Origin of the sequence: Providencia alcalifaciens DSM 30120 (assembly GCF_000173415.1) — a bacterium.
Taxonomy (GTDB): Bacteria; Pseudomonadota; Gammaproteobacteria; order Enterobacterales; family Enterobacteriaceae; genus Providencia; species Providencia alcalifaciens.
The window spans coordinates 173,014-255,398 of the sequence record NZ_ABXW01000047.1; the positions used below are offsets into that span (position 1 = coordinate 173,014).

63 protein-coding genes, 1 pseudogene and 2 riboswitches (1 of these 66 running past the window's edge) are annotated in these 82,385 nt (G+C 43.1%); of the genes and pseudogenes, 38 read left to right on the plus strand and 26 right to left on the minus strand.

Features of this window, described 5'->3' with window-relative positions; all coding sequences use genetic code 11:
- The 6 genes from hypE to PROVALCAL_RS10255 all read left to right on the plus strand — a co-directional run.
- Positions 1 to 1,019, plus strand: partial view of a hydrogenase expression/formation protein HypE gene (gene hypE, locus PROVALCAL_RS10230; protein ID WP_006659170.1) — the 3' portion only. Its footprint begins 7 nt before the window's first position; the window shows 1,019 of its 1,026 coding nt (coding positions 8–1,026); the start codon falls outside the window, past its left edge; it ends in the stop codon at positions 1,017 to 1,019.
- Between the two features lie 79 nt (positions 1,020 to 1,098).
- Positions 1,099 to 2,655, plus strand: coding sequence for an ABC transporter substrate-binding protein (locus PROVALCAL_RS10235; RefSeq protein ID WP_392397806.1), 1,557 nt, complete (start codon positions 1,099 to 1,101; stop codon positions 2,653 to 2,655).
- The gene (locus tag PROVALCAL_RS10240; protein WP_006659172.1) at positions 2,655 to 3,623 is read left to right on the plus strand and encodes an ABC transporter permease; all 969 of its coding nucleotides are present in this window, start codon (positions 2,655 to 2,657) and stop codon (positions 3,621 to 3,623) included. Before PROVALCAL_RS10235 ends, PROVALCAL_RS10240 begins: the two co-directional genes overlap by 1 nt.
- Positions 3,620 to 4,432, plus strand: coding sequence for an ABC transporter permease (locus PROVALCAL_RS10245; RefSeq protein WP_006659173.1), 813 nt, complete (start codon positions 3,620 to 3,622; stop codon positions 4,430 to 4,432). Before PROVALCAL_RS10240 ends, PROVALCAL_RS10245 begins: the two co-directional genes overlap by 4 nt.
- Complete coding sequence (locus PROVALCAL_RS10250; RefSeq protein WP_006659174.1) at positions 4,426 to 5,211, plus strand: ATP-binding cassette domain-containing protein; 786 nt, start codon at positions 4,426 to 4,428, stop codon at positions 5,209 to 5,211. Before PROVALCAL_RS10245 ends, PROVALCAL_RS10250 begins: the two co-directional genes overlap by 7 nt.
- Positions 5,212 to 5,215: 4 nt before the next feature.
- A complete protein-coding gene (locus PROVALCAL_RS10255) occupies positions 5,216 to 5,812 on the plus strand; it encodes an ATP-binding cassette domain-containing protein (RefSeq protein WP_039861848.1) in 597 nt (198 codons plus the stop codon).
- Here the strand turns inward: PROVALCAL_RS10255 and PROVALCAL_RS10260 are convergent, their stop codons facing one another.
- The gene (locus tag PROVALCAL_RS10260; RefSeq protein WP_006659176.1) at positions 5,813 to 6,706 is read right to left on the minus strand and encodes a LysR family transcriptional regulator; all 894 of its coding nucleotides are present in this window, start codon (positions 6,704 to 6,706) and stop codon (positions 5,813 to 5,815) included. It abuts the gene before it with no gap.
- 98 nt (positions 6,707 to 6,804) lie between these two features.
- Between PROVALCAL_RS10260 and PROVALCAL_RS10265 the strand changes: the two genes are divergently transcribed.
- Entirely contained in the window at positions 6,805 to 8,136 is a 1,332-nt protein-coding gene (locus PROVALCAL_RS10265; protein ID WP_006659177.1) for an MFS transporter, read from the plus strand.
- Position 8,137: 1 nt separating this feature from the next.
- Positions 8,138 to 8,539: a hypothetical protein gene (locus PROVALCAL_RS10270; RefSeq protein ID WP_006659178.1), complete on the plus strand. Its 402-nt coding sequence runs from the start codon at positions 8,138 to 8,140 to the stop codon at positions 8,537 to 8,539.
- A gap of 88 nt (positions 8,540 to 8,627) precedes the next feature.
- Here the strand turns inward: PROVALCAL_RS10270 and rpoD are convergent.
- From rpoD to rpsU, 3 genes and pseudogenes are all read right to left on the minus strand, one after another.
- Positions 8,628 to 10,493: pseudogene (gene rpoD, locus PROVALCAL_RS10275) on the minus strand (RNA polymerase sigma factor RpoD); the annotation flags it as partial.
- Between the two features lie 164 nt (positions 10,494 to 10,657).
- Entirely contained in the window at positions 10,658 to 12,403 is a 1,746-nt protein-coding gene (gene dnaG / locus PROVALCAL_RS10280) for a DNA primase (RefSeq protein WP_006659180.1), read from the minus strand.
- A gap of 117 nt (positions 12,404 to 12,520) precedes the next feature.
- Positions 12,521 to 12,736, minus strand: a complete 216-nt coding sequence (rpsU, locus tag PROVALCAL_RS10285) for a 30S ribosomal protein S21 (RefSeq protein ID WP_001144069.1) — start codon at positions 12,734 to 12,736, stop codon at positions 12,521 to 12,523.
- A gap of 352 nt (positions 12,737 to 13,088) precedes the next feature.
- Here rpsU and tsaD point away from each other — a divergent pair, with 352 nt between their 5' ends.
- On the plus strand, positions 13,089 to 14,108 hold the full coding sequence (tsaD, locus tag PROVALCAL_RS10290; protein WP_006659182.1) for a tRNA (adenosine(37)-N6)-threonylcarbamoyltransferase complex transferase subunit TsaD: 1,020 nt from the start codon (positions 13,089 to 13,091) through the stop codon (positions 14,106 to 14,108).
- Positions 14,109 to 14,177: 69 nt separating this feature from the next.
- Here tsaD and PROVALCAL_RS10295 read toward each other — a convergent pair whose 3' ends face one another.
- Both PROVALCAL_RS10295 and plsY read right to left on the minus strand, forming a co-directional pair.
- Complete coding sequence (locus PROVALCAL_RS10295) at positions 14,178 to 15,710, minus strand: methyl-accepting chemotaxis protein (protein ID WP_006659183.1); 1,533 nt, start codon at positions 15,708 to 15,710, stop codon at positions 14,178 to 14,180.
- Between the two features lie 295 nt (positions 15,711 to 16,005).
- Positions 16,006 to 16,659 carry a glycerol-3-phosphate 1-O-acyltransferase PlsY gene (gene plsY / locus PROVALCAL_RS10300; protein WP_006659184.1) on the minus strand — a complete coding sequence of 218 codons (654 nt, stop codon included), beginning with the start codon at positions 16,657 to 16,659 and terminating at the stop codon, positions 16,006 to 16,008.
- A gap of 115 nt (positions 16,660 to 16,774) precedes the next feature.
- Here plsY and folB point away from each other — a divergent pair, with 115 nt between their 5' ends.
- Positions 16,775 to 17,134, plus strand: a complete 360-nt coding sequence (gene folB, locus PROVALCAL_RS10305) for a bifunctional dihydroneopterin aldolase/7,8-dihydroneopterin epimerase (RefSeq protein ID WP_006659185.1) — start codon at positions 16,775 to 16,777, stop codon at positions 17,132 to 17,134.
- Positions 17,135 to 17,185: 51 nt separating this feature from the next.
- Here the strand turns inward: folB and PROVALCAL_RS10310 are convergent, their stop codons facing one another.
- Both PROVALCAL_RS10310 and PROVALCAL_RS10315 read right to left on the minus strand, forming a co-directional pair.
- A complete protein-coding gene (locus PROVALCAL_RS10310) occupies positions 17,186 to 18,427 on the minus strand; it encodes a multifunctional CCA addition/repair protein (RefSeq protein WP_006659186.1) in 1,242 nt (413 codons plus the stop codon).
- A 10-nt stretch (positions 18,428 to 18,437) separates the two neighbouring features.
- Complete coding sequence (locus PROVALCAL_RS10315; RefSeq protein WP_006659187.1) at positions 18,438 to 19,049, minus strand: TIGR04211 family SH3 domain-containing protein; 612 nt, start codon at positions 19,047 to 19,049, stop codon at positions 18,438 to 18,440.
- A gap of 280 nt (positions 19,050 to 19,329) precedes the next feature.
- Between PROVALCAL_RS10315 and PROVALCAL_RS10320 the strand changes: the two genes are divergently transcribed.
- The 3 genes from PROVALCAL_RS10320 to hldE all read left to right on the plus strand — a co-directional run bounded on the left by PROVALCAL_RS10320 (position 19,330) and on the right by hldE (position 24,670).
- The gene (locus PROVALCAL_RS10320; protein ID WP_006659188.1) at positions 19,330 to 20,292 is read left to right on the plus strand and encodes a CYTH domain-containing protein; all 963 of its coding nucleotides are present in this window, start codon (positions 19,330 to 19,332) and stop codon (positions 20,290 to 20,292) included.
- Positions 20,293 to 20,303: 11 nt separating this feature from the next.
- Entirely contained in the window at positions 20,304 to 23,147 is a 2,844-nt protein-coding gene (gene glnE / locus PROVALCAL_RS10325) for a bifunctional [glutamate--ammonia ligase]-adenylyl-L-tyrosine phosphorylase/[glutamate--ammonia-ligase] adenylyltransferase (protein ID WP_006659189.1), read from the plus strand.
- A 95-nt stretch (positions 23,148 to 23,242) separates the two neighbouring features.
- Entirely contained in the window at positions 23,243 to 24,670 is a 1,428-nt protein-coding gene (gene hldE, locus PROVALCAL_RS10330) for a bifunctional D-glycero-beta-D-manno-heptose-7-phosphate kinase/D-glycero-beta-D-manno-heptose 1-phosphate adenylyltransferase HldE (protein ID WP_006659190.1), read from the plus strand.
- 88 nt (positions 24,671 to 24,758) lie between these two features.
- Here the strand turns inward: hldE and ubiK are convergent, their stop codons facing one another.
- The gene (gene ubiK / locus PROVALCAL_RS10335) at positions 24,759 to 25,037 is read right to left on the minus strand and encodes a ubiquinone biosynthesis accessory factor UbiK (RefSeq protein ID WP_006662951.1); all 279 of its coding nucleotides are present in this window, start codon (positions 25,035 to 25,037) and stop codon (positions 24,759 to 24,761) included.
- Positions 25,038 to 25,228: 191 nt separating this feature from the next.
- Positions 25,229 to 25,396: riboswitch (FMN riboswitch) on the plus strand.
- A 154-nt stretch (positions 25,397 to 25,550) separates the two neighbouring features.
- Here ubiK and ribB point away from each other — a divergent pair.
- Entirely contained in the window at positions 25,551 to 26,204 is a 654-nt protein-coding gene (gene ribB / locus PROVALCAL_RS10340) for a 3,4-dihydroxy-2-butanone-4-phosphate synthase (RefSeq protein WP_006659192.1), read from the plus strand.
- 170 nt (positions 26,205 to 26,374) lie between these two features.
- Positions 26,375 to 27,178 carry a 4,5-DOPA-extradiol-dioxygenase gene (gene ygiD / locus PROVALCAL_RS10345; protein ID WP_039861851.1) on the plus strand — a complete coding sequence of 268 codons (804 nt, stop codon included), beginning with the start codon at positions 26,375 to 26,377 and terminating at the stop codon, positions 27,176 to 27,178.
- A gap of 90 nt (positions 27,179 to 27,268) precedes the next feature.
- On the opposite strand, the gene PROVALCAL_RS10350 is transcribed toward ygiD, so the two are convergent.
- From PROVALCAL_RS10350 to tolC, 3 genes are all read right to left on the minus strand, one after another.
- Positions 27,269 to 28,429 (minus strand): glutathionylspermidine synthase family protein, encoded by a 1,161-nt coding sequence (locus PROVALCAL_RS10350; protein WP_006659194.1) that lies wholly within the window; start codon positions 28,427 to 28,429, stop codon positions 27,269 to 27,271.
- Positions 28,430 to 28,435: 6 nt separating this feature from the next.
- A complete protein-coding gene (locus tag PROVALCAL_RS10355) occupies positions 28,436 to 29,143 on the minus strand; it encodes a DUF1190 family protein (RefSeq protein ID WP_006659195.1) in 708 nt (235 codons plus the stop codon).
- Positions 29,144 to 29,549: 406 nt separating this feature from the next.
- Positions 29,550 to 30,932: an outer membrane channel protein TolC gene (gene tolC, locus PROVALCAL_RS10360; RefSeq protein ID WP_006659196.1), complete on the minus strand. Its 1,383-nt coding sequence runs from the start codon at positions 30,930 to 30,932 to the stop codon at positions 29,550 to 29,552.
- Positions 30,933 to 31,241: 309 nt separating this feature from the next.
- Between tolC and nudF the strand changes: the two genes are divergently transcribed.
- The 7 genes from nudF to ftsP all read left to right on the plus strand — a co-directional run bounded on the left by nudF (position 31,242) and on the right by ftsP (position 40,246).
- Positions 31,242 to 31,880 carry an ADP-ribose diphosphatase gene (nudF, locus tag PROVALCAL_RS10365; protein WP_006659197.1) on the plus strand — a complete coding sequence of 213 codons (639 nt, stop codon included), beginning with the start codon at positions 31,242 to 31,244 and terminating at the stop codon, positions 31,878 to 31,880.
- Between the two features lie 133 nt (positions 31,881 to 32,013).
- Positions 32,014 to 32,853 carry a 3',5'-cyclic-AMP phosphodiesterase gene (cpdA, locus tag PROVALCAL_RS10370; RefSeq protein WP_006659198.1) on the plus strand — a complete coding sequence of 280 codons (840 nt, stop codon included), beginning with the start codon at positions 32,014 to 32,016 and terminating at the stop codon, positions 32,851 to 32,853.
- Positions 32,853 to 33,443, plus strand: a complete 591-nt coding sequence (gene yqiA, locus PROVALCAL_RS10375) for an esterase YqiA (protein ID WP_006659199.1) — start codon at positions 32,853 to 32,855, stop codon at positions 33,441 to 33,443. Before cpdA ends, yqiA begins: the two co-directional genes overlap by 1 nt.
- A gap of 118 nt (positions 33,444 to 33,561) precedes the next feature.
- Positions 33,562 to 35,457 carry a DNA topoisomerase IV subunit B gene (gene parE, locus PROVALCAL_RS10380; RefSeq protein ID WP_006659200.1) on the plus strand — a complete coding sequence of 632 codons (1,896 nt, stop codon included), beginning with the start codon at positions 33,562 to 33,564 and terminating at the stop codon, positions 35,455 to 35,457.
- Positions 35,458 to 35,493: 36 nt separating this feature from the next.
- Positions 35,494 to 37,749 carry a DNA topoisomerase IV subunit A gene (parC, locus tag PROVALCAL_RS10385; protein ID WP_006659201.1) on the plus strand — a complete coding sequence of 752 codons (2,256 nt, stop codon included), beginning with the start codon at positions 35,494 to 35,496 and terminating at the stop codon, positions 37,747 to 37,749.
- Between the two features lie 57 nt (positions 37,750 to 37,806).
- Entirely contained in the window at positions 37,807 to 38,535 is a 729-nt protein-coding gene (locus PROVALCAL_RS10390; protein WP_006662957.1) for a 1-acylglycerol-3-phosphate O-acyltransferase, read from the plus strand.
- 295 nt (positions 38,536 to 38,830) lie between these two features.
- Positions 38,831 to 40,246: a cell division protein FtsP gene (ftsP, locus tag PROVALCAL_RS10395; protein WP_039861853.1), complete on the plus strand. Its 1,416-nt coding sequence runs from the start codon at positions 38,831 to 38,833 to the stop codon at positions 40,244 to 40,246.
- 44 nt (positions 40,247 to 40,290) lie between these two features.
- On the opposite strand, the gene PROVALCAL_RS10400 is transcribed toward ftsP, so the two are convergent.
- Positions 40,291 to 40,905, minus strand: coding sequence for a LysE family translocator (locus PROVALCAL_RS10400; RefSeq protein WP_006659204.1), 615 nt, complete (start codon positions 40,903 to 40,905; stop codon positions 40,291 to 40,293).
- A 202-nt stretch (positions 40,906 to 41,107) separates the two neighbouring features.
- Here PROVALCAL_RS10400 and folA point away from each other — a divergent pair, with 202 nt between their 5' ends.
- Positions 41,108 to 41,602 (plus strand): type 3 dihydrofolate reductase, encoded by a 495-nt coding sequence (folA, locus tag PROVALCAL_RS10405; RefSeq protein WP_006659205.1) that lies wholly within the window; start codon positions 41,108 to 41,110, stop codon positions 41,600 to 41,602.
- Positions 41,603 to 41,681: 79 nt separating this feature from the next.
- Here folA and apaH read toward each other — a convergent pair whose 3' ends face one another.
- The 6 genes from apaH to lptD form a co-directional block, all read right to left on the minus strand.
- The gene (gene apaH / locus PROVALCAL_RS10410; RefSeq protein ID WP_006659206.1) at positions 41,682 to 42,509 is read right to left on the minus strand and encodes a bis(5'-nucleosyl)-tetraphosphatase (symmetrical) ApaH; all 828 of its coding nucleotides are present in this window, start codon (positions 42,507 to 42,509) and stop codon (positions 41,682 to 41,684) included.
- 2 nt (positions 42,510 to 42,511) lie between these two features.
- On the minus strand, positions 42,512 to 42,889 hold the full coding sequence (gene apaG, locus PROVALCAL_RS10415; RefSeq protein WP_006659207.1) for a Co2+/Mg2+ efflux protein ApaG: 378 nt from the start codon (positions 42,887 to 42,889) through the stop codon (positions 42,512 to 42,514).
- Positions 42,890 to 42,907: 18 nt separating this feature from the next.
- Positions 42,908 to 43,717, minus strand: coding sequence for a 16S rRNA (adenine(1518)-N(6)/adenine(1519)-N(6))-dimethyltransferase RsmA (rsmA, locus tag PROVALCAL_RS10420; protein WP_006659208.1), 810 nt, complete (start codon positions 43,715 to 43,717; stop codon positions 42,908 to 42,910).
- Positions 43,714 to 44,706 carry a 4-hydroxythreonine-4-phosphate dehydrogenase PdxA gene (pdxA, locus tag PROVALCAL_RS10425; RefSeq protein WP_006659209.1) on the minus strand — a complete coding sequence of 331 codons (993 nt, stop codon included), beginning with the start codon at positions 44,704 to 44,706 and terminating at the stop codon, positions 43,714 to 43,716. Before pdxA ends, rsmA begins: the two co-directional genes overlap by 4 nt.
- Positions 44,687 to 46,009, minus strand: a complete 1,323-nt coding sequence (gene surA, locus PROVALCAL_RS10430) for a peptidylprolyl isomerase SurA (protein ID WP_039861855.1) — start codon at positions 46,007 to 46,009, stop codon at positions 44,687 to 44,689. Before surA ends, pdxA begins: the two co-directional genes overlap by 20 nt.
- Before the next feature lie 68 nt (positions 46,010 to 46,077).
- A complete protein-coding gene (lptD, locus tag PROVALCAL_RS10435; protein WP_006662962.1) occupies positions 46,078 to 48,447 on the minus strand; it encodes an LPS assembly protein LptD in 2,370 nt (789 codons plus the stop codon).
- A gap of 204 nt (positions 48,448 to 48,651) precedes the next feature.
- Between lptD and djlA the strand changes: the two genes are divergently transcribed.
- Positions 48,652 to 49,467: a co-chaperone DjlA gene (gene djlA / locus PROVALCAL_RS10440; protein WP_006659212.1), complete on the plus strand. Its 816-nt coding sequence runs from the start codon at positions 48,652 to 48,654 to the stop codon at positions 49,465 to 49,467.
- Positions 49,468 to 49,607: 140 nt separating this feature from the next.
- On the opposite strand, the gene rluA is transcribed toward djlA, so the two are convergent.
- From rluA to thiB, 6 genes are all read right to left on the minus strand, one after another.
- Entirely contained in the window at positions 49,608 to 50,258 is a 651-nt protein-coding gene (rluA, locus tag PROVALCAL_RS10445; RefSeq protein WP_006659213.1) for a bifunctional tRNA pseudouridine(32) synthase/23S rRNA pseudouridine(746) synthase RluA, read from the minus strand.
- Positions 50,259 to 50,504: 246 nt separating this feature from the next.
- Positions 50,505 to 53,411: an RNA polymerase-associated protein RapA gene (rapA, locus tag PROVALCAL_RS10450; protein ID WP_006659214.1), complete on the minus strand. Its 2,907-nt coding sequence runs from the start codon at positions 53,409 to 53,411 to the stop codon at positions 50,505 to 50,507.
- A gap of 333 nt (positions 53,412 to 53,744) precedes the next feature.
- Positions 53,745 to 56,096 carry a DNA polymerase II gene (locus PROVALCAL_RS10455; RefSeq protein ID WP_006659215.1) on the minus strand — a complete coding sequence of 784 codons (2,352 nt, stop codon included), beginning with the start codon at positions 56,094 to 56,096 and terminating at the stop codon, positions 53,745 to 53,747.
- Between the two features lie 62 nt (positions 56,097 to 56,158).
- Positions 56,159 to 56,869 (minus strand): thiamine ABC transporter ATP-binding protein ThiQ, encoded by a 711-nt coding sequence (gene thiQ / locus PROVALCAL_RS10460; protein ID WP_006659216.1) that lies wholly within the window; start codon positions 56,867 to 56,869, stop codon positions 56,159 to 56,161.
- Positions 56,862 to 58,466: a thiamine/thiamine pyrophosphate ABC transporter permease ThiP gene (thiP, locus tag PROVALCAL_RS10465; RefSeq protein ID WP_006659217.1), complete on the minus strand. Its 1,605-nt coding sequence runs from the start codon at positions 58,464 to 58,466 to the stop codon at positions 56,862 to 56,864. The genes thiQ and thiP overlap by 8 nt, the downstream gene beginning before the upstream one ends.
- Positions 58,442 to 59,446, minus strand: coding sequence for a thiamine ABC transporter substrate binding subunit (gene thiB / locus PROVALCAL_RS10470; protein WP_039861856.1), 1,005 nt, complete (start codon positions 59,444 to 59,446; stop codon positions 58,442 to 58,444). Before thiB ends, thiP begins: the two co-directional genes overlap by 25 nt.
- Before the next feature lie 62 nt (positions 59,447 to 59,508).
- Positions 59,509 to 59,601: riboswitch (TPP riboswitch) on the minus strand.
- Positions 59,602 to 59,714: 113 nt separating this feature from the next.
- Here thiB and rppH point away from each other — a divergent pair.
- The 13 genes from rppH (at position 59,715) to PROVALCAL_RS10535 (ending at position 79,134) form a co-directional block, all read left to right on the plus strand.
- On the plus strand, positions 59,715 to 60,248 hold the full coding sequence (gene rppH, locus PROVALCAL_RS10475; protein WP_006659219.1) for an RNA pyrophosphohydrolase: 534 nt from the start codon (positions 59,715 to 59,717) through the stop codon (positions 60,246 to 60,248).
- A 4-nt stretch (positions 60,249 to 60,252) separates the two neighbouring features.
- Positions 60,253 to 62,499 (plus strand): phosphoenolpyruvate--protein phosphotransferase, encoded by a 2,247-nt coding sequence (ptsP, locus tag PROVALCAL_RS10480; RefSeq protein WP_006659220.1) that lies wholly within the window; start codon positions 60,253 to 60,255, stop codon positions 62,497 to 62,499.
- A gap of 100 nt (positions 62,500 to 62,599) precedes the next feature.
- On the plus strand, positions 62,600 to 63,496 hold the full coding sequence (gene lgt, locus PROVALCAL_RS10485) for a prolipoprotein diacylglyceryl transferase (protein ID WP_006659221.1): 897 nt from the start codon (positions 62,600 to 62,602) through the stop codon (positions 63,494 to 63,496).
- 78 nt (positions 63,497 to 63,574) lie between these two features.
- A complete protein-coding gene (locus tag PROVALCAL_RS10490) occupies positions 63,575 to 64,426 on the plus strand; it encodes a thymidylate synthase (RefSeq protein WP_006659222.1) in 852 nt (283 codons plus the stop codon).
- A 342-nt stretch (positions 64,427 to 64,768) separates the two neighbouring features.
- Complete coding sequence (locus PROVALCAL_RS10495; RefSeq protein WP_006659223.1) at positions 64,769 to 65,278, plus strand: prepilin-type N-terminal cleavage/methylation domain-containing protein; 510 nt, start codon at positions 64,769 to 64,771, stop codon at positions 65,276 to 65,278.
- Positions 65,272 to 65,886: a prepilin peptidase-dependent protein gene (locus PROVALCAL_RS10500; protein ID WP_006659224.1), complete on the plus strand. Its 615-nt coding sequence runs from the start codon at positions 65,272 to 65,274 to the stop codon at positions 65,884 to 65,886. Before PROVALCAL_RS10495 ends, PROVALCAL_RS10500 begins: the two co-directional genes overlap by 7 nt.
- Positions 65,883 to 66,326 carry a DUF2509 family protein gene (locus tag PROVALCAL_RS10505; RefSeq protein ID WP_006659225.1) on the plus strand — a complete coding sequence of 148 codons (444 nt, stop codon included), beginning with the start codon at positions 65,883 to 65,885 and terminating at the stop codon, positions 66,324 to 66,326. The genes PROVALCAL_RS10500 and PROVALCAL_RS10505 overlap by 4 nt, the downstream gene beginning before the upstream one ends.
- Positions 66,323 to 66,706, plus strand: a complete 384-nt coding sequence (locus PROVALCAL_RS10510; protein WP_006659226.1) for a prepilin-type N-terminal cleavage/methylation domain-containing protein — start codon at positions 66,323 to 66,325, stop codon at positions 66,704 to 66,706. Before PROVALCAL_RS10505 ends, PROVALCAL_RS10510 begins: the two co-directional genes overlap by 4 nt.
- The gene (gene recC, locus PROVALCAL_RS10515) at positions 66,684 to 70,058 is read left to right on the plus strand and encodes an exodeoxyribonuclease V subunit gamma (protein WP_006659227.1); all 3,375 of its coding nucleotides are present in this window, start codon (positions 66,684 to 66,686) and stop codon (positions 70,056 to 70,058) included. The genes PROVALCAL_RS10510 and recC overlap by 23 nt, the downstream gene beginning before the upstream one ends.
- Positions 70,059 to 70,074: 16 nt before the next feature.
- Positions 70,075 to 72,969 (plus strand): pitrilysin, encoded by a 2,895-nt coding sequence (ptrA, locus tag PROVALCAL_RS10520; RefSeq protein ID WP_006659228.1) that lies wholly within the window; start codon positions 70,075 to 70,077, stop codon positions 72,967 to 72,969.
- The gene (gene recB / locus PROVALCAL_RS10525; RefSeq protein WP_006659229.1) at positions 72,966 to 76,577 is read left to right on the plus strand and encodes an exodeoxyribonuclease V subunit beta; all 3,612 of its coding nucleotides are present in this window, start codon (positions 72,966 to 72,968) and stop codon (positions 76,575 to 76,577) included. Before ptrA ends, recB begins: the two co-directional genes overlap by 4 nt.
- A complete protein-coding gene (gene recD, locus PROVALCAL_RS10530) occupies positions 76,577 to 78,502 on the plus strand; it encodes an exodeoxyribonuclease V subunit alpha (RefSeq protein ID WP_006659230.1) in 1,926 nt (641 codons plus the stop codon). The genes recB and recD overlap by 1 nt, the downstream gene beginning before the upstream one ends.
- A gap of 56 nt (positions 78,503 to 78,558) precedes the next feature.
- Entirely contained in the window at positions 78,559 to 79,134 is a 576-nt protein-coding gene (locus PROVALCAL_RS10535; protein ID WP_006659231.1) for a hypothetical protein, read from the plus strand.
- A gap of 112 nt (positions 79,135 to 79,246) precedes the next feature.
- Here PROVALCAL_RS10535 and argA read toward each other — a convergent pair whose 3' ends face one another.
- Positions 79,247 to 80,587, minus strand: coding sequence for an amino-acid N-acetyltransferase (gene argA, locus PROVALCAL_RS10540; RefSeq protein WP_006662976.1), 1,341 nt, complete (start codon positions 80,585 to 80,587; stop codon positions 79,247 to 79,249).
- 393 nt (positions 80,588 to 80,980) lie between these two features.
- Here argA and amiC point away from each other — a divergent pair, with 393 nt between their 5' ends.
- On the plus strand, positions 80,981 to 82,231 hold the full coding sequence (gene amiC, locus PROVALCAL_RS10545; RefSeq protein WP_006659233.1) for an N-acetylmuramoyl-L-alanine amidase AmiC: 1,251 nt from the start codon (positions 80,981 to 80,983) through the stop codon (positions 82,229 to 82,231).
- The last annotated feature ends 154 nt before the right edge of the window (positions 82,232 to 82,385 follow it).

Genomic DNA, 82,385 nt, shown 5'->3' on the forward strand with positions numbered 1-82,385 from the left:
CAGATACTAAAAATGTGGTCACTATGGCTCATGGTAGCGGTGGTTTAGCGATGCAGCAGCTGATTGAAGAGCTGTTTTTACAGGCGTTCGCTAACCAAGCACTCGATGAACGTGAAGACCAAGCGCGCCTTTCTCTCGCAGACATGACGGCATTAGGCGATCGTTTAGCATTCAGTACCGATAGCTACGTGATTGACCCTATTTTTTTCCCCGGTGGCAATATTGGGAAACTGGCGGTTTGCGGTACGGTGAATGACGTAGCGGTTAGCGGTGCTGTTCCTAAATACCTCTCTTGCGGTTTTATTTTAGAAGAAGGTTTACCTCTCTCAGAATTGCAAATCATCGTTGAGTCGATGGCTGCAACCGCTAAAGCGGCAGGGGTACAGATCGTGACTGGAGATACCAAAGTCGTACAGCGCGGCGCAGCAGATAAAATTTTTATCAATACCGCAGGCATTGGGGTGATACCCACAGAAATAAACTGGGGTGCACAGCAAATTGAAGTGGGCGACAAAGTGATTGTCAGCGGAACGTTGGGAGACCACGGAGCAACCATTCTGAATTTGCGTGAACAGTTAGGTTTGGAAGGTCAACTTAGTAGTGATTGTGCGGTTTTGACACCCATTATTGAACCGCTACGTCATATTGATGGCGTACGTGCATTACGTGATGCAACCCGTGGTGGTGTGAATGCGATTTTGCATGAATTTGCCGAAGCGAGTGGCTGTGGTATTTCCATCAATGAAGATGATTTACCTGTCTCTTCAGCGGTTCGTGGTGTGTGTGAATTATTAGGTTTAGAACCACTTAATTTTGCAAATGAGGGCAAGTTGGTGATTGTGGTGAAACCTGAGGCTGAACAGCAAGTTTTAGCCGCGTTACATCAACACCCATTGGGTATTCATGCAAAAACTATTGGCAGTGTGACTGAAAACAAGCAGGTCAAGCTAGTCGGCATTTTCGGTGCATCTCGCCTGCTAGACTTGCCACATAGTGAGCCATTACCTCGAATTTGTTAGTTGTTGGTATCCTAAAGCCATACCCAAAAATAAGAATCACTGATTAGAGGGATATATGATTAAAAAATTAGCGGTTGCCATGTGCCTAATGGGATTGACTCTCCAAGCACAAGCGGCTGAGCCCGCATCCTCGGCACACACTTTACGACTCGCCATTGGCGCAGAACCCACAGAAGGTTTTGACCCAATGTTGGGTTGGAGCCATGGTAGTTATCTGCTCCTGCATAGCCCGCTCTTGAAACAAAAGGCAGATCTGTCTTGGCACAGTTATATGCTGGAAAATTACCAGCATAATGCGGATGGTAAAGAGTGGACGCTAACGTTGAAAAAAGATCTGAAATTTTCAGATGGCTCACCGTTAACTGCAAAAGACGTCGTATTTAGCTACAACAATGCTGCCGCGAGCGGCGGTAAAGTGGATATGGGGAACTTTGCTAAAGCGGAAGAGATTGATCCGCTAACGGTTAAAATCACGTTGTCCTCCCCGCAAAGTACCTTTATCAATGTGCTCGGTTCGTTGGGGATCGTCTCTGCGGATAAATATGATGCGAAAACGTATGCACATAATCCGATTGGGGCAGGTCCGTACCGTTTAGTGGCGTTTCAACCTGGTCAGCAGCTGATTGTTGAGCAAAACCCGTACTATGCAGGACCTAAAAACGACTACAACAAAATGGTGTTTGTGTTCCTTGACGAAGATGCTGCATTTGCGGCGGCACAAAGCGCACAGTTAGAAGTTGTTCGCATTCCTCCTGCTGTGGCGAGCCATGCGGGTGATGTACCCAACATGAAATTGATTGAACGCTACAGTGTAGAAAACCGGGGTATCTCATTCCCAATTCCACCTGCGGGTGAAAAAGACGCACAAGGCAACCCTATTGGTAACGATATCACTTCCGATGTGGCTATCCGTAAAGCGATTAACTACGCGTTAGACCGCAAATTATTAGCAGAATCTGTTCTTGAAGGATTTGCTGTTCCTGCCTATACCGGTGTCGCAGGGTTACCTTGGAATAACCCTAAATCGTCATTCAAAGATGGGGATTTAGATAAAGCGAAAGCCATTTTGGAAGAAGCGGGCTGGAAGCTGAATAAAGATGGTTTGAGAGAGAAGAATGGCAAAGTGGCTAAATTGACCCTCTGGTACGCTAGCGGTGACACCACTCGCCGTGATTTAGCGCAAGCCATTCGCTCAAGCTTAAAACCGCTCGGTATTGAAATGGATTTAAAATCAGGAAGCTGGGAAACTGTTGAGCGACATATGCATGCCAACCCAACGCTATTTGGTTGGGGGAGTTTAGATCCAATGGAACTGGTGCATAACTACAGCAGCAAAGCGGCAGGTGTCGGCTTCTATAACGCGGGCTACTATAAAAACCCTGCGGTGGATGAAATCATCGAAGCGGCTTTACGCCAGCCAGACCAAGATGCAGCGATCCCATTATGGCAACAAGTGGATTGGAATGGCAAAGTCGGCGTTGGTATCCAAGGGGATGCTGCATGGGCTTGGCTTATGAATGTTCAGCATATTTACTTATCAAATCAATGTGTGGATTTAGGTAAAAGTGCTCCCGAAATTCACGGCTCTTGGTCTGTGTTGAACAATGTTGATGAGTGGAAGTGGACCTGTCAGTAATGCGAACAACCTTTGGGCTTTTATTGCGATTTATCTGCCTGTTAACGGTAACTGCCGTGGGGATCTTTATCCTACTGAGTTACTCGCCGATTGATCCGATCAAAGCCTATATTGGTAACGATCTGATGCATGTGCCTCCAGAGCAATACCCGCTGATCGCGGCGCGCTGGGGGCTAGACCAACCGTTATGGATGCAGTTCTGGCGTTGGTTTTCTCAAATGCTACAAGGGGATTTGGGGTATTCGATGCTTTACAATACTCCGGTTCTCCAAGTCATTTCTGATCGTATTGTTCCGTCACTGGCACTACTGGGAAGCGCATGGGTTTTTTCCGGTGTTGTTGGATTTGGACTTGGGTTGGTGGCGGGACGTTACTTGAATCGCTGGCCCGATAAACTTATTTCTACATTTTGTTATTTACTTGCCTCCATTCCGGTCTTTTGGGTCGGTTTATTACTGCTTTCCTTATTTGCTGTCACCTTAAAATGGGCGCCGATCTGTTGTGCATGGCCAATTGGTCTGGACGAACAAACGGCGACGTTCTCACAAAAAATTCATCACTTAATTTTACCGGTGATTGCCTTAGGGATGCTGGGGGTAGGAACGATAGCTCTACACACCCGTTCGAAGGTGGTAGAAGTGATGAACAGTGAGTTTATCCATTATGCACAAGCTCAAGGGGATAAAGGGTGGTCGATGATGAGGTTTCATGTGCTCAAACATGCGATAACACCCGCAATTTGTTTGCAGTTTGCCTCTGTGGGGGAGCTATTTAGCGGTGCGTTATTAGCGGAAAAAGTGTTTGCATATCCAGGGCTAGGGCAAGCGACAATTGATGCTGGGTTACGCGGAGACGTGCCATTGCTAATGGGAATTGTGATGCTTTGTGCAGTACTGATTTTCATCAGCAATACCTTAGCAGATTTGTTATTGAAACGGGTAAATAAAGGAGTGATAAGAGAATCATGACTTATAACCCGAATCGAGCTTTGATCACACTGATCCTGTCATTAAGTTGCCTAATTTTATTGGGTGGCTACGCGTTTTGGCTGCTCTCCTCTGATATTGAAATGAGCCTACTCGATAGGCGACAAGCCCCTTCATTACTGCATTTATTTGGCACGGATAATTTGGGGCGTGATCTTTTTGAACGCACATTTCAAGGGCTTGCTACCAGTTTACAAATCGGCTTAACCGCCTCGATTACCAGTGGAATTATCGCCTTAGTCATGGCGGGATTATCTTCACTGAATAAAAGTATGGATTATATGGTTCGCGGCGTGATTGATGCGCTGCTTGCTTTGCCTCATCTACTGTTATTGGTGTTGATCTGCTTTACGCTAGGGGGCGGAAAGATGGGGGTGATTTTGGCGGTGGCATTAACCCATTGGCCTAAATTAACACTTATCTTACGTTCAGAGCTCCTGCGTGTTCAGCAAACTGATTACATTATGTTATCCCACCGTATTGGCAACAGTGCGTTATGGCGCCTACGGTATCACTATCTACCCATGCTACTCCCTCAATGGATGGTCGGAACATTATTGATGTTTCCACATTCTGTCTTACACAGTGCGGCACTCAGCTTTCTTGGCTTTGGGCTAGCACCTCATGAGCCTTCTTTAGGGATTTTACTGTCCGAGGCATTACGTTATTTGAGTACGGGCGCTTGGTGGATGGTGGTATTTCCTGGTGCTGCATTGATGGGGCTAGTGTTGTTGTTTGACCAATTTGCTAAATCAGTCCAACGGTTATGGTTAAGGGGCGCAGTATGCTGAAGTTTGAAAATCTTACCATCGACGTAGCGCAATACCGCTGGCTGGGGAGAAAGCAGTGGTCTCCGTTATTGCATGATATTTCTCTGGATATTCAACCCGGTGAAATGGTGGCGTTGATTGGTGGTAGCGGTGAAGGTAAAAGTTTATTACTGCAAAGTGCATTGGGATTATTACCCGAAAATATGCGTTGCCAAGGGACCATTGAGCTCAATGGTCAGCCATTGACGGAAAAAACGAAATCTCAGTATCGAGGGAATTCTCTGTGTTACGTACCTCAAGGGGTCAGCGCCTTAAACCCATTGATTCAAATTGGTCCTCAGCTTGAGCGTGCCGCCGTACTTAGTGGGCAACATATTAAAATGCACGATGTCGCTCGGCATCTACAAGAATATAGTTTGCAATCTAGCCTTGTGAATCACTACCCAGGCCAGCTATCAGGGGGAATGGCGAAAAGGGTATTAGCGAGTAGCGCCACCTTATCGCGCGCGGAATATATTTTGGCGGATGAAATCTCCTCGTGGCTGGATGACGAGCATGCGGTACAGTTACTCGACAATATCAAATCTCTATGTCGAGATGGGCGTGGTGTGTTGTGGGTAACTCATGATCTAGCAATGGCGGTGCGCTTTGCCGACCGTGTAGCATTATTGCGTAATGGGGCACTAGAAGAGGTGCTAAGCAGCCAAAAACTCAAACAAGGCGGTGGTGGTCAGTGGATTCAATCTTTGTGGAATGCGCTGCCAGAACATCAATTTATGATGCTGGATGAGTGGAGGTAGCCGGATGCTGGAAATACAAAACTTGCGTATTGAACAGGCAGGCAGAGTGCTGTGGGATAACCTGAATTTGTCATTGGTAGATAATGAACGGCTTGGCATTTCCGCTCCCAGTGGATTTGGGAAAACGACGCTAGGACGAGTGCTTGGGCAGTGGCAAAAACCCACTGATGGGCAAGTTTTATTGAATGGTGAACCTGTTCCCCATCTCGGTTATTGCCCTATTCAGCTAGTCCCGCAGCACCCAGAAAAAAGTTTTAATCCTTATCGTACCGTAGGTTCCAGTGTACGCGATGCATGGGAGCCGGATGCCCAATGGCTAGATTGGTTATCGATAAAACCTCAATGGCTAGAACGGCGCCCAAGTGAATTATCGGGTGGAGAGTTAGCACGTATTGCGCTGCTTCGCGCACTCGATCCCCGCACTCAAGTATTAATCGCAGATGAGATGACTGCCCAATTAGATGCGCATTTACAAAAGGAAGTGTGGCAGCATTTGATCCGTATTTCACAGCAACGTCCTCTGGCAATGATTGTTTTTAGCCACAATAAAGCGCTGTTAGAGAAAGTGTGTACCAAGGTATGGACGGTGGCTGAAGCCTAATCACAGAACGATTTTTTTAACCAAAAAATCAATAAATGCCCGTGTTTTAGCGGGGAGATTTTGGGTGTTCGGGTAGAGCAGCTGAATATTTTGTTTGGGGAGTTCAAGATCTGGAAGTAAACGGATTAAGCGATGAGCATTTAAATCCTCTTCAACTAGCCATGCCGGACAAATAGCGGCACCGAGTGATGCTAATGCAAGCTGGCGGATAGTTTCTGCGGAATTAGATTCGTACTGGCTGTTTAATAGAGGCAACTCAAACTTTTCACCGTGACGGTTCTGTAGAGCATATTGGCTATCTTGTAAGTTCAGCAAAGTATGGGTGATCCACGGAATATTGGCTAAATCATCCACATTTTCAACCTGATATTGTTCGAGAAATTCCGCGGTTGCGACTAAATAAATGGCATATTCCCCTAATTTTCTCGATTTTAGGGAGGAGTTTTTTAAATTTCCTAAGCGGATGGCAATATCGAGTTTTTCTGCCAATAAATCATCAAAAGATGAATTGAAACTGTATTGCAGACGCAGTTGAGGATATTGCCGGCAAAATTCTGGGACCAGTGGCAAAACATAACGTTGCCCAAATTCGTTTGTGGAAGAAAAGCGCAATGTCCCCGTAATATTGGTCGCTAAGTTTTGATTCCTTTCAAACGCTTCCTCAATCTGTAATTGAATCCGTTTAAAATCATCGTAGAAATGTTTTCCTACCTCAGTGAGTGCAATATTGCGTGTATTTCGCACCAATAAGCTGACATTTAAGCTTTTTTCTAGCTGTTTTATATCAATACTTACCATCGAGCGACTTAGTCCTAAAACCTCGGCAGCCTTTGTAAAAGAGCCGGAATCGACAACTTGAAGAAAGCTGGTAATTTGCTTGAGATTTTTTTGCATAATCAACTCGATTGTTTGATTGAATTAAACAATGATTTTACTTCCTTTGCATCGACAGGAGAAGGGCTGAGCTCTACTCTTTGCAACCGGAGGTCACCATGTCATATCGTTATCAAATTGCGACAGTATTTCTTCTCGGTTTTTTTATTGATTGTATTAACATTTTTATGTCTGCTATTGCGCTGCCTGATATTGCATCAGCTTTTTCGACAAGCCAGTCGATGGTGGCTTGGGTCGCCAATGCTTATATTTTAGGGTTAGTGCTGATTATGCCCATTAGCTTATGGCTGGCTGGACGTTTGGGAGAAAGAAAGCTACTCACGTATTCCATGTTGCTATTTTCGCTTTCCGTTGGGTTATGTGGGCTCAGTGATTCGATTTATAGTTTAATTTTCTGGCGCTTTATTCAAGGCGTTTCTGGCGGATTATTAATTCCGGTTGGGCAAGCATTAGTGTTTGGGCTATTTCCCAATCAAGAACGCCAAAAAATATCGACTTTGATTATGACTGTTGCCTTAATTGCACCTGCATTTTCACCCGCAATTGGCGGTATGATTATTGATTCATTTTCATGGCGTTGGGTCTTCTTTGCCAATCTTCCATTTGTATTATTAGCATCAATACTTGCATGGGTCTGGGTCAAGCATGGTGAAAAACAACTTCGAGAAAAGCCCGATATTATCGGCTTACTGCTAGTGAGTCTCAGTTTGTTGGGTTTATTACTTTCATTTACTCTGTATAACGATGAGCAAAGTTGGGTACTGGCTTTATTGAGTTTTGGCGTCTCTGCGGCTTTACTGAGGATATATTTAAAATATGCCCAAAAATGCCGAGCACCTATTTTAAATTTGCTATTACTGAAGAATTATAATTTACGTAATGGATTTATTGTTTATTACGCGGTGCCTGGAATTTTCACCGGTGTTAATTTACTGAATATTTTTAACTTACAAAATAATATTGGGTTTAATGCGCAGCAAACAGGCATGTTTATGCTGGTATATGCAGCTGGCGCTCTGATCTCCATGGTGACAGGAGGCTATTTTTATCATCGTATTGGTAAGAGAAACCTCTTTGTGGTGGGGATTATTTTGCACAGTGTTGGGATTCTTACGCTGTTCTGGATAGATAGTCAAAGTCAGTTAGCATTATTGATTACTGCTTATTTATTGATGGGAATGGGCGGGGGAATAAGTGCAAATACGGCTCAAATTAGTGCATTAATTGATTTTAAAGATAAAGATTTACTGCAAGGTAGCGTGTTGTGGAATATTAACCGTCAGGTAGCTTTCAGTGTAGGGACGGTCGTACTTATTTCAGTGTTTAACCTTATTTCATTTTCATCAGAGTTAATTCGTTACCAATATACTTTTTTTATTGCAGCACTGTTGGGTCTGCTATCGTTAATTTCAGTATTTAAAGGAAAATAAAATGAATCCACAAATGTCTTTAGCTATACAGAATATTATTGATGTCCATATGCTCATTGAGGATGTATTTACGGGGCGAGATCAAGGTGAAAGTCTTCAGGCTTTATTAGGGAGTTTTGATAAGACATTTAAAATGGTCACTATTCAAGGTGCCTTGATGAATGCACAACAGGCATCTGAGTTGTTTAGTAAAAACAGAGGTGTTAGACCTTCATTAGCTATTGAAATTAGAAATATTCAGCCGCTGTTTGAGTGTGATGGCAATACATATTGGATACAATATTTAGAACATCAGACCTTGGCTGGCAAAGAAAATAGTCGCACGTCGACAGTGTGTATAAAAATTGAAGATGGGAAATATCATTGGCTGTATCTGCACGAAACGCCAATATTAGTGGCTTAATAGGAAAATATGTTTTTTAGCGGTTATTTAATAAAAAACACCTGCCGGAACAGGTGTTTGATTTTTTAGACTTGAAGACGGTTATTGCTTATTCGTCTAAGAAGCTGCGCAGAACTTCTGAGCGGCTTGGGTGACGTAATTTACGCAGCGCTTTTGCTTCAATCTGACGAATACGTTCACGGGTTACATCAAACTGCTTGCCCACTTCCTCAAGGGTGTGGTCAGTGTTCATGTCGATACCGAAACGCATACGCAGAACTTTTGCTTCACGAGCGGTTAAGCCAGCCAGAACCTCATGAGTTGCCGAACGTAAGCTTTCAGATGTTGCAGAATCTAACGGTAACTCTAATGTGGTATCTTCAATGAAATCGCCTAAATGTGAATCTTCATCATCACCGATTGGCGTTTCCATGGAGATTGGTTCTTTCGCAATCTTCAGTACTTTACGGATTTTATCTTCCGGCATTAGCATGCGTTCTGCCAGTTCTTCTGGCGATGGCTCACGGCCCATTTCTTGCAGCATTTGACGAGAGATACGGTTCAATTTGTTGATAGTTTCAATCATGTGAACCGGAATACGAATTGTACGTGCTTGGTCTGCGATAGATCGGGTAATAGCCTGACGGATCCACCATGTTGCATAAGTTGAGAACTTATAACCACGGCGGTATTCAAACTTATCAACCGCTTTCATTAGACCGATATTACCTTCCTGAATCAAATCAAGGAATTGCAGACCACGGTTGGTGTATTTCTTCGCGATAGAGATAACCAGACGTAAGTTTGCTTCAACCATTTCTTTCTTCGCACGACGCGCTTTCGCTTCACCGATAGACATACGACGGTTGATATCTTTAACCTGTTCAATTGTCAGGCCCGTTTCTTCTTCGATTTGACGCAGTCTTTGCAGACAACGCAGAACTTCTTCTTCCACTTCCAGCAGTTTTTCAGACCACGGCTTGTTCATCGCTTTTGCTGCGGTTAACCAAGTTTCGCTGGTTTCATTGCCGCTGAATAGGGTAATGAAGTTCTTCTTAGGCATTTTGCACTGCTCAACACACAGTTTCATGATGGTACGTTCTTGCAGACGAACGCGATCCATCATTTCACGCATGTTATTGACCAGATAGTCAAATTGCTTAGGTACTAAACGGAACTCTTTGAAAACTTCGGACAATTGCTCGATAGCTGCCACAGTTTTCGCATCGCTACGACCATATTGTTTAATATGGGTACGCGTTTTTTCATACTGTTCACGAAGATCAGAAAATTTTTGGCGTGCTAATTCAGGATCGATGCTGTTGTCGTCATCGCTATCGCTGTCATCGCCGTCTTCATCTTCTTCTTCTTCGTCGTCATCTAGCTCTTCTTGTGGAAGTTCAGAACCTACGTGGGTAGCTGTAGGAGCTAAATCTTCTTCCGCATTCGGATCAACAAACCCTGTAATCAGGTCAGATAAGCGGCTTTCGCCAGCTTCAACGCGGTCATACTGTTCAAGTAAGTAGGTGATAGCTTCAGGGTATTCAGCGACAGAGCACTGAACCTGATTGATACCATCTTCAATACGTTTTGCAATGTCGATTTCACCTTCACGGGTGAGCAATTCGACGGTTCCCATTTCGCGCATGTACATGCGAACAGGGTCAGTGGTACGGCCGATTTCACTTTCAACACTGGATAATACTTGAGCTGCAGCTTCTGCCGCATCTTCGTCCGTGTCGGAAGTATTTTCAGCCAAAATTAAATCATCGGCATCAGGTGCTTCTTCCATGACCTGGATGCCCATGTCATTAATCATCTGGATGATATCTTCGATCTGATCTGAATCGACGATATCTTCCGGCAGATGGTCGTTTACCTCGGCATAAGTTAAGTAACCTTGCTCTTTACCCTTGGTGACGAGTAGCTTAAGCTGTGACTGCGGGTTTTGCTCCATAAGACGGTATCCACACTTCTGAGTATTTAAATTGGTGTCGGTCGGCGAAACTAACGGCCAACAAGAACATTTAAAGGGACATTTGACTACGCGCTACGCCCTTTATATTTCGTAGCATTTACAGGCATTTGCCTTGTTATATGCGGCACTTAAGCCGTTTTGTATACTATTTTTTGGATGCTTTATGTTTTCACTCGTGAAAGAGTGATTAGACGGACTTCTTCGCGCTCTTCAGGTGTCAGCCTTTGTGTTCGTTCTTTCGCTATTAGATAGTCGAAACGCTCATCGAGGGCGCTATTAAATAGATGATTTAGAGCATCTATAAAGGTATTTTCCGCTATTTCCTCTATTTCTATATCGTTCCATGTTGCGAGTTTTTCAAGTTGTTTCGCAAAATTATTATCGCGATAACGTTCTAGCAACTGCCCTGTGTTCATTCCGGGGGTGGAACGGCAAACTTCAACCAATTCCTGAAATAGAGAAAGCCCCGGCATCTGGATATGGGCAATTCCCTCTAGTGAGGGAACAAGCTCCGAAAAGTTCGGATTTTGTACCAACAACGCGATAAGTATGCGCATTGTTGTTGGTTTCAGTTTGGGTGCCTGATAGTTAACTGGTTCAGTGCTCTCTCTATCAATCATAGCAAGAACTTGGGAAATATCCGGTACGCCAATGAAATTTCCTAGCTCTTGTGCCATATAAAGGCGCAGAGTTTCACCCGGTATCTGTTTTATCAATGGGATAGCAAGTTTACTAATTTTTGCTCGACCCTCTTGGGTTTTTAAGTCCACTTGAGGGACTAAAGAGTCAAACAAAAATGTGGAAAGACTTTGCGCATTTTCCATGCGCTGCTCAAAGGCGTCTTTTCCTTCTTTGCGTACCAATGAATCTGGGTCTTCGCCATCAGGCAAAAACATAAAACGGAGTTGGCGACCATCGGTCAAATAGGGAAGGGCGTTTTCAAGTGCACGCCAAGCGGCATCTCTTCCTGCTCTATCTCCGTCATAACAGCAAATTACGGTATCTGTTGAACGATAGAGCAATTGAATATGCTCAGAGGTTGTAGAGGTGCCAAGTGATGCAACCGCATAGCGGATGTCATACTGTGCGAGTGCTACAACGTCCATATAGCCTTCAACAACAAGTAATTTTGCAAGCTCACTACTATTTTGCGTGGCTTCATAAAGACCAAAAAGCTGGCGACCTTTATGAAAAATATCGGTTTCGGGGGAGTTTAAATATTTCGGTAAGGCATCGCCTAATACCCGTCCACCAAATGCAATCACACGACCGCGACGATCCCGAATAGGGAACATGATTCGCTCTCTAAAGCGATCATATACGCGACCATTATCATTAGTGACCAGCATACCCGCTTCATCAAGTTGCTGACGGCTTTCTGGATTCACTGCAAATTTCTTTAAAAGGTTGTCCCAGCCAGGGGGAGCAAAACCGATTGAAAAATGCGAGATAATGTCTGCACTTAAACCACGTTGGCTTAAATAATCTTTGGCTTTATTCGCCGAGGGATGATTTAAGGCAGCGCAGTAAAACTGATTTATTTTATCCATCAATTGGTACAAATTTTGACGCTGATGGAGTTCTATTTGACTGGTTCCCGTTCCTTTTTCATAAGGGACATCCAGACCATGTAATGCGGATAACTCTTCTATCGCTTCGACAAAATCGAGTTTGTCGTAATTCATCAGAAAATCGATGGCATTACCATGGGCACCACAGCCAAAACAATAGTAAAACTGTCTCTCACCATTGACAGTAAACGATGGTGTTTTTTCGTTATGAAAAGGACAGCAAGCGTGATGGTTTTTACCCTGTTTTTTTAACGGGACTTTTGCATCGACTAAATCAATGATATCGGTACGAGCGAGTAAGTCATTGATAAATGAACGCGGAATTCGTCCAGCCATAAGCCTCTTTTTCGCCTGTTGATGAACGATAATAAGCCGCGCTTCCGTTAGGAAAGCACGGCCTTTAACTGCTAACTACTACTTGTCTGCGTTGGTTGCGATGAGAATCGCAATCAATTAGTACAGACGAGTACGGCGTGCGTTTTCGCGAGCCAGTTTTTTAGCGTGACGCTTTACCGCTGATGCTTTAGCGCGTTTACGTTCAGTCGTTGGTTTTTCATAGAATTCACGACGACGAACTTCAGCTAAAACTCCTGCTTTTTCACAAGAACGTTTGAAACGACGCAGTGCTACGTCGAATGGCTCGTTTTCACGTACTTTAATTACCGGCATGTGCCTCTCACCTCAATAGAAATCGGTTTGTTGCTGGTTTTTGTTCACCAGCCATCATTTAAAATGGTGCGGAATTTTACTTCAATGAGTACGGGTTTGTAAAGTGCCGTATAAAATTGAATCACACAAGATTGCCTGTTTTCGTCCCAGCTTTAATAAATAAAGTGAGAAAAACCAGATAATAATGAGAATTTGCCACACGAAATTTTTATTACAGGGTCTGATTATAGACTATACAACTAAGAAAGTCAGCCTTTTGCTGGGATTAATTGCGTGTTTTCATGACATTTATTGCGCGATGACGCAAATTTAGTGATAGACTTGCCTCCATGCAACAAACAAGGGTAGTGCAATGCGTGTTTTAGGTATTGAAACATCTTGCGATGAAACCGGAATCGCAATTTATGATGATGAGCTGGGTCTACTCGCGAACCAGTTATACAGCCAAATTAAAGTACATGCTGATTACGGTGGCGTCGTACCCGAATTAGCATCTCGTGACCATATCCGTAAAACAGTGCCGCTGATTCAAGCTGCGCTAAAAGAAGCCAATTTAACTCGTGAAGATATCGATGCTGTTGCGTATACCGCAGGGCCTGGTTTAGTAGGCGCTCTGATGGTCGGTGCGACAGTGGGTCGTGCGTTAGCGTTTGCATGGAACGTACCGGCAGTCGCAGTGCATCACATGGAAGGGCATTTGCTCGCACCTATGCTGGAAGAGAAAAGTCCAGAGTTCCCATTTGTGGCGCTGTTGGTTTCTGGTGGTCATACCCAGCTAATTAGCGTAACAGGTATTGGCGAATATGAGCTTCTCGGTGAGTCTATTGATGATGCCGCGGGCGAGGCATTCGATAAAACGGCGAAATTGCTTGGTTTAGATTATCCCGGTGGACCTGTTTTATCTCGTATGGCACAGCAAGGGGTTGCTGGACGTTTTGTTTTTCCTCGTCCAATGACCGATCGCCCTGGGTTAGATTTTAGCTTTTCAGGCTTAAAGACATTTGCCGCGAATACGATTCGTGAAAATGATGATGATGACCAAACTCGTGCGGATATTGCTCGCGCGTTTGAGGATGCAGTCGTCGATACATTAGCTATCAAATGTAAACGTGCACTTGAACAAACTGGGTTTAAACGTTTGGTCATGGCGGGCGGCGTGAGCGCTAATCGTGCATTACGAGCTAAAATGGAAGACGTTTTGAAGCAGCGCGGTGGCGAAGTCTTCTATGCACGCCCTGAATTTTGTACCGATAACGGTGCCATGATTGCATTAGCAGGATTGATTCGCCTAAAAGGTGGGGCAAATGCAGGTTTAGGCGTGACGGTTCGTCCTCGCTGGCCTCTTGCAGAACTTCCACCGTTAGAAAAATAACGTCATATTTTAATGCGATAGTAGGGGCTGGCGTATTGCGTCAGCCCCTATTTTTTATGCAAAAGCGTTTTAATGTAAAATAGTGACCGCATCTTCCAAACGAATGGAACGATCTTTTACATGGCTTGCTGTTTCAGTACTTTGCTCGACTAATAAGCTACTTTGCTGAGTAATCGATTCCAGCTCACTGACCGCTTGCGTGATATCGGAGATCCCAGACGCTTGCTCTGTTGTCGCATGGCTGATGTGTGTGATCAGTTGGGTGACGTTTTGTACTTGACCCACGATCTCTTTCATCGTGTTGCCCGCCGCATAGACTTGATCCTTACCTGAGCTGACTTTTTTCTCACAGTTGTTAATCAATTCGCGAATATCGTTTACTGCGCTGGCACTACGGCTGGCTAAGCTACGAACTTCATTGGCAACAACGGCAAAACCTTTCCCTTGCTCACCTGCTCTTGCAGCTTCAACCGCAGCATTTAATGCCAAAATATTGGTTTGGAATGCAATGTCTTTAATCACATCCGTGATGGAGTTTATCTTACTGGTACTGTGTACAATTTCATCCATCGTCATGACGACGGCATCCATCATCGCACCGCCATTAACGGCTGTTTCACTGGTTTCATTCGATAAAACATCCGCTTTATGGGTGTTGTCTGCGTTCATTTTGACCGAAACCGCCATTTGATTCATGGTGGCGGCGGTTTGTTGCATATAGCCCACGGTGCGTTGTGTATGGGTATCTAATTCACTGCAACCACTAACCAATGACTCACTTCCTTTGCGAACATTATCGACTTGTTCTGAGACATCATTGATTAGCCAACGACACACTAAGCCTAGCTGACCTATTGAGCGCAGAATTTGCCCGATTTCATCAACGCGGCTCATGTGAGTAATACTATTACGATTGCCCCTTGCTACGCTGAGTGCTTGGGACATGATATTTTCAAGTGGGTTGGCAAAGCTGCGTTCGAGTACCACATTACCCAGCAGTAGGGTGATAAAAGTGAACAAACTGGAAAGAAGCAGCGCATTGCCTGATAAGCCCGATAAACCTGCCATCACCATCCACAATGCGAATAAGCTGGCAGAAATAAGTCGGCAGCGCCAACGGACAGACAGTGTTGATAGCGAGAATCGACGGCGTTTGGGTAGCACGATCCCCTTATAAATACGGCGATTACTACGATTTTCAACGAGTGATTTGTAAAGCGGCTCGACTGCGGCAATTTCATCGCGTGTGGCTCGTAGCCGAATAGACATATAGCCAGTGATCACGCCTTTTCGTTGCATAGGAATAATATTGGCACGAACCCAGTAATGGTCGCCATTTTTACGGCGATTTTTAACTATTCCAGTCCATGGTTCACCCATTTTTAAGGTTCGCCACATGTCGGCAAATGCTTCTTTTGGCATGTCAGGGTGGCGAATAATATTGTGAGGCTGTCCCATTAATTCATCGAGGTCATACCCACTCACCTGCACAAAGAAATCATTAGCATGAATAATATTCCCTTGAAGGTCACTTGTGGTCATCAGGGTTATATCTTCATCTAAGATATGTTCATTTTGAGTTACATAAGGAGTTCTGCTCATTTTATATTCACTTTTATAGTTAAGTTTTCCTTTATATAGTCGACAGTTTTTAATTATTCATTAGTAATAAATTTGCAATCTTTTAACTATTTTTTAAAAGTGTGCGCTAAGTTATACGTAGGTGTAAATACGTACAAAAATAAGTGAGATTTTGTGAGTGAGCGAAGTAAAAAATCGGGGAAATTTTTGATAATAGAGTGGATTTTGGCTGAATGTAAAAGGCGGGTTAGTCACAACAAAAAAGGCTAAAAATTAGCCCTTATTGTTGGTGATTTTTATAGCTCATGTTTAGTGATTATTCATCATGATCGTCACGTTGTTCTTGAGCAATCTCTTTGGCGGTCTTTTGTTTTTTGTTTTTCAGTTTTTGCCAAATCCGGCTCTCTTGCCCACGCCATAAGCGTTGGATATTTGCATGATGACGGACTAACACTAAGCACGAGAGCATGGCTACAGGGAACGTGAATTCTGGCTTAAACCACCAGACATAGAAGGGGGCGAGTAGTGCACTAACAATCGCACCGAGTGACGAGTATCCGCTAAGTAATACGGTGAGCAGCCATGTTCCCGCGACTAACCCAGAGAGATCCCAGCCAATAGCGGCAATAGAACCAAATGCGGTGGCAACGCCTTTTCCGCCTTTAAAGTGGAAGAAAACGGGATAAATATGTCCAAGGCAGGCTGCAATCGCGACCAAGCCAAGATAGAATGGTTGCACATTTAAATAATAAGCAAGCCATACAGGGATCATCCCTTTCAGTACGTCACAGATCAGTACTGAGGCTGCGGCGGCTTTACCACCGACGCGTAAGACGTTAGTTGCACCGGGGTTACCCGAGCCGTGTTGACGGGGATCGGGTAATCTTGCCAGACGGCAGATCAAGATAGCACTCGATATTGATCCGCAGAGATAGGCGAAAATTATCATGCCAAGCGCGATTGCACTCATAACTAACTCCAAAAACGGTTTAAGCTATTTATATGTAATTCACTTCAGTCTTGGATAATACGCACATTTTTCCTGAAGTGGTATCAATTCAGCACATAAACGAGAAAATGACGTGATGGATATCGTATTTATTGAACAATTATCAGTCATCACCACCATTGGTGTATATGACTGGGAACAAGATATAGAACAAAAACTTTTGCTCGATATCGAAATGGGATGGGACAATAAACAGGCCGCGATGAGCGATAATGTTGAATTGTGCTTGAATTACGCAGATGTTAGCGAACGCATTGTTAGCTATTTAGAACAGAATAAGTTTGGATTAGTTGAACGAGTTGCTGAAGAGGTTGCTCAACTTCTGCTGAATGAATTTTTCACGCCTTGGGTACGTATCCGAGTATCTAAGCCAGGGGCTGTTGCTCGTGCTGCTAACATGGGCGTACTGATTGAGCGTGGTACAAAAACCAGCTAATGGGGATTGCCTCGTGGATATTGGCGGTCAGTACCGCCAATATTTTTCATTTTATCTTTGAACCATAACCTGTTGGTTTTTTATCCACTCTTCAACGGCGTGAATCCGCTGTTTTGTGAGTTCCTCTCGAATTTGCGCGCCTTGAAAACCTTGCTCAATAATTGATTTGACAGCAACCGCTTTGGCAACCTCATAGGATTGGCGTAAATATATCCCTTGGGGATAGGCTTGTGTTTCTAATCCACCTCGACCTCTGGCGTCGGCTTCGCTCACCAAGCCGAGCTGTAAAATACGTTCAGGCTTACGCCAGCTATCTAATCCATCGAACATACCAACGAGATCGCACGCATTAAGCTTATTAATTACATGGATCATATCGTGATATTTTGCAGCTAAGCAGGCGAGATCTTTGGTGCTACTCGGAATTTTGTAGCGTTCGCATAAATCGATGATCAAAGGGATCCCTGCTTCACCATGTTGTGGATGGCTTGGCCAAACGGCTTTAGGCGTTAGGCCTTTCCCCAGGTCGTGGCATAGTGCAGCAAAACGAACGTCAATATCTTTCGATAACGTTGCCACAACACGCATCACCATCAAAATATGGATGCCAGTATCCACTTCAGGGTGCCACTTTTCAGGGGCTGGAACGCCAAATAAGTTATCAATTTCAGGGAATAGGATGGCAAGAGCCCCACACTCGCGTAAAACCTCGAAATAGATTTGTGGCGAATTGGACATGAGCGCTTTGTGTGTTTCCGTCCAAACTCGCTCAGGCGTAAGATGAGAGAGCTCACCGGATTCAGACATGGATTGCATCAGAAACATCGTTTCAGGAGCAATTCGAAAGCCTTGTGCATAATAGCGAGCGGCAAAGCGTGCTACGCGTAAAACGCGCAGAGGGTCTTCTAAAAACGCATCAGAAACATGGCGAAGAACACGGTTTTTGAGGTCGCGTACGCCATGATGAGGGTCGATTAGTTCTCCAGTGTCGCTCTGAGCAATGGCATTAATGGTCAAATCACGGCGTAGAAGGTCATCTTCGATGGTGACATCGGGCGCGCTATAACAGCTAAATCCAGTATAGCCAGAACCGATTTTTCGTTCAGTTCTGGCAAGGGCATATTCTTCATGGGTTTTGGGATGTAAAAAGACAGGAAAGTCTTTACCAACTTGTTGAAAACCTTTGGCTAGCATCGCCTCTGGCGTAGTACCTACCACCACATAATCTCTATCTGAGATAGGTAATCCCAGTAGTTTGTCGCGTACCGCACCACCGACGAGATAGACTTTCATTTAAATTCTCTTACATCCAGCCATCATTACGTTTTTTACGACGAGGAATAATGTGCGGCAGCAGCAAACCTAGAATTAAGCCCGCACCAGCAACGCCACCACCATACATAAACCACTGTAAAATCAATTCGCGGCGACGGTCATCCAGACTCACTTCAGCAATATCTAATTTCTTACCTGCCTTGATAAGCTCATTTTTCAGTTTTTCATTTTCAGCTTTTAACTGACGAACTTCGCTATCATTATCCGCCACTTTTTGCTGCATGTCTGCGGTGCGGGTATTCCAAGTATTATCAATATTATCTAATTGTTGGCGTAACTTTTGGTTCTCAGCTTCTAGCTGAGGAATACGGCTTTTCATACTCGGGATGTCACTGAGTTGATCTGTAGGTATCCAAACCGTTCTGCCTTTGCCATCTTTAATTTGGGCAAATTTATTATCAACTGAAATCAGTTCAACAGATTCACCTGCATTCAGCGAGCCAACAATACGGTAGTTGGTGCCTGGACCACTACGGACATAAGTCGATAAATCTTCAGAAACGTAGCGTGTTTCAGCGTTTGCTGTGATTGAAAGGCCTAACCCCATGATTGAGACAAATAAAAGTGGAATTTTTCGCATAGTGTTGTGATCTTTTTAGGGTGAATGAGTGTCTTATTAATTAAATATTAATAAGTAAAGCCTATTGGTGCAAACGTTAAAGCTTAGAGTTGTGTAAATGTTGAATAAGAATGAGAACCTTCCTAAGTCACTGGATAATTCAATTTTTCAGTGCGTTATCGAAATAACTCTCTAAAAGGGAGGGATTGCATGGAATTTTTGGTTTCTGTGCGGTTTCTTTTCTCTGCTATCAGGGATTGGGGTAATATGGATGCAGTGAAATTATTAAATAAGGAAATGTATGAACCACATAGAAGTTGAACTCAAGTTAGCGGCTCAGAGTTCTGCTATTGATGCTGTTCGCCAGTGTATTTCAACACTTTCACCTCAGCATTTTGCCCCTCGCAAACTGACCAATATCTATTTTGACACACAGACAAGACAGCTTCGTCAATGGGATATGGGGCTACGGATCCGTGGTTGTGATGGTCATTATGAAATGACGATTAAAACGGCAGGTCAAGTGATCAGTGGGTTACACCAGCGCCCAGAATACAATGTGGAAATCGATTCTCCTGAAATCAACCTCTCTGCATTTCCCGCTGAGATTTGGCCGGAAGGCACCGATTTGGCGCAGCTTGAATCAGAGCTAGAAGTTTTGTTTAGTACAAACTTTACTCGTGAAAAGTGGTTAGTGAAGTTTGAAGATAGCGAGATTGAAATTGTATTTGATCAAGGAGAAGTTTCAGCAGGGGCTAAAGATATCCCGATTCAAGAGTTTGAATTGGAACTAAAACAAGGTTTTGTGGCGGATGTGCTTAATTTGGCGAAAAAATTCGCTGATATCGATGGTCTTAGTCTTTCGTCACTGAGCAAAGCTGCCCGTGGGTACTCCTTATTGATGAGTGAACCAGCACCGTTAGTTCGCCCTGAATCCGTGTTTGATTATGAAGAGCAACCTATTGAAAAATCATTGCTGCACATGCAGCAACTGTGCCAGCAGCATGAGCAATATTGGTTATCTGGTGGTGAACATGCTTGTCATGGATTAAGTGAATTCTTGCGCTTTGTTCAGGCATTTTTAGTGCATTATCAAAACTCGGCACCGCATTTTGTGCATGACCTTCCTCTAGAACAATTACGTTTGGATGTGACTGACGAGACGATCAGTGCAGAAGATTTTTGTTACAGTAGCCAATGGCTAAAATGTAAATTAGCCTTTATTCAGTGGTTAACCGCCTTAACATATACCGATGTCGAATAGGTACTGAATCTATGCCGCTTTCTGCCGAACTTTTGCAAGACCAACATCAACGTATTATTCGTCAATTTTCGGAGCTCTCTTCAGCATTGCTCCCATTAAGTGAAGATGAGCTGAATTTTTTAGCGTTCAGTGATTTTGCGTTGAAACAGGTTCTTACCTATTCTCGATTTTTACAACAGATTCGCACTCAACCTCCGATGGGCGATGAATGGAAATATTATGGAGACTGGCTGGAAGAAACGCTGGCAGGCGTAACTGATGAAGATCATTTGATGCAGGTTCTGCGTACTTTTCGTCATCATATGTTAGTGCGCATAGCTTGGATGCAAACGTTGGAAATCTGTTCCCAACGCGAGACGATTGTGCAACTTAGTGAACTGGCTGAAGTTTTGATCGTCTCAGCACGGGATTGGTTATATAAAACCTATTGCCAATTGTGGGGAACACCTTGTGACAGAGCTGGAAATCCCCAGCCATTATTAGTGCTGGGAATGGGAAAACTGGGTGGCAGAGAATTAAACTTTTCGTCTGATATCGACCTGATTTTTGCTTATCCAGAAAACGGTGTGACCCAAGGTGGGCGCAAAGAGCTGGATAATGCGCAATTTTTTACGCGTCTTGGACAAAAACTGATTCGAGTTCTCGACCAAGTGACCATTCATGGTTTTGTCTATCGTGTTGACATGCGTTTACGCCCTTTTGGTGACAGCGGTCCATTGGTTTTTAGTTTCTCAGCCCTAGAAGATTATTATCAAGAACAAGGTCGTGACTGGGAACGCTATGCGATGGTCAAAGCGCGTATTATGGGACCTGACAGCGTTCATTATGCCGATACGCTACGTAAATTATTACGTCCGTTTGTCTATCGCCGCTATATTGATTTCAGTGTGATTCAATCCCTGCGCAACATGAAAAACATGATTGAGCGGGAAGTTCGCCGTCGTGGATTAATCAATAACATCAAGTTAGGTGCTGGTGGTATTCGTGAGATTGAGTTTATTTCCCAAGTTTTCCAGTTGATTCGTGGTGGGAGAGAGCCCGTTTTACAGTCTCAGTCTTTGTTCGCCGCATTACAGGGGATTGAAGAACTTGAACTTTTGCCATCTCAACAAGTAATTCAGCTCCAAAACAGCTATATTTTTCTGCGCCGATTGGAGAATTTATTGCAAAGCATTGATGACCAACAAACCCAGACATTACCCGATGACGCCTTAAATCAGGCGCGTTTAACATGGGGAATGGGATTCACTAGTTGGTCTGAATTTTACCAACAGCTCAGTGCTATGATGACCTCAGTGCATCAGATATTTGCAGAGCAAATTGGCAGCGATGATGAAGAAGACCGTGCAGAAGAGTGCGATGAAGCCTACATCACGTTGTGGCAAAGTGAGCTTTCTAAAGAAGAACTTGCTAGTTATCTACCGTCAAAAGATGAATTTGTCGCTGAGAAAATGATCCACGGCATTAACCTGTTCAGACACGACCTCAATAAGCGTACCATCGGTCCCCGAGGTCGAGATGTTCTTGATGAATTAATGCCTAAATTACTGGCAAAAGTTGGGGAGCGTGAAGATGCAGGGCGAGTTATCGAGCGCATTACACCATTATTGTTAAGTATTGTTAGCCGGACAACATACTTAGAACTGATGCTCGAATTTGATGAGGTGTTAACCCACGTTATTCGACTATGTGCAGCATCCCCGATGATTGCAGAACAGCTCGCTCGTCATCCACTATTATTAGATGAATTGCTTGATCCGCAATCGCTGTATCAGCCATTACCACTGACCGCTTATCGAGATGAATTACGTCAATATCTTATGCGGGTGCCGGATGATGATGAAGAGCAACAATTAGAAGCCCTCCGCCAATTTAAACAGGCGCAATTATTGCGTATTGCTGCGGAAGATATTTCAGGGGTGCTCCCTGTCATGAAAGTGAGTGATCACTTAACGTATCTGGCTGAGGCGATTATTGATGCTGTGGTACATCAAGCTTGGCAAAAAATGGCGAAGCGTTACGGAGAACCGGCTCATCTGGCTCAGCTTGATGAAAAACAGTACGGATTCGCCGTTTTAGGCTACGGTAAATTAGGTGGATGGGAGCTGGGCTACAGTTCTGATTTAGACTTGGTTTTTCTGTTTGATTGCCCAATGAATGTGGTCACTACAGGGGATCGCTCCATTGACGCACGACAATTTTATTTGCGTGTCGCACAACGCATTATTCATCTTTTCAGTACCCGAACAGCCTCAGGGGTGCTCTATGAAGTGGACGCACGTCTTCGACCTTCCGGTGAGTCAGGGATGTTAGTCAGTACCATTCAATCTTTTGATGATTACCAAAAAAATGATGCCTGGACGTGGGAACATCAAGCGCTGATCCGCGCCCGTATGGTTTTCGGTGATAGTTCATTGCAACAGAAATTTACGCAAATCCGCCATGAAACCTTATGTTTACCACGAGAGCCCGATGTGCTGCGTGAACAAGTGCGAGATATGCGAGTGAAGATGCATCAGCATTTGGGCAGTCATCAGGAAAATGAGTTTGATTTAAAAGCTGATCCTGGTGGGATCACGGATATTGAATTTATTGCTCAATATTTAGTATTGCGTTTTGCAACAGAGAATCCGGCTTTAACCCGTTGGTCAGACAATGTACGCATCTTTGAATTAATGGCGCAGTACGATTTTATGCCAGAAGAAGAGGCTTATGGCTTAACACAAGCGTATGTGACGATGCGTAATGAATTGCACCATCTTGCATTGCAATCTTTACCAAGCCGCGTAGAGAGCCAGCAATTTGTGACTCAGCGAGCGCTGGTGTTAGCCAGTTGGCGAAAATGGCTGGAGTAATTGATTAGGTAGCAAATTATTTAGGCGATATCGTGCAATATGGTAGTATTGGCGGCAATTAATTGTAGATTTTCTTTTCATAACTGGAGTGCGGGATGAAAGTAACCCTTCCTGATTATAAGCAAGCAGGTGTACTTGTTGTTGGTGATGTAATGTTAGATCGCTACTGGCATGGACCGACTAATCGAATCTCACCTGAAGCACCGGTTCCGGTTGTTAAAGTGACCATGGTTGAAGAGCGTCCTGGTGGTGCAGCTAACGTGGCAATGAACATTGCTTCCCTTGGTGCTAACTCCCGTTTGGTTGGATTAACAGGGATTGATGATGCAGCAAAAGCGCTCACCGAGAATCTCAATGGCGTGAATGTACGCTGTGATTTCGTGGCGATCCCAACTCATCCAACCATTACTAAATTACGCGTTTTATCCCGCAACCAACAGCTTATCCGCCTCGATTTTGAAGAAGGTTTCGAAAATGTGGATGCTCAGCCAATGCTGGAACGCATCGAACAAGCGTTGCCTCACATTGGTGCGTTAGTGTTATCTGACTATGCGAAAGGGGCATTGGCAGAAGTTGAGAAGATGATTGCATTGGCGAATAAGGCTGGCGTTCCTGTTCTTATCGACCCGAAAGGTCATAATTTTGAGCGTTATCGTGGTGCGACGCTGCTAACGCCAAATATGTCTGAATTTGAAGCGATTGTTGGGCGTTGCAAAGATAATAAAGATGTGGAAGAAAAAGGGATGCAACTTCTTGAATCTCTGGAGCTATCTGCATTATTAATCACGCGTTCAGAGCAAGGAATGAGCTTGATTCGTCGTAATGAGGCTCCATTACATTTACCGACCGAAGCGCAAGAAGTGTTTGATGTTACTGGTGCGGGGGATACGGTGATTGGCGTGTTAGCGGCATCGATTGCATCAGGTCGTCCATTGCATGAAGCCTGTGCGCTAGCGAATGCGGCGGCTGGTGTTGTGGTTGGTAAATTAGGGACGTCAACAGTATCCCCGATTGAATTGGAAAATGCGATCCGTGGTCGCGCGGAAAATGGTTTCGGTGTTATGACTGAAAGCCAACTTAAGCAAGCCGTTGCCGATGCGCGTGCGCGTGGTGAGCGCGTGGTGATGACCAATGGCTGTTTCGATATTCTCCATGCGGGTCATGTTTCATATCTGGCGAATGCCCGTAAACTCGGTGATCGACTAATTGTTGCGGTAAACAGCGATGCATCGACTCGCCGCTTAAAAGGGGAGACTCGTCCAGTTAATCCATTAGACCAACGTATGATTGTGTTGGGTGCATTAGGTGCCGTGGATTGGGTTGTGCCATTCGAGGAAGATACACCGCAGCGTTTGATCTCAGAAATTCTGCCTGACATCTTAGTAAAAGGCGGGGATTATCAACCAGATGAAATTGCCGGAAGCAAGGAAGTTTGGGCTGCGGGTGGACAAGTGATGGTGCTGAATTTCGAAGATGGTATTTCAACCACCAATATCATTAAAAATATTATGAAAACCAAATAATTAAGCATTAGTTGGTATCAGTAAAAGCCTAACTTTTTGTCTGCATTTAAATGTGTACAGAAGTTAGGCTTTTTTGTTTGTGACTGAATCAATCTTCTTGTTTTTCTTCAATCACTTTTTCATCTGAGAAACGAGCTTCAAGGGCGCTGACACGCTGCTCCATTTTCATCAGTTTCTCACGAGTGCGCAATAAAACTTGTGTTTGGATATCAAACTCTTCTCGACTGACTAAATCTAATTTACCAAGCTGAGATTGCAACAGTGAACGGAGCTTTTTATCAAAGTCTTCACCTAAGTCACGCACGCCTTTCGGTAATGCACCTTGAATTTGGCGGGCAACTTGTTCAATTTTTTTCGGATCGAGCATTCGCGGGTCCTTCAGTTTCAAAATAAATAATGTGGGGTAGTGTAATACCTGCAGCGTTATGAATAAACCACCTTCTTCTATTATTATAGAAACGTGCTGTTTCATCTTGTTTTTATTGGCGAAAAGTGTGAGTAAGTCTTCAGTTTATCGTTTGTTCGTTGCGCCATTGGATTATTGGAGTTATATTAATTGCGTAATCTCAGGGCGGGGTGAAAGTCCCCACCGGCGGTAACATGCATCGCGCATGAAGCCCGCGAGCGCTTTGTTATCTTTGGCATTATTGTCATGGATAGTAAAGGTCAGCAGATCCAGTGTGAATCTGGAGCCGACGGTTATAGTCCGGATGGGAGAGAATCACTGTATCTGCATGTTTGTATCTTTTAGGTACAACACTGTTCTACATATTGAATAGCTAAACGGCTAGTAGACCGTGGTGTTTATTCATTTCTCGTACTCCTAAGACTGCCCTGGTTCTGGTAACTCAAATATTGTTAATTAAAGAAGGTTTTTACCATGAATCAGACGCTACTTTCCGAATTCGGTAATCCAACCGAGCGTGTTGAAAATGCAATCGAAGCTCTGCGCCAAGGCAAAGGCATTTTAGTTCTCGACGATGAAGATCGTGAGAATGAAGGTGACTTAGTGTTTGCAGCAGAAACCATGACCGCCGAGCAAATGGCAATGACAATTCGCTATAGCAGCGGCATTGTGTGCCTATGCATTACGGAAGAACGCCGTAAGCAGCTTGATATTCCGATGATGGTGGAAAAAAACACCAGCCAAAACCAAACGGGTTTTACGGTCACAATTGAAGCTGCGAAAGGTGTCACAACCGGCGTTTCTGCGGCAGACCGTATCACGACTATCAAAGCGGCGATTGCGGATAATGCAGTGCCTGCGGATATTAACCGCCCTGGTCACGTATTTCCATTACGTGGTCGTGAAGGTGGTGTATTAACACGTCGTGGCCATACAGAAGCCTCGATTGATTTAGCCACATTAGCCGGTTTCAAACCTGCTGGAGTACTGTGTGAGCTGACCAATGATGATGGCACAATGGCGCGTGCGCCAGATGTGGTGAAGTTTGCTCGTGAACACAACATGACAGTTGTCACCATTGAGGACTTAGCTAGCTATCGTCTTCAGTTGGAAAAAAAAGCGAGCTAATTCGCTAAGTTTTTAAAACGCTTTGCCTATAGAGTCATCGGCCACAAAGTTGCACACCTTTGTGGCCTCTTCAAATTTTTTGATGATCATTCTCATAATTCCCCCACTGTGTTTTTTATAAAAAAGGGTATGCTGATACTCATTATCCTTTTTGTGGAATTGAGGTCATCATGTCGACAAATAACCAACACTTAACCCATCGAATGCCCGCGGTATTTATCGGTCATGGTAGCCCGATGAACGCGATTAACCATAATTCGTACACTGAAGCATGGGAAAAACTGGGTAAAACTTTGCCTAGACCGCGTGCGATTTTGGTGATCTCAGCACACTGGTATACCCGTGGAACGGCGATCACGGCGATGGTTAAACCGAAAACGATCCATGATTTTGGTGGTTTCCCTGAAGCTTTATACCAAATAGAGTACCCGGCACCAGGCTCTCCTGAGCTGGCTAAACAGGTGGCTGAATTACTGTCTCCAGAGCCAATTCATCAAGATAAAGAGGAGTGGGGACTTGATCACGGCACATGGGAAATTTTAGTGCGCATGTATCCGCAAGCCGATATTCCCGTCGTGCAACTGAGTATTGATGGCACTAAGCCTGCATCGTGGCACTATGAGCTAGGTAAAAAATTAGCAGTCTTGCGAGAGCAGGGGGTTTTGATTATGGGGAGTGGTAACGTTGTCCATAATTTACGTGCAATGGATTGGCAAAATTCACATGCAGAACCTTACCCTTGGGCAATTTCGTTTGAGCAATTTGTTTATGCAAATCTGAGAAGTCATGAGCAGCCACACCCGCTGACAACAGGGTTAGAGCGTGAAGATGGTCAGTTATCAAATCCATCACCGGAACATTTTTTACCTATATTACCTATCTTAGGTACATGGGATGGTGAAGAAGTGATTAGCACGCCTGTTGAAGGAATTGTTTCGGCATCATTGAGTATGTTATCAGTACAAATCGGTTAATGAGTCGAATGGCGAAAGAAGAAAGCGGCACGAAATATTTCGTCGCCGCTTTTTGTTTATTTGATGCTGTTTTACCAAGCTAATAGTGAATTAGTCGAGGATGATGTGCGGATAGAAACGGGATAAGTCTTGAGTAATCAATTCCTTATCTTCGCGGATACAGATCCCCGCAGGCTGGTCGTTAACTAACCAGCTTCCGACCAATGTATAGCTGCCTTCAAATTTTGGCAGTGAGTAGAATTGCTGGATAATCATCCCTTCTTCACCATAAGGACCATCCGCAGAAGCGATTTCTTTGCCATTTTCGATGACGCGAATATTCGCACCTTCACGAGAAAATAGCGGTTTAATCACATAGCTTTCAAGCTCTGGTTTGTTACCATCCGCAAAGTAGGCTGGTAACAAGTTTGGATGATCAGGAAACATTTCCCATAACATTGGCAGCAACGCTTTATTGGAGATAATACTTTTCCAGGCTGGTTCTAACCAACGTACACCCGCATCTTGCAGCTTGGTTGAGAAGATTTCTCTGAGCATAAATTCCCATGGATACAGCTTGAACAGGTTACTGATGACCTGATCTTGTGTATCGGTGAATTCGCCTTTCTCGCCTAATCCGATTTCATCAATATATAGAAATTCGGTCGCTACGCCAGCTTCGTTTGCACAGTCTTGCAGATATTGCACTGTGCCACGATCTTCTTCGGTATCTTGGCAGCAAGCCATATGTAGCAAGCGGAAACCGTATTGATCTTTAAGCTCACCAAAACGCTCAATCAGCTGCTCTTGAATGCTGTTAAACTGGTCTGCATTTTCTGGCAGTTTCCCAGCTTCGATTTGGTCTTCTAACCAAATCCATTGGAAGAATGCTGATTCATACAGTGACGTTGGTGTATCTGCGTTATTTTCCAGTAATTTCGGTGGATTTACGCCATCGTAAGCTAAGTCGAGACGGGAATATAATGAAGGCTGCTCACTTTTCCACGAACTACGGACAAATTCCCAACAGTGTTTAGGAATTTGGAAGCGAGCGAGTAACTCGTCGCTTTCAACAACGCGTTCAACCACTTTTAAACACATTTGGTGAATTTCAGCGGTAGCTTCTTCAATTTCTTCAACTTGTGCTAGCGTGAATTGGTAATAGGCATCTTCAGACCAGTACGGTTCTCCGTACATAGTGTGGAAGTGAAAACCAAACTCATCCGCTTTTTCGCGCCAGTTAGGACGCTCTACAATAGGAACACGTTTCATTACTTATCAACCACCCATTGAACGGGAAGAGGATGAGCTGGATTTTGCGGACGAAGATGAACGTTGCGCTGTCGCTTGTTTGTTGACTGTATCACCGAAACCGCCACGAGTAATGGTGGAGGTAGTCGCTGGTTTTGGTGCCATAGCCGTTTTTGGTACGCTCATTGAACGACCGCCAGCAACGGCTGGACCATAACTTTTACCCGTCGCATCAACAAATTTACCATTTGCTGGGCTGGCTGGGTTTTTAGAGCTAAACAGTGGTTGAGATGGTGCGCTACCGCCCATCATACGGCCCATCATGTAGCCCATCATTAATGGCATCCACATGCTGCCACTGCTTTGTGGTTGAGCAGCTGGCTCACCGGCTGCTGGTGTGCTTGTACCTGCGATGCCTGCTTGAGCTGGTGCTTGAGTACACATCGCTTCACCGAACTCCGCAACGCAATCTTCTTGAGTGGCATATTTTGGTGCTGTTTTTGCAGCTTCGTTCAGTGCGTTATTATACGCAAGAGTACATTGCTCTGCTTGAGAGGGATTGGCTTGGCTACAGTCTTGTGCGTTGGTGTACAGAGAAACTGTTTCATCGCTCTCTTCACATGCAGACAGCATAAATACAGCACTCACTGCCACAGCAACAGGTGCTAAACGGTATGAGCGCCAAGACTTACGGAAGGCGTTCTGATTAATATTTTTGGTGCGCTTCATGGTCATGGTAATTACCTTGAATAAATAATAAGTAAGAGGTTCGAGATATTGCCTCTAGAATAGGGGATATAAGATAAAAATTAAAGTACAAATGCTGCACAAATAATGGGAAATGATGGATTTAGCGATATTGATTCCATTTTTATAGAATGTTGGTTAAATCTAACGCCAAGCAATTCTTATTTTTCTTTGATATCAATAAATTAATTATGGTGATTTTTTAATTAATGTTGCAATTAACATAAGTCAGAATTGACTGAATTTTAAGGATAGATTGAATAAATAATGCAATAAGTTATTCATTATCTAGAGAACTACAAATTTCGCGTTATTTTCAAATAAGCTCTTGGGTGATAAGGGTAAAAAAATAGCCCGCCACTGGGCGAGCTATCTAACTGACTGAACCAAATGATTATTTGATTTTTGGTGCTGTTGAGTTACGAATAATGCTATCAGGTGAGGTTTGAATCTCTTTACCTAGGCTAGCATTTAAACGAGCGATATCATCTTCGTTTAATGTGCCGCGTGCAAATTCGATATTCAGTTGGTTAATCATATAATCGTAACGAGCGTTAGACAGATTTTGCTTCGCTTGATATAGCGCAGTTGTTGCTGTTAACACATCAACGATAGTACGAGTACCCACTTGGTAGCCAGCTTCCATCGCATCTAATGAGCTCTGTGCAGACACAACAACTTGTTTATATGCGTTGATGCTACTGATTGACGACGTTACGTTGTTATAGGATGAGCGTACTAATTGGATTACGTTACGGTAAACGCTTTCTAACTGCTCACTTGCACTTTGGAAACCATATTGTGCTTGTTCAACTTGTGAGCTTACAGCACCGCCAGAATAGAGTGGGAGGCTTAATGTTAAGCCGATGCTGTTTTGACCGTTATAATTGTTGCTTGCGCCACCGGTACGATCATAACCACTGCCATGATTGTAGGTGTTTGCAACGCTAGTCGATGCATCTAATCCTACAGTTGGCATATGACCTGTTTCTGCTAAACGGATGTTTTCACGCGAAACGTCTTGTGCTAAACGTGCACTAAGAAGGCTTAAGTTACGCAGCTCTGCATCTTTTAAGATGGCTTCAACATTGTCTGGGTTTGCTGTTTTAAAACGGTCGATATTTAAAGACGCTAATTGGCTATAGTAAACACCACTAACTTGGCGAAGTTTTTCGACTGCGTTGACTAAGTCGTTGCGACCCGCAACTTCTTGTGCAATAACGCTATCATAGTTTGCTCGGGCGTTTTGCACGTCAGTGATTGCCACTAAACCAACATTAAAACGTTGAGTTGTTTGGTCTAATTGACGGTAAACAGCTTCTTTATTAGCTTGGATGTAAGATAACGCATCAATCGCTTTTAATACGTTAAAATATGCAGTTGCTGTATCTAAAATGAGCTGTTGTTGGCTTGTTTGGTAGGTAACATCAGAAATTCCAGCTGTTTTCTCTTGAATATCCAACTGACGCCATTTTGACATATCAAATACAACTTGGGTCAATTTCAATGATGCATTAAGACCAGTACTCTCAGTGTTGCTTGCATCACGGTAACCGCTGCCATAAGTTGCTCCAGCGCCTAAACCAAGTTGCGGTAACAGTGGGCTACGTGCTTGATTGATTTTTTCAAAAGCTTGATTACGTTCAGCAAATGATTTTCTGAGCTCAGGGTTACTTTCTTTGGATTTTTGGTAAACCTGAAGTAAATCTTCTGCATAACTATTAGCACTGAGACCCACAAAACTCATCGCAATAAAAAGGGGAAGCAGTTTCTTCATTTGGATTCCTTGATTAAACAGCAAATTATGTTGAGCCTGTTATCTAAAACTTATCATGTTATTGAACAATGATAGGCAGTTGGAACTCTGAAAAGAGAGACCGTTCTCAAAACAGACCCTATTGTTGCTCATAAATTTGAATAATGGCGCACATTGTAACAGAGGTGAGGCACCGATAACGGTAGCCTTTTGTGCCATTTAGTCCTAATTAGTTTAAACATTACCTCATCTAAGGTTAAAAAACCTTAAAAACTGATTTAATCCTGTCATCTTTCTTAGTATAAAAATGAAGGGATTAGGAGAATATCAATGAATAATAAAATCGAAAATCCGATTAAATACAGTAAAAATGATATTGAAATTATATCTAAGCGTAAATTATTTAACGGTTTTTTTCAAATGATTGAGTATCGATTCAAACATCGATTATTTGAAGGCGGATGGAGCAAAGAGATTGTTCGTGAAGTATTTGAAAGAGGGCATGCAGGCGCAATACTTCCTTATGATCCTCAAACGGATAATGTCGTATTAATTGAACAAATACGCTTTCCTGCATTTGAATCAAGTGAAACACCTTGGTTACTAGAGATAGTCGCGGGAATGATAGAAGAAAATGAATCCCCTGAAGACGTTGTGCGCCGCGAATCAACAGAAGAAGCGGGACTGACCATTGGACGCATCGAAAAATCAGTAAGTTATTTATCGAGCCCAGGAGGAACCAGCGAACGTATTCATGTTTTCGTTGGTGAAGTCTATAGTTCTCAAGCAAAAGGGATTCATGGTCTCGCGTCAGAAAATGAAGATATCCGCGTGCATGTGGTGAGCAGAGAGCAAGCTTATCAATGGGTTGAAGAGGGTAAAATTGACAATGCGGCGACAGTGATTGCCATTCAATGGCTACAACTTCATCACCAAAAACTGCATGAAAAATGGGTGAAACCGATTTAAATAACCACTAATCTAATGAAGTGTGTGCTGATTAGCAGATATTAAGTGAATAGTTAGGTTAAAATCAGAGACCTATGCACTTCTCGATTTAGGTGATAATACTTAGCGCTATTTTTAAGGATAAAGGAATACTTTGGACAGCCAGCTTAAAGTGACTGCTAATAACCCTAACGTTATTAGAATCTTACAAGTTACTGATACGCATCTTTTTGCTGATACGGAAAACACCCTTTTAGGGATCAATACTTACCGAAGCTATCAGGCGGTACTTGATGCGATTGCAGAACAAAACTTACCTGTCGATTTAATTGTCGCGACAGGCGACCTCGTTCAAGACCAATCCCCTAAAGCCTATCAACATTTTGCGGCTGGGATTGAGCGTATTCCTGCGCCTTGCGTGTGGCTTCCGGGCAATCACGATTACCCACCTGCAATGGTCGGAACCTTGAAAATAGCGGGAATCTCAAGTGCTAAGCAGGTTTTTATTGGTGATGACTGGCAAATTTTAATGTTAGATAGCCAATTACAAGATGTGGCGCACGGTGAGCTTTCTGAGCAGCAATTAGAGTGGATGCAGCAGTGCTTAGATGAGCAACCAACTCGCACGACACTGATTATGCTACACCATCATCCATTACCGTCAGGGTGCACGTGGCTAGATCAGCACAGTTTGCGAAATTCGCATATTTTGGCGGACTACCTCAAAAACTACCCTAATGTGAAGGCGATGTTGTGCGGGCATATTCATCAGGAAATGGATGAAAACTGGCATGGTATCCGCTTGTTAGCGACACCATCAACTTGTGTACAATTTAAACCGCACTGCACCAATTTTGCTTTAGATACTGTAGCTCCAGGCTGGCGTTATCTTGAGTTGACGGTTAATGAAAATGGGGAAAAAGTGATTGAAACCCAAGTTCATCGTCTAAATACTCAGGCGTTTAGTCCCGATTTTGATTCTGATGGTTACTAATGGCTACTTTACTGTATATTCATGGTTTTAATAGTTCGCCACTGTCTGAGAAAGCAAATAATCTTAAGCAGTGGTTGGCGGAGCATTATCCACAGATCAATATGGTAGTCCCTCAACTGCCTAATTACCCACAGGAAGCTGCCAACTTACTCGATGGTATTCTTGCAGAACACCAGCATGAAAAAGTCGGTTTAGTGGGCTCTTCATTAGGTGGTTACTTTTCGATTTATTTTTCTGAGCGCTACCAAATTCCTGCGGTATTAGTTAACCCAGCAGTGCGCCCGTTTGATTTGCTTAATGATTATCTTGGGGAAAATACCAATCCGTATACCCACGAAACATATTTGCTCGAACCTAAGCACATGGACGAATTGAAGGCTTTGCATCTTGAAAAGATACAGTCACCAAGCTTACTTTGGTTATTGCAGCAAATGGGGGATGAGGTACTTGATTATCGCCAAGCCGTTGCCTATCTTTCAGAGTGTAAGCAAACGGTGGAACCGGATGGGGATCATGCATTTGTAGGATTTGAACGCTATTTCCCGCAGATCATTCGCTTTTTGTCTCTGGTTGATAACGCAGAGAAATAGTGCGAAAACGCCAATACACTGTTATTATCAACAGTAACTCACTGATTGAACATACCCAATCACCTTGAATTATTTAGGATATAGTTCAATTAATCACCTATTACCGCAGAATGACAACATGACTCAATCTAGTTATAACGCAGAGGACATTGAAGTTCTCAGTGGTTTGGAGCCTGTTCGCCGTCGTCCTGGCATGTATACCGACACCAGCCGACCGAACCATTTGGCTCAAGAAGTAATTGATAACAGTGTCGATGAAGCTTTAGCAGGGCACGCAGGACACATCCAAGTGATTTTATACCCAGATCAATCCCTCGAAGTGATTGATGATGGGCGAGGTATGCCTGTTGATATCCACCCGGAAATGAAGGTATCTGCCGTTGAGTTAATTTTAGGGCAGCTTCATGCGGGGGGGAAATTCTCCAACAAAAACTATCAGTTTTCAGGTGGCTTGCACGGTGTAGGTATCTCCGTGGTCAATGCGTTATCAAAACGTATTGAAGTGACTGTGCGCCGTGATGGTCAGGTTTATCAGATTGCGTTTGAAAATGGCGACAAAGTTGAAGATTTACAAGTCATTGGCACTTGTGGCAAACGTAATACCGGAACCAGTGTTCATTTTTGGCCAGATGAAAGCTATTTTGATAGCCCACGTTTTTCTGTTTCTCGTTTAACCCATAATTTAAAAGCAAAAGCTGTTTTATGCCCTGGCGTACAAATTACGTTTAAGGATCTGCTCAATGATACTGAGCAAAGCTGGTGCTATAGCGACGGGTTGACTGACTATTTAATGGAGTCAGTGGATGGTTTTGAAGCTTTGCCTGCAAAACCATTTACAGGTGAATTTTCTGCTGAAGTTGAAGCGGCACAATGGGCACTATTATGGTTACCAGAGGGCGGCGAACTCCTAACAGAAAGCTATGTTAACTTGATTCCAACAGCGCAAGGCGGTACCCACGTTAATGGTTTACGCCAAGGCTTATTAGATGCAATGCGTGAGTTCTGTGAATTCCGCAATATTCTGCCGCGTGGCGTGAAATTATCTGCGGATGATATTTGGGATCGTTGCGCCTATGTTTTATCTGTAAAAATGCAAGATCCACAATTTGCGGGGCAGACCAAAGAACGTCTTTCTTCCCGCCAATGTGCCGCGTTTGTTTCCGGTGTGGTGAAAGATGCTTTTAGTTTATGGCTCAACCAAAATGTCCAAGTTGCAGAACAACTGGCGGAAATGGCCATCTCAAGTGCTCAACGTCGCCTTCGCGCATCAAAAAAAGTGGTGCGTAAGAAACTCACGAGTGGTCCGGCTTTACCGGGTAAATTAGCAGATTGCAGCTCTCAAGATTTGTCGATGACCGAATTGTTCTTGGTGGAAGGGGACTCGGCGGGTGGATCAGCAAAACAAGCCCGTGATCGTGAATATCAAGCGATCATGCCTCTACGTGGTAAGATCCTCAATACTTGGGAAGTTTCTTCGGATGAAGTCTTAGCTTCCCAAGAGGTACACGATATTTCCGTGGCAATTGGTATGGATCCGGATAGCGAAGATATCTCGCAGCTGCGTTACGGAAAAGTGTGTATCCTTGCGGATGCGGACTCCGATGGACTGCACATTGCTACATTGTTGTGCGCCTTGTTTGTGCGCCATTTCCCTAAATTGGTCAAAGAGGGGCATGTTTATATGGCAATGCCACCACTATATCGTATTGATTTAGGTAAAGAGACTTACTACGCACTCGATGAAAGCGAAAAAAATGCGGTCCTAGATAGATTAAGCCGTAAAAAAGGTAAACCAAACGTCCAGCGCTTTAAAGGACTGGGTGAAATGAACCCGCCGCAATTGCGTGAAACGACGTTAGATCCAAATACTCGCCGCCTCGTTCAGTTAACTATCGATGATGATAATTACACAGAAACCATGTCGAAGATGGACATGCTTCTGGCTAAAAAACGCTCGGAAGATCGTCGTAACTGGCTGCAAGAAAAAGGCGATACGGCAGAAATTGAGGTCTGATCATAATCGGATGAATAAGAGTAAGGAACGTATTGAATGAGTGAAATTACTCATGACGGTGTGGAGCGTTTACCGCTTCATGCCTTTACTGAAAACGCCTATCTGAACTACTCGATGTACGTCATCATGGATAGAGCGTTGCCATTTATCGGCGATGGACTTAAACCAGTTCAGCGCCGAATTGTCTATGCCATGTCCGAGTTAGGGCTGAGCAATACGGCAAAATATAAAAAATCTGCAAGAACCGTTGGTGACGTATTAGGTAAATATCATCCACATGGTGATAGCGCCTGTTATGAAGCGATGGTGTTAATGGCGCAGCCATTCTCCTACCGTTATCCTTTGGTTGACGGCCAAGGAAACTGGGGGGCTCCGGATGACCCGAAATCCTTCGCAGCGATGCGTTATACCGAATCTCGTCTATCAAAATATGCAGAAGTTCTGTTAAGCGAATTAGGTCACGGTACTGTTGATTGGGTACCTAACTTTGACGGCACATTAAATGAGCCGAAAATGTTGCCTGCCCGTCTGCCAAATATTTTATTAAATGGTACCACGGGGATCGCCGTCGGTATGGCGACGGATATTCCACCACATAATGCCCGCGAAGTGGCAAGTGCACTGGTGGCACTACTCGAAAAACCGAAATTAAACCTTGATGAGATCATGCAGTTTATTCCGGGTCCTGACTTCCCGACAGAAGCTGAAATTATCTCGTCACCAGAAGATATTCGTAAAGTTTATCAAAATGGTCGTGGCTCAGTACGTATGCGCGCCGTGTGGGAAAAAGAAGAGGGTAATGCGGTGATCACCGCACTGCCTCATCAAGTTTCTGGGGCGAAAATTTTGGAGCAGATCGCCAACCAAATGCGTGCGAAAAAGCTGCCAATGGTGGAAGATCTACGTGATGAATCGGATCACGAAAACCCAACTCGTTTAGTGATCGTGCCACGCAGTAACCGTGTGGATCTTGAGCAAGTGATGACTCACTTGTTTGCAACGACGGATCTCGAAAGAAGTTACCGTGTTAACTTAAACATGATTGGTTTAGATAACCGTCCGGCAGTGAAAGGGCTGGTGGAGATCCTCAACGAGTGGATCATCTATCGCCGCCAAACGGTACGTAATCGCTTAAACCACCGTTTAGAAAAAGTATTAAGACGCTTGCATATTCTGGATGGCTTACTCATCGCGTATTTGAATATCGATGAAGTGATTGAAATTATTCGTAATGAAGATGAGCCAAAAGCGGTTCTCATGTCGCGTTTTAATATTAGCGATACGCAAGCCGAAGCAATTTTAGAATTAAAACTGCGTCACTTAGCGAAACTCGAAGAGATGAAAATTCGCGGTGAACAGGATGAATTAGCCAAGGAGCGCGATGAGTTACAAGCTATTTTAGGCTCTGAAGCACGTTTGAATACCTTGATTAAAAAGGAAATTCAAGCGGATGCTAAAGCGTATGGTGATGATCGCCGTTCGCCATTACAGGAGCGTGAAGAAGCAAAAGCACTGAGTGAGCATGAGATTTTACCTTCGGAACCGATTACTGTTGTCTTGTCTGATATGGGCTGGGTGCGTAGTGCGAAAGGGCATGATATCGAACCAAGCAACCTTAGCTACAAAGCGGGTGATAGCTTCAAGGGGGCTGCACGAGGTAAGTCTAATCAAGCGGCAGTATTCCTTGATAGCACCGGGCGTAGTTACTCAATAGATCCGTTGGAATTGCCTTCTGCGCGTAGCCAAGGTGAGCCACTTACGGGTAAATTGACATTACCGCCGGGTGCGACGATTGAGCATGTGCTGATGGCGCCGGAAGAGCAGAAATACTTAATGGCATCTGATGCGGGTTATGGTTTTATTTGCACCTTTAATGATTTGGTGACGAAGAATAAAACTGGTAAGGCGTTGATGTCACTACCTGAAAATGCAAAAGTAATGGCGCCAATTGAGCTAAATAACGAAAAAGAAGATTTGTTATTAGCCATCACGAAAGCGGGTCGTATGTTATTATTCCCGGTGTCTGACCTCCCACAATTATCCAAAGGGAAAGGGAATAAGATTATTAATATCACTGGCGCACAAGCGGCAAGTGGTGAAGATCTGCTAGTTTGGTTAATGGTAATACCGCCACAAGCCTCTATCACGCTCTATTTTGGTAAGCGTAAACTGAAATTTAAATCAGAAGACTTACAAAAATACCGTGCGGAGCGTGGACGTAAAGGAACCTCTTTACCTCGCGGTTTACATAACATTGAACGTATTGATGTCGATTCTGTGAATGCAGAATAAAAATAAAAGATAATTCAAGGGCTTGTTTAAAGCCCTTTTCATAAGTTAAGGAATATTATGCTAGCGCTAATTAGAGCTATCATTGTGATCATATTTACGATTTGTGTGTGTGTAGGCGGAAGTATTTACTGCTTATTTAGCCCACGGAATCCAAAACATGTGATGACGTTTGGTCGTATGTTTGGGCGTTTATCCCCAGTGTTTGGCATCAAAATGATTGACCGGGTTCCTGCGAAAGCGAAGGATTATGGCCCAAGTATTTATATTGGTAATCACCAAAATAACTATGACATGGTGACCATGTCGAACGGTGTTCAACCAAGAACGGTCACGGTGGGGAAAAAAAGCCTTGTTATGATCCCGTTTTTTGGTTTTTTGTATTGGATCACCGGTAATATATTGATTGACCGTGGGAATCGTTCTAAGGCGCATAATACCATTTCACAGGTTGCTGAACAGATTAAATCTCGTCAGATTTCAGTGTGGATGTTCCCTGAAGGAACACGCAGCCGTGGTCGTGGTTTACTGCCATTTAAAACAGGTGCATTCCATGCAGCGATTGCGGCGGGTGTACCCATTGTTCCTGTCTGCGTTTCTACGACACAAAATAGAATCAGCTTGAATCGTTGGAATAATGGTCATGTGATTATTGAAATGTTAGATCCAATTGATACATCTAAATATTCTAAAGATCAGGTTCGTGAGCTGTCAGAATATTGCCATGACTTGATGGAAGCTAAAATTAAAGAATTAGATAAAGAAGTCGATGAGCTGAATAAACGCTAATCAAGTGTATTGAAGGTGGGGTGTTATTGAGAGCATCCCACCATTTTATCCCCGTTGTTATTTAACCCACCTGCAATTATCACCACTTGAATTTATTATATTTTAATTATTGATACATATATTTTTAGAATTCCATGTCCTTTCGCGATATGATGGCTCACAAATTTATCACAAGATAAATTATTGAATTCCAAATAGTGGTATCACCAGCACATACTTAAAAATACTCAGATAAGTCACTAATTTTTAATGGTTTATTAAAATAATTTGCTGGTTTTTATTTAGCGGAGAATCTATGTTATTCAGTCGTTGCCGATCATTGTTGATTAGCGGGTTGGCTGTGTGCTTATTACAGGTATCAACTCATGCGAGTGCAGAAGGAACAACCGCACTCCCTGTTCCACCCTTGTTAGAATCCCGTTCGGGACAGCCTCTCTTTTTAACATTACAAAAAATCCATTGGTCTTTTGATGGTAAATATTCGGCAGAGGTTTTAGGGATTAATGGCTCTTATCCAGGACCTACGATCCGCGTTAAAAAAGGGGATGATCTCAAACTTATTTATAGCAACAGGCTACCTGATGCGGTTTCGATGACTATTAGCGGATTACAAATACCGGGTACGCAAATTGGTGGTGCAGCAAGGCAAATTTCGCCAAATGCGGATTGGTCGCCAGTGATCCCTATTCGCCAAAATGCTGCAACGCTTTGGTATCATGCGAATACTCAAGGGAAAATGGGGCAGCAAGTCTACAATGGTCTACTGGGAATGTGGATTATTGATGATGATTCTACCAAAGAGCTACGTTTACCTAAGCATTACGGTGTCGATGATTTCCCTATTATTATTCAAGATAAGCGCTTAGATAATTTTGGAGCCCCTGAATATCACGTTGATGAAAATGGATTCCTTGGGGATACACTCGTGGTTAATGGGGTACAAGACCCTTATATTGAGGTTTCTCGTGGTTGGATACGTTTACGCTTATTGAATGCATCTAACTCTAGACGTTATGTCATGAAAATTAGTGATGGGCGTCCTTTTATCATGATTGGCTCTGATCAAGGATTATTAACGGTTCCCGCGAGTGTTCAAGAGTTGCCGCTTGCGCCAGGAGAACGTCGTGAAGTCCTGATTGATATGGCTAAAACTCAAGAGTTAACGATAACGGCAGGGGAGTCCGCATCGTTAATGGATCGCGTAAAAGGGTTATTTGAGCCTTCTAATAACTTAATCTCGACCAATGTGTTAACCATCAAAGCAACAGGATTAATGTCGCTGGTGACGGATGATGTTCCAAAACAATTAGTTTTGGATACAACGCAAATTACGTCGTCAATCACCAATCGTGATATTCAATTGAATGATCCTGTGGGGATCAACGGTGCAAAATTAGATACCGCTCGTGTGGATATCACCTCTCGCCAAGGTAGCTGGGAGCGTTGGAATGTGAGTAGCCAACAGCCACAGGCGTTCCACATTGAAGGTGTTCGATTCAAAGTTATTAATTGTAACGGTCAACCCGCTCAACCCGATAATTTTGGTTGGAAAGACACAGTTTGGATTGATGGGCGTTGTGAGCTACTTGTTCAAATGATGCAACCATCATATAACCACTTCCCATTCTTGTTTTATAGCCAAAATTTAGAGAAAGCGGATTTAGGCTCCGCAGGGCAATTGGTCATTACACCAGAAGATAGTGCTAACTAATAAAAGATAATGCCCCATTATTTGGGGCTTTATCATTTTCAGCATTAACTTAACGCAACACGCACGCCAAAGGCGACAAGTACCACTCCGAGTACTTTATCCACATATTTTTGGACTTTAGCTAACCCTTTTCTGACAGGGGTGCTTTGAATCAATAAAACTAAAATCGGCCAATAAATCACTGCAAGACCCCAAATAATAAAGGCGAACCACAGCTTTTCTGAGAATGTAGAATCGACACTGAGCACTTGCGTAAAAATGGCTAAGAAGAATAAAGTGGCTTTAGGGTTCAATACATTACATAAGAAGCCTTGCATAAAAGCCTTTTTAAACGTCACATGCTCATGTTGATTGGTAGTCAAATCAATGCGTTGGACTTTTTGTGGCATGAGGCTTTTTAGTCCAATCCAGATTAAATAGGCAGCACCAGCATACTTGAGAATATTAAATAGCCATGGCGTGGTGGTAATCAACACGGCAAGACCTGCCACGCAATAGGACATGTGAAGTGCAATGGCGACGATAATACCGAAGGCGGTCATCATAGCGGCAGAACGTTGGTAGCGTGCTGCGTTTTTGATAATTAAAAAGAAATCTGGACCGGGTGAAACCATGCCAAGGGCGGCAATCGTCGCGACCATGATACTGGTCTGATACATAATGTAATCTCTTTATTTTAGGTTGAACTAAACTGAGTAATAAGGGACTAAAAGCGTTGTAAACATCGTTTAGTGCATTGACTTGATTCGTTTGAGTATAAGGGATTGCGTCGTATTTAAGGAAGATTAAATTTAGTCGACGTAGTATGTCTGTTTCCGTATAGTGTGCACAATTTTTATATTTCGTTTCTAAGGTGGTTAGATGAATATTAGCTTAATCGCAGCAATGGCGTTCGATCAGGTTATCGGCATGGAAAATGCGATGCCTTGGAATTTACCTGGTGATTTGGCGTGGTTTAAACGTCAAACATTGAATAAACCTGTGATTATGGGACGCGTGACTTATGAAGCGTTAGGCCGCCCTTTACCACAGCGTGTTAATATTGTTTTAAGTAGTCAAGCAGGGACTGAAACCGGTGTTATCTGGGTTAAATCCATTGAAGAAGCATTAGAAGCTGCGAAAGCAGTTGAAGGTGCCGATGAAATTATGGTGATTGGTGGTGGCAAGGTTTACCAGCAGTTTCTACCACTCGCCAATAAACTGTATTTGACCCATGTAGATGCGGAAGTGATTGGAGATACACATTTCCCTGCCTATGAACCCGATGAATGGGATTCTATTTTCACTGAGTATCACGAAGCAGACGAAGCGAATAGCCACGGTTTCTGCATTGAAGTTCTGACTCGTCGCGTCTAATCGTTGTTGGTCTAGTCAATAAAAATGGCACTGTTAGGTGCCATTTTACTATCTATCATTTTGGTATCTGAGAAAACACTTACTCTTTACGACGTTTTTGGTGAGATTTTTGTCTATGGAATGTTTTAGTTTCCCAGTGAAGCAGCGTTAAATCTCCTCCCCAGCAACAACCCGTATCCATTGCATACACATGCTCTGGTGTAAATTTACCTTCCAGTGATGCCCAATGACCAAAGAAAATTGAGTAATCTTCAGGGAATTGACTTGGTAGAGAAAACCACGGTTTTAAAGGAGCAGGGGCTTTAGCTGGGCTTTCTTTGCAGTCCATATCCAGCTGACCATTAGGAAAACAATAGCGCAGACGGGTAAGGGCATTCGTACTGTAGCGTAAACGTGCGAGCCCCATTAAGCTCTCAGACCAATTGTTTGGCATATCACCATACATCGAGTCAATAAAAAGTGGGTAGGCATCGCTAGATAAAACGGCTTCCACTTCTCGAGCACACATTTTGGCTGTTTCGAGATCCCACTGAGGGGTTATCCCTGCGTGGGTCATGACCATTTTTTGGTCTTCGTCGACTTGCAACAGTGGCTGGCGGCGTAACCAATTGATTAATTCATCAATATCAGGCGCATTCAGTAGCTCATCAAGATGGTCTTTGGGTTTATTACGGCTAATTTTGCAATAAATACCAATTAAGTGTAGGTCATGATTGCCAAGTACTAATCGTGCAGATGACCCTAAGCTTTTCACGTAGCGCAATACTTGCAGTGAATCGGGACCACGGGCGACAAGATCACCTGTTAGCCATAATGTATCTTGCTGTGGATCGAAACTCACGCTATCAAGAAGTTCCCGCAGCTCACGATAACAACCGTGTATATCACCTACAATATATGTGGACATAATCAATTAATCAGTGTTGGGATGGCGAGACGAAATGCAGGAATATCAACATGGAAGTGATTTCCTTGGTCGCTCAGCATGACGTAATAGCCTTCCATCGTACCCATTGGTGTTTCTAATATTGCACCGCTGGTATAGCGATATTCCTTGCCCGGTAAAATCACGGGTTGTTCGCCAACCACGCCTTCACCTTGCACTTCAGTTTTACGACCATCACTATTGGTAATGAGCCAATACCGGCTCATTAACTGTATCGGGACTCGCCCTACATTACGGATACAAATGGTATACGCAAAGACGAAACGGGCGATCTCAGGTTGGGATTGGCTTTCTATGTAGACACTTTGAACTTGGATGCTCACATTGGGATCATTCAGCATTGTGCCTCCTCAGATTCTCTATTCCGAAAAATTACACAGATAGTTTGCCATCTTACAATAGTGCTCAACAGAGATATTTTCAGCACGTGTACCTGGGTCGATACCCAACTCGGTTAACTGCTCAACACTGAATAAATCCCCAAGACTATTGCGGATAGTTTTACGACGTTGGTTAAATGCTTGAGTCGTAATACGGCTTAATACTTTAATATCCTTCACAGGGTATGGATTTTCCTTGTGAGGGATCAATCTTACTACTGCTGAATCTACTTTTGGTGGCGGGGCAAAAGCGGTTGGTGGAACTTCGAGCACAGGAACAACATTGCAGTAATATTGTGCCATAACACTTAAACGACCATAAGCTTTGCTCCCCGGACCTGCGACTAACCGGTTAACCACTTCCTTCTGTAACATGAAGTTCATGTCGGAAATTTGGTTGGTGAATGTAAACAGGTGGAACATCAACGGGGTTGAGATGTTATAAGGCAAATTACCAAAGACTCGTATTGGCTGTCCAGCTTGTTTTGCCAGTTCACCGAAGTCTACAGTCATCGCATCTTGTTGGATGATGGTCAGTTTATCTTTTAATTGAGGATGGACGTGCAGGCGAGCGGCGAGATCGCGGTCAAGCTCAACTACCGTCATTTTATCCATGCGGCTACCAACAGGTTCAGTTAATGCACCAAGACCGGGACCAATTTCTACAATGGCTTGTCCTGGTTGCGGGTGCATAGCATCCACAATACTGTCGATAATAAATTGGTCAGTTAAAAAGTTCTGCCCGAAACGTTTGCGGGCAAGGTGCCCCTGATGGACTCGATTATTCATGAATTCTTTTGTGTCATTTGGATAGCTAATTTCAATGCGGTGATAAAACTGCCCGCATCGGCTTGACCCGTACCTGCTAATTCAAGCGCTGTGCCGTGATCGACGGAAGTACGGATAAATGGCAGACCAAGGGTAATATTTACCGCTCTGCCGAAACCTTGGTATTTTAACACAGGTAGTCCCTGATCGTGATACATCGCCAATACAGCGTCTGCATCCTCTAAATACTTCGGTTGGAATAAGGTGTCTGCGGGTAACGGACCCATTAAGGTCATACCTTGTTTACGCAGTGTTTCTAGGGCTGGAATGAGGGTATCAATCTCTTCCGTTCCCATATGTCCGCCTTCTCCTGCATGTGGGTTAAGTCCACAAACATAAATATGTGGGTTTTCAATGCCAAACTTAGTTTGCAGATCATGATGCAAAATGGTGATGACTTCATGCAAGCTTTGCTGAGTTATCGCATCGGACACATCTTTTAACGGGAGGTGCGTGGTGGCTAAGGCAACACGTAGCTCTTGAGTTGCGAGCATCATCACAACGCGGTCACAGTGGCTTCTATCAGCAAAAAACTCAGTATGACCGCTGAATGGAATGCCTGCATCATTAATAATGCCTTTGTGAACCGGTCCCGTCACAATGGCAGAGAATTCGCCATTCAAACAACCATCACAGGCACGGGCTAAGGTTTCAGTGACGTATTCGCCATTACGAACATTCAGCTTTCCAGGCTCAGCAGGCACGTTCAACGAAACAGGAACAATGGAAAGGTGACTTGCCATGGACGATTGAGGTTGATCTGCATGATATTCGTGCAGAGTTAATGGCAAGTTGAGCATCTTAGCACGTTGAAGAAGTAAATCCGGATCGGCACAAGCGACGAATTCAACTGGCCATGCTTGTTGAGCCAGCTGAATCAGGAGATCCGGACCTACCCCGGCTGGTTCGCCGGGGGTGATGATAATGGGCTTATTTTGCTTGTTCATCATTAGATTGGCTTTGGCGACCATCGACGATATTCACATAAGCTGCTGCGCGCTGTTCTTGCATCCAAGTCTGCGCTTCTTCGTTAAACTTACGGTTGAACAGTAAACGGTACGCTTGATCTTTCTTCGCCGCATCAGTTTTATCGACACTACGAGTATCTTCTAATTGAATTAAGTGCCAGCCGAAACTTGAAGGAACAGGTTGGCTGATTTCGCCTTTTTTCAGTTTCATTAACGCATCACGGAATGCTGGGTCGTAAACATCTGGCATGTTCCAGCCTAACTCACCGCCTTTTAATGCGCTACCTGGGTCTTCAGAGTTCTCTTTAGCGGCTTCTTCAAATGAAATTCTACCGTTACGGATCTCTTGAGCCAGCTGAGTCAGTTTTTGTCTTGCTGTGGCATCATCCATAATTGGTGATGATTTCAGTAAGATATGACGCGCTTTAACTTCAGTGACGGAAATTGGCTGGTGAGTATCACCACTAACTTCATTTACACGTAAAATATGGAAGCCAACACCAGAGCGGATTGGACCGACGATGTCGCCTTTCTTCGCATTTTTTAGTTCATCAGAAAATACGACAGGCAGTTCTTGCAGACGTGACCAACCCATATTTCCGCCTTTCAGCGCTTGAGGATCCGCGGAGTAGGCAATAGCTAATTTACCGAAGTCAGAGCCTTTTTTCAGGTCGCTTAAGATTTTATCGACTAAAGATTCAGCTTTCGCCAGCTGTTCTGGCGTTGGGTTTTCTGGCAGCGGGATCAGGATATGGCTTAAATTCACGCCTTTTTGCGCGTTCATTTGAGAATCCATTTGGTCCGCTAATGCATCGACTTCTTGAGGTAAAATAGTAATACGGCGGCGAACTTCATTGTTACGCACTTCCGCTAATAGCATTTCTTTACGGATTTCGCTACGGTATTTGGCAATGTTAATGCCATCTGCCGTCAGGCGTTTTTCCATCTGAGGTAAGGTTAAATTGTTTTGGCGAGCAATATCCGCGATAGTGGTATTAACTGCTTCTTCAGGGATATTAATCTGCATTTGGTTGGCCATCTGCAACATGATGTTATCCATAACCAAACGGTCAATGATTTGCTGGCGCAAGGTTTGATCATCAGGAACTTGTTGATTTGCGTTACGCGCATTCAGTTTCACTGTGTTGATCATATTCTGGACGTCGCTTTCCAGTACAACTCCGTTGTTGACAACCGCAGCCACTTTATCCATTTGCTGTGGCGCAGCTAAACTAGCAGAGCTTGCGAACATCAGTCCTAGAATAAGCGTTCTCCAATTCTTCATAATGGTCCTATAAAATTGACTTTTATTCCGCATATGCGGGCTAATCGTGATCGTTATGTTGTTTATTATCAGAAAGCACGTTGATAAGGAATAATACCTTGTTTCAACATCTCCTGACTACCTAAACTATGATTGTTATTTAGGCCTCTAAGTTCCACATTAATTGACCATTTGTTGTCATATTCGCTGTTAAACTTCTCTTTCTGCCAACCGACAATCTTACGTTCATACCCTAAATTGACTGCCCAACAGCACGCATTGTATTGTAATCCGACGAGCTGGCTCGCTGATTGTTGCTGCTTGGTATCATAATAGTAAGAGCCCACAAAGCCCCAGTTGTCACTTAACGGCCAGCTAACCACGGTACCAACTTGTGAAATACCTTGCTGGTACTCAGGGAGTGTATAAGTATAGCCACCAGCGGTATCTTCACGACGGAACGTGGCTTGGATATAGTCACGGTCAACAAAGCGGTAATTCAGCTGAATCAGTCTATCGGCATCAAAGCGATATTCAGTAACCGCATTTCCCATGGTGACACTGCCGAGGCGACGGTCATATTGTAAACCACCACGAATACCCCAGTTTTCATCAATATGCCACATGGCATCGGTTGCCCACATTAATGAACCGGTATCACTCTTGTCATCAATTTTCAGATTTGAGTTACCTGCGCGAGGGCGTTCTAAATAGTAAATTTGCCCAACGGAGAAATTAAATCTCTCAGCTAAGTTTTCATCATAAATACGGGTGGTGACACCGGTGGTGAACTGGTTTGCAGAGGCAATACGGTCTAAGCCACTGTAAATACGATCACGGAACAGACCAGTATAGTCAGACTGTAAGAGTGCGGAGTCGTAGTTATTGATATTGTCCTGATCTTTGTACGGAATATATAAGTATTGGACGCGCGGTTCTAAGGTTTGAACAAAATCACTGCCTTGATATAGGTTACGTTCAAAAACGACCTTTGCATCACTCTTGAACATTGGCAGTACGCGGGTGACATTTTTGTCTAAGCCGCTGTCTTGTCTTACATCAGGAATATCTTGGTCGTAATGGGTTGCCATTAATTTAATGCTGTTATTCATCTGAGCCCAGCCATTGGACAGCGGCATGCTGACTTCTGGCTCGATATGCAAACGCGTCGCATCTGGGTTATTTTCACCTACACTGGTAAAGCGGGCAGCTTGTGCATAGGTATGGAAATCCAACATACCGACGTTATTTTGATAATAGTTAAAATCGATTTGTGGCTCAGCTTTATATGCACGGCGGTTGGGGTCATCAACGAAGACTTGGAATTGTTTATGAGATACTTTCATATTCCAATTGGTATCTGAATAGCCGACATTAAATTTTTGCGTGGCATAACCATCGGTGGTACTACCGTACTGAGAGCTAAAATCAGTAAAGTATTGGCGGTCACTAACCTTGGTATAATCTGCACCAAAGTTCCAGTGTTGAGCAAAGGTGCCTGAATGACGCCAGTAGAATAACCAACGGTCATCGCTGTCACGTGCATCTCGTTTACCATTCTCTTTATCTTTTATATAAGCACGGTCATGGTTGATAAAATCGAAAGCCATGGTGCCTGTACCAGGTGTAATTAAATAACGGAATTCGTTATTTAGTTTAACGCCACGGTGAGTCATAAACTGTGGTGTGATAGTAGCATCGTAATTCGGGGCAATGTTCCAATAATACGGGAGTGTGAATTCCAGCCCGTCATTATTTGAATAGCTTCCCATCGGGATCAAGAAACCAGAACGACGTTTACTACCAATTGGTAGCTGCATATATGGACTATAAAATACAGGGACATCCGCAATACGGAAGCGTGCATGCCAAATCTCAGCCACTTCTTCTTCACGGTCAATAATGACTTCAGAGCCTGCAACGCTCCAGGTATTACTTCCCGGTAAACAGCTGGTGAAGGTTCCGTTTTCCATAATGGAATAGCGGTTTTCACCTCGCATTTTCATTTTTTTCGCTTCACCGCGACCCTGACGACCTACCATCATGTAGTTACCGTCATCAACATCAGTATTTTTGTTATCTAAATTCGACCATGCGGAAGGTCCCTTCAGGATAATCTGAGGGTCATCATAATGAACGTTACCCGTTGCCGTCACTTCACGAACAGGTTCTTCACCGTTTTTTTGGGTTTGCGTCAGTTTGACCTTATCTGCGGTGAGAGTTTGGTTACCCTGTTGAATATCAACATTGCCTGTATATTCGACAAAATTAGGGTATTCCCCAGTGACATCGTTAGCTTGAATTTCAATCGGTAAACTATTGGAGTCGCCAGTGACCAGCGGTTTGTCATAAACAGGCACCCCAAGCATACATTGTGCTGCAAGATCAGCATGTGCTTGCTGGCTATAAATAGCCGCCCATACCATGGTGGCGATTATTGTGGGATAACTTTTTTTCATCATTAAATAAGGAGTCCGTCAAATGGGCACAGTCGGCAAACGCTCAAAGACTATCTTAGCCAATCCGTTTTCGCCAGCATAATATCAAAACTGTGGCGTTCGTTGTTAGCAACTTGTTAGGCTCTTTATCGTTATGCACAAAAGCAGAATGGATAGTATGATAATGCAAAATTGCATTCTGAGCATTGAAGAATTGAGGGATATATGCACTATTGGGGTAAAATTATTGGGGTGATACTCGCTATTGTCTCCGGTTTAGGGTTTTGGGGAGCACTAGCAGGCTTACTCATTGGACACGGTTTTGATAAAGCCTCGGCTCAACGTAAGTTCGCCAGCTCCATCAATAAGCGCGATAGACAAATTATTTTCTTCGCGAGTACCTTCCAAATACTAGGGCATTTAACCAAGTCGAAAGGGCGTGTTACTGAGACAGACATTCAGTTAGCGTCGAATTTGATGGATAGAATGCAACTGCATGGGGAAACGCGTAAAGCGGCTCAGCAAGCCTTTAGAGAAGGGAAATCGCCAGAGTTTCCACTACGTGATGTTTTAAAGCAATTGCGTATGGCATGTTATGGTCGGCATGACCTAATTCAGATGTTTCTGGAAATTCAACTGCAAGCTGCTTTTGCCGATGGCTCATTGCATCCGAATGAAAAGAAAGTGCTGTTAATCATTGCAGAAGAGCTCGGCATTTCCCAAGTTCAGTTCGAACAGTTCTTGAGTATGATTCAAAGCGGTCGTCAGTTTGGTCATGGTTACTCTCAACAGCAGTCTGGGGGATATTATCAGCAAAATAATGGACCGACGCTGGAAGATGCTTGCAAGGTGCTTGGTGTCGCTGTGGATGATGAGCCGACAAAAATTAAGCGCGCATATCGTAAGCTGATGAGTGAACACCATCCGGATAAGCTGGTAGCAAAAGGGTTACCGCCGGAAATGATGGAGATAGCTAAGCAAAAAGCGCAGTCAATTCAAGCCGCTTATGATCTAGTCAAAAAAGAACGAGGCTTCAAATAATTTCCCCACTATATTTTGTACTTCGGTGTTATTGGCTTCGCAGGATTCCCTAGTTACGCAGTTATCTACGTGCCTAGGGATTTATTCAATCGGCATGACCTTGCGGTAGTCTGCGTGATTAGGGATATTCGACGCGACAGTTAGAAGTCTGGCTGGCAAGTAAAATGCATTGGCGTACCATACTCTGGATGTGTGATATAGAGCTCCTGAGCATGTAACTGCAAACGTGGCGCCAATGCTAATGCTTCTTCATGAGCATAGAATCTATCCCCAAGGATTGGATGCCCCAGTGCCAACATGTGCACACGTAATTGATGCGATCGCCCAGTAATGGGGGAAAGTTTAACTCGTGTGGCTTGCTCTTCATATTCCAGAACAAGGTATTCGGTTTGTGCCGATTTACCCGTTTCAAAACAGACTTTCTGCTTAGGGCGATTCGGCCAATCACAAATTAGTGGTAAATCCACCAAACCTTCGGGCTTTTCTAAATGACCCCATACGCGCGCAACATAGTGTTTTTTGGGCTCACGCTCTCGAAATTGGCGTTTGAGTTCCCGCTCAGCGGCTTTGTGCAGCGCAACCACCATTACTCCGCTGGTTGCCATATCCAAACGGTGAACAGATTCAGCAGCAGGGTGATCTCGCTGAATACGGCTCATAATGCTGTCATGGTGCTCAGGGGCTTTCCCTGGCACTGAAAGCAGACCGCTAGGCTTGTTTACTACGATGATATGTTCATCTTGGTAAAGGACATATAGCCAAGGGTCTGTTGGCGGATTATAGGGTAACATTTTTTATCCTTCATTCTTCACGCTGTAACGGTGTTGGCAGCTCTTAGCTACCCTAGTCACATACTTGAGTATGCACCTAGGGATATCTTCGTTTGCCGCCTAGCTACAACGCGAATAATTTTGGCTAATAATAGAGAGATAAAGTCAAAAGCCAAACTATAAATACCTACTTTTTATCCTTCACTCTTCACGCTGTAGCGGTGTTGGCTGCTATCAGCCAGCACCGCTAGTGCCGAGCTACATTCTCTACTGATGCGTGACAACCACGAGGCGAATAGCATCGAGGCGCCATGATGCTTGGTCGATATTGGTCATCAATTGGCGACGCTCTTCTTCGATAATGTCGAGTTCTTCATCACGGATATTCGGGTTAACCGCTTTCAGTGCTTCTAAACGTGACAGCTCAAGAGTTAGAGCTTTATCGGCCGCTTCTTTCGCATTCTCAATAATAGATTTAGCTTCTTTCTCAATCATTGGTTCAGAGAGTCGTAGCACTGAATGCACTTCGTTTTGTACCGCATTGACTAACTTGCTCGCCATATGACGGTTAATTGCATTTAATTGGCGGTTAAAGCTCTCGAATTCCACTTGTGAAGAGAGGTTATTACCTTTTAAATCAATTAATAAACGTACTGGCGTTGCGGGTAGGAAACGACTGATTTGCAGTTGTTTAGGGGCTTGAGCTTCAACCACATAAATCAATTCGGTCAATAATGTACCGACTGGCAATGCTTTATTTTTCAAAACAGACACGGCACAGCTACCGGTATCACCCGATAACACTAAGTCCAAACCGTTACGAATAATTGGGTGCTCCCAACTAATAAACTGTGTATCTTCGCGCGAAAGAGCCTGCTCACGATCAAAGGTGATGGTGCAACCATCTTGTGGTAATCCTGGGAAATCAGGGACTAACATATGATCTGATGGCGTGAGGATAATTAAGTTATCGCTCTTATCTTCTTGATTGATGCCTACGATATCAAATAAGTTCAACGCAAAGTTGACTAACTCAGTTTCGTTATCTCCTTCGCCAATTTCTTCGGCTAGTTGATTACCCGCATCACCACCATTTGAGTGCATTTCCAGCAATCGGTCGCGACCTTGCTCTAACTGGGCTTTCAGTGCATCGTGTTCTTCACGGCAGTTTTTGATAAATTCATCAAACCCGTCAGTGATAGTTGGCTCTGCCATAAATTGCAGCAGTTGCTGATAGTATTTGTCGTAAATAGTACGACCCGTTGGGCAAGTATACTCGAATGCATCTAACCCTTCGTGGTACCAGCGGATCAACACAGATTGCGCAGTATTTTCTAAGTACGGCACGTTGATGACGATATCGCGGCTTTGACCAATACGATCCAAACGCCCAATACGCTGCTCAAGTAGGTCAGGGTTGAATGGCAGATCAAACATCACTAATTGGTTAGCAAATTGGAAGTTACGGCCTTCGGAGCCAATTTCTGAACACAGTAAAACCTGTGCCCCCTCTTCTTGTGAAGCAAAGTAGGCAGCAGCACGGTCACGCTCTAACAGCGATAAACCTTCGTGGAATACCGCGGCGCGGATCCCTTCACGTTCACGCAGAACTTGCTCAAGTTGCAATGCGGTGGCAGCTTTAGCACAGATAACCAGTACTTTTTCGTGGCGATTCGCGGTTAAGAAGCCCATCAGCCATTCAACACGTGGGTCAAAGTTCCACCAAGTGGCGTTTTCGCCTTCAAATTCTTGGTAGATTTGTTCAGGATACAGCATCTCTTTTGCGCGAGTTTCCACATCCTTTTTCGTGCCCATAATGCCAGCGACTTTGATTGCCGTTTGGTATTGAGTTGGCAGTGGCATTTTTAAAGAATGCAATTCACGGCGTGGGAAGCCTTTGACACCATTACGAGTGTTTCTAAATAACAGGCGGCTAGTACCGTGTCTGTCCATCAGCATGTGGATCAGTTCTTGGCGAGCGGCTTGGCTATCATCACCTTCAAGATTCGCAGCTTTCAGTAACGGCTCAATATCTTGTTCTTTAATGAGTTCGTTCAGTATATTTTGCTGATCGTTCGTTAATTTATCGCCAGACAGCAGCAGTGAAACCGCATCTGCGACAGGGCGATAGTTTTCTTGCTCAGCTAAAAACTCTTGGTAGTCGTGGAAACGGCTAGGATCGAGGAGGCGCAAACGCGCAAAGTGACTCTCTTGACCAAGCTGCTCAGGGGTTGCGGTTAATAGCAACACAGATGGAACATGTTCCGCTAACGTTTCAATGACTTGATATTCACGGCTTGGGGCGGTTTCGCTCCATTGCAGGTGATGAGCTTCATCAACCACCATCATATCCCAGCCTGCGTCAACGAGTTGGTCAAAGCGCTGTTTATTACGGCGAACAAAATCCAAAGAACACAGTACTAACTGCTCAGTTTCAAATGGATTATCGCTATCATGTTGCGCTTCACTGTAGCGGCTATCATCAAATAGGGAAAAGCGTAAATTAAAGCGGCGCAGCATTTCGACTAGCCATTGGTGCTGCAAGCTATCCGGTACAATCACTAAGACGCGCTCAGCACGACCCGCCATCAATTGTTGATGGATAATCATACCCGCTTCGATTGTTTTTCCTAAGCCCACTTCGTCTGCCAGTAAAACGCGCGGATGATGACGTTTACCTACTTCGTTAGCAATATGCAGCTGATGAGGGATTAAACTTGCGCGGATACCACGTAAGCCAGTGGCTTGGTGTTTAACTTGTTCGCTTTGGAATTTACGTGCGCGAAAACGCAGAGCGAAGCGATCCATACGATCGATTTGACCCGCGAACAGCCTGTCTTGTGGCTTATTAAACGTCAATTTGCTATCGAGGAAAACCTCTCGCAAACTGACATCCGCTTCTTGGGTGTCTAAGCGCGTTCCGGTATAGGTCAGTAACCCTTTATCTTCTTGAATACTTTCAACTTGTAGCTGCCAACCTTCGTGACTGGTGATGGTATCACCTTCGTTGAACATCACTCGGGTGATGGGCGCATCACTTCGTGAATACAGTCTGTTTTCCCCTGTTGCAGGGAAAAGCAACGTCACCATACGGGCATCAATAGCCACGACGGCGCCTAACCCAAGTTCGCTTTCTGTGTCGCTGATCCAGCGTTGACCAAGAGTAAATGGCATAGGTTTAATTTAATTCCATAATTTTGATTGTTTATTTTTAGATGTTTAAGACAACTAATCGGTGTCTTTGCCCAGTGTTGATATAACGGTTATATACCAAGGGTGATGCGAAATTTTTTAATCGTTTTGCCGTTTGGCAATTATAGCTCTTTTCTCTTTCGAGTCGCGTTGCTCGAATTATGATGAGTATAGCCGATTTTCTCGCCAAGCTGTGCGTATAACAGGTCGAGATACCAAAGGGGCGTTATATTAATTCAACATTCGCTTATCGTCACCTGTTAAAAATGCGGCAATTGTAATAAGAATTGTACAATTCTCGCTGCTCGTTAGGCTTTAAAACAAAAGATTAATTTGCCCTGTCAAAATGGTATCGAAATCATCTTGCAGAAAAGGGAGAATCCCATCGGCGATAGGCTTGATTTGTTTGAGAATATAGTGCTCATAATCGGGTTTAGCCGTCACAGTTTCAAGCGGTTCAGGACCCGCTTGGGTAATAATGTAGCTGATCCAACCCCCATTTTGATACTGCAAAGGGCGCTGTAATTTTAAATTGTATTCATCCGCCTGTCGTGCAGCTCTTACGTGAGGGGGAACATTACGCTGATAATCGGACAATTTACGACGCAGGCGTTTACGATAAATCAAGCGATTGTCATATTCTCCAGAACGAATGGCACGAATATAATCGTTAATAAACTCTCGATAAGGCTGACGATAAAAAATACGGGTATACAACTCTTTTTGGAAATTTTGAGCGAGAGGCGTCCAATCAGAGCGGATAGTCTCTAACCCTTTAAAAACCATGGTATCTTGGCTTAAACCTGCATAGCGTTTTTTACTGCCTTGGTCGGTTCCGCGGATCGTTGGCATCAAAAAGCGTCGATAGTGGGTTTCATATTCAAGTTCGAGAACACCATCGAGTTGCCACTCTTCTTTAAGATGTTGTTTCCACCAATTATTAACATGATCTCGCAATTGATAACCGACTTTTTGCGCTTGTTCATCTGTGTGAGGATCCCTTAGCCAAACAAAGGTGGAATCTGTATCCCCATAGATTACCTGATAGCCTTGAGATTCAATTAATTGCTTCGTAATGCGCATGATTTCATGACCACGCATCGTAATTGAAGCGGTTAATCTAGGATCAAAAAAGCGACATCCATCGGCACCTAAAACCCCTGCAAATGCATTCATAATGATTTTGAGTGCTTGGGATAGAGGGGCATTTTTTTGTTGTTTAGCTTTATCTCGACCTTGCCAAATATGGCTGACAATATCAGGTAAACAGTGCGTAGTGCGGGAAAACCATGCCCCACGAAATCCTTCAACAGAATGCTCAGGTTCAGGATGAGCCAGCCCTTCAATCATGCCTGCAGGGTCAATCAAAAAGGTGCGAATAATTGAGGGATATAGGCTTTTATAATCAAGCACCAAAACAGAGTCATACAAACCAGGTTGGGAGTCCATGACAAATCCGCCGGGATTGAGCTGAAATTTTTGCTCAGAGAGCGTAGGGGCAACAAACCCTAAGCGGTGTAGCCGAGGAATATATAAATGGGAAAAGGCGGCGACTGAGCCTCCCATGCGATCGGCGGCGAGCCCTGTGACTGTAGAGCGTTCTTGCAAGAATGCCATTAAATCGGTTTTCTCAAAGATGCGATGCACCAAAATACAGTCTTGAATATTGTAATGGGCGAGGGCGGGTTTATCGTGAGCAAAGCGGCGGTTAATTTCATCCATCCGATCATAGGGAGTATCAATTGCCTTTCCTTCACCAAGCAATTGCTGGGCAACGGATTCCAAACTGAATGAACTGAAACTCCATGTTGCCGATTTTAACGCATCAATACCATCAATAATTAAGCGACCTTCAGCGTAGGCAAAAAACACCCCTTGCTTAAAACCGTGTTCTCGCCATTCAAGCTTTTTCCCTTGCCGACCTAATAAAAGTGGAATGCCATAACGCTCTGCGTGTTTTTGTAACACTTGCAAATCAAATTGAATTAAATTCCAACCGATAATGGCGTCAGGATCATATTGCTGAATCCAGTCGTTTAATTGTTCGAGTAACTGAGGGCGACTGTTTGCGTACACTAGCCGATGTTCATTGTTGAGGGCTGGACCTTGTTCAGGCCCCAGCATAAACACGACATTATCACCACAGCCAGCTAACCCAATTGAGTAAAGCTCCCCATGCTGGCTAGTTTCAATATCAAGGGAGACAGCGCGTAATGTTGGTCGATAACCGTCACAAGGTTTAAGTTGATATTTTCCTTGATGATTTCGAGAAAACCACACGGGAGCGGTAATAAAGCGCTCCATTAAATAACGTTCACAAGGGCGAATATCAGTTTCTAATAACTCGACACCTAGCGCTTGGCAATTTTTGTCCAAATTTTGTAACTGGCGATATTGCTGACAGTAAATGGCATACACTTTTTCGCGTTTAAAATCCCGAAGCTCAACGGGGCGATAGCTAATATCAGCTTGCCCTTCAAATAAATGGCGTACAAGGGGCAGTTTAGATTCGGGTAAAAAACCGACGGCTTGTTGATAAGGAACAATGACTTTTTGCGGTTGATTATCGGTAAGTAGCCAATAGCTGACCTCGATACCGTAGCGGGTATCTCGCCAATGGCGGCTAAGAATAAAGCCTTTTTCAGCGGGGGCATTGGATGGAGGCATAAAGGAAACTCGCGTAAATAATCTGCAATTAATATACGCGAATGGTGGGGATTTATACAGTGTTATTTATCGAGATAATTAGAAATACCTAATAATGCAGAAGCATCGGTTTTGCCTTGTAACAGTGTTTCAGTATCGCCGTCATACACAATTGCGCCATCGGCAATCACTAAGCTACGAGGGGCGATTTGTAGTGAGTCTTCAATACTATGAGAGACCATCAATAACGTGATGGATTTATTAACGCAAATGTCATTGAGTAATTGCAGCATTTCATTGCGTAAAGCGGGATCTAAGGCAGAAAATGGCTCATCTAACAATAAAATAGGTTGGTTGCGAATTAAACAGCGAGCAAGCGCTGCACGTTGACGTTGACCACCCGATAACTGCGCCGGTGTTCTATCCAAGCATTCAGTTAAGCTGACGTGTTGCGCCATTTGTTCAACTTCAGTCATTTGCAGTTGATTAAGGCGCAAACTAGGTTGTAAGCCTAGCCCAATATTTTGCCTAACCGTGAGGTGGGCAAAGAGATTATTTTCTTGGAATAGCATGGAGACAGGGCGCTTCGCAGGGGGTGTCAATGTATGATTTTCGCCATTTAACGTGATAGTGCCGTGGCGAGGATACTGAAATCCACTAATTAGGCTAAGTAGGGTACTCTTGCCTGCGCCGCTCGGTCCCATGATCGCGACTCTTTCCCCTGAAGCGACTATGAAATCAAAGTGCATGTTCAAACTATCGTATTGATAATCTAGGTTTTTTAATTCAATCATGAGTCTTTCCCGATAATCTCTCAAGTAAGCTGAACAGACAAAAACAAAGTAACAGCAATAGCATCGCGGTGACAGCACCGTCATGAGTACGATAAGCGCCTATTTGCTGATAAAGATAGTAAGGTAGAGTGCGAAACGCTTCATTACCAAACAGGGCGACGACGCCAAAATCCCCGATTGAAATAACACAAGCAAACGCTAATGCTTGAGCGATAGGTTTACGTAGCGCTCGTAACTCAATAATTTTAAATCGGTTAAAGCCTGTAATTTCCAAAGATTGACACAATGGATTATAACGTTGAGCCAAATCCCGCATAGGGTTATCAAGCACTTTTAGGGCATAAGGGATCGCAAGTAAGGCATTTGTCATGATCACGAGCGGATAAGGAGTCTCAGGGATACCAATGGTTTCATTGAAAAAAATGAAAAAGCCAGTTGCCAGAACAATCCCAGGCATCGCGAGAATGATGAGACCGCTGAGTTCAATCGCTTGTCCAAGTTTTAGTGCATTTCTCAGTCGTAGTTCTCGGCTACTCCAAAGCAGCATTAGCGTGAGGATGACACATATCACTCCTGCGAAAAGTGCGATAAACAGTGATGTTGATGTTGCTTGCCATAAGGCTGATTGCTGGAGGACGTCCAGTAGTTGACTATTTAGTCCATCGACAATAACCGCTAATAAGGGCGGGATTAATAGGAGGAGGGCGGCAGCAATCACAAGCAAATCGCGCAAGCGACGAAATAGGTTATCGGCAGGGTCAAACCACTGATTTTGATGACTAAAGCCAATTGAGAATGCATGATTAATGTGCTGGCAAATTAACATTAAGCCCACGCAGCAGCCAAGCTGAATCAAGGCGAGCAATGTGGCTCGTCCTAAATCAAAGTCATAGCTAAGCGCTTGATAAATCGCTAACTCGATAGTTGTCGCTGCTGGACCGCCTCCCAAAGCAAGTACTGTCGCAAAACTGGCAAAGCACAACATAAAAATTAAGGCGCCAGTCGGTAACATCTGGCGGCGCAAATAGGGCCATTCCAAAATAGCGAATTGTTGCCACTCATTAAATCCAAGTTGAGCTGCGCTTTGTCGTTGCTCAATAGCAATATTTTCAAGCGATTGTAATAGCATTCGGGTGGCGAGTGGCATATTGAAAAAGATATGAGCCAATAAAATGCCACGTAATCCATAAGGCGAGAATTGGTATTCAAATCCTAGCCATTGGCACAGTTTTGCAAGCCATCCGGTTTGCCCGTATACCGATAAAATACCAAAAACAGCCACCAATACGGGTAAAACGAGAGTCATAGCGCATAGGCGGAGGAAGAGCGTTCGTCCCCAGAACCGCCGGCGGTAAAGGGCTCTTGCAAGAAAAATAGCGGGAATAATGGAAAAAATCGCGGAAAGCAGTGCCTGCCAAAACGTAAAACCGATGACATGCCAGAGGTAATCATCTTCAACGATTTCTTTGAGCGAAATTTCAGGTGCGAAAAACCACAGAGCCCCAAATGCGAGCAAAGCAACGACAAGCAATAAACCGGAGGCAAGCGCCCCCGGTAATAAAGTTAAGTTGATTAACGACTGACGGCGGTTTGCCATAAACGAGTCCATGCTTGACGTTCTTTAGCCACTTCTTGAGCACTAAATTGCAATGATTTTTTCGGTAATGGCAACACGTTATACACTTCAGGTAGCGGTATATCGATCACCGGATACATCCAGTTAGTTGTGGGTAATGTGTTTTGGAATTCTGGCGTTAACATAAACTGTAAAAACTGTTTTGCGAGCTCAGGCTGCGGGCTGTGCTTCAATCTAGCTGCTACCTCGACTTGCATATAATGCCCTTCATCAAACAGAGCCGCAGCGTAGTTATCTTTCTTATCATTCAGAATCTGGTAGCCCGGAGAGGCGGTATAGCTAAGAACAAAATCACCTTCGCCTTTCAAGAATAATCCATAAGATTCACTCCAGCCTTTCGTAACTGTGAGCGTTTTGCCTGCCATTTTTTTCCATGCATCGGCAGATTTTTCACCGTAGATTTTTTCAACCCACAACATTAACCCTAAGCCAGGGGTGCTGGTGCGAGGATCTTGATAAATGATTTTCCAATTATTTTTGCTATCAAGCAGCTCATTCATGCTTTTCGGTGGCTGCTTAATTTTATTGGTATCGTAGATGAACGCGAAGTAGCCATAGTCGTAAGGAATGAATGTTTTGCTATTCCATTCGATAGGTAATTTGAGGGCATCAGTTTTGATATCTGCAGCGGCGAATAATCCTGTTTTTTCTGCGGAATCAAGCAAGTTGTTATCTAAACCTAAGATAACGTCAGCTTTGCTTTTAGCACCTTCCATACGCAGGCGGTTGAGTAGCGCAACACCATCACCTAATGAAACTAATTTCAATTCACAATCACATTGGGCTTCGAAATTCTTTTTAATTTGTGGGCCTGGACCCCACTCAGCGGCAAAAGAATCATAGGTATAGACAGTCAGCGTTGGTTTCTCTGCTGAGGCTAACGTTGCAAAACTTAAGGTGGTTAATGCAATGATAGAGGTAAATAGCTTATTTTTAGTCATTGTAATTCCTGCGTAAATCATAAAAAACACACAGGATTTGAGGGGGGACCGATACAATAATTTGTAGACGGCAGCTCAAATCCCTACGCCGGTATTAGCCGGATCAGGTTCTACGGGTTATTTCTCAGCCCAAATTGGCACCCCGTTGAGACGCAGACTATTGTAGTTACTTCAGACATATCTGCAAACTGTATTGATATAGGTTTACCAGTTTAGGTATGTGTGAAACAATTAGGCATCTTTCAAATTTGGTTATTGAGGTAGTCTAGTGATCGATGATGATGGCTACCGCCCGAATGTAGGAATTGTAATTTGTAATCGGCAAGGTCAAGTCTTATGGGCTCGCCGTTATGGTCAGCATTCTTGGCAATTTCCTCAAGGTGGGATTAACCCTGGGGAATCGCCAGAACAAGCGATGTATCGTGAGTTATACGAGGAAGTCGGACTACAGCGTAAAGATGTCAGGTTACTTGCATCTACCCGTAATTGGTTACGCTACAAATTACCTAAGCGTTTGGTGCGTTGGGATACAAAACCTGTTTGTATTGGACAGAAACAACGTTGGTTTTTACTTCAACTCCAATGTAATGACGCCGATATAAATGTGCAGCGCAGTAAATCGCCAGAATTTGACGGCTGGCGGTGGGTCAGTTATTGGTATCCTGTTAGGCAAGTGGTTTCTTTTAAACGTGAAGTTTATCGGCGTGTTATGAAGGAATTCGCCCCCGTGGTTATGCCTTTGCAGGAACAAAAATTACCACAACGACCTGTTTTTAATAATCGTAGGCGCGGAGTCAAATAAGCCTATGTTGACGCGTTTACGTGACATTGTCGAAAAGGTCGCGATGGCGACCAGCTTGACCCAAGCGCTTGAAGTTTTGGTCAATGAAACCTGCAAAGCGATGCGCACAGATGTGTGCTCGATTTATTTAGCAGATCATCCTCGTCAATGTTATTACCTAATGGCAACCCGCGGGCTGAAAAAGCCTAGCGGGATTGCTATTCGTCTAGGATTTGACGAAGGGGTTGTTGGCGCAGTGGGCCGACAATCTGAAATGCTGAATCTCGCGGACATTCGCGAACACCCTCAATTCAAATATCTCCCTCAAATTAAAGAAGAGCAGCTCAAGGCATTTCTAGGTGTGCCTGTGGTTTATCGACGTCAGCTACTGGGTGTGTTGGTCGTTCAGCAACGAGAAAAGCGGTTATTTAGCGAAACCGAAGAGTCCTTTATGGTGACGCTATCTATGCAGTTAGCGGTGATTTTATCTCAAGCACAGACCAAAGGTATTTTTGGACAATATCGTCAAAATCGCTTTAAAGCCATTCCTGTTTCTCAAGGAATTTCAATGGCATATGGTTGGCAAGATACTTCCCAGCCATCTTTAGATAGCATATGCCAAGCTACCACATTAAATATTGATGAAGAACGCCAGCGTTTGGTTGTTGCACTGGAAAGTGCCGCTGCGGAATTTCGCCGGATCAGCAAACGTTTTATGGCAAGTTCATCCAAAGAGAGCGCTGCCATTTTTGATCTGTATAACCACTTGCTTAGCGATCCCCAACTGAAAAAACGATTGTTTACGGCGATCAATCAAGGCGCAGTGGCAGAGTGGGCCGTCAAAACAGTTATCGAAGATTATGCCTTGCAGTTCTCTCGCCTGAGAGATCTTTATTTAAGAGAGCGCGGCTCGGATCTTCGGACGTTAGGGCAGCGTTTATTGTTTCATCTGGATGACTCTCAGACTCCCACTAGTCAATGGCCAGATCGTTTTATTTTGGTTGCGGATGAGCTGAGTGCCAGTGTTCTTGCTGAGTTACCGCTTGAGCAATTGGCAGGAGTGATTGTTCGCGATGGTGCAACACATTCACACTCGGCGATTTTGATCCGCGCAATGGGGATCCCAGCCATTATGGGGGCGGATATTGAGCCTTCGTTATTACACAATCGTCATCTGATTTTGGATGGGTATCGTGGTGAAGTATTTATTGAACCTGAAAATTTTATCGCTCAGGAATATCAGCAAATCATCGAAGAAGAAAATGACCTTAGCCGATTAGCGGAAGGAACACTTTCCCAAGACGCCATACTGAAAAATGGCGAGCATGTGGATATTTGCCTTAATGCTGGGCTGAGTCCGCGTTATGAACAACAAATTCATGATGGTGTTGACGGAGTCGGGTTATACCGTACTGAGCTGCCATTTATGCTGCACAATGGCTTTCCCTCAGAAGATGAGCAGAAGCAGTTATATCGTGAAGTATTGCAACTGTTTTCAACCAAACCGGTTGTGCTAAGAACGTTGGACATTGGGGCGGACAAACAGCTGCCGTATATGCCGATTAGTGAAGAGAATCCATGTTTAGGCTGGCGTGGGATCCGAGTGATGTTGGATCAACCTGAGATATTTTTGATCCAGTTACGAGCTATGTTGCGAGCGAACCAATATACGGGGAATTTGCGTATTTTGCTGCCGATGATCACCAGCATTAATGAGGTGGATGAAGCGATTGGCTTGATTAATCGCGCCCGAAATGAAGTCAGCCAACAGCTTGGTAAACCAATTAATTTACCGCCAATAGGCGTCATGCTGGAAGTACCTTCGTTATTGTTTTTGCTGCCAGAGCTAAAACAACGTGTTGATTTTATTTCTATTGGTACCAATGACTTTACACAATATTTACTTGCAGTTGACCGTAATAACACTCATGTAGCGGCACTCTATGATAACCTGCACCCTGCGGTGGTTCGCTTTTTATCCCTGGTTCATACCGAATGTCAGCGTATTGGTTTACCAATCAGTGTGTGCGGTGAAATGGCGGGTCAACCATTAAGCGCGATGGTGCTAATGGCTTTAGGCTATCGAAGTTTAAGTATGAGTGGGCGTAGTGTGCCTCGTATGAAGTATTTAATTCGCCAGCTTGATCCTCTATTGATGTCTGAATTAGTACCTGAACTGCTTTCGGCAGAAACGAGTGAAAATGTCCGACACAAAATCAGTGAGTTCATGGAAAAAAATGGACTCGGTGGATTTGTGCGTGGCGGGATCTAATTTGATCTTCTATGTTATTAATATGTAATTATATGCTGACAATAACCTCGTGTTATTATGCGGCATAATTTTTGAATCAATTATTTTAAAGTGGGGAACGATGAGTAACAGCTACTTAGCATTTCCGGAAATTGATCCCGTTATGTTTTCGATTGGACCAGTTTCTCTACATTGGTATGGTTTTATGTACCTTGTGGGGTTCGTTTTTGCGTTATGGCTAGCAGGGCGTAGAGCGGCTAAGCCAAACAGCGGCTGGACAAAAAATGAAGTCGAAAACCTCCTGTATATTGGCTTTGTCGGTGTATTTGTTGGTGGGCGATTAGGCTATGTTTTCTTCTATAATTTACCTGTTTTCTTAGCTGACCCATTGTACCTATTCAAAGTGTGGGATGGGGGAATGTCCTTCCATGGCGGTTTGATCGGCGTTATCTGTGCCATGATGTTGTTTGCCTATCGCACTAAACGACGCTTTTTACAAGTGTCTGATTTCGTTGCACCTTTAATTCCCTTTGGTCTTGGTATGGGGCGTATCGGTAACTTTATTAATGGTGAATTATGGGGACGCGTCACGTTAGATACACCATGGGCGTTTTTATTCCCTCATTCAAGAAGTGAAGACATTCAGCTTGCGGCACAAGATCCATCCCTGTTACCTATTCTTGAGCAATATGGCGTGTTACCAAGACACCCATCTCAGCTGTATGAAATGTTTTTAGAAGGCATCGTTTTATTCCTGATTTTGAATTTATTTGTTCGTAAGCCTCGCCCAATGGGAAGCGTATCGGGCTTATTCCTTATTGGCTATGGTGCATTCCGTATCATTGTGGAATTCTTCAGACAACCGGATGCGCAGTTAGGGCTATTTGGCGGCATCAGTATGGGGCAAATACTCTCAATTCCGATGATTCTTATCGGTGTATTGATGATTATTTGGGCTTATAAATATGGTAAAAATATTCCTGCCCATAAGCCCGCTAAGAACGCAGACAGTAAGTAAATCAAGTCAATATAGGTTTGTGTTATTACTGATGTTTTATAGCACAAACCGCCTGTATTTTTGAGTAAGAGAGCCACTATGAAGCAGTATCTTGAATTATGCCAACGTATTCTCGATGAAGGTCAATGGGTTGAAAACAAGCGCACAAATGTCCGCTGTTTAACCGTTATTAATGCTGATCTCGAATATGATGTAGGTAACAATCAATTTCCTCTAATTACGACCCGCAAAAGCTTTTATAAAGCCGCTATTGCTGAATTATTAGGGTACTTACGTGGCTATGATAACGCGGCACAATTTCGTGAAATTGGTTGTAATACATGGAATGCCAATGCGAATGAAAACCAAGCATGGTTAGATAATCCGCACCGCAAAGGCGAAGATGACATGGGGCGCGTTTATGGTGTCCAAGGTCGTTCATGGCAACGTCCCGATGGTTCTCATCTTGACCAATTAAAGAAAGTCGTTAATAACCTGAAAAATGGCATTGATGACCGTGCGGAAATTATTACTTTCTATAACCCTGGCGAATTCGAAATGGGCTGCTTACGTCCATGTATGCATACCCATACCTTTTCACTGCTTGGCGATACATTGCATTTAACTTCATACCAACGTAGCTGCGATGTTCCCCTTGGACTCAATTTTAATCAGGTGCAATGTTTTGTCTTGTTGGCGCTAATGGCGCGTATTACGGGTCACAAAGCGGGTAAGGCTTACCATAAAATTGTGAATGCTCATATTTATGAAAACCAACTACCTTTAATGCGTGATGTCCAATTAACGCGTGAGCCATACCCATCTCCAAATTTAACGATTAATCCTGAAATTAAAACCTTAGAAGATATTGAAACGTGGGTAACAACGGATGACTTCACTTTGGAAGGTTATCAGTGCCACGAAGCCATTAAATATCCATTTACGGTTTAATTAGTATTGATTAGTTGATCTGAAGGCATAGGCATTTCACATTGCTTATGCCTTTATTGCCTACCTATGTAATTACTCTTGAATTCTCTTCCTCTCATCTTTTTGCTTTGCCGTGTGTTCAACTACTTTCCAGCATCATTCTTTTTTTCGTGAGCTATTTTTTTACCTCTTAATTTATTATTCAAAGTGGTATCCAGAAAGTACGAGAGAAAATGTAACCATTACATTTTTCTGGAAAGCGCTACGAAAAATAAACGATGAAGATTGTTGTTCTGTGATATTTCCGGTCATGCTTATCTCTGAGGCCAGATAGGTTGCTATCAGAAGGGAAAGATAAACCAGATGAATTTGATAAATAAAACGACGAAGGGGTTGAAGAAAAAAAAGGATGAACAGGGATTCACGTTAATTGAAATGTTAGTTGTACTGTTTCTTTGTTCAATCGTGGGGTTACCTGCATTTTATCAATGGCAACAACAAGTGAAGCGGTTACAGCTTATTGATGCTGCGAGGCAAACCGCAGAATTTATCTACAGTAACTTAATGGAAGGGATTTATCTCAATCAACATCGAATTATGTCGGTTAGTTCCACATTAACGAGCTGGAATTTAAAGGTCGCTAATGTGGATACACTACAGAAAATAAGCCAATTTAGTGGTGATAAATTCGATGGTATTGAACTCAAGCATGCGTCTAGACAATCGATTCATTTATACGGTAAGCAAGGAACCAGCAGCCCTTTTCAAATAGCGCTTAGTAATCAAAGTGACCAAATATCAGTGATAGTTTCATCTGCTGGACGAGTACGTAGTTGTAGCAAACAAGCATTAGCAGGCGTACCTAAATGTTAATACGCGCTAGAGAGAATAAAAGGGAAAAAGGGTTCTCACTATTGGAGTCTTTGGTCGCAATGCTGGTCGGTTGTTTAGTGTGTATAGCTGCAATGAATACGATCCCCGTGCTATTTAAGCAACTATTTCAGGCGTTTTTCCAATACCAATTAGATAGGGAGGTGAGACAGGTACTGATTAATATAGAAAAGGATTTTCGCCGAATTGGTCATTGTAGCCAGTCTCTCTCTAAGCCTCGCTGCGAAGGTAAGGCAATCACTATCAGCGCCAAGTTTTTAAGTCACCAAATGAACTCCTGTATTATTTTTGCCTATGATCAAGACTTATCAGGGAGTTGGGTTGTCGGGCAAGAAAAGACATTACATTCAGATTTTTTTGGATTTAGGCTTAACAATAATAAGCTTGAATCTAATCGTAACGTCACAAGCTGTGATGGAACTCGTTGGCAGTCCTTATTTGATCCTTCTATTGTTAAAGTTAATAAGCTTAATTTTAATTGGCAGCCAGCTGTGCACATGTTAGAGACGCATATCAATTTAGAAAGCCTTTTATTGCCAAGTAAAACATTTAATTACCGCTCTACTGTGATGTTAAGGAATATGCCATGAAGTGGAAGATAGCGGAGCAAGGTAATATTGCTTTAGTGATGGTGATGGTTTTAATGAGTATAGGGCTCATACTATTAAAAGCGTTACATTACTACCAAACACGGGCTAGCTATGAACTGAGCCGAGAAGAAAAATATTATCAATCGTTTAATTTAGCAGAATCTGCTTTGGCGTGGGGGCTCACTCAACATTGGGTGCTGAAGACAGATAAATCAGGTTCTTGGGTATGTCAAAAAGAACAGAATCAAGGGTGGGTGAGTTGCCTTAAATATTATAAAAACAATCAATTCATTTTATCGGGAACCGGTGAGTTACAGCCTAACAAGTCGTTAACGGTATATCGTTGGGTAATACCGATATGGAATGAAGGGCGTCTACAAGCACAAGAAAATGGGTGGATAGATTATTGCCCTGTCGCCATTAAAGGATTTTGTCAATGAAGAATTCACAGCGAGGATTTGCGCTGGTAGAGTCGATGATAGCGGTGGTTGTTTTTGCTATCTTACTCATAGCTCTGTTAAACTATAGTCAATATATCGCTTTGAATTTTAATCAAATATCTCAAAGTGCAAAGGCAGTCAGGTCTCTACATGGAACATTAGAAAAAACAGTATCTTCCCATAACGCTATTCCATTAAAAGTAGAGCCATGGGCTCATGATTTACAGAATCAAGAACAGCAGATAGAAATTGTATATTCTGCCAATGTTGGGAGCTGTGCTGAATCTAAGGTGTCCTTGTCAGTGGGCAATAAACGGCATTCGATAAGTCGCTGGCAATGCGCAAAAGGAGAGAGTCATGTTTCAGGTTTATCATTCTAACCAATTAGATCTTCTTAAAGAGCTAATTGCACACTTAATGGAGAATGATCCACTCACACATCCTTTTGAGCAAGAAATTGTGTTAGTTCAAAGCCCTGGAATGTCTCAGTGGTTACAAATAGAACTTGCTAAGCGTTTTGGGATAGCCGCTAACATAAACTACCCATTACCAGCGACGTTTATTTGGGATATGTTCCGTCGAGTTCTTCCAGATATTCCTAAGGAAAGTGCTTATACCAAGCAAGCGATGACGTGGAAATTAATGACTATTTTGCCAACAGTTATTAATGAAGCTGAATTTGAGCCTTTACGTCATTATCTTAATGACGACTCAGATAAGCGTAAATTACATCAATTATCAGGACGAATTGCTGACTTATTTGACCAGTATTTGGTCTATCGACCAGAGTGGATTTCTCACTGGCAGCGTAATGAACTAATTGAAGGATTAAGCTCAAATCAATTATGGCAAAAAAGATTATGGCTCTGCTTGGTCGAGTATACAGCGCAACTTGGTCAGTCGCCTTGGCACCGTGCAAATCTATACCAGAGCTTTATTGATAAGCTGCGGGAATCACCAGAGTTGGCTAAAAATTTACCCGCTCGCTTATTTATCTGTGGTATTTCTTCTTTACCACCAGTGTACCTACAAGCGCTTAATGCTATTGCGGAACATACGGATATTCACTTAATGTTTACCAACCCATGTCGCTATTATTGGGGTGATATTCAAAGCAGTGCCTTTTTGGCGAGATTGCAACAACGAAAATTGCGCCATTATTTAGATAAATATGAAATATCTCGTTTTAAAATTGAGGAGCATGCCGCTAATTTATTTAATGCCGATGGCGAGCAAAATATTGCGAATCCATTACTGGCATCATGGGGTAAGCTTGGGCGTGACAACCTGTATTTTATTTCTCAAATTGACGCCACAAATGAAGTTTCTGCTTTTGTAGAGAATGGGAGAAATAATCTCCTTGAAAATTTACAGCAAGATATTCTAGATCTTGAAAATCACGCGCAATTAGGCGCGACATTAGAAGAGTACGAAAGTAGTCAGCATAAGCGACCGCTTAATCAATTAGACCAATCAGTGACATTCCATTCATGCCACAGTGCTCAGCGAGAAGTTGAAGTTTTACAGGATCGTTTACTGGCATTGTTTGAAGAAGATGCAACATTGACACCACGAGATGTGATCGTGATGGTTGCAGACATTGATAGTTATGCCCCTTATATTCAAGCCGTCTTTGGTAATACAAACTCATCACACTATATTCCATTTTCAATATCAGATAGAAAAGCGTTGCAAGCTCACCCGATCTTGCAAGCTTTTATCATGTTATTGGATCTCCCTCAAAGCCGATTTTCTACAGAACAAGTTTTAACATTATTAGAAGTGTCGGCATTTTCAGCACGTTTCAACATAGATGAAAGTGAACTGAGTTTATTAAGACGTTGGGTTAATGAATCTGGTATTCGTTGGGGACTTGATGATGACAATGTTCGCTCACTGTCTTTGCCTGTTATTGGGCAAAATACATGGCAGTTTGGTTTAAGCCGTATGTTACTTGGCTATGCAATGGATAGCCGTAATGGTCCCTGGAATGGGGTATTACCGTATGATGAATGCAGTGGGTTAGCTGCTCAGTTAGCGGGGAAACTTGCATTACTCGTTGATACTCTTAGAGAATGGAGAACATTGCTGGAGCAAGAACGTACTCTAGAGGAGTGGAAAACTGTCTGTCAGCAATTGATTGATACTTGCTTCAAAGTGGATAGTGAAACTGAAGTGGTGTTGGCATTATTGACTGAGCAATGGCATAAAATTATTGAAAACGCCCTGACCTCCAATTATCAAGAAACAATTCCATTACGATTAATTCGTGATGAGTTATCTGTTTGTTTTGATGATGAAAAAATTAGTCAGCGTTTTCTTGCCGGAGCAATAAATTTTTGTACATTGATGCCAATGCGTTCAGTGCCGTTCAAAGTCGTTTGTTTGCTTGGTATGAATGATGGGGCATATCCGCGTAATGTACCGCCATTAGGTTTTGATTTAATGGCAGAAAAAATACAACGTGGCGACAGAAAACGCCGCGATGATGACCGATATTTATTTTTGGAAGCGCTGAATTCAGCAGCGAAACAGCTCTACATTAGTTATATCGGGCGCTCGATCCGAGATAATCAAGAATGTAATCCATCGGTGTTGGTGACTGAACTATTGGAGTACATCTGTCAGAGCTTCTGCCTACAAGGTGACCAATCACTTAATATCGATGATAGTGCCCAGCGCTTAAAGCAGCACTTAGTCACTGAGCATAATCGAGTACCATTTGCGAAAGAAAATTTTGTACCAAACTCTCTTTATCAAAGTTTTGCTCAGGAGTGGTTACCTGCAGCAAAAAGTGAGGATAAAGCAACGGAAGTGTTCACTTCAGTATTAAAGCAAAGGGAACCTATTACAGAATTATCGTTAGAACAAATTTTACGTTTTTATCGACACCCAATTCGTGGCTTTTTCCAACAACGTCTGAAGGTCCATTTTTCGGTTGAAGAGACCGAGCTTCCAGAAGAGGAACCGTTTGTATTAGGTGGATTACAACGTTATAAAATCAATGATCAAGTCTTAGATTTGTTGGTAAAAGATGAAGACCCAAATCCGCTTTATCATGCTTTAAAGGCCTCAGGACAACTACCCGCTAAACAATTTGGTCAGATATTTTGGGAAAAGCAACTAAATGACATTGCTCCATTAGCTGAAAAAGTTAAAGAGTATGGTGATCAGCGTATTGATTACCCGATTGAATGTGAAATACAAGGAATCAAAATCACGGGTTTATTGAGAAACATTCATGAATCAGGAATATTGCGCTATCGACCTGCCTATCTAACGGCTAATGATGGGGTGCAATTATGGATAGAGCATTTATTTTTCAATGCATTCATTCGTGAAGGTGAGAGCATTGCATTAGGACGAGAAAACAGTGTTTGGCATTTTTCTGCCATACCAACCGAAAATGCCAAAGAGCACTTAAATACCTTTATCAAAGGTTATTGTGAAGGAATGAATACGCCTCTGATCCTCTTAAACCAAAGTGGTTGGAATTGGCTCTCAGCGTGTTTAGATAAAAAAACAAAGGAATATGATTTTATTTCGGAAGATGTGCAGCAAAAGGCGTTATCTGCGCTATTACAAAGCCTTCAGGGAAGCCAAATGAAAGTGGGTGAAATGGAAGATGATTATGTATTACGGGCTTGTAGAAGCATAAATAGTTCATTGATTGAATCGCTGCTGAGTAATACTCGGCGCTTCTTACTGCCGATGGCAGAGCACTTAAAATAAAGGAGAGCATCCAAGAATGTTACGATTATCGAAACATATCGCTCATCTGTTCTTGTTATCACTACTGTTTGTCGGTAGTGCCATTGCTGCGCAACCACTTTGGCAAGTATTGCCAGAGACTATCAATAAAAGCGTGAGTGATCCCCGAGAATATAAAGCTATTAAATTGAATAACGACATGACGGTTTTACTGGTTTCAGATCCTAAAGCCACAAAATCGTTAGCTGCGGTCTCATTACCTGTTGGAAGTATTGAGAATCCAGATAGTCAGTTAGGACTTGCTCACTATTTAGAACATATGGTGTTAATGGGCTCTAAAAAATACCCAGAGCCAAGCAGCTTCTCTGAATTTTTACAAAAGCATGGCGGGAGTCATAACGCGAGTACAGCTCCTCACCGTACAGCCTACTATTTTGAAGTCGAAAATGGTGCATTAGAAGCGGCGACTGATAGGCTCGCGGATGCCCTTGCAGAACCATTACTAGACCCTATCAATGCGGATAAAGAACGTAATGCAGTTAATGCAGAACTGACAATGGCTCGTGCCCGTGATGGAATGCGCATTTGGCAGATTCGTTCAGAAACCTTAAATCCCGCGCACCCAAATTCTCGCTTTGCTGGGGGGAATCTAGAAACGCTAAAGGATAAAAAAAATAGTAAGCTTCAAGATGAGTTAGTGAGTTTCTACAAGCGTTATTATTCTGCGAACCTGATGAACGGGGTGCTATATGGCGATCAATCTATTGAGCAATTGGCGAAAATCGCCAATGAAACATTTGGTCGTATCCCTAATTTTAATGCCTCAGTACCTGAAGTCACGATCCCAGCAGTTACGGATAAAGAAAAAGGTATTGTGATTCATTACGTTCCGTCTCAGCCGCAAAAAGCACTGCAAATTGAATTTAGTATCAAAAATAATATGGCGGATTTTCGTAGCAAAAGTGATGAATATATTAGCTACTTAATCGGGAACCGTAGCCCTGGTACGTTATCAGACTGGCTGATCTCCCAAGGATTAGCGGAAGGTATTAGTGCATCAGCATCACCAAATTCTGACCGTAACTATGGCTCCTTTTCTATTTATGTCACGTTAACTGACAAAGGATTAGCCGAGCGTGATCAAATCATTGCCGCCATTTTTGCTTATATTGATTTGATTAAAAACCAAGGTGTTAACCAAGGTTATTTTGATGAAATAGCCAAAGTGCTTAATTTATCATTCCGTTATGGTTCAATTGTAAGAGACATGAACTATATCGAATGGCTATCTGACCAAATGATCACAATGCCAGTTAATCATGTATTGGACTCTGATTACGTGGCGGATAAATATAACCCTGCTGCAATAAAACAGCGACTTTCTGAGTTAACTGCGCAAAATGCCCGTATTTGGTTTATTAGTCCGAATGAGCCAAGTAATAAAAAAGCTTATTTTGTCGATGCACCCTATCAGGTTGATAAAATTAGCAAAAAGCAATTTACGCAGTGGGCTGATTTAGAGTCAAAAATGACGTTTAAATTGCCTAAACTTAACCCATATATTCCAGACAACTTGTCACTGATTAAAACAGACAAAGCTTACAAGCATCCTGAAATGGTTTATCAGGAAGGAAATACCCGTGTTCTGTATATGCCGAGCCAATATTTTGCTGATGAACCTAAGGCGAGTATTACGTTAGATCTCCGGTACAACGAGCAAGATAAAACGGCTAAATCTCAAGTGGCTGGCTCACTTCTGCAATATATTTCATCGTTAAAAATGGATGAATTACAGTATCAGGCTTCTGTAGCTGGAATGTCTGTTTCAGTTTCTCAAGGGGTTGGTTTACAGCTCAATGCTAGTGGTTATACCCAGCATTTATCTGAGCTGTTTTTGTCCATGACCAAGCAATATTTAAGTTTTGAGCCAACAGAAAGAGAGTTAGCCCAAGCAAAATCTTGGTACAAAGAACAAATCGAAGTAGCAAACAATGCGAAAGCGTATGAACTCGCTATGCAACCACTGCAGCGTCTCAATAGTGTTCCTTATTTTGAACAAGAACAACGGTTAGCCGCTTTAGAGACTATCACGCTTAAGGATATTACGGACTACCGTGATTCAGTCGTTGAGGGGGCTGCCTTACAGGCGTTAGTGGTAGGAAATCTAACTCAGCAACAAAGTATTCAAACTATTTTGGACGCGAGTAAGCTATTGAAGAGCAAAGGTAAAAATTGGTGGCGTGGTGATATCGTTGTTGTAGATAAAACGTATTTGGCAAATTTCCATAAACAAGGTAATAGCAGTGATAATGCGTTAGCTGAGCTATTTATTCCTACTGGCTATGATCGTATCGATGGCGCTGTTTTATCGGGTATTTTATCGAAAATTGTTCAACCCTGGTTCTACGATCAACTGCGAACCAATGAGCAATTAGGTTATGCGGTATTTGCCTTTAAGGTTGGGCTGGGCGATCAATGGGGAATTGGTTTCTTACTACAAAGTAATGCCAAAACTCCAAATTATCTCAATACTCGCTATCAGGATTTCTATACGGCGGCTTTGGATAAGCTGAAAAAATTGCCTGCTAGTGAGTTTGAGCAATATAAGCAATCCATCATTACAGAAATGAAGCAGCCACCGCAAACATTCTATGAAGAAGTAGGACGTTATGGTTCTGATTTTTCTCGTAATATTTTCAGTTTTGATACTCGAGATAAACTGTTAACGAGATTAGCGGCAGCAACTCAAGCTGAAGTGATTAACTACTACGAAAACGCAGTATTAAAACGCCAAGGCTTGGCTATGGCATCTCAAGTTATTGGTCAGAATGTCGATACGAAATCGGGATATGCACAATTTAAAAACTGGGCGCTATATCTGAATGCATCTGACCTTCAGAAGAAGTTACCGATTAAGGAAAATGCTGAGTGAATAAAATGCAGATGAATTCCCAATTGTTAGATGCCTATAAATTGCCTTTAAATGGACAGAGGTTAATCGAGGCATCTGCGGGTACAGGTAAAACTTATACGATTGGGATTCTTTATCTGCGTTTATTACTGGGGTTAGGGAATGAGAATGCATTCCCTCGCCCTTTAAGTGTTGAAGAAATTTTGGTCGTTACCTTTACCGAAGCTGCGACAAATGAATTACGTGGACGTATTCGCGAACGTATTCATAAAATGCGTCTAGCATGTTTACGTAATGGCTTAGGCTTTGAATCAGAACCAGAATACCTTAGGTTACTGGCAGAATTACCAAGTAAAGAGCAGAGGGACTTTGCCGCTAATTGGTTGCTAGCCGCTGAGCGCCAAATGGATGAAGCGGCAATTTATACGATTCATGGTTTTTGCCAACGAATGCTGGCTCACAATGCGTTTGAGTCTGGCATTTTATTTGAGCAAACGATGATCCAAGATGAATTTCCGATTCAGAAACAAGCATGTGCGGATTTTTGGCGGCGTCATTTTTATCCTTTGGATTATTCGATGACGAAAGTCGTTCATTCTCAGTGGAGTGGACCTGAAGCGCTATTGAATGAAATTAAACCATTCTTACAAGGTGATATTCCCACCATTATTAATCAACCTAAAGAGCTCGAAACGCTAGAAGAGCGTCATCATAGGCTAATTAATCTAATTCAAAACGTAAAAGATGAATGGTGCCAAAACGTTGCTGATTTTGAAAAGTTGATTGCGGATTCTGATGTAGATAAACGCAGCTATAGCGGGCGTTATTTACCAACATGGTTGGAGAAAATATCCCATTGGGCGGCGCAAGAAACAGATGATTACCAGCTTCCTCAGGATATTTTAGAGCGTTTTGCTCAGTCCAGACTAGATGAAAAATCTAAAAGCGGTTCGGGACCTTCTCATGCAGTATTTCGGCTTATCGATGAATTACTTGCTCAAAATCTCACTATTAAAGACTTAATTATTCCTCAAGCGATTAGCGAAGTACGCCAAACTATTGCTCATGAAAAGCAAACGCGAGGAGAGCTAGGATTTGACGATTTACTAACCCGTTTAGATAGTGCTTTACATAAAGATGGGGGCGAGCTGCTTGCTGAAGCAATAGCTAAGCGTTTTCCTGTCGCTATGATCGATGAATTTCAAGACACCGACCCGCAGCAATATCGTATTTTTCAGCGAATCTATCAAGAAGCAGACGAGACAGCCTTGCTGTTTATCGGTGACCCGAAACAGGCGATTTATGCTTTCCGTGGGGCAGATATTTTTACGTATATTGCTGCAAAGACGCAAGTTAGTGCTCACTATACGTTAGAAACGAACTATCGCTCATCACAGCATATGGTTGAGGCGGTCAATCAGGTTTTTCATCATGCAGAAAACCCCTTTATTTTTGAACAAATTCCATTTCAAAGTGTTAATTTTGCACAAAGCAATAGCGACAAAAAACTGATCCATGATGGAAAGGAAGTTAAAGCCCTCACGTTTTGGTTGCAGCAAGCGGAAGCCGTCTCAGTTTCAGAATATGAACAAGCGGTTGCACAGCAGTGTGCAGCACAAATTGGGGAATATCTTGCTGGTGGTCAGCAAGGCTTCACTTACTTTGAAAATAAACAGCAAAAAACACCGGTTGAAGCTTCTGATATCACAGTGTTAGTGCGTAGTCGCCGAGAAGCAGTATTAATCCGTGATGCGCTGAATCAACTTAATATTCCGTCTGTGTTCCAATCGAATAGGGAAAGTGTATTTGCAACCCAAGAAGCTAAAGAGATTCTTTGGTTATTATTGGCGGTATTAACACCGGAAAAAGAACGGGTACTACGCAGCGCGTTAGCCACGGGCTTATTAGGTTTAACTGCTGAAGATATTGATAACCTGAATTACGATGAAAAAGCGTGGGAAGCCTTGGTTGATGAGTTTGCACGATATGCAGTAATTTGGCGTAAACGTGGCGTTTTGCCTATGTTGAGGGGAATTATGTCCCAACGACATATCGCGGAAACTTTGCTGTCGGGTACTGAAGGTGAACGTCGTTTGATGGATCTCATGCATATTGGTGAATTATTGCAAGAGATGTCTCTCCAACTTGAAGGTGAGCACACACTAACTCGTTGGTTGGCACAACAGATTGCGCATCCTGATCATCAATCAGATGCCCAACAAATGCGTTTGGAAAGTGATCGTCATTTAGTGCAAATTAGCACCATTCACAAATCTAAAGGTTTGGAATATAAAATTGTCTGGTTGCCGTTTGCGAGTAATTTTTTACCTCAGTCAAAAGGCTTGTTCCATGATCGTAATGATTACATGACTAAACTCGATCTTGATGATGCCGAAAAATACGTTGAATTAGCGGACGAAGAGCGCTTAGCGGAAGATTTACGTTTGTTGTATGTCGCGCTCACTCGTGCAATTTACCATTGTAGTGTAGGGGTAGCACCGCTTATCAAAGGTAACCGCAAAAAGTCAGGTAATACAGATTTGCATTTATCCGCACTGGGTTATTTACTGCAAAAAGGTCAAGAAGGCGATGCTTCATTACTCAGTAACATGCTAGACGTTATCAGCAACGATGTCATTGATATAAAACCGATTGTTGCGTCGCAAATGGCAAGGTTGAATTTAACGAAAGAGACTGACTGTGAGCTATATGCGAGAGAAATTTCTCGTCATTTTGATGACCATTGGCGTGTTACCAGTTATTCGGGGTTGAGCTATAGCAGTTCTCATGGAGAAGAAGAACAAACATTATCTGCTTTGCAATTTGCAAATTCATTAGCACCAAAAATGGATATTGAAGCTAGCCAAGATGTTAACGCTGAAGAGATACAAGAAAACCAACTGACGCCACACCAGTTTCCTAAAGGCTCAGCTCCTGGAACTTTCTTGCATAGTTTGATGGAGGAAATTGATTTTTCAGGTGAAATTTCATCTCAGTGGTTAGAGGAAAAACTACAATCTGCGGGGTTTGATATTCAATGGGCTCCGATGTTGCAAGTTTGGCTAAATGCGATTCTCAACGTTCCTTTGGCTGATGATGGGCTTTGCTTATCAGCGCTTCCCGCCCAAGATAGATTGGATGAAATGCAATTTTATCTGCCAATAGATAGCCTACTTAATGCAAAAGATGTCGATCGCGTGACTCACCAACATGATCCATTATCCAAACATTGCCCACCGCTTAACTTTGAGCAGGTGCAAGGGATTTTAAAAGGCTTTATTGACTTAACTTTTTGTTGGAAAGGGAAATTTTACTTATTAGATTATAAGTCTAATTATTTAGGTGAAGATGCCTCGTATTATACGCAAGAGGCGATGGCAGACGCGATGATAGACCATCGTTATGATCTGCAATACCAACTCTATTCACTCGCTTTACACCGCTTTTTACAGCAGAGGATGCCAAATTATAATTATGAAACTCATTTTGGCGGTGTTTACTATCTCTTTCTACGTGGGACTGAGCGCGTAGATTCTCAAAATGGCATCTTTTTTTATCGCCCAACAATTGAATTTATCCATGAATTTGATGCGCTCTTTCGTGAGGCTCAATCTAAGGAGCTTCAATAATGAAAGTGCTATTTAATCAAGCTATTGAAGCGCGTTTATTCACGCCTCTTGATGTACAATTTGCCTATAATATTGCAAATGAGGAAAACCCAATACTTTTGCTGGTGGGAGCACTTCTTAGCGCGGAAACCATGTCAGGGCATGTCTGTTTATCACTAGATGATATTCATCCTAACTCGTTATTTATGGGAAGACACCCTGAGTTTGCAGCGCAGTTGTGGCAAATGATAGGGGAGCCGGATCCTAGCACGATAAGAGCCGCATTGCTGTCGAGTGAGTCAGTATGTGAAGTTGGAAATAATGGCGTAGCTCCCTTGATATTGTCCGGTGATTTTCTTTATTTTCAACGCATGTGGCAATATGAGCAGTGTGTCGCACACTTTTTTTCACAGACAGGGTCAACAGATTGTGATGTAGTTAAAACCCCGTCAATTTTGTCGCAGTTATTCCCAGTCTCTGAAAATATTGATTGGCAAAAAATTGCTGCTGCAGTTGCTGTCACAAGCCGAGTTTCAGTCATCTCCGGTGGACCCGGAACAGGTAAAACCACGACAGTAGCTAAAATTTTAGCGTTATTGATTAAGTTAGGTCACCTGCCACATCGTTTACGCATCGAATTAGCCGCGCCAACAGGTAAAGCCGCCGCACGTTTAACGGAATCTTTAGGGCATGCTCTGAAGCAGTTGCCGCTGAATGATGAAGAGCGAACGTTGTTACCCACCCAAGCCAAAACATTACATCGCTTGCTAGGCGCTCAGCCAGAAAGCCAACAATTTCGTTATCATCGTGATAACCCGTTGGCACTGGACATACTGATTGTGGATGAAGCATCGATGGTAGACTTACCGATGATGAGCAAACTCATTGAAGCGTTGCCTAACTCGGCTAAGTTGATATTTCTTGGGGATAAGGATCAGCTCGCATCAGTCGAGGCGGGGGCTGTTCTTGGGGATATTTGTCGTTTTGCCGATAAAGGTTATAGCTATGAGCGAGCTGCCCAGCTTGAATCACTGACTGGATGCCCATTAAGTGATTTTACCTCCAATGAAGGGCCTGTTATTCGCGATAGTTTATGTTTACTGAGAAAAAGCTACCGTTTTTCTGCTGAGTCAGGGATAGGGCAATTAGCCTATGCCGTCAACGCAGGAAATGTAAAACGGGTTGATGAAATTCTTACCCAGAATTTCGCAGACATTCATAATTATATTTCTAACAATAATCCAAATAGTCCCTCTGAACATGAAGCCCAATCTGAGCTCGAAAGTGGAGAAAGTTACGCTCAGATGTTATTAGATGCCGTTGGTTTCTATCAAAACTATCTGTTGGCGGTTAAAGTCGGTGAAAAACCTGCAGATATTCTTTATAAATTTAACCAATACCGTTTGCTTGCTGCATTAAGAGAAGGGGCTTACGGGGTTTCTGGTTTAAATGACAAGCTTGAAAAATTACTTCACCGCCAAGGCTTAATTACAAAGCCGTATAATTTACAACATAAACACTATGTTGGAAGACCTATCATGATCAGCCGTAATGATAGTGCTTTGGGGCTCTTTAATGGAGATATTGGTATTATTCTATTTGACGAAGAGCGGCAACTAAGAGCCTATTTTCAGTTCCCTGACGGTACTATTCGTGGGATTCAACCGAATCGATTACCAGCCCATGAGACAGCTTATGTGATGACGGTACATAAATCACAAGGTTCAGAGTTTGCTCATACCGCCTTGGTTTTACCCTATGTATATTCGCCTGTGATTACTCGTGAACTTGTCTATACGGCAATGACTCGAGCCAAGAATGAACTTTCGTTGTATGGCAGTAAAAAAGTGTTGCGTCGCGCGATAGAAACGCCGACTAAACGCCGTAGCGGCTTAGCATTACAGTTTGAGCAATTAAACAGTCACCATGGGATTGCTAAGAACTAGCTACAGATAATGAATTACAGAGAATTAAATTAATCCCCTGACTTTAAGGTACTTCTATGGAAAACCAGCAGCAAATGACCGCCGTAACAGTAACACTAAATGCCAAAATTGACCCCGCTCGCCGTGCAGATTTAGAAGACGCATTTGATCAAGCAATGGAAAAGCTAGGCAAGGAAGGGCAAATTCAAGTCAGCGGTGGTGGTACTCAATTAGGTGAAAATGGCGAAGTTGCTGAATGTGATATTGAATTGGCATTAACCGATGCGAGTGATGAGAATATTAGCCTAATTATTCAGATGTTCTCGGCAATGTTAGCGCCTAAAGGTTCTCGTTTAACTATTCATGGTGAAGATGTACAAATCGATTTTGGTACAGATGAAGGTTTAGCTATTTACTTTAATGGCACAGAGCTACCCGATGAAGTATATGAAAACAATGATATTAATGATTTGTTTGACCAACTGGATGAAGCGGTAGAGGATATTGGTGGCATCCACGGTGTTTGGGATGGACCAACTGAAACCGCATTTTACTTTTATGGTAGTTCTTTTGCTGAAATGGAAGCAATTTTACGCCCATTATTAGATGCAAATCCACTGTGTGAAAAGTGCCGCGTCGTTCAAACCGCTTAACTTAACACTCAGTTGTATTAAAGAAAAACCCAGAATGTTGCTTGAACATCTGGGTTTATGATTGCGCATTAAATCGTGTGGCGAATTAATTTTTTCGCCTGCTTCTGGGGACTTAAGCCGCTTGGCTTTTAATATCGAGCATTAATATTTTTGATTTACGCTGATAGTTATAGAGCGCCTGTTTTTTCATGGGGAGCATTTCAATCTCAGCGGGGATAAAACCACGTTCTTGGAACCAATGAATACTTCGGGTGGTTAAGACGAAAAGTTTATCCAATTCCAGTTGCTTCGCTTGTGCCATGACACGCTGTAATAGCTCTTCACCACGAGAGGAGCTGCGGTAATCTGGGTGTACGGCTACACACGCCATCTCACCAAGTTTTTCTTCAGGATAAGGGTAAAGCGCTGCGCAAGCGATCACCAAGTTATCCCGCTCAATTATGGTAAATTTATCAATCTCCATTTCGAGTTGTTCACGTGAACGCCTAACTAAAATTCCTTGCTGCTCAAGTGGTCTAATTAACTCTAAAATTCCCCCAATATCATTAATATTGGCTCGGCGAGTTTTTTCAGAGCTTTCCATAACGATCTGCGTACCGATACCATCACGGGAGAATAACTCTTGGATTAACGCGCCATTTTCTTGGTAGCTGAGTAAGTGACTACGGCGAACACCTCGGCGGCATGCTGAAGCAGCACCCCGTAAAAAGCGAACGGTTCCAGAGTAATAATCACCTTCTGACTCCAATTCTTGGATTCGTTCTTCAGCTTCATTCGGGAATAGCTCAGATAAGATATTACCTTCTTTATCAGCAACCCCTTGAGATGAGCAAAAACCAATGAGTTTTTCGGCTTTAATTTTAACGGCAAGCTGGGTGGCAATTTCTTCAGAGGTAAGATTAAAGCTTTCACCAGTCACTGAAACGGCGACAGGACCAATCAAAACGATCGAACCGTTATCTAATTGCGCATTGATTGCATCTTCGTTAATGCGACGGATACGACCACTATGGCAATAGTCAATGCCATCATCTACGCCAAGAGGTTGTGCAATGACGAAATTACCACTCACAACGTTAATATGTGCCCCTTGTAACGGTGTATTGCCTAAACTCATTGATAAGCGGGCTGTAATATCTAGCTGTAGAGCACCAGAGGCCTGTTTAACGTATTCAAGAGTATTCGCATCTGTCACACGGGTATGCTTGTGATAAATAGCATCGTAATTATGCTCTGCAAGAATCCCTTCTATCTGAGGACGAGCACCATAAACGACGACTATACGGATGCCTAAACTATGCAATAAACCTATATCATTGACAATGCTAGGAAAATTTTCATGCGCTATTGCTTCACCGCCAAGCATGATAATGAATGTCTTGCCTCGGTGGGCGTTTATATAAGGTACCGAATGGCGAAACTCATCAACCAACTCGGTGCTGCGCTCTTTCATAACTACCCTCTTAACTGAATTTTTATTCGCAATAACTGTATTTTTATTCTTTTTGGCAAGAAATATCAAGTAAAAGTTGGGACAATAAAAGTAACAAATTTATTTTTAAGGTTTACATATCTCTAAATATAAATGGATATAATCACAACAATTCAATCTGCATATCAGATTATTGCCAATAAATGTTATTCGACATTTGAGCATCATTAACTATTTAAATTACGTAAATATGGCGTTTATATGGCATTGAATAGATGCGTGCTGGGATATAAATAGAATAGATTGGTAATGACAAAGGATGAAGAACTAGATAGAGTGCGAATTAATCGCTAATATATTATCTCTTATTTTAGATATTATTAAACTTTTCAGGAAATAGATTCGGAATTATTGATGAGTCATCAAGATCACAGCCCATCAAAACGTCGCCTATTGCAAGGTGCGGCGGCAGTCATGCTATTAAGTGTCAGCCCATTTGGATTTGCTGCCAGTAGTAGTGTTGTTGCTGTTCGTATTTGGCCAGCCTCGAGTTATACCCGTATTACTCTTGAATCCAGCATTCCTTTAAAGTATCGCCAGTTTGTTTTAAACAACCCTGAGCGTATTGTTGTTGATTTAGAAGGCGTCCAATTAAATAACGTTCTTAAGAATATGGGAAGTCAAATTCAGTCTCGAGACCCTTACTTAAAATTAGTTAGGGTGGGGCAGTTTGATCCTAAAACGGTACGTTTAGTGTTTGAAGTTAAGAATAAAGTCACACCTCGGTTCTTTACTTTACCGCCAGTAGCTGAGTTTAAACACCGTTTAGTCATGGACTTTTACCCAGGTAAAGGGGTTGAAACCAATGATGATCCGTTACTTGCGCTTCTTGAAGATTACAATAAAGGTGATTTAGAAGAGAGCATGCCTGCACAGGCGAAGAAACCGGGTAAAGCAGGTACGGATAGACCGATTGTTATTATGATTGACCCTGGTCATGGTGGGGAAGATCCCGGTGCGATTGGTAAATATAAAACGCGTGAAAAAGATGTGGTTTTACAAATTGCGCGTCGTTTGAAAACGCTAATAGATAAAGATCCTAAAATGCGAGCTTATATGACGCGTAATGAGGATGTCTTTATCCCATTGAAAGTGCGTGTTGCGAAAGCGAGAAAAATGCAGGCAGACTTATTCGTTTCTATTCATGCGGATGCATTTACGAATCGCTCAGCGAATGGCTCATCTGTTTTTGCATTATCCACGAAAGGAGCGACCAGTAATACGGCGCGTTATCTTGCTCAAACTCAGAACGAAGCTGACTTAATCGGTGGCGTGAGCAAAAGTGGTGATGTCTATCTTGACCATACAATGTTAGATCTGGTGCAAACAGCAACCATTAATGACAGTTTGAAGTTTGGTGATGAAGTCCTGAAACGGATGGGTAGAGTGAATCGGCTGCATAAAAACAAAGTAGACCAAGCTGGTTTTGCTGTATTGAAAGCCCCTGAAATTCCGTCTATTTTGGTAGAAACTGCGTTTATCAGTAACCTAGATGAAGAGCGTAAGCTTAAAACCGCGAAATTCCAACAGCAGATGGCAGAGTCTATTTTTGAAGGGATTAAAGCCTATTTTCGTAATGGTGGCGAGTTAGCTATTCGTAACTAATTATTTGATTTATATATGAAAGAAGGTGGCAGGCAGCAATGTGAGTCGCCTTTTTTATTGATAAAATAAATCGTAAATGAAGCTAGAATAATTAAAAATTAATTTGAGTGTTGAGTTTGGGACGATAAAGAAGAAAGAAAAGGAAACATAAGAA

Bases quoted from the DNA above. Each gene is read 5' to 3' on its own strand.
- PROVALCAL_RS10235 (WP_392397806.1), top strand. From the start codon at position 1,099: ATGTGCCTAATGGGATTGACTCTCCAAGCACAAGCGGCTGAGCCCGCA.
- PROVALCAL_RS10240 (WP_006659172.1), top strand. From the start codon at position 2,655: ATGCGAACAACCTTTGGGCTTTTATTGCGATTTATCTGCCTGTTAACG.
- PROVALCAL_RS10245 (WP_006659173.1), top strand. From the start codon at position 3,620: ATGACTTATAACCCGAATCGAGCTTTGATCACACTGATCCTGTCATTA.
- PROVALCAL_RS10250 (WP_006659174.1), top strand. From the start codon at position 4,426: ATGCTGAAGTTTGAAAATCTTACCATCGACGTAGCGCAATACCGCTGG.
- PROVALCAL_RS10255 (WP_039861848.1), top strand. From the start codon at position 5,216: ATGCTGGAAATACAAAACTTGCGTATTGAACAGGCAGGCAGAGTGCTG.
- PROVALCAL_RS10260 (WP_006659176.1), bottom strand. From the start codon at position 6,706: ATGCAAAAAAATCTCAAGCAAATTACCAGCTTTCTTCAAGTTGTCGAT.
- PROVALCAL_RS10265 (WP_006659177.1), top strand. From the start codon at position 6,805: ATGTCATATCGTTATCAAATTGCGACAGTATTTCTTCTCGGTTTTTTT.
- PROVALCAL_RS10270 (WP_006659178.1), top strand. From the start codon at position 8,138: ATGAATCCACAAATGTCTTTAGCTATACAGAATATTATTGATGTCCAT.
- dnaG (WP_006659180.1), bottom strand. From the start codon at position 12,403: ATGGCTGGACGAATTCCGCGTTCATTTATCAATGACTTACTCGCTCGT.
- rpsU (WP_001144069.1), bottom strand. From the start codon at position 12,736: ATGCCGGTAATTAAAGTACGTGAAAACGAGCCATTCGACGTAGCACTG.
- tsaD (WP_006659182.1), top strand. From the start codon at position 13,089: ATGCGTGTTTTAGGTATTGAAACATCTTGCGATGAAACCGGAATCGCA.
- PROVALCAL_RS10295 (WP_006659183.1), bottom strand. From the start codon at position 15,710: ATGAGCAGAACTCCTTATGTAACTCAAAATGAACATATCTTAGATGAA.
- plsY (WP_006659184.1), bottom strand. From the start codon at position 16,659: ATGAGTGCAATCGCGCTTGGCATGATAATTTTCGCCTATCTCTGCGGA.
- folB (WP_006659185.1), top strand. From the start codon at position 16,775: ATGGATATCGTATTTATTGAACAATTATCAGTCATCACCACCATTGGT.
- PROVALCAL_RS10310 (WP_006659186.1), bottom strand. From the start codon at position 18,427: ATGAAAGTCTATCTCGTCGGTGGTGCGGTACGCGACAAACTACTGGGA.
- PROVALCAL_RS10315 (WP_006659187.1), bottom strand. From the start codon at position 19,049: ATGCGAAAAATTCCACTTTTATTTGTCTCAATCATGGGGTTAGGCCTT.
- PROVALCAL_RS10320 (WP_006659188.1), top strand. From the start codon at position 19,330: ATGAACCACATAGAAGTTGAACTCAAGTTAGCGGCTCAGAGTTCTGCT.
- glnE (WP_006659189.1), top strand. From the start codon at position 20,304: ATGCCGCTTTCTGCCGAACTTTTGCAAGACCAACATCAACGTATTATT.
- hldE (WP_006659190.1), top strand. From the start codon at position 23,243: ATGAAAGTAACCCTTCCTGATTATAAGCAAGCAGGTGTACTTGTTGTT.
- ubiK (WP_006662951.1), bottom strand. From the start codon at position 25,037: ATGCTCGATCCGAAAAAAATTGAACAAGTTGCCCGCCAAATTCAAGGT.
- ribB (WP_006659192.1), top strand. From the start codon at position 25,551: ATGAATCAGACGCTACTTTCCGAATTCGGTAATCCAACCGAGCGTGTT.
- ygiD (WP_039861851.1), top strand. From the start codon at position 26,375: ATGTCGACAAATAACCAACACTTAACCCATCGAATGCCCGCGGTATTT.
- PROVALCAL_RS10350 (WP_006659194.1), bottom strand. From the start codon at position 28,429: ATGAAACGTGTTCCTATTGTAGAGCGTCCTAACTGGCGCGAAAAAGCG.
- PROVALCAL_RS10355 (WP_006659195.1), bottom strand. From the start codon at position 29,143: ATGACCATGAAGCGCACCAAAAATATTAATCAGAACGCCTTCCGTAAG.
- tolC (WP_006659196.1), bottom strand. From the start codon at position 30,932: ATGAAGAAACTGCTTCCCCTTTTTATTGCGATGAGTTTTGTGGGTCTC.
- nudF (WP_006659197.1), top strand. From the start codon at position 31,242: ATGAATAATAAAATCGAAAATCCGATTAAATACAGTAAAAATGATATT.
- yqiA (WP_006659199.1), top strand. From the start codon at position 32,853: ATGGCTACTTTACTGTATATTCATGGTTTTAATAGTTCGCCACTGTCT.
- parE (WP_006659200.1), top strand. From the start codon at position 33,562: ATGACTCAATCTAGTTATAACGCAGAGGACATTGAAGTTCTCAGTGGT.
- parC (WP_006659201.1), top strand. From the start codon at position 35,494: ATGAGTGAAATTACTCATGACGGTGTGGAGCGTTTACCGCTTCATGCC.
- PROVALCAL_RS10390 (WP_006662957.1), top strand. From the start codon at position 37,807: ATGCTAGCGCTAATTAGAGCTATCATTGTGATCATATTTACGATTTGT.
- ftsP (WP_039861853.1), top strand. From the start codon at position 38,831: ATGTTATTCAGTCGTTGCCGATCATTGTTGATTAGCGGGTTGGCTGTG.
- PROVALCAL_RS10400 (WP_006659204.1), bottom strand. From the start codon at position 40,905: ATGTATCAGACCAGTATCATGGTCGCGACGATTGCCGCCCTTGGCATG.
- folA (WP_006659205.1), top strand. From the start codon at position 41,108: ATGAATATTAGCTTAATCGCAGCAATGGCGTTCGATCAGGTTATCGGC.
- apaH (WP_006659206.1), bottom strand. From the start codon at position 42,509: ATGTCCACATATATTGTAGGTGATATACACGGTTGTTATCGTGAGCTG.
- apaG (WP_006659207.1), bottom strand. From the start codon at position 42,889: ATGCTGAATGATCCCAATGTGAGCATCCAAGTTCAAAGTGTCTACATA.
- rsmA (WP_006659208.1), bottom strand. From the start codon at position 43,717: ATGAATAATCGAGTCCATCAGGGGCACCTTGCCCGCAAACGTTTCGGG.
- pdxA (WP_006659209.1), bottom strand. From the start codon at position 44,706: ATGATGAACAAGCAAAATAAGCCCATTATCATCACCCCCGGCGAACCA.
- surA (WP_039861855.1), bottom strand. From the start codon at position 46,009: ATGAAGAATTGGAGAACGCTTATTCTAGGACTGATGTTCGCAAGCTCT.
- lptD (WP_006662962.1), bottom strand. From the start codon at position 48,447: ATGAAAAAAAGTTATCCCACAATAATCGCCACCATGGTATGGGCGGCT.
- djlA (WP_006659212.1), top strand. From the start codon at position 48,652: ATGCACTATTGGGGTAAAATTATTGGGGTGATACTCGCTATTGTCTCC.
- rluA (WP_006659213.1), bottom strand. From the start codon at position 50,258: ATGTTACCCTATAATCCGCCAACAGACCCTTGGCTATATGTCCTTTAC.
- rapA (WP_006659214.1), bottom strand. From the start codon at position 53,411: ATGCCATTTACTCTTGGTCAACGCTGGATCAGCGACACAGAAAGCGAA.
- PROVALCAL_RS10455 (WP_006659215.1), bottom strand. From the start codon at position 56,096: ATGCCTCCATCCAATGCCCCCGCTGAAAAAGGCTTTATTCTTAGCCGC.
- thiQ (WP_006659216.1), bottom strand. From the start codon at position 56,869: ATGATTGAATTAAAAAACCTAGATTATCAATACGATAGTTTGAACATG.
- thiP (WP_006659217.1), bottom strand. From the start codon at position 58,466: ATGGCAAACCGCCGTCAGTCGTTAATCAACTTAACTTTATTACCGGGG.
- thiB (WP_039861856.1), bottom strand. From the start codon at position 59,446: ATGACTAAAAATAAGCTATTTACCTCTATCATTGCATTAACCACCTTA.
- ptsP (WP_006659220.1), top strand. From the start codon at position 60,253: ATGTTGACGCGTTTACGTGACATTGTCGAAAAGGTCGCGATGGCGACC.
- lgt (WP_006659221.1), top strand. From the start codon at position 62,600: ATGAGTAACAGCTACTTAGCATTTCCGGAAATTGATCCCGTTATGTTT.
- PROVALCAL_RS10490 (WP_006659222.1), top strand. From the start codon at position 63,575: ATGAAGCAGTATCTTGAATTATGCCAACGTATTCTCGATGAAGGTCAA.
- PROVALCAL_RS10495 (WP_006659223.1), top strand. From the start codon at position 64,769: ATGAATTTGATAAATAAAACGACGAAGGGGTTGAAGAAAAAAAAGGAT.
- PROVALCAL_RS10500 (WP_006659224.1), top strand. From the start codon at position 65,272: ATGTTAATACGCGCTAGAGAGAATAAAAGGGAAAAAGGGTTCTCACTA.
- PROVALCAL_RS10505 (WP_006659225.1), top strand. From the start codon at position 65,883: ATGAAGTGGAAGATAGCGGAGCAAGGTAATATTGCTTTAGTGATGGTG.
- PROVALCAL_RS10510 (WP_006659226.1), top strand. From the start codon at position 66,323: ATGAAGAATTCACAGCGAGGATTTGCGCTGGTAGAGTCGATGATAGCG.
- recC (WP_006659227.1), top strand. From the start codon at position 66,684: ATGTTTCAGGTTTATCATTCTAACCAATTAGATCTTCTTAAAGAGCTA.
- ptrA (WP_006659228.1), top strand. From the start codon at position 70,075: ATGTTACGATTATCGAAACATATCGCTCATCTGTTCTTGTTATCACTA.
- recD (WP_006659230.1), top strand. From the start codon at position 76,577: ATGAAAGTGCTATTTAATCAAGCTATTGAAGCGCGTTTATTCACGCCT.
- PROVALCAL_RS10535 (WP_006659231.1), top strand. From the start codon at position 78,559: ATGGAAAACCAGCAGCAAATGACCGCCGTAACAGTAACACTAAATGCC.
- argA (WP_006662976.1), bottom strand. From the start codon at position 80,587: ATGAAAGAGCGCAGCACCGAGTTGGTTGATGAGTTTCGCCATTCGGTA.
- amiC (WP_006659233.1), top strand. From the start codon at position 80,981: ATGAGTCATCAAGATCACAGCCCATCAAAACGTCGCCTATTGCAAGGT.